Raw genomic sequence first — 89662 nt, forward strand, 5'->3', positions numbered from 1 at the left:
CATAAGGTTTGTATACTTGACTGCTTGTTGTTGTTGTTTTTAATGTTTGTAGCAAGAGCTTTGTCGGGGTATTATGGCTATACCGCTACATTCATCCTGTGATCTTTCCGTACTTAATTGTATTTGTCATTGCCTCATCATTCTTCAAGCCTTTTTTTAATTTCTACCGTTTAATACTTCATTGGACGTTTTTACTTGTATTATCTCCTTGGATTGTTGGAAAAGCATTAAGTGCACGTTGGGCAGAGGATGATTATGGAAATGGTCCTAGACTCATTGCTCTTCCTATTGCCGTAGGTGGGTATTGGTTGCTATATGGTTCATACGTGCATCCTGAATATTCACTGTTTCCTCTATTTATCTATTACTTTGTAGCTTGGCCAGCTTTTCGACATAGCGATGCATGGGAGAAATTAAATAGAAAATCATAATCCTTTATTATCAAGTCTTTTATTCAATTGTATGATCAGTCTCTTGTTGAGTTGATGAATCTGGTAAACGAAAACCTGTGCTCACCTGGAGCTGTTTTAACAGAGTGGCAATAGAAAGATTCGTTTGCCCCTGACGTTCACCAATAAGATTCACCTCTTCTACTTCTATCGGTTGTACAGTATCACTCAACATTGTCAGAAGTGGTTCAAGCTTTTGGAGAAGAAATAATCTCTTGGCATCATCTCCAGAACGCTTGAGGGATTCAACAAGATCTCTTAGTCCTTCTGCCTGTGAGCGCCCTTGCTCAATAATCGTTGCTGCTTCTCCCTTTGCTTCCGCCATCATTGTTTGACATTCTGACTCTGCAGGTGCAATCACATCTGCTTCAAGTTGTTGGATCACTTGTTTAATCCGTTGTTCTTGTACTGGGAGTTCAGCCTCCGCCCTAGCCAACTCTGCACCAATCCGTGCTTCTTCCTCGGCAACCAATGCCTCTCGTCTTGTTAGGGCATCTTGTACCCTTTTATTGGCATTTGCCGTTGCAACAGCGAGGTCTTTATCGAGACGGCGTAAAGCCGTGATCCGTTCATTCTCTGCACGCTTGACTGCTGATTGTGATTTCGCTTCTGCTTCAGCAATTCGCGAATCACGTTTTAATTCAACCAGCTGCTTCCTACCAATTGAATCTAAATATAAAACATCATCTGATATATTTTGTATCTGTAATGTATCTAGAACTAAGCCTAATTTTTGAAGATCATCTTCAGCCTCTTCTAGAAGCGTTCGCGCAAACGTTACCTTATCTTCGTTTAATTGTTCTGGTGTCAAACTAGCCATAACACCCCTTAAATTACCTTCAAGTGTTTCTTTTGCTATATGACGGATCTCTTCCTGAGTTTTTCCAATTAAACGTTCAATAGCATTATGGATTCCAGGTTCGTCCCCTGAAATCTTTATATTTGCAACGCCAGAAACATTTAGAGGAATACCTCCACGTGAATATGCATTCTCAACTTGTAAGTCAATAATCATATTGCTCAAATCCAATCGCATGACTTCTTCAAGCAATGGAATTCGTAAGGCACTTCCACCACGGACGGTTCGATAACCTACTGTTTGCCCTGCTCCAGTTGTTCGTTTAAGACCAGCAAAAATCAAAGCTTCACTCGGTTGACAGATGTAGTACAACTTTTTAAGGAGCAGTACGAAGGCCAATAAGCCCGCTCCTCCTGTTAGAAGAATAGAAACAAACATTACTGATTACCTCTGTTGGAAAGAGTGTCGATAAGATCAATGCCGAAGATTTCTTTGACTTGATCAAAGAACTGACGTACGACAACGTGATTGAGAGCTACAAGGCTTGCAAGACTGGATGCGTCATTTCCATCCAACGTTGTAATTCTCTTCAAATGAAGCCGTCCTGGTAGACGCGTGGCATGGTCCAGAACCATTTCAATTTGCTGGAGCAAAAAGACAAGTTCAGCAGTGCTGCCGGCTTCTTCCCATACCTCTGTCAGCAAGTCATTCACGAGGGCGCTTGCTTTCACATCTTCAGCTGTTGCGGCAGCCATTCCTCGAGCTCTCAGCTCCTTTGCTTTTTGGTTGGCTTGAGCTGGAAGTACTTTTTCAGCTTGTAACCGCAAGCGCTCAAGATCAGCTCGTACCTTTTGCAATTTCTGTTCGGCTATCGCTCTTGCCTCCAACTCTGCTGCTTCTGTACGTTGCTCCTCAGATCGGGCCTTCTTTTCCATAAGAGCCACTTTGGTCCGCACTCCATTATCTTTTTCAAGCACAACGGTTTGTGCGTCGGTACTCACCACCTCGGCTTTTTCCTCCATTTCCGCTTCGATGCGTTCGGCTTGCCCGATCGCCTCAGCTTCAGCAATTTCTGCGTCACGAACGATCTGAGCCACCCTTCGTCGACTGATTGAGTTGAGATAATCAACGTCATCAGAAACACTTTGAATCTTTAACGTATCTAGTTGAAGTCCCAGACGCCTTAAATCATCTCCCACATCCTTGGCGATTTGCTCAGCGAACCGAAGACGGTCTTCATTGACTTCCTCGGGAGTGAGCTGGGCAAGAACACTTCGCAGATTTCCTTCTAGATTTTCTTGTGCTACTTGAATAATTTCACGTGGATCACGACCTAAAAAACGTTCAATTGCATTATTTCGCACATCTGGATCGGTGCTCACCTTCACATTCGCAATCGCTTGAATATTGAGCGGTGTCCCTCCATTTGAATACGCATTTTTAACCTCTACTAAGACGGGTAGCAGCGTGACATCCATACGCCTTGCTGTCTCGAGAACCGGTTTCACAAATGTCCAGCCGCCATTGGCCACCACGCGGTATCCCTTTAAGCCCTGACTTCCCTGATTCGAGCGTGATCCTGTTACCACCAACATTTCATTCGGGCGACAGATCCGAATCATCCATCGGCTGAGCAGCGTTAGCCCCACAAGACTGACGACAACGACGCCCACCCCCCCTGCGATGGTGTTGTTTTGATCTCTGGAAAGAAAACCGACCGATGGAGCGGGCTGCTCGCTGAGCAGTCGTATAGACATGGGCCTTAGGTCGCTGACCTTGGCTTAGCTCTGGATTTTGAAATTGCCCACAGCCATCACAGGCGATCGACGCGCAGAGTGTGCTCGTCACTTGCGACGACCACAACGCAGGTGCCTTCTGCCAGCGTGCCTGCATTGCTAAGGGCAGGCCGACGAATCAAACTTCCGCGCACCCGCAATTCGACGAAGCCCCGTTCCTTGGTGTCAACAGTCAATGTCACCAGACCTTGTTGACCGATTAAGTCGTCATTGCGGATCAGGGTGTCAGCTTCTCGACGGCTCATCAAGCGCAAAATATGGGATGCACCCCATCCCATCCCAACGCCCATTGCAGCAGCCACCAGCAAGGACGCCAGTCCATTGTCGACTGGGCTGAGGATTGACATCAGCAATCCGCATAATCCAAAGCCACAAAGACCAAATGACCAAAATGGAGTGCTGAACAACAGGCTTAGGTTTCCACCTAAACCGTCGCCATCGAACCCGTCACCATCGTTATCAAGAGACAGGGCAATCAAAACGCCGCCGGCTACGAGACAAAAGGAATAGGTCCAAATCATCGATTTAAAGAAGCTGCTTGCTCATAATGGACATATTGGCCGATTTTGGTCTCTGTTCATGATTTCTGGCGCTGGATGGCCCAGCTTCACTCTAAGGATGGTCACTCGTATGGTTATCTTTTCATTTCTAGAATTATTGATTGGTTCTTCATTGATATCAACAAATGATTGATCAAGTGCGAACAGCTGCTCATCAAAACTGGGATGCCTTTTGGAATTTTCACCTGGGCTCTTGGGATGGGCGATGGGTGCGTTATAACCCACTAGGTGAGGTATCGGAGAATTTTTTGAGCACGCGAAAATTTGTATCAAATACAGAAAGAAGTATCATTCATCAACACAATCAATACTTTTATCATGATGAGCAAATTATAGAAAAAAAATGGAATTATAATATTCAGGATCATTGCAGGGATGATGGCTTTATGCATCCTGCTAGTGACTACATGAGGGGTTTAGCCTTTGCGAATGGAAGTGCAGCATGGCTCGTTCCTCGCTGTGAAGCAGAACAATATTTTCCCATTGAACTGTTTCTTGCAAGCAAGAATCTACGACTCAGTGTCGGTATGCTCTACGACACCAGTGGAGAACTGCAAAGGGTTGCTTGTATTCGCGAACATCGAAGCAATTTTGGTGCTTCTCCTTGGTGTGACTCTATTCAATTGGTCCCAAAATGGAATGTAGAAGCCAATTGGCAAGGAACCAGCCATGTGGTCGATTTAGATTTGAGCCGCTCTTTTTTCCATGATTCATTTCATCTAAACCATTCGGCCGAAGATCACGAATATTTTTTTCCAGATAATATTGTTTTACGTTGCCCAGGCAAAGTTCCTGCCCATCAAGCCTTCACCATTAGTGCATTGTGGCGTGAATCTGATTTTCAATTGAAAACGATCAGTGCATCCTATGGATCAAATTCCCAGTTGATCGATGTTCGCCACCAACAATTCACACAGTAAAAGCTTGGGGGTCTTGGCTTCGTTTAAGTGTTTACTATAAGGAACTGATAGGCTTCATTTACTCTTCGAAATGCCTCAACAGATCCACCTATATCTGGGTGATGTTGTTTGACTAATTTGCGGTACGTTTGTTTTATCTGATCCTGCGAAGCGCCCCGTTTGAGGCCTAATACTTCGAGTGCATCACTGACAGAGCGACACGACGATGCCTCGTTTCTCCCGTTGGATTCAGCATGCCGATCAGAAGCCCTCTGATCTGTCCTTGTGCGTCGATTTTTGCGGGAGCTTGACTGTCTATTTTTTAATTCTAAGACCACCCTTTGTGGCTCTTCTTCCAGCCACTCACGGGCTCTGATGCCATACAGCGCAAACGTGGCAAGCACTGCACAGCGTTTTTTTGTAAGTGGCTTACGTATGGCAGCATACAAATCTGTTCCCAGACCAGGCATCAACCGGTCCAATCGTTGATCCAGACTGAGCTGAGGATGAAAACTTGAACGATTTAAAACATCGATCAGATTTTCAAGTTCACTCAGGCGAAGAGCACTCCATCCCTGTTGTTTAGAAAGGGATTCTCCCCAATGCTCAACTTGATCAGAGGTAACAGATGGAGGATTCTCTACCTGCTCATGCCTGCCCTCTTGGGTGCGCTGGTAGTGGTGTGACTGCTGTTGTCTGGATTGGGGTTGTCTCCACTGACGCTGACGCAACTGATCAAGCTGCCTTTTCAGTTGCAGCACCTCCCTGCGCAGACTGTCATTTTCAGCCAAGAGTGCATCGACATTGCTGGTAACGGTCTGACGTCGATGCGGCTCAGCCGCTGATGACCATCGCCGTGGATCAAACCCCATTAGCTGTCACAACAACCCACGCCTGGCACTGCCATATCGCTTGGATCACCATAGGGTGATTTTGGAACGTCTCATTGTGGTCGTTGTCAATTTCCAAATTTCATTCTGAGCTTCCCTGCAGCGCACCTTTCTCTTGAGGCTGCTTCGGGCTTACGCGATTATGATTAGCTAGTTCAGAGTTGCCAAGAATCCACTCAGCTCTTGACTCCTTATGAATATTATTCATCTCAATCATCAAGACTTTATTGGTGATTCAAATGAAGTTATCATTCGCGACTATCGCCTCACTCATATATTAAAGATCTTAAAACCAACGATTGGTCAATCATTACACGTTGGAATACTGGGGGGTCAATGCGGGAAGGGAATTGTTATATCCATGCACCCAGAGGCAGTCGTTCTGCGCGTCAGTCTTACAGAGCCGTATCCTCCACGACATACATTTGATATTATTCTTGCCTTACCACGTCCAAAGATGCTGCGCCGAATTTTTCGGACAGTTGCTGAATATGGTGTCAATAACCTACATTTGATTAACAGTGCAAGAGTCGAAAAAAGTTATTGGCAAAGTCCTTTATTGAAACCAGATAAAATCCATAATGCGCTTCTTGCTGGAATGGAGCGATCGAAGGATACAATCATCACCAATGTGCACTTACATAAGCGTTTTCGCCCCTTTATAGAAGATCAATTGTCATCGGTTTGCGGATCACGAAACTGTTGGATTACAGACATCAATGCAAAGGAAGCAGCCTTTGCTCTCTCATCAAAACCTGCTGTCGTCATGATCGGACCTGAAGGTGGTTTTGTACCATTTGAGATTGAATTAGCCGTTTCACAAACTGCTCAACCTATCCATCTTGGGACGAGAACTCTCAGTGTGGATACAGCTCTTACCACTGTTTTAGCGCAATCATTACCCTGTACTACATCAACCAACACCTGAAAAGCTGTATCGATCCAGACGCAGGCGATCACATGCCGCTACATTGCCTTTCCCAAGACTCCATTCCTTTTGTTCCTCATGATCAAAGACTCCCATGACTCTTGATGAGTTCCGGCAGGATCTTTCCAAGCGGATGGGAAAGCGAGTCACCGAGATCCTCACAAGAGATGGTGAGTCTGTTCAGGATTTAACCGATCTCTATCAACCTTCTCCAGCTGGTTTTGCTGGCCAAGTCGTTTTGGTGGGTGGCTCACGGCACTCTTGGGAGTTGTGGCAAGAGGCCGAGGCCATGTGGAACTTTCAATCAACAGACATCACTTGAACCACGATGGCTTATTTCGATTTTATCTTTTCTAGTAGCAGTGAATCAATAAAGCCTGCCCAGGTTTTTCAGAGATTCTTCATTGGTCTCTTCCTCAGTCTTCCGTTTTATCCATTCCCTAGTCGTGCCGAGGTGCCACTTCAATGCAGCGGTCTAGAGCTCGTATCTCTCAATAGAATTTCACCCAGGCCATTGTTTGAAATTCGCTACGCCAGTTCAAACAATTTTTTAGGACGTACCCTTTATTCCAAGGTTGATCCTCAGCTGCGCTGTCCAGTGGCCCTGGCCTTGCAGAAAGTCCAACAAGATCTCTCCAAGGAAGGGCTTGGATTGAAGGTTTGGGATGCTCATCGCCCTCTCGCTGTACAGCAGTTGATGTGGGATGAGATTCAAGATCCTCGCTACGTTTCGGACCCTTCAGTGAATGCAGGCCGACATACCCGAGGCGCCTCAGTGGATGTGACTCTGGTTAATCAGCAAGGGAAGCCCTTGCGCATGCCCACGGATTACGACGATTTCTCCAAGTCCGCCCATGTCAATGCTGATGGAGTTCTCGCAGACCGAGCCGCCAATGCTCAACGATTGCTCAAGGCGATGGAACGACGAGGATTTCGTTCATTTGCTACTGAATGGTGGCATTTTGACTGGCATCACTGGAAATCAATGCCGGTGATCCCTCCCTCCTGATTCTGGATCAAACTGATCTCTGACTCAGAGGGTCCTTTGGCCACCTTTCTTGTAACAGGAGCAAACAGGGGAATCGGTCTCGAATTCTGCCGTCAGTTGCAGGCTCGTCATGACCAGGTGATTGCTGTCTGCCGCCAAGCCTCTCAGGAACTTGAGGCGATAGGTGTGGAGATTCAGTCAGGCATCGAACTCACCAATGAAGCCTCCATTGCTGGGTTGCTTGCCAATCTGAATGGCCGGCCGTTGGATGGAGTCATCCTCAATGCTGGGACCCTGCAATCGATGGGTCTCGAGGATCTCGATATTGAAGGAGTCAAACGTCAATTCGAAGTGAATGCTTTAGCTCCGTTGGTCTTGGCGCAATCCTTGGTGGGACAGATGCCCTCAGGAGCAAAGCTGGCCCTAATTACCAGTCGGATGGGATCCATCGACGACAACAGCTCAGGTGGGTCCTATGGCTATCGGATGTCCAAAGTGGCACTGAACATGGCTGGGCGATCACTATCCATCGATTTGAAAGCAAGGGGCATCTCGGTGGCCATCCTCCATCCAGGGCTGGTCAGCACCCGAATGATCAACTACAACCCCAACGGAATCAGCCCAGAGGTGGCAGTCCGAGGCTTGTTGGCACGGATTGATGCGCTTCAACTAGAGACCAGCGGCACGTTTTGGCATTCCAATGGGCAAGAACTTCCCTGGTGAATTGATAAGCCGCGATGATGAGAGAGCATGTAATTACTGATCCCCCTTGCCGAAAGCCTTTATTCTTCATATTGTTTGATCAGGAAATGCGTTGAGCTCTTCACAGCTGTGGGGGGTTCTTTTTTTTGGTTAGAAGGACTAGCCATAGCTAATGCGCGACAGGATGGCTGCCCGACGACGGTATGCATAAAAGTGATGGAACGAGAATCGTCCCAACACTGATATAGCGATGCTATAAATCTTAATTGAATAATATACAGTAATAAAATAAAAAAAGAATTTCTCAAACAAAACTAAGTTAAGAATTTAGCAGTTAATTATTTGACAACCTGCAACATAAAAGCGACATTTAGACGGGTGTTGGCAGAAGCATCGAAGGTGAACTGAGCAGAAATCCCTCTGATTTAATTTTTTCATTCGCAACTTTTGCATTCATTGCTCGTGCTCCAGGCATGTTTTCATTGGCCCAAATCACCGGAGGCAATCCATCAATATCACAGATCTCATTAGACAATTCACGTCGACTGAGCTGCATGTCATCGACCAAATTGTAAATGCCGACAAGCTGCTTGCTAAAAGCGAAGCTCACACCATTGGTGATATCAAAAATCCCACTCCAAGCAGGAATATCACTTCCGTTCTTTGGAATCTGTTCTCCAGCTGCCTGCTTGATCATGGCAACCATGTCTCGTCCTGGACCATAGATGCCGCCCAGCCGGAGGACGCAAATCTTCGTGTCAGGACGGTCAATCGTGAGCAGAACATTTTCTGCTTCTACCAACATGGCATTCACAGGATTCAAACAGTCGACAGTTGAATCTTCTGTCACCGTCTGACCCTGGTGGTCTCCGTAAACACCCGCAGAGCTGATGTAAGTCACGTGAAGTGGCCGCGTGGACTGACGACAACGGATGGCTCGGGCAAGATTACGAATGCCGTTCGAAAACACGGATTGATATCCTTCGCCATTCTGCGTGGGTGCCACGCTAATCAGAACACCCTCCTGATCCTCAAGGAATGAAAAGTCGCAATCTTGTTGAGCAAGGTCAAGAGCTATTGGTTCATTGACCACGTTGCGTAGCTCAGCAAACCGTTGTGGCGTTCGCGTTGTACCAACGACGTAGTGACCCTGGTTTTTCATGCTTGCCGCCACGAAGCTACCGACGTAGCCACAGCCAATGACTGAGTAGGTGGACATCAGGACAACATCGAGTCAACACCTTTTTACAACTCTTTACCCATCAACCGTGAGTCGGTCGATACCGTCTCGACGATTCATGCCGCCATGGCCGACATTCAAAGGGGCCTAGCGGCGCACAAGTCTCGCTGCTGGGCAGCATCAGAGCATGGTTCTTACAGGGCTTGAAAGCTGAGTTTCCAACTCTGTGAGGCTGAGAATTCAGGGCAATGTTTGATTATTTCTCGGCATATCGTTGATAGAACATATGTTTCTCAACACTCAATCATTTTCAGGCGTAGCGCCAGAACGTCTGAATTAAATGAATGAGAAACCAGATATCATTATCTTTGCCGTGAAGTTACAACAAGACCACCACGTGGAGTGGGGCTGGGAATTTGTTGCAATGACAAATCCTGATTGGGTTCAAGTTTTAACTCGATCTTCTTCAACAATCCAACAGCCATCAAGCGAATTTCAAGATCCGCGAGAGCTTTTCCCAGGCATACCCTTTCCCCACCCCCGAAGGGCATCAAGGTTTGCTGGAACGATCGATCCAAATGCCGTTGGGGACGAAAAGCAGATAGGTCAGGATCATCGCCAGTTGTGGATGCCGTCAAAACCACTTGAATCACTCGATTGTCCGGAACTTCGATGCCAGCGAGCATGACCGGACCCTTGGTTCGCCGAAAGAACCCTCCCACCGGAGGGGTTAGGCGCATCACCTCCAACACGGTGGCATCCAAGCGAGGGTGGGAAAGATCATCAGGGTCTTCAGAAGACAGATGATCCAACTCTGACAACAGCCAGTCGTGAACAGTTGGATTTATCAACAATGCACGAAAAAGACAACTTAAGGACGATGCCGTTGTTTCATAGCCTGCAAAAAGTAGGAGCAAGAGTTGCTCAGCGAGATCGTCATCGTTGAGTGGAATCCCGGCTTCATCCACCCCACCTCGGATCAGATCTAAGCCCCCTCGCAACGAGGTGTGATTGACGAGCGCCAGTTTCAAGCGTGTAAGCAAGCGTGAGCGTGCCTGCATTGCTTTAGCGAACGGGGAAGCCGGTATCGAGATCGGGATCGAAAACAAAGCCTTCGTCCAAATCTCGAAATCAGCAAATAATTCGTCTTTGTCTTGATTATCGAGACCCAAGACAACGTTTGCGATCACGCTGAACGCAAAGCGACGCATACGCGGGGCGAGTGGGAGAGCAGATTGGCTGTCCAGCAATTCTGCAACGAGTTCCTGTACGAGAGCTTCAATCTCTGGTGCATAGCGCCGGAGCGCTGCACTGGAAAACAATTGACCAACCACGCGCCGACGAGCCTTGTGCCCAGCACCATTGCGATTGGCCAAGGAGCGGCTGCCCAGCAACAAACGAACGCTCGTAGGCCACCACCCCTCAAGACAATCTCCTTGTGCCAGCAAGTCAGCGATGGCCTCATCCCCTTGGATGAACACAATGCGCTGACCGAGGAGAGACGTCTCGAAGAGATCACCATGGGTCTCAAAGCGACGTTGAGCAAAAGAGGGATCACGGAAAAATGCGAGTGCCTCTAAAACCCCGGTTACAGCACCGGTGCTCGGCAGTTGTGCTTGCGAGATCAATGTTGATAGGGGCTGATGGACTCATGGATCGGCAATCGATCTAACCAAAGCTGACTCCAAAAACCTGGAGAAACAGCTCACCTCCAAATGATTGAAGGCTGTCTTATTAAAGCAAGCAATCAAAACAAGTAATCAATGATGAGATCCAACCAGAACCACTGCAAGCAACCCCAAGATGAGAGTTTTCGGTTGACGCTGGCTTGGTTGTTAGACAGCAATCTCATCGCTAGCTCTTGTGCATATTAGTAGAGATTTAATGCGAATTTAACTGCCTATAGTCAGCATCAATTATGTAAGAACAACTGTCACAACAACTGCAGTGATGGAAAGAATGACAGCGGAAACGACCAGGCCTGCCGCCACATTGCCTTTGCGGATTTCAGCTCGATAGTCAATCGGCGTGAGTCGATCAAATAGCCAGGTGGCTCCAAGGATCAGAAGCACACTAATGAAACTCCACCCAATGGTGAGCATCACTTGGGTGACCAGCTGAGACATCCAAACAACGGCATCGTCACCGCTTATTCTACTGAATGTGTTGTCTGCCCCTGTACTTATGGCTCAGCCATCGGGCCTGCACAAACTTTTTCAACCCATCCGACAGCAACCTCTGTTGCTTTGGCCACTCCTGAGTCTGTTGATACCCCTATGGCCAGGATTCTCCCCATCACTGCCCAGTCGACAGCTCCTGAACCAGGAGCTGACCTTGCCAAGCACTGGAGATGTGAGGCTGAGTGAGCCTTTTAGGCTGGAAGCCGATGCCATTGGTGCCACTCGCCTCTATGCCTATGTGGGCCTACCTGTTAATGCTGCAGTCTCGCTGTCCACTGAATTATTAAATGCATCTGACCAAGTTGTTTTAGCTTTCGACAAGGAAGGCTGGAGAGAAAGAGGAACATGGCAGGAGGACGGGGAATCGGGTATTTACGACGAATCAGATAGTTATTACGAGGTCCTTATCAAGCCCAATCAAACAGGTCAGTACCGACTTCGTTTTGCCGTCGACGGCCTCGAAGATCAAGCTGGTCAATCCCTCCAAGCGCAACTCCCCTTGCGTCTCGACATACAGGATCGTTACATCGATAGCGGTCTTACAGTTTGGACATTTTGGATTAGTTTAGGGATTGTTATAATGTTTTTGAATAGCATTTACTGCCAAGGGCGGCGACGCTTTGGTGGTCGAATCGATGATCTACTCGAAGCATCTAGTGGCACTCGAATGGATTACGAGAAAGGTGTCATCATGATCAAAATGATTGGGCGTTATGAACTGATTACTGAAATGAATTCATTGTTCAAGACCCGAGGGCGTGAGCGGTTAAACCTCAATCTTGAGATCATTGATGGCAATGGATTAGTTGTTAGGAGAGAGGATATCAATGTTTATCTTACGAAGAAATCAGCAAGCGATGAAGATGACCCACCTTACTGGAAATTAAATAAACGATTGTTCTTTTACAACCCCAAACGCAGAAGTCTTAGATTCCGTTTATCGATGCCTGAGCGAACTGAACTCTTAGAACAGGAATGGATTGATTTTGACTTACGCGATCGGATTGTTTCTATGCGGCCACTCAATATTAGGAGGATTGACTGATGCATCGTCCTCTTCTTTTGTTCCTAGCCGTTTCGGCGATGATGATGGGAACGAATACTGCTATCAACCGTCCAGCGGTTTACCGCTTAGGGAGTAACGGATCACCAAACAGCCAACCATCATCAGCGGGTGGTGTGGTGTACCGGGGTTACAGCAGTGGCGGTCTCTGGCGGACCAATTCACGACAAGATTGGGGTGGATTTCAAGGACGTGGACCATCCGGTGTGAAGTGAATCGTTCCATCGCACCAAGCCAGGTACGCGTGTTGTTGGTGACGGCGATGCTTTCATCTGCAGCCGGACTGATTCTGGAGCTCTTGCTTGTAACCCAAGCCAGCTACCTAGCTGGTAACGCCACTTTGGCGACAGGAGTGGTTGTGGGCACGTTTCTTGCGGCTATGGGCCTTGGAGCCTGGTTAACAGAGTTTTTAGCGGTGTCTTCAACACCACGGGCTGCATTACTGCGCTGTTTGTTTCTCGTTGAACTGAGTCTTTGCCCTTTGTGTCTCTTGGGTCCGTTGGCCTTGTTTCAACTTTTCGCCGTTGATGGTCCTCTTTGGTTAGCCGTGGTTGTCCTCACCATTTTGGTGGGCATCTTGGGAGGAATGGAGCTTCCGCTGATCACCCGACTGCTGGAAACACAGCAGCAGCTCAGACAAGTCTTGGCCAGGGTTCTAGCGCTTGATTATTTCGGATCATTGCTTGGGGCTTTGTCCTTCCCATTGCTGCTCTTACCAACACTTGGTTTGCTTCCCACCGCAGCGGCTCTGGCCTTGGTACCGATTGGATGTGCATGCTGGCTTAGCTGGACGTTCGACGATTTACGTCGCTGGCGACGGGGAGCATTATTTTCCATTCCCTTGATTGCAGCAGGTGGATTCTTCTCTATTCCTTTGGGAGATCGGATCGAAGATAGCCTCTACTCAGACCCCGTCATCAGCAGAGCTCAAAGTCGATTTCAGCGAATCGTCCTAACGCGTCGACGCGGAGATATGCGTCTTTATTTAGATGGAAATCTTCAGTTTTCAAGTCGTGATGAATACCGCTACCACGAAGCCTTGGTCCATCCAGCGATGGCTGCTCACCCAAACCCCAAACGCGTCCTTCTCCTCGGAGCCGGCGATGGACTAGCCCTGAGAGAAGTGTTGCGTTGGCCCAACGTGGAAAGGGTCGACCTGATCGAACTCGATCAAGCAATGCTGACCTTGGCTCAAGAACACCCAGCTCTTCAAAGCCTGAATCAGAACAGCTTTGCCGATCCAAGAGTGAATGTTGAGGTAGGCGACGCGTTCGGTTTACTGCCAGATCAGCCTGGGCCATTTGATGTGGTGATTGCCGACTTTCCTGATCCCGACACTGCGGCGGTGGCACGGCTTTACAGCGTGGGTTTCTACAGCCGTTTGCTTCCTTTAATGGGGAGCAACGGAGTGTTCGTCACACAGGCCAGTACTCCCTTCTTTACGCCGTTGGTCCTGGCGTCAATCGAAAAAAGTCTTCAGCACTTCCCGGTGAAGACCCATCCTTACAGCGTGACGGTGCCAAGTTTTGGGCCATGGGGATTTGTGCTTGCTCATCGGGAGAAACAACCTCTCACTTTTCAGCCTGTGCCTTTTGAAGCGCGTTGGTTTGATCGAGCTCAACTTGAGCGAATGCTGCAATTCCCAAAGGACTACAGGCCGTCTGATCAAGATTCCGTGCAAGCGAATCGACTCTCTCGGCCCATTCTGATTGACTATCAACGTAGAGATCGCTGGTCAGCCCCCATCCGCTAATGCTTTTTATTCTCATTTTAGGATTTTTTGCAGCCCTTTTTATATGGTTGCAGTTTCGATCTAAACGGATGTCCGTAGGTCGTCATGCAAGGCTTAAAGGCAAGCAACCAACAGAAAGAACGTTGTTCAATATTCAGATTGGAGATGTTGTTCAATATCAAGAGCGTGATTGGATTCTTGAAACCATATACCGATATCAACAGGATCAATTCGAATGGATTGAGTATCTGTTGCGAGATAATGATGATGCAGCATGGCTCGTGGTTGTTGAGGACGATTGGCTAGAAGTGAGCTGGCTTACTCCAGTCCCTGAAGATCAACTACGGTTGAGCTTGCCACTACCAAACGTTATTGACTATGAAGGGATCTCCTATCTATTAAAGGAGAGAGGAGAAGCAAAATACTCAACAGAAGGCAGGGTTAACAATCAAAAAGGAAATTGCACATTTTACGACTATCAAACAGTACAGGGTTTCAAACTTAGCTTTGAGCTGTATGGCTCAGACGAGGATGGAGAACTTGATGTCAATATTGGCAGAAAAATAAAATCTCAAGACCTGTCCATCCTTCCAGGCGACGGCCAAAGTGTTTACGCGAACATTTCACGCTGATGCATTTGCGACCCGTTGCATTCACATGAATCACGGACAGCACCGACTTTGTCAAATTTTTTCTTAGCGTGTTGAGACAACAAGGTTCATTTGATGATCTGGGGTGCTGCGCTCAACAACCGCGATCGTCAACCGGAAGTGATGGATCAACCTGGTCTTGACCCAGGGGAGCATGCAAAAGCATTGATGGGCTTACGGCGCATTAATACGATCAGTCGCTGTTCCGCTGGGTTGTTTCGCCCCATCGAGGACCTTGCAAAGACTCGGCTGACAAAGCCACTGCGCGTTCTTGAACTTGCCTGTGGGGGGGGTGATACGGCCATCGACCTCGCGCTGATGGCCAAGCAAAAGGGGTTGTCATTGGATCTTCATGCCTGTGATCTCAACCCTGAAGCTGTTGAAATTGCTCGGACCAATGCAAGGACACGAAAAGCAGCGCTCACGGTTTTTACTGCTGATGCCTTGGCAACACCAACAGACCAAAGCAGCTTTGATGTGGTGTATTGCACGCTGTTTGCACATCACTTAGATGAGCTTGATTTGGTCCGTCTTTTAGAGGGGATGGCGCTGCGATCACGACAACTCGTCCTGGTGGATGACCTCATTCGTAGCAGGCTTGGTTTTGGATTGGCCTGGATTGGCACCAGGCTTTTAAGTCGCTCCTGGGTGGTTCATACCGATGGCCCACTGTCCGTACGCGGCGCCCTGAAACCCGATGAAATGATGGCCATCGCGAAGCGGGCAGGTCTTGAGAACGCACAGATCAAACGCTCGTGGCCGGAGCGTTACCTATTGAGATGGGAACGAGATTGAGATGCAAACCCTGTGGGATGTTGTGATCATTGGTGGTGGGCCTGCTGGAGGTCTGGCTGCTTTGGATTGTGCACAACGAGGGTTGCGCGTGTTGCTCGTTGAACAACGCGCGTTCCCGCGTTGGAAAGTTTGTGGATGCTGTTTCAACAATCAGGCTCAAGCCATTTTGAGTGCGCGAGGTCAGAACAACTTGATTGTGGATTGCGGCGGGCAAGCACTGCAAAGCTTGAGACTTGGACTGCGTGAACGTGAAACATCATTGGCTCTTCCAGATGGCTTTGCGCTTTCGCGGGAACGATTCGATCAAGCCCTCATCGATGCAGCCATAAACGCTGGAGCATCAGCACGCTTCGAGATGACAGCCCAAGTTGAGTCAGCAAACCCTGGGTACAGGAGCGTGCGCCTAAAAGACCATCACAGTGGAACGAGCCGTTCTGTCAAAGCTCGGGTTGTGCTTGTGGCCGCTGGCCTTTCCCAGCGTTGCCTTCCCAAAAACGAAGCAGGACAAAGCAGGATTCGCAAGCAATCAAGACACGGTGCCGGCTGCGTCGTTAATGATGCGTCCTCGCACTACCCCGCGGGAGCCATTCATATGGCGATTGGCGACCAGGGCTATGTGGGCTTAGTGCGCCGGGAAGATGGATTGCTCAATCTTGCAGGAGCCTTTGATCGCCGCGTCCTCTCCAAGGGACAAGGAGCCGTTGATGCCGCTCAGACTGTTTTGAAACAGGCGGGATTTCCAGTGCCGGCGGCCCTGGAACGCGGTCAACGCTGGCAACTCACTCCAGCGCTTAGCCGCAGTTCAGACAAGGTAGCTGGAGAACGTTTTCTTGTGATGGGCGATGCCGCAGGCTATGTCGAGCCCTTCACCGGTGAAGGGATGGCTTGGGCCTTAACGGCAGGCGCAGCAGCCGCGCCATTCGTTCTGGAAGGACTGGAAGGTTGGAGCGACGATTTAGAAGGGCGCTGGAAAAAAGCTCTGCAATGGCACATCGGCAGGCGGCAATCGGTCTGCCGAGCCTTATCCACCGTCTTAAAACACCCCGCCCCCACAACCGTGTTATTTGAACTGATCAGACGTTGGCCCTCACTGTCTGAACAGATCATCTCCAACCTGAACGAGGTCAAGCTGCCAACGCCTTTAGGTGAGCCATGCCACTGAGTGTTCTCGGGCTCGGGACCGCAGTCCCTACGCAATCCGTCAATCAAACAGAGTCAACAACACTGTCTGAATGGGTCAGCGCAGATCATCCCGAGCGAGCCTCGCTCGTACGCCGCATTCAAAGGCGATCGCAGGTGGAAACCAGGGGAAGTGTTTTATTAACTGGCGATCCACAGCAAACAATCCATCAGCGCTTGCCGTTTTATGGGGTTGATAGCCCCAACACGGCCTTAAGGATGGAGGCGTTTCGACTGCATGCCACCTCATTGGCGCTCAAAGCATGCCAACGGGCACTGGAAGAGTCACCAATCTCTGTTCAACAAATCACCCATTTGATCACCATCAGCTGTACAGGATTTCATGCTCCCGGCGTTGATTGTGATCTCATTGATCAACTTCAGCTTCCGCCCAATGTCCAACGGACCCATGTGGGGTTCATGGGGTGTCATGCAGCAATCAACGGTTTACGCGTCGCCCACGCCTTTGTCAAAGCTGATCCCGAAGCGGTAGTTCTGCTTTGCGCAGTGGAATTATGCAGTCTTCATTTGCAATATGGCTGGAATCCTGAACATGTTGTGGCCAACACGTTATTTGCCGATGGTGCCGCCGCTTTGGTCGCGACGCATGCTGAATCCACCTCCCCTGGATCGAGTTCAACAGGACTGTTGCTTGAGGCATCTGGATCCACGGTGATTCCGGGAACCCGCGATTTAATGCATTGGCAGATTGGAGATCATGGCTTTTCCATGGGCTTATCCCCAAAAGTACCAAAGGCGATTGCGACGACCTTGCAACCATGGCTTAGCCAATGGCTGCAGGCCCGTGGCATCGATCTCAATGCCATTCAACATTGGGCTATTCACCCTGGGGGTCCAAGAATTCTTCAAGCATGTGCTGAATCATTGACTCTCAGAGAGGATCAACTTGCTCATTCCAAACATATTCTTAGTCGCTATGGAAACATGTCTTCAGCCACTATTTTGTTTGTACTTGACCATATGCGTCAAGATGATTGTCATGGACCATGCGTCGCCCTTGCCTTCGGGCCAGGATTATGTGCTGAAGTCGCCTTAATGACGTTATAGAGGCGTTGCTATCAAAGATTTAAGCTCTTTTTTCTTCCTTAGGATCCAAATCGCATCGAGGCGTTCGATATTGACATTGATGTTCAAAACAAATTGACGTTGCATTTCGATGGATGTTCCGTTTATGAGGATATTCAGGACTGAAAAATAGCCTTCAAAACAGCGAGCGAGGCTCATAGAAGAGCCTTCACTTATTGTCATTGGAACGTTGCTGAGCAGATAGAGATGGAACGGATTTGCTTAGGGTTTTTGATGGCTCTGTTTTTCACCATCCTGCCACTTCCTGCTGATGCTCAGCTGAGGGATGGTCTAGCGACACCACTGGCTTCGACGCCCCTCCCCGAGATCGCCATTTATCGATCAGAGAGCTGTGGTTGCTGTACAAAATGGGCTGATCACATTGAAGCAGCAGGCTTCCCAATCCAAGACAAGGTGATCAATGCGATGGATGCCTTCAAACAAGCCAATGGCATCACCGAGGAGCTGGCGTCTTGCCACACGGCCATTGTGGATGGCTATGTGGTGGAAGGGCATGTTCCAGCAGCATCCATCAAAAAAATGTTGCACGAACGACCTGATATCAGAGGACTCACAGCTCCTGGAATGCCCATGGGATCTCCTGGCATGGAAACAGCCGGCGTATTACCAGAAGCCTTTGATGTTCTTGCGATTGCCCAAGACGGCACGGCTACTGTTTTTGATCAAATCAGACCTCAGTGAAGCTCTAGGGGATCTCTTTCAAAAGGATCTTCATCACGATCCCTCAATGATCATTTGTCATCAGGTGATCTGTTAATCATCATTTGTTCCCTTAACCCAATAAACCAAGCGCTCGCCCATGATGATCCAGGTGACGATCAATCACGCTTGCGACGAAAAAATAGCTGTGGTCGTACCCCTCGTGAATCAATAACGCCAGTGGTTGGTGGTGGTTAGCGGCGGCACTCCTCAAATCCTCTGGACGTAACTGTTCTTGCAGGAAGGGATCAGCGGAGCCCAGGTCAACCAAAAGCTGATCCTTTCGGTGATACCCATCCTCCAACAAGGCAACGGCATCCCAATGGCGCCATCGGGCTTGTGCTTCAGGGGTGGTGCCAAAAAAATAACCAAATGCTTTTTGCCCCCAGGGGCATTGGCTGGGATGGCAAATCGGAGCGACTGCTGATATGGATTCAAAGCAGTCTGGATGCCGCAAACCAAGAACCAAGGCGCCATGGCCTCCCATCGAATGGCCGGATAGGCCTAGACGCTGACGATCAAGGGGCAATTCAGTGCAAAGCCGTAAAGGAAGTTCCTCCAGGACATAGCTATGCATGCGGTAGTGCTCAGACCAGGGTTCTTGGTCTGCATCAACGTAAAAACCGGCGCCATCACCAAAATCCCATTGACCCGAGGGATCGCTGGGAACATCCTCTCCCCTTGGGCTGGTATCGGGAGTGATCAAGGCCAGGCCTAGTTCAGCAGCTCGCCTCTGGGCTCCGGCTTTCTGCACGAAATTCTCATCACTACAGGTGAGTCCAGACAACCAAATCAATGCCGGCACAGATGCCGCATGCGCTTTGAGAGCACTCGGAGGCAAAAACACACCCACGGTGCTGCTGCCCTTCAGCTGCGCAGACTGCAAGCGGTAGCGGCGTTGTTCGCCATTAAAACAACGTTGGCTGCTGATCAATTCCATTCCTTTTAAACGCTCCGCTAAAAGTGCACAACCGTGCGAATACTTTCGCCCGCGTGCATCAGCTCAAAAGCTCGGTTGATGTCCTTCAATTCCATGGTGTGGGTGATGAAGCTCTCGAGAGGAATCTCCCCCGCTTGATAGCGCTCCACAAAACCTGGTAATTGGCTGCGTCCACGAACCCCTCCAAAAGCAGAGCCGCGCCACACCCTCCCGGTGACCAGTTGAAACGGCCGGGTGCTGATCTCCTGGCCAGCTCCCGCCACACCAATGATGGTGGATTCACCCCAGCCCTTATGGCATGACTCCAGTGCGGCACGCATCACATCCACATTGCCAATGCACTCAAAGGAGTAGTCGACCCCACCATCGGTGCGTTCAATCAAAACCTCTTGGATGGGGGCCGCATGGTCGCGGGGGTTGATGCATTCGGTGGCTCCAAGCTGTTCGGCGATGGCGAACTTTGCGGGATTGAGATCGATTCCAATAATCCGCTCGGCTCCAGCCTGAACCGCACCAATGATCACCGCCAAGCCAATGCCACCAAGACCAAAAACGGCCACGCTGCTGCCAGGTTCCACCTTGGCCGTGTTGTGGACCGCACCAATCCCCGTGGTCACACCACAGCCAAGCAAGCACACCTTGTCCAAAGGCGCATCAGGGTTGATCTTGGCAACGGCAATCTCCGGCAGAACGGTGTACTCGGAGAATGTCGACGTCCCCATGTAATGATGAATCATCTGATCATCACGTGAAAAACGACTGCTGCCATCGGGCATCACCCCCTTTCCCTGGGTTGAACGGATCGCCTGACACAGGTTCGTCTTACCGGAAAGACAAAAACGACAGCACCCACATTCCGGCGTGTACAAGGGGATCACGTGGTCGCCTACTCCCACGGAGGTCACGCCTTCGCCGATCTCCTCAACAACGGCTCCACCTTCATGTCCCAGCACCGCAGGGAATAAACCTTCAGGATCGGAACCAGACAGCGTGTAGGCGTCTGTATGACAAACCCCTGTCGCGACCACACGCAGAAGCACTTCGCCTGCGCGGGGTGGGGCCACATCGATCTCGGTGACATCCAAGGGCTCGCCTGGAGCCCATGCCACCGCAGCTCTGGAGCGAATCATGGGCGAAGCAGAGACGAGTCTTCAACCATCATCGCGCTGATGATCTGCACGTCAGCAGGCACAGTGCAATTCAGAACAGACCCGACAGAGCTGAGACAAGGCACATTTCCTGCCTCCTTGAGCAGAGGCCTAAACAACCAGCTAGGGGAGAGAAATCAAAACCGATGTCTAGCCTGATACATGGGACGAACGCATTAAATTACGCTCCCTATTAAACATAAAGAGTCCGAATGAAAAGGCGAAAGAAATTCCAAAAGTAGCTACAAAGTAAAGATACCAATATTTCATCTTGAGCCTCATCGCCTCAGCAACCATGAATGCAAAGGCAGCTATCAGAACGAGAGTCAGGTCGGCCGCGATGAAACCTGAGGAAGCATTCGCCCAAACGCCTTGAGAAAACAAGTCAACAATCTCAAGGGGGTCGGTTAGGCCTAAAGCTTCTGTTTCTTGAATAAACTGGTAGATGCAATACCAAGGCCAAGCTACTCCAGCGAATGCGGTGGCGGCATAAATGAACAGGCGTAGCTTGGCCATACTCACAAAGAAAGAACATCTAATCTCTCATAGGCCAAGAATTTAATCAGTACATACGCTACAAAATATCCTGGCATTAAACAAAAAACCATTCAACAAGAATCTCTGAATGACAACAACTAGCGTGCAGATACAACGTTCAAGCGATAGGCATCTGTAGGAATTCGAATCGGAACAAGGGTGTAAGGAATCGCTGTGGTCTGCTCTGAAGCACCCTCCCAATTCTGAATCGTTTGCATCCAGCGAACCAAAAACACCCTCACGCTGAGCTCAGCCAATGGCAAGCCTGGGCAGCCATGTTTGCCGATCCCCCCAGGGAACCAACCCTCTTTGGGCAGGCGCAGGGCACTGCCTGCAAAAGGGCATCCACGGGTGGGATTGAGGTTGTTGTTGCCGTCTGGGTCACGCATCCAGCGTTCTGGAGTGAACGACTGAGGCTCCGGAAACAGTGCCGACATGCTGTTTCCGATCCGCGGGTCGGCCGTCACGACGGTGCCTGCAGGAATGCTGTAACCGGAAACCTCAATGTCCTCAGAGGTCAACCTGAAACCACCTCCGGCCGGAGGGATTAATCGAAGCGATTCGCGCAGCACTCCCTGAACGAAGGGAAGATCCCATGCAGCGAGGTGGCTAGAGCTGGCAGGTTTCTCCAAATTGTGAATCGCGGCTTCCTTGAGAATCCGATCTCTCACATCAGGACGCTGTCTGGTTTGGATCAAACAACTGGCCATTAGGGAGGCAACTTCGATGTAGGCCCCCCAAACCATCAACACCGTGGCAGTCGCTATGCGCTCGTCGCTCCATGGCTGGCCATGTTCATCGAGATTGTCAGTAAAAATCCTGAAACAAGCCCCGTCCAGTTCACCGCGACGATGTTTTTCCAGGCGCCCGTGCATGCTCTGTTGAAGCTCAGCTAGCGCCTTCTCTCCCCGACGAAAGGATGGAAGCTGCTTGCTCAGACTTAAAAGAGCATCGTTGTAAGAGATAAAGGCTTCGATCTCCTTTGTTGTTAACGATTCACCAGCAAAGAGTTCGGCATAGAGATTGAGACAAAGATGCTTTGCCTCCAGGGCTATGGAGGTGCTTCCGCGCTGAGCAATGTCGGCAGTGAACCGCACCATGCTGCGGTTGATCCCAGGGAGGTACGACTCCAGATTGCTTGGGCTGAAAAGGGCGGCATAACCACGCAGCGTGGAACGATGTTTCTCACCAGCCTGATTTAAAGCACCATCGGCGGTATGCAGTGCTGTGAAAGCAGGAGGTAAGGCGCTTTCACTGATGCTGCTCTCGAGACGAATGAACTGCTCCACCGCTTCAGGACCACCCAACACAGCCGTCGGTCGAAAGAAGAGGGTTGTTCCAAACACAGGACCAAATTGTTGATGGCGTTCTGCGATAAAACCATCAGGATCCCTCAGGTAGGCGATGGATTCGCGCACCCCGATCAACGGACCCGTTCTGCAGGGAAGCGGACGCAAACCATTGGTGGTGCTCATTCGCTTCGATCGCTTACCAGAGGATCATCAGTAGCAGATCGACTGCAACTAGGACTCGGTTCGTGGAGGGAATGAATCAATCCAACTTCAGGCTGATGGGAGCAGCAAGAGCATGAAAATTATGATCGGTGAGATTGGTATCTCCCAGCTCCAGGTTGTAAAACAAGGCCATTGGCGCCTGAAAAAATGGCCCAGCATGCCAAGTTCCCTGATGAAGCTGGACGGCTTCACCAGGGAGGACCTCCACCAATTGCACGGATGCAGCACAGAGCTGTTCAGGTTGGAGCGCTGGAGCGGCTACGGCCAACCACCAAGGCTGCGCATCAGCTGAACCTAAACACTGGGTAGCCCGCTGATGGCGGGTCATGCTCGCCAACACCGCCGGTCGTTGACGTACACGCATGACGTAATAGCGCAGGTCAGACCCCTCAAATTTGAGCTTGGCGTCGGTGTCGCGATGGGGCGTCATGTCATCCACCGGGAGGATCGCAGTGCCAAACCGTTCAAAACTGCAGTTCTGCAACGGGAGTGAGGTCAGTGTCGCTGCAGTCATGACGCGTTGCTCTCTCCTCAGTAGCTCTAGCTCATCCTCGATCTTTTCTGATGGATTCAGCCAGAAACTGGTGAGGAGCGAGGCCATACAGCCAAACCTAAAATGATTACAAATTTCTCTGATCTAAATATTCCAACAATCCAAATCAATCCTGATGCAGAAGAAGGATCTTCCCTGTCATGAAACACAAACTTTCATCAAAACCTTGACAGTGAGGCTCCAAGTGTTGGCCCTACGAACCAGGTTTACGGCGTCAAGACCCAAGTCGTGATCGCATTGTCTCCGCCTTGGATGGATTTGTCAGACATTGCGAACAAAATATTTCTGACACATCAAGGCAAAGCCTCGGTTGATGCATTATTAATAAATGATCTGACTGGTTTCAAGTGACCACAAAACAAGAGGCTCATTCCATTATCAAGGGCTGCCTAGAAGCCAACACTGCCTGGGTTGAAACCTTCAATGAACTCGGCTGTGTACTGGCGTTTGATCTCGACCCAATGCTTGAAGGGACCGTGACGGTGGACTTCATCGTTAAAGACTTGTGGAACAAAGGAATTAGGGCCACTCAAGACGAAGTTGTAAAAAGTATTTGTAGCTATGCCATTGAAAATGATTATATCTGGTCGGTAGAAACCATTTTTGATAACTATGACTATACTACGAAGACCCTTGAAAATCTTGGTGAAGACAGCAAAGCACTGTTGACAGAGCTGGCCGATGAGTCGGGCAATGAGGCATTTAAAACGATGGTTACATCGGGCTCATAACACAACGATTTCTAGAGCTGTTGAAGGATACGGGCGTTTTTATTTCTCCTTTGAAGACTTAAGGCACTCCTTGCCAATCAATCTTAGAGTGCAGAAGATATTTGACCCCTCTTATTGACATCTGCAGACAGACGATGAACCATTAAAGAGTGGAAGCAAGGTCTGAGTCGTAATGCTTAGAGATAAGAGCATGAAGAGCCACTGCGGATGGATCACGGCTGAACGCCGCTCGCAGCGGGTGTTCGAGTTAAACAGGTGCAGATAGGAATCGACCGGATACTTGCAGAGCAACAGCTCAAAATCCTTCTTTGTTAGCACGCATCAAGCACTTGAATTCTGTAACCACCTGCTTACATCGTGGGGCGTGTTCAGCATGAAGTTGTAAGCAGCCGTCGCTAGGACTGTATGGCCGCTTCTGATTGGGTGGCTGTTCTTGCCATTGGAGAACGTGGGCTCGTCGTTAGCCAACCAAAGACTAAGGAAGAAAAACCCTACCGTCAGGCTTGCGGGGGTCGGTTCTATGCCCCACCACATGCCAATGATGGAGAAACAGAGGGTTGTCGCCGCAAAAGGCCGTGATGCGTGCAATTCTTGAGGCTCAAAAATAAGCAGATATCTCTACAGACAACGGTTTGATTGGTTGCCAGCTTAAGAGCAAGGCGATTCACGACTGTGATCGCTGAAAAGAACAGTCAGCAGAGGTCGACTGTTCTTTTTTTATGAGCAAAATTGAGTATGTATCACTAAGGTCAATTGCCGATTGTTTCGGCATCATAGTGATGAAGCCAGTGCTGGGGAGCCAAAGCTTCACTAAAAAGGGACGGTCTTGAGAATGCGGCCGTTCTTTTTTATGGCGCAGAACTGTTTGGCTAAAATTCGGACATTAGGCCCGGTCCTTTTTTCTTCTCATTTAGATCAAGCACTTTTTTCAAAAATTACAAATAAACGACAAAAATCTATTCGAAATCCAGAAAAACCATTAAAAAAGATCAAGGATCAATCTATAAAAGTAGCTAAAAGGCGATATTGCCTAATGGGCCGTAACACAAGAGCAAAATATAAATAATTACCCTATGCCAATATTTTTTTAAAGCCAAAGAACAGACCCACCAGCAAATTAATAAAACTGTGTTATTAAAGCATTTATTCTGTTGTTCATCGATTACAGGAAAGCTAAAAGATCAGCATCTACACATTATCTTTTTTCTTCTTCTTGGCATGGGAATGCTTTGATGACAGATGAAGAAGATTTGAGGCCTTTGTCTGGTCCTCCGTTTTGGTTAGCTTTGTTACCAGATTCCAAGTGTCTTGTGGCGAAAGCTCACCTTCATCGTTCCACTTAAGGCTTGAGAGGTGATTGGATGACATGAGAGGCTTCTTATTGATGAGAAGATAAGAGAGAAAGCACTGCTTCTGTCAGGAATCACACGCCTGTTAACGGTAGAAATAATTAAAAATGCACCTTTTGATACGGAATATCGATTAAAGGTTCAATTTTTACTATTTAGATAAAACGACCATCCACCTCAGCCTCAGTCATGCTTACTAGCAGCACTCATGCCATTACAAAAAATCTCTAAAGGTGCGTTGATACATCATTGGGCGGATTTTTATTTATTCCATCTCAGTGATACTGCGAAATAAACCTTTTGCACGACCAGGGCAATTATCAATGGTGTATGAAAACATGGTCTCAATCATAGGTATAGAGTACGCATCATCCTCAAAATCTAGCTTGTTGATTGCATCGATCGACAAACTCGTCTCAGCCATTCCAATCATCGTTCCCTTCTCAAACGATTCTTCAGCGGAACGACCAGAACAATAGAGTTTTCCTGCCTGCATCCCAATATTATTGACCAACTTCAAGCCCTGTTGGAGGCTTGATGCAGAGAGAGGACTTGAAACGGCGAGAGATAAAACAGTGGGAGTCAAGAGAATCAAGCTTTTCAAAAGCTTCATCGTGATCGCCAGGCATTAGAGATTTATTCTAACTTCCAACCGGATAGATAACATTCTCTTTTTTGATTTTATTTACAGTAATATAGGCTCAATTCTAAAAAAATAATTCATGATCCAAGCTGATAACGATGATGACATCTGAAACATCATTGAAGACAGAAGCTAAACCGTTAATCCTACCGGCATCGTTCAAGGATGTAGCTTACTATCTATAAGCAACTCAATCCGCTGATCAGAGTATTATTTAGATTGAGGATACAATCCTAGCTATGATTTATCTCCCTTGCTATACCTGCAAGGTGCCTCGAGTCTGAACAATGAATGACATATGGTTTGACGCCAATCATGTAGAAGCCTTGCTCAGTGGTCGTGCTGTGATTCATGATCTCAGCTTAAAACTCAAATTAGGCGAATCAACAACGCTATTAGGACCAAATGGTGCTGGCAAAAGCACACTCGTTAATCTAATCAATCGCAGTGTATACCCACTCTTAAAGCCAAGTTCACACCTTAAACTGTTTGGGAAAAGCACCATTAACATTTGGCAACTCCGCTCGTCCATCGGCATTGCAACGAGTGAGTTAGAGCAGCGATTTTTACCGCATATTTGTGCAAAAGAGCTTATTTTAAGTGGTTTTTTTGGATCCACACGTTTAGGGCGTGATCAGAACCCAAACCAACCACAACTAGCTAAAAGTCAATCCATCATGGAGCAACTTGATTTAGGAGCCTTTGCGGAGACACCCTTCGGACAATTATCAGATGGCCAACGACGTCGGCTCATGATTGCTCGAGCACTGGTGCATTCGCCCAAAGTGTTAGTTCTGGATGAACCCTGCAGAGCACTGGATCTCAAAGCATGTCATCAACTCCTAGCCACCATGAGAAACCTCTGCAATCAAGGCACAACACTCCTCGTGATTACGCATCGTATTGACACGATCATTCCAGAAATGAGCAGGATTTTATTCATCAAAGAGGGGAAAATCTACGACGATGGAACTCCAACCCAATTACTTTTAGACAGCAAACTGAGCAATCTCTTCGATACTCCTCTAAGAGTGCTTGAACACAAGGGTTACCGACAAGTCCTGCCAGGGTAAGAGCAATGGATTGACCAACAGAATGCTGTTCATCGAAATCCTGTTCATCGGAATCAAGACAACGAACAGGCATGGATGGTGGCGCAAGCTGCAATGTCAGCAGAACTGCTGATGATGAGCGGGTGTTTGACCGCGCTGACGGACTCAAACAGCAGTGGATCTGCTGGACGTGGTAATTCGCTAGCGAGCTCACGCCTTAAGTCGAGACGATCTTGGCAATACAGCAGACTCAGGTGCGGATCAAGCCGGTAGCCAAGCTCAGCGTGAGAGCTGAGACGCAACTGCAGAAAGTAGGGATACAAAATCTCCCTGGCCTCGGCGCTGAAGCGGAGCACAAGACTCTGCGTCAACATTGAAGTTGCTTCGATGGCTTTGGGCCAAAGGCACACAGGTTTGCACTGATCGGCGAGCTGTTGAAGTCGAGCGATGACCTGCTCCTGGCTCACACCATGATCTCCATCGAGATGCTCGCTGTAGAGCGTGATGTGCGGAGGCAACGTACAGACCCGGACCCCTGCCCGGATCCGTTTGCAAGCCAAAGAAGAAAGTTGATCCAACGCTGCCTGCGCTTCACGACCTGGGAGAAGCCAGTACGAGACCGCTTGTGAAGCCATAGAAGAGGCAAGGGTCAACAGATCTGAAGGGGAGTTTCGGGGATGCGTGGCAAAGATCTATTGGTCAAACAGCAAACGTCAGGCCCCGATCAGTGACCTTCGCTTGACTTCATTTTGGCTTGTAGTGAGGGGGCCAAGGGTGATAGCCATGCATCAGCATGACTCGATGAATCAAGTGCACAACGATGGGCCTGCAGCTCCAATCCGCTGATTTCTCGCATGAGGACGGCATCACCTACAGCATCCGCCGAGACACGCTCGAGCAAGACTTCACCATCTACGAGAAGCGCGATGGCGAGTGGGTGGATTGCGGACTCGATCAGGCGGTGAGCGAGCTGAACTTCGCCGAGTTCAAACGCCTGGGCTTGCTGATTAAAAAGATCATGGATGCCGATCAATGGCTGGCGTAGCGCTCACACTGAAAACGCCGAAGGGTTGGTGTGAGCTTGGTCGTTTCATGGGCCATTTGATCGTTGCCATGAGCAGGCATGGAAAAGGTCTTCTGACAACTAACCGCACAAAAAATGGGCGGAGTTGTCGAACTCCGGCCCATCAATCGTTCTTGAACGTCTAGGGAGATTTCCGTTCAATCGCACAGGAACATTGAACACTCACGCCGTTGAAGACGAAGACCGCTCTCTGATCATCAATTGCCAGAGAATGGGGTGGAAGAGTGATGCAGAATAAGGCGCAGGCGCCGTCATCATCACGCACGTAGCCGAAGGTTTTGTCCACCTTGCTCTTAGTGCCAAGAGCAAGGTGGTCCAGCAGCGATTAAGTGAAAAATTTCCGTTAGCGAGGAAGACCCTGACGCTACAACCCATGATTTAATTTTTATGGGTTGCAGATGTAAGCTCCGCGTGCTGGTCAAAGAGCAAAGAGAGCGTCGAACTGGTGGTAAGCGGGTTTATCAATCCCGCCACTTTGCAACATCTTTCGCAGCTCAATAATTTCCCTGCGTTGGGCCACGATGATTTCGCGAGCGAGTCGAAGGATCGTTGGATTCGTGGAGTTTTTGCGCGCTTCATGGGCCATTTGAAGGGCACCACCGTGATGCTCGATCATCCCTTCAAGAAACCACTGCACTCTGTTCTCGCGTGTGGGCTTTGTGCCTGACATCCGCATAGCAGCGATCACCTCTGGGCTCATGCGCACCAGATCGGTCATCGCATTGGGATCGCCATTTGGGCGAAGCACAACTGGATAAATCGGAGCATCCGGATACCAAGCCTTGCGCCATTGACGCATCGCTTTGATTTCACGGGCCTGTTCGTCCCAGATGCTGTTCGCTAAAGCGCCTACCCCAGGGGCGCCGATGTTGAAGACGTATTCGCTCATGCGCAGAGCGCCGGTGTGGTGTTCCACCATTCCGTCGATGAAGCGAAGGTCAAACGTGCTCCCCGCAGGGCCTATTCCATGGCTGTGATGGTCATGACCACTGGACGTCTGCCCTGGAGCATCCTCTTTTTTTGTGGGATCCGGTTGGTTCATCTCATGCCCGTGATGGCCATGGTGATGACGATGGTCTTGTCCGAGGACCGACGGTGTTGTGCAAACTGCGATTGCGGCCGACGCAAGAGCTAGGAAACGCATCAACGTTTGGAGTTGTCGTAGAGGTTTGAGATGAAATTATGGGGCTTTTTCATCTTCGTTAGGGCTGGTTTCTGAAGCCCAGCAAATTCCCGTCAGCCAGGGCTGAATGCAAACTGAAGATTGGTCTTAATGTTCAAGGCTCTCTATCGATAAGGACCGTTAGCGGCCTTGACCAGAAAACTCATCGTTGGCAGTGAGGAGTGGTGTGCCCTGCCCGAAATCGGACTCCCTGCGATCAAAGCGCGGGTTGATTCTGGTGCCGCTACGTCCTCCCTTCATGCCTTCAACATCGTGCCGTTTCAACGCGATGGGGAGTGCTGGATCAGTTTTGAAGTGCACCCCCTTCAAAACGACCGTTCGGTGGTGGTTCGCCATGAGGCTCCTGTGCTGGAGCAGCGCGGTGTCCGCAACACCAGTGGCATCACAGAAACCCGCTATGTGATTCGCGAGCAGTTGGTGCTCGGTGAACAGAGTTGGCCCATCGAATTAACCCTTTCCAACCGGGATGCCATGGGGTACCGGATGCTGCTGGGGCGTCAGGCCATGGTGGGGAGGGTCTTGGTGGATCCAGAGGGGAGCCTTCAACTCGGAGAGGTTCCGTCGGCTCAATTGGAAGAGATGTATGCCCCGTTGCGAACCGAACGAAACGGTTTACGCATTGCTCTCTTGGCTTCAGACCCGCAGCTGTACAGCAACCGTCGACTTCTGGAAGCCGGCGAGGAAAGGGGGCATCGAATGGAATTCCTCAATATCAAACAGTGTTATATGCGCCTCGATCCGCAGAATCCCGAGATTCACTATCGAGGCGGAAATGTCGTGGAGAGGATCGATGCAGTGATCCCACGCATTCGCCCCAGTGTCACTTTTTACGGCTGTGCGATTACCCGACAATTCGAGGCGATGGGCATCCGTGTGCTGAATGCCGCGGAACCGATCAAGCGCTCTCGCGACAAACTACGGGCGTCTCAGCTCTTCGTACGCCATGGCTTGAGCATGCCTGTGACTGGCTTTGCCAGTTCCCCCTTAGACACCAAAGATCTGATCAAGATGGTTGGTGGAGCACCACTGATCCTCAAGCTGCTGGAGGGAGCCCAGGGCCGTGGAGTCGTTCTTGCCGAGACGCAAAAGGCAGCAGAGAGTGTGATCAATGCCATGAAAAGCCTCAACGCCAACCTGCTTGTTCAGGAATTCATCAAGGAGGCAGGAGGGAAGGATCTGCGCTGTTTTGTGATCGGCGGCAAACTCATTTCGGCCATTGAGCGCACGGCTGCCGTTGGAGATTTTCGTTCGAACATCCATCAGGGGGGGTCGGCTCAAGCTGTGCGGGTCCGACCTGAAGAGCGCAAGCTTGCCGTTGCCGCAACCAGGGCACTCGGTCTGGATGTCGCTGGGGTCGACATCATCCGCTCAGAACGCGGTCCCTTGTTGCTGGAGGTGAACTCCAGCCCTGGGTTGGAGGGCATCGAAACCGCTACTGAAAAGGATCTCGCCGGAGCGATGATCCAGGAGATTGAGCGGAAACTGGGTTGGACGCGCTCGCTTCTGAGCGATTCTTCAGCGGCTTGATGGTGTTACGGCTGCCAGGGAGGAGAACCGCCCTTCCCCACAAGAGAGACAACCATTACAATTTGTAACGAGGGGACTTCGGTGGAACGGAGAGCCTTTATTGGCGGGGTTAGACGCCCTCCTTTTTTATGTCCGCAAAAAGGCACAGCGTGCGGACACCGGCAAACTCCGCCGCCATGATTAGGGAGTAAGCGGTGCTGGATGCTCGCTGGAAAGGGCAGTCGGGAGGACCGCTCTTTTTTTTATGCCTGCTAAATAAAAATGGGTATGTATCTCTAGCGACATCAGTCCCGTCACTCGCTTGTATTGACACGGGTCGGGTGTTGGGGAACCCCTATCCGTAAGACGGTCGACGGAGAATACGACCGTCTTTTTTATGGAAGCCTGGCCTCAGACACATTTGGAAAGAGTTTGCTGAAGCTTCAGTCGTATCTGCATGGCTTGTTGGGCCGATCATCAAGAGGTCAAAACAAGACACCATGGGAGGAGTGAGAGACCTCCCATTTTTATGCGCTTCGACCAATGGGCGCTGGTCTTTTTCTATGACCGAGATGATCACTCGCCAATCGCATTCAAAGCCAAGGGCTTCAAGCAGGCAATTTGAGGGTTTCAGGCTCAGATGATGCTTCTAGCAACACTTAGGGCCCGGATTAAGCAGCAGGACCTCAAAGAACAGAGAAAATACACCACTAAGCACAAAGCCCTAGGAACTATTTATTTCGCAATCATTAACTTGCCATCAAATAAAAACCGTTGTAATCACTTCTCAGCCGGATTAAAATGATGAGGGCATTTAAAAATGAACACGACTGTGAATCAATCACAGAACGATGGGAAGCGGTAGACGCTTACCTGGAATGCGTCACAAGTTGTGGGCTTTACGATGGTGTCTGCGTCACGACGTGCATCACCAAACATCTTGAACCGGGAACGGAATTAGAAGACGAAGTGAAATTCGAACGCAAGTATTAATGCTTATCGTGATTTCCTAGTTGGCAGGCTTGATGGGTCTCCGCGTAGGAAATCCATGACATCCCAGCGATCAAGACGATTAGAGCAAACGTTCCAAACCAATTAACTGCAAGCATAATTACTTACCTTCTCCGCTAAGTTAATTAAAGCATAGGTTGGGCTTATTATCAATGAATTCATAGCAAATCAGTGTTTTTCAAATAATCGAGACCGAAGCCACATCCCATCCTGTTTTCATAAAAAGAGGATCACCAACATTCCCTCTCGACCACGGCTGGTGACTTCCGTTGGGTGATGGGTGATGGGGATCACAAGGCCAGGCTGCATGGCTGACGCTGACAACAGCGCGATCGCCTGATTCCGATTGGTTTATTCAAAGCGGGCTTCGCTATAAAGGAGTACTCGGTTCCGGTGGTGATCAGCTGCTGGAGGAAACGGGGAAAGTCTGGTGAAAGTCCGGCACTGTCCCGCAACTGTGAAGCGACCAGTCCTGATTTTCAGGTTGGTCGTCAGTCAGAACGCCCGCCGTGTTTGTTCGACGAGGATCGATTTTTGAATTCATCAATCAAACAGCTCAGACCAGCTCTTTCAGTGCTGCTAGGTGGTTTGACCTTGGCTTTGGCTGGATCTCCAGCCCTGGCCCATCATCCCTTTGCCATGCCTGAAGGCGGCCAGATGACGTGGCTTCAGGGCTTGCTGAGTGGAATCGGTCATCCGCTTCTGGGCCCAGACCATCTGCTCTTTCTTGTGGCGATCGCCCTTGTGAGTTGGGAACGACCCCGTCGTTGGCTGCTGCCGATGTTGGCTCTTGGGCTGATCGGTAGCGGAGTGGCGCAAGTTGTGCCCCTCTCCGAGAGTCTTACGCCGTGGGCTGAGGCCGCTGTATCGCTGACCCTCGTGCTTGAAGGTCTTGTGATTTTGGGGAGGTTGCCTTTGATCACGCTGTTGCCAGCGATTGCTCTGCACGGCTACCTCCTGGGTGGAACCATCGTGGGAGCCGAACCCTCGCCTCTGCTGGCCTATGGCCTTGGTTTGCTGGTAGCTCAAGGGGCACTGCTCTTGGCTGCTACCTCCTTGTCACGGGAGCTTCAAGACTGGCTGGGAGAACGCAATCGCCAGCTCCTGGCAGCGGTTTGGATCGGAATTGGCTCGGCATTTGCCTGGTCCATTCTCATCCCCTGAACCTCACGCTCAAAAGCCAGCCTTGAAAGGCTGGTTATTTGACCGTTGCTTTCAAGAGGCTGGAGACGAGATCTCCGGCCTCTTTGTATATGTGATCGTCTCTGGGACTGGCGAAACAAGCAGAAAAACTCAGCGACAATGTATTAAGATCTCTTTAAAATTAACAGATATTATTTAGGCACAAAGGGTTATTTAAAGGAATTCATCATCAACCCATAGGTTCAAACAACATGGTGATTCACCCCAGCCGACAGCTGCCACAGGATCTGCGAATCTGCCTGGCGAAGGCTGGTTTGCCTGCCCTCATGACCGTGGCCAGGCTGCATGGCAAGCCATCAGAGCGAGCCCTTGCCGGTATCCGGGGAATCCGCGATCACCTGCTCAACGTTGACCTCGATCTGGCCTCACTGCCAAGCCTGGAACCGGAGGCGATCGCCGCCGCCATTCGTCGCTGCGATTCGGATCCTGAATGGAGAGAACGAATCCTGCGGGGCATGACGCTGATTGCGATGTTCGACGGTCCCCCCAGCCCAGAAGCTCTTGAGCTGTTGGAGCAGACAGCCACGGCCTTCCAAGTGGATCCAAGGCCCGTGAACAGCTATCGAAACGTGATGGAGGGGCATCTTCTGGCGCTGCGCTTCGACATCATGCGCCGGGGCTTCATACGGCAAGCCCTTGAGGCCACGATTAAGGCCGGTGGCTTCTCGGCTTTGACGGCAACACTCAAGGTGTTGAGTGGCCATGAGGACCGGGCCATGCGCGAACGGTTTGAAGGTCTGAAGAGCTATCCAGCAGGCAGCTTCGGCAAGGCCTATGCCGACTTCATCGAGATCAACCAATTCGATTTTCCGGGAACACCGGGGGGACCACCTCCCCCGGTGTTCAGGCACGACTGCTGCCATGTGCTCGGCGGATACGGCACCACGGCTGCGGAGGAAGGCGCTGTGGTGGGCTTCCAGGCGGGATTTGAAGGGCTCGATCCTTTCGACGTCATCCTGTTCGTGATAGCGGAATTCGAACTGGGGATTGGTATTTCACCGTTCATTCCTGGTGAATGGGGTCAGCTGGATCCAGACCGGATCTTTGCCGGCCTCGAACATGGCAGCCATGTCTCCTGCAATTTGATGAAGGACATCGATCCATGGACTCACTTCGCCGACCCACTCGAAGACCTGCGGCAACGGTTTTCGATCCCTGCGCGCGGACGAGCGCCTGAATATCCCTAGGGGGAACAGGAGCAGCGTGTTTTCTAGACCTATCAAATGAACAGAGTTAATCAACAGAATTCGATCTGGATATGACGCATCAAAACCTTGTGAAGGGGTCCATTAATTGCAAGCGGTGAAGACCTGGTAAGCAAAGCATTCGCTCTGTTTTTTGCGATCTAGGTTGAAAACATGGAAGGGAAGAGGTTTGTCGTGAACAAAAAAGTCGTTGTCCTCGATACCAATGTTCTCCTGCATGATCCAGAGGCGCCCAAGAGCTTTGGGGCCGATCGCATCGTGCTGCCGATTCAGGTGATCGAGGAAATTGATCGGTTCAAGCGTGATCCCTCTGAAAAGGGGCGGAATTCCCGTCGTGTAGCTCGCCTGCTCGATGGTCTGCGTGAGCGGGGCAACCTCGCTGATGGTGTTCCGTTAACGCCCGACGGTGAAGGAACCCTGGAAGTGGCCTTTTGTCGGGCTGAAACCTTGGCCCAGTTGCCACCGGAATTGCGGGGTGGCGGGGGTGACAACAACATCCTGGCTGTGGCGTTGGAACAGATGCGGGCGAAGGGCTTGAGCGAGCCACCCGAGGTGGTGTTGATCACCAAAGACACCAATCTGCGCATCAAGGCGGATGCCGTGGGTCTGGCCGCCCAGGATTACTCCAACGACAAGGTGGCGATCTCCGATCTCTATCCAGGGGCCAGGGGCGTCAAGGTCTCCGCTGATGTGATCGATGAGCTGCACCAAAAGGGTCGCCTTTCGGTGAAAGCGCTGCCAGCGGATGTGGTGGCGTCTTTGCAACCCAATGAGGGCCTCACCCTGATCGATCGCGACAGCGCAGACCACACCTTTTTGGCGCGTCATCGCGGCAATTCAGGAGACGTGGAACCACTGGTTTGGCTCAAACGCGCCCGTCTTGGTCGCCTAAAGCCGCGGAATCGCGAACAGAATTTCGCCCTCGACTTGCTTCTGGATCCCTCCGTTGAGCTGGTCACGCTTGTCGGTAAGGCCGGCACCGGTAAAACCCTGCTGGCGATCGCTGCTGGTTTGCATCAGGTTGCTGATCAACATCTTTATGCCCGACTGTTGGTGACCCGTCCCCCGATCTCCTTAGGCAAAGAGATTGGCTTTTTGCCAGGTTCTCTGGAAGAAAAACTTGCTCCTTGGATGCAACCCATCGTGGACAACCTTGATTTCCTTACGGGGGATGCGATGAGCAATGAGCCGAAGGATGATCGCCGCCGCCATGGTGGTGGGCCCAAAAGCTCCTGGGCTGACCTTCGCGAGATGGGGCTTCTAGAAGTGGAAGCAATCAATTACATCCGCGGTCGCTCAATTCCCCATCAATTCATGGTGGTGGATGAAGCGCAAAATCTCACCCCGCATGAGGTGAAAACGATCGTGACGCGTGTTGGGGAAGGAACCAAGATCGTGTTCACCGGTGACCCGTATCAAATTGATAATCCCTACGTGGATGCCGAGAGCAACGGCCTTACTTGGCTCGCTGAACGCTTAAAAGGTCAGACCCTCGTGGGCCACATGACCCTGACGCGGGGAGAACGCAGTGCCCTTGCTGAATTGGCAGCAAATATGTTGTAACGCCCGTACCAAGCATGAAATCAGACGCGATTGATTCCCCGTGGCCCAGTGATGATCCAACCCGGGTGGCTGACAACCTTCAGCAAATCATCCACTCGGACACCTATCGGCTCGCGCATCAGGATCTTGCTCTTCTCAACACGTCCTCAATGCGTGGCGTGAGGATGTTGCTGGAAATCAGCAAGCCTGAGCTTCACTTTGAAGAGATTGGCATCTCCTCCACCATCATCGTCTTTGGGGGCGCACGCCTCAAGGAACGATCAGCAGCAGAAGCCCATCTTGAGAAGGCAATCAGGGAGCTTGATACGGATCCAAAATCCACACAATTGCAGCGAAAAGTGAGCCGTGCCAAAAATCTTTTAGAGCTTTCGCCCTTTTACGATGCAGCGAGGGAATTCGCTTTTTTAGCCTCACGTTTTGGTCAATCAGACACCAGCACAGGGCCTTGCTGTTCCTCCCATGTGATTGTGACCGGCGGCGGTCCTGGCATCATGGAAGCCGCTAATCGTGGAGCCTTTGATGCGGGTTGCCGGTCGATTGGACTCAACATTGAACTCCCACATGAACAAAATCCCAATCCCTATATCACTCCTGAGCTCTGCTTTAAATTTAATTATTTTGCACTGCGCAAATTTCACTTTGTGATGCGTGCCGTTGGCGCTGTGTTATTCCCAGGTGGGTACGGAACACTCGATGAACTTTTTGAGGTCTTAACGCTGCGTCAGGTAGGAACTCAACATGCCATGCCGATCATTCTGTTTGGAAAAGATTATTGGACGCGTCTGATCGACTTTGAATTCATGGCTGATTCAGGGCTGATTGATGATCAGGATCTTGATTTAATCCAGTTTGCAGACACAGCGACGGAAGCTTGGGATCTCCTGCGCGATCATCCTCCTCAACCGTGATCAACGGCCTAGCTAGCAAGCACCGTTGTGATCAAACCGGCAGACAGCGCGTGGCGCGTAAAAAATCCTGCTCACCTCAGGCCGCGACGATGGGCTTGCAGAGAGAGAAACAGCGTTTGAGGATCCTCGTATCGCTTGGGCAGGGCTTGATGGAGCGTGTAAAGACGCCGCCAACACACGCTTTTGCGTGCTTCTTTCTCCTTTACCCCATCAGCCACCAGATAGTGCATAGCTCGGGTGTAAACCGCTTCCGTTTCACAGAGTTCGGCAATGGAAGGGTCATGGGTGAAGGTGATTGCGGCCATCTCCACAGTCTCAATTCGTAGAAATCATTAAGCCGCAGCTGGTGCATGGAGCACTACCCCCATTTGGGGTGAATCCCGCTTGGAGCCAAGTTTGTGGCTCTAGACAGCGCTCTGATTAGATCTGAACCATTCCACAACGCATGCCCTTGAGGACGGCTTGAACCCTGTTATTCACTTCGAGCGTGCGCAGCAATCGCTTGGCGTAGGTACGGGCTGTTTCTTCGGACACAATCAGGTCTTCAGCAATTTCGCGATCCGTCCTGCCGCGGGCGAGGCGATCCAAGACCTCATATTCCCGAGGGGTGAGCCTCGGACAACTGAGATAGGGCAGTTCGTCGGAGCGCAGGGATGGGCTGCGATAGGAGTGATGCCCCATCACCGCCAGCACCGCCGCTTCCAACGGTTTGCGGTCTTCAATGATGTCGGCTTCCGCCACAACGGCTTCTAGCCAGGGCGCATTGTCGTATTCAATGGGAATGGCATCGCTCAGCGATAAAACAACCACCTTCAGGCTTTCATCCAGCTCACGCGCCTTGCGAGCCAATTCGAAACCGTTGCCTTTCTCAAGCAAATCAGTGCAGAGCAGGAGCTCAAATGACTCCTGCTTCAGATAATGCAAACAGGTTTGTTCATCGGTTACTGCGCAACCGATTCGTCCTCTTTCGCTGAAGCTATCGCAGAAACAACGAAGGAAGAATCGGCCTTTCATGGCAAGCGCGATCCGGCCGTTGATGGCAACGGAAAGCAGAGGTTCCTCATCAGCCGACTTCGGCTGGTTTTGGAGATATGGGGTGAGATCCACGCAAGGCCCTGCTCCTAGCAGCCATCTTTGCTAAGCGACCCCTCCGATCCTTTTCGGTCATTGTCAGTCGTCATAGATACGGCATTCCGGCGCCTCTGGATTCAGATCACAATGGAGCTCTAGAGAGGTGGGATCCTTGTGCTCACCTGGGTGGTGGCTGCGATACGACTCCAGCTCTTCGAGCTCGGTTGCGTAGTGACGAACCTTGGCCCGATCGCCGCTGGTTGCGGCCTTGGCCAGTTCCTCACGGTCCTTGGCAATGTGCGTTTCGATTGAATCCATGGAGACATGTGCAACGGCAGGGATTCAACGTTCCGACCGCATGCATCCACTACCCCAATCTGGGGACAGCGAGGTTGTCCCCAAATGCGAGGAGATGCAATAGCCCTGCTGGGTGCAAAGTTCGGATCTATCGAGCTGCCAATCCATGGCTCCACCCAAGATCAGCATCGGTGAACTCGAAGCCAAGCATCCGATGTACTGCAAGGCCTTGAAGATCCTTGTCAGACAAGGCACAAGCAGCGCCAAACTTCAACGCACTCTTTGCTGGGATCGTCTGCGGTTGTTGAACCGTTCCCTGCCCCGTCAATACAAATCACCGGAGCAATTGATGCGAATCATTCAGGCCGGAATCTCTATGAATCAAAAACACTGAGGTCTTGTCATGTCTACCCATACCGATTCCGTGAAAGCACAAATCACCAGCAGCGTGATGCAACGGATTGCGATTCTCGATCAATTGGAGCGCTATGAAGACAGCTATGCGATGACACAGGAATTCAAAGAATGGCTGCTGGATCCCAAGCTGACCAGCCAGATGAGCACCCAGTCGTGATGATCGCTTGATCACGTGATTCATCGCGTGATGAATGACGCCCGCCAATGCCGTTGGAAAGCCCCTATCTGGGGGTATTGCAGCCATGGATCGGAAGCAGAGAGTGAACATCAGCCGAACCAATCGATATGACCTCATTAACACCTTCTCGATCCAACAACTGTCTTGGAAGGACCTGCTTGAAATGGATGCCCGACGGATCCCTCTCCGCTGTGGATCACGACGCGCTCATGCGCCGGCTCTGTGAAGCGGATCCCACCCTGGCGGGCTCCGAGATCTGTTCGCTGGATTCCAACCACAGCCAGCAGGGGTCTTGAAGGCTTAGTGCTCAGCGGTTCGCTGAGATCAGCTCTATGAGGAGATCTATAAAGAGATCCATGAAGACGTCTCGATTCCAAGCTTGGGTTCCCTCCGTGGCTCGTCTGAGCTTGGTGGGGGCGTCCACGGTTCTTTCTTTGATGGGGGCCCTAGACCCCGCTCAAGCCCATGGCGATGCCAAGGGACATGGGCTGATGCCCAATACCAAGGGAGCGCTTGGCCCGGAGTTGACGATCTATCGATCGGCGAGCTGCGGTTGTTGTACGCAATGGGGAGCGCACATCGCAGCGGCGGGGTTCCGGATCGAAGATCAGATCAGGGAAGACATGAACTTGGTGAAACAACAGCGGGGCGTCCGCTCCGAGTTGGCTTCCTGTCACACCGCTGTCGTGGAGGGCTATGTGATCGAAGGACATGTTCCTGCTTCCGCGATTCAACGGCTGTTGGCTGAACGACCCAATATTCGAGGCCTTGCTGTTCCAGGGATGCCCGTTGGTTCTCCGGGCATGGAGGTGAAAGGGGTTCAGGCTGAGAGCTATGAGGTGTTAGCGATCGAGCATGACGGCAGCTCATCCGTCTTTGCTCGCTACTGATCCAATCTCAAAGGGAAGGGATCACCTGGAAGGCCTTAACAGCATGACCACACCCGAGCCTGTGACGACGATGGTGAGCACGCCGAGCAGCAGCGGATAAAAGGGTTGGAGGTTGAGCCAGCCGAAGTGCCCGGTGTGGATTTTGAGCAACCAGAAAGCATCAATGCCTTGCTCCAAGAGCAGGCTATAAAGCGAGCCTGTGCCCGCTGTGAGCAAAAGCGGCGCAGCAGCGATCGGCACGAACCAGCGGTGAATGCGACGGGCCTGGCGCTGCGTTTTCACTGGCGAGTTCATTGCTTGCGCAATTGTTGGTGGAGCTCTCGTTCATCCGAACAAGGCATCCAGCGGCCGTTGTTTTGATGACTGGTGCTGCAACCAATCTCTTGGGCTCGTTTCTGAGCCTCGGCTTTTGAGGCATACATGCCCTTGCCATGGGCAAACGCTGGGCTGATGCCCAAGAAAACAGTCATCAGCGCAAGGGAGATCGTCTTCAACGTTCTGATCGCAAGCATTGACTTCAGCGGCCTTCGCAGTGTTCGACGGCTTTGAGGTAATTCAGTTTGCCTGGTGTGGTGAGACCGTTGGGGTTGACCGCCACACGCATCGCTATTTGCACATCGATGCATCTGTTGTAGCGATGGGTTTTCACGGCTTGGGGAATCAGCAAAAGGGTGATGCCCAGCAAGCTGAGACAGCTGAGCGCAGCCAGGGTTGGATAGGTGTGCGCCCTGACCATTTCACGAGCCGTGAGCTTTTGTTCGGCGTGATCGTTCACAGATGCTGCGTTCGGGCCCCCAGCATGGCAATTTGATTGCGCAAAACCCACGCGGGGTTGAAACTTCTATGGCTTCGGTCGCTAGAGATGCGTGCACTGGTTCTCACATGCGCTTTGCTCAGCGGCGGGCTTCAAGGGCTTGTTTTGCCCGCAGCCCTAGCCCATTCGGGCCACGGTGAATCGTTCGTCCAGAACGATTCCGTGGATCAGGTGAATGCCAACCCCACCCAGGACCAGCTGCTGGGCATCAGCACCGATCAACCCCAGGTTTCCGCTGAAGGGCAAATACTGATTCCTACTGCGGCCATCCTTGATATGGATGGACAGCCACTGGTGTTCGTTCGCAGCGGCGACACCTACGACCCCGTGTTGATCAAAGTGGGCCCCATTGTGGCTGATCGCACGGTGGTGCTTGAGGGGGTCACGGCCGATGAGCAGGTGGTGGTCTCTGGTGGCCTGTCGTTGTTTGCGGAGTCTCAGAAAAAAGATCGTCAACCGGTGGTTGTGGAGGAGCTCTCCACACCCGATCCCTCGGGGAACGCCCCCTCCTGGATGGTTCCCGGCGGCATCGCAGTGGCGGTCATTGTGGTGATAGCAACAGGGTTCGGCCTCCGCCGCCGCGGTTCTGGACGCAACGACAGCTGATCATTGCCTGATGCTCAACAAGCTGCTCAACGCGATCTTGCGCGGCGCGATCGCCCGCCGCTGGCTCGTTGTTGTTTGTTCATTGCTGATCAGTCTCTGGGGTGTGCTGAACGCCCTGGAGATGCCGATGGATGTGTTTCCAGCCTTTGCTCCGCCGCAGGTGGAGATTCAGACCGCAGCCCCTGGGCTGTCTCCTGAACAGGTCGAGCGGCAGATCAGTGAACCGATTGAAGCGGCGGTGACTGGGCTCACCGGAGTGGATGTGGTTCGCTCCGCCTCCAAACCCGGCCTTTCGATGGTTCAGGTGGTGTTCATGGACGCGTCGCAGCTGGAGGAGGTCCGGCCGTTGGTGGCGGGACGCCTGCAGCAGGTGCGCGCCCAGCTGCCTGAGTCGGCAGAGGCGCCGGTGATTTCTCCACCGCTTTCGCCCCTCGGCACCATCCTTCAGTACGCCTTCACCCTTCCCGAGACCGCCAGCGCAGAGCAGGTGTTGGCGCTTCGCTCGCAGATTGAGAGCAGCTACGAGAACGCGTTGCTTGCCATTCCTGGAGTTGCCCAGGTGACGATCTACGGGGGGGATCTCGCTCAAACCCAGATCCAACTCAACCTCGAGGCGCTCCGGCAACACAACGTGGCTCTGAAGGAGGTGTTGGACGCGGCTTCTGATGCCCAGTTCAGTGGACGGGGCGGAATTCAGATTGCCGGCGGGCAAGAACGGTTGATCCTCACCGACAACAACAGCGCAAACGCGAACGATCTCAGCAGCGCGGCCGTGGTGGGAAGGGATGGGCAGGTTGTCTCGTTGGGAGAGTTGGCCGCTATCAAAAATGCTGCTGGCTTGCGCCGAGGCGAGGCCAGCTTCAACGGCAGGTCGGCGGTGGTCTTGATGATCAACAAGAAGCCGGATGTGGACACCCCTCAACTGACGCGGGCTGTGGAACAACGGGTTCAGAAACTACATGGATTGCTGCCAGCCGATGTGTCGGTGACACGCACGTTTCGGCAGGCCCATTTCATCGAGATCGCCATCCGCCATGTGAGCGAATCCCTGCTGTTGGGAGTGGTGATTGTGGCTGCAGTGCTGGGGCTGTTTTTGATGAATTGGCGCACAGCCTGCATTGCTCTGAGTGCCATTCCTCTATCGCTGCTGGTGGGACTGCTGTTGATGCGTGGGGTGGGCCTGCAGCTCAACACGATGACCTTGGGGGGCCTGGTGGTAGCGATTGGTTCGGTGGTTGATGACGCCATCGTTGATATGGAGAACTGCTACCGCGGACTTCGCCGCAACAGGCAGCTGGCGCAACCTCTGGATCCTCTGGAGGTGGTCTTCCGCACCTCGGTGGAGGTCCGGCAGCCGGTGCTGTTCTCCACCTTGATCATCGTGGTGGTGTTTGCACCGATCTTCACGCTGACGGGCGTGGAAGGGCGCATTTTTATGCCGATGGGGATCGCCTATGTGCTCTCGATCCTGGCCTCCACGCTCGTGGCACTCACGCTCTCGCCAGCCCTGTGCGCCCTGCTGCTCAGTCGCGCACCGCTGCCGCAGGAGGATTCTTGGGTGGAGCGCGGCGCCCAACGTTGTTACAAGCCGCTGCTCGATGCGGCCCTGCAATCGCCCAGACGGGTTCTGGCCCTGGCCCTGACGGGGGTGGTGGCGGCAGGACTGGTGCTTCCCTCGCTCGGGCGTGTGTTCCTGCCCGAGTTTCGCGAGCAGTCGCTGGTGAATTCATTGGTGCTTTACCCCGGCGTCTCCCTGGAGATGACCAGCCGTGCCGGCCGGGTGCTCTCCGAACGACTTCAATCCAGCAAGGACGTCAGCTGGGTGCAGGTGCGAGCCGGTCGCGCTCCGGGGGATGCCGATGGAGCTGGGGTGAACACGGCCCATGTGGATGTGGAGCTCAGCGCGGAGGCCATGGATGATCGCCCCGCTGCGATTGGGCGCATCCGCTCATCGTTTCTGGCCCTGCCCGGCGTTGCCCCGAATGTGGGCGGCTACATCTCCCATCGAATGGATGAGGTGCTCTCCGGCGTTCGCAGCGCCATTGCGATCAAAATTTCGGGCCCGGATCTCAACGAACTGCGCCGCCTGGGCAAACGGGTGCAAGAGGTGGTGGCAACAACGCCAGGGGTGGTGGATCTGCAGCTGGAACCGCAACTGCCCGTGCCCCAATTTCAGGTGAACATCAACCGGGATGTGGCCTTAGAGGACGGGGTGAGCGTGGCGGCTGTCGCCAAGGCCGTGGAGGTGGCTTTGCACGGTGAGAAGGTCGCCGCAGCGCAACCGGCCTCGGGCCGTTTGCCGGTGGTGGTGGCGTTGCCGCCGGATCAACGCGGTGACCTGGAAGCCCTGCGCCAGGTGCCCATCCGGGTGGCCTCCGGAGCGCTCAAACCGCTCAGTGCGTTCGTGACGATCGCGTCGGTGCGCGGACCGAACGAGATCAAGCGCGAAGACGTGAGCCGCAGGATCGTGGTCTCAGCGAATGTGGCCGGTCGGGCTTTGGGCTCTGTCGTCGATGAGATCAGCAGCCAGGTGGCCAAGTCGGTGACCCTTCCCTCGGGTTACAGCATCCGCTACGGAGGCCAATTCGAAGCGGAGCAGAGAGCCAGCCGCTCCTTGGTGACTTACAGCGTGCTGGCAGCTGTGGTGATCGCACTGTTGATGGTGGTAGCCGTGCGCTCATGGCCAGCAACGATTGCGATTCTGCTCAACCTGCCCCTGGCCCTTGTGGGCGGTTTGATCTCCGTTCTGCTCAGCGGCGGGGTGCTGTCGGTGGCTTCCTTGATCGGCTTCATCACCTTGTTTGGTGTCGCCGTGCGCAACGGTCTGTTGCTGGTGGACAACTTCAACCGGCGGCATCAAAACGGAGAAGCCCAGATGGCGTTAATCCGCAACGGCAGCCTGGAGCGGCTCAACGCCATTCTGATGACAGCGCTCACCTCCTCATTGGGGATGCTGCCGCTGGCGCTGGCCTTTGGCGCTGGCAACGAAATTCTCCAGCCGCTGGCGATTGTGGTGCTGGGTGGTTTGATCACCTCCACCTTGCTCACGTTGCTGGTGATTCCTGCCTTGTACGCGCGCTTCGGGCGATGGCTGCTGCCGATACCGCCTGCTCAACCTTGCGGATCGATCAAGCCGTAGACAATCGCTTTCACCACCAGTTGGGTGCGCCCTTGGGCTCCGAGTTTTCCGGTGGCATTCATCACATGGGTTTTCACGGTTTCCAGGGAAATGTTCAATTGATTGGCCACGCCTTGGTTGCTGAGCCCGAGAGCCACGGCCGACACCACTTCAATTTCGCGCCTAGAAAGCTCCTCCACCAAGGGGGGAAGATCGGGCCTAGGCGCTTGCGCGCCTAGGCGACGAATCTCCTCGGGGTAATACACCTGCCCTTCGGCGAGGGTTTGAAGCGCCTGGATGAAATCCCCCTGCCCCGTCCCGAAGCTGGATTTGAACATCACGCCATCGGCATAGGCGTCCATGGCTTCTCGAACCACGGCCTGGGTTTCGCGCACCAACACAATCAAGCGTTGGCAGGAGGGGGAAACGGCATGCACACGCTTGATCAGGTTGATGCCATAGCCCGTTTCAAGATCGGAGCTGCAGATCAATAAATCCGGGTTGAGGCGCTGCACCAGGGCAAAGCCTTCGTCTTCGGTAGTGGCTGCTCCCAGCATCACCGGCCTGATCGGTTCGGTGAGGCACAGGCAAATCAAGGCCATGCGATCACCCATGCAGGCCACAACCCGCCGCTGTTGAAGCAAAACCCTCGCTTGATCAATCGCTCCTTTGATTGCGCGCGACTCCAGGCGCAGCTCCATAACGAGCGTTCGATGGTGATCTTGTCTTAGCTGGATTCCGCTGATTGAGCTTCGCTGCGTTCATGGCGAACCACACCACGGATGCAGTTTGGGTGAAGCTCATGCCCTAGGCGCCATGCCTCAGCAGCGTTGGAGACCTGCACAGTTTTGATTTGCAGACGCCCCTTTTTCATCAGGATCAAGTCATAGGAGGGGGGCATCACGGCTCCAGCGCACGCAACCCCATTGAGCCTGAAATCAAAACCGCTTACATCCCCTAGTTGAGGGATGGACGAGCTCTCCATGCTCCCTGGGATGTGGGATGTGAGGAACAGACAAAGCAACGAGGGTTGGGCTGTTGCTCTTTTTTTATGCCTGCACTGCTGCCAACAGGTCACTTTCCTGTGAATCCCGTTGCTTTAGATCGAGAGGATTTAAACGACACCTACTGCACTCTGAGACACAGCTACAAATCCGTGATGATTAGCCGCGGGGTGTATCGCAGCAAGGCAGACCAGAATCGTGCGGCGATGAAAGAACTGGAAGCCAAGATCCGAACAATTGCCGAACGGGAAGCCAACGTGCGCCAAGAGGCCTACGAAATGCTCGAGATCGTGACCAATGTGGTGGGGGAACTGGAAGACGCTGGTGATGACCTCGTGAATGAATTTGGGGCCTATCAGCTGGGCAAGCGCAGCTATCAAGGGGGCGGCTATCTCGGTGGTTTGATCAAAGCCATCGCTCGCTTCATCCGGCGTTGGACCTCCACAAAGCAGAAGCTCAATACCATCGTGGAGAAGCAGCAAGCGGTGCAACTCAGCCTGGAGGGAACCGATGGGCAAGATCGCTGAAGCGCTGCGCGCCAATCTGAGATCCGTTGCCGCATCGGATGCGAGGGCTCTGCGGGCGATCGACCTGGAGCTGAAGGCGGCAACCGCTGGCCTAGAAGCGGTGCACACTCCCCTCAGCGGACGGGTGGATCGCAAGGCACTGCTTGGAAAGGGAACGTTCAAGCAGCAGACAGTGGCCACGCTCAAGCGTTTGTGCAAGGAGAACGGCATCAAGGGTTATTCCAAATTCAAGAAGGCAGACCTATGCCAAGCCCTGGATGATCAGGGGGTTCAAGCACCACCACCGCCTCTGGACCGTTTCAGCAAAAAGGAGCTGGTAGCGATGCTCAAAACACTCTTAGAGCTGCCATGACGATCACTCCCCGCTATGGACAAGCCCTGCTCTGGGCTGAGGAATTGCATCGTCAGCAACGGCGCAAAGCAAAAATGGTGCCCTACATCTCACATCTGATCAGCGTCAGCGCCCTGGTGTGGGAAGACGGAGGCGATGAAGATCAGGCGATCGCGGCGCTGCTGCACGACGCGATCGAAGACGCTGGCCAAAGCCATGAATCGATCGCCGCACGCTTCGGGGGAGCGGTGGCCGACATCGTGCGCGACTGCACCGACACAAGACCTGATGCTGCCGTTGGGGAAAAGGAACCCTGGATGCTGCGGAAGACCCGCTATCTCAACTCCCTGGCGGCCAAACCACTGAGCTCGTTGCTGGTAACCGCCGCGGACAAGGCCCACAATGCCGGCGACATGGTGCTGGATGCCCGGCGCGATCCAACTATGTGGAGCAAGTTCAATGCCGGGCTCGATGGCAGCGCCTGGTATCTACGGCGAATGCATCAAGAGCTGGTCGAGGCCCTACCCAACAGCCGATCCGTGGAGCGCCTGGGGGAAGCCGTGGACGAAATCATCAACAGCAGCGCCTATCAACAGCTCATCCCAGCGGGATCAACCACCGAGACATGGGCTAACACCTACCCCGAACGCCATGCGGACTGAGCTGAGGTCGCTTGCTGGGGCGTAGGGATCAAAGCCCTGAACCCAAGGCAGGACTGTAGTCAATCCCCACTTAGAGCTTCAACGTAGGCATGGTGAGAGCGATTAAAACAACACCGAGCTGACAACACCACCGAAGCGCACAACACTGAACACAGTGTTGCGGTGATGTGGCGATGACACGGGAAGGACGATGGACGCGGCGAGCACTGCTGCAACTGCTGGGGGCGACCGTTGCCACCGCCAGTGCTGGACGGGTGTTGCCCAGAGCGGCCCAAGCCGGCAACCAACCGGGCCGGCACGCCTGGGCTGCCTTGGAGCAACAATTGCAGGGCCGGCTGCTGACACCGCAACTTCCCTGGCGCAATGCCACAGCAGCAGTGCTGCAGAAGTTGCGCAATCCCTTCTGGATCCAGGAGCAACCGATGGGGCTGCAATCCACCGGCTGGCTGGGGGCCTGGAAGGCAGTGGCCAGCACGCGGGCGATCGCTGCGGAATCCGCCGCTGACCTGGCGGCCGGGGTGCGCTTTGCCCAGCAGCATCGGCTCCGGCTCGTCGTCAAAGGGGCAGGGCACGACTACCTGGGCCGCAACTGCGCCCCCGACTCCCTGCTGCTATGGACCCACCCGATGCAAGCCATCGCGGTGCATGAGGCGTTCGTACCCCAGGGAGCCCCCGCCGGCACGGCGCCGGTGCAGGCGATCAGAGTGCAGGCCGGCGTGCGCTGGTTGGATGTGTATGCCGCCGCGACTGCAGCGGGCCGTTATGTGCAGGGCGGCGGCTGCACAAGCGTGGGGGCCTGCGGTGGCTTCATCCTCGGCAGCGGCTTCGGCAGCTTTTCCAAGCGCTACGGAAGCGGTGCCGCCGGGCTGCTGGAGGCGGAGGTGATCACCGCCGACGGGCAGATCCGGAGGGTGAACAGCCACCAGGATCCTGAGCTGTTCTTTGCGTTGCGGGGCGGCGGAGGCTGCAGCTTTGCCGTGCTGAGCGCGATCACCCTGCTGAGCCATCCGATCCCCGAGCGGCTGGCGCTGGTGACCGGAGCGGTGAAGGCCAGCGATGACGCCGCCTACCGCGAGCTGATCGAAGCGGTGCTGCGCTTCTATCCCACCCATCTCGACAACCCCCACTGGGGGGAGCAGATCCTGTTCAACCCCGACAACAGCCTGGGCTTCCGGCTCACGGCATTGGATCTGGCCGATGCGGAGGTGCGCAGCAGCCTGGAGGCGCTGCTGGCACCATTCCGGGCTCAGCCGGATCGCTTCAGGGTGGAACCGGAGTTCACCTTTCTGCCCTTTGCCGACATCTGGAATGCCGATGCCTGGGAGCGACTGAAACCGGGAATGGTGACCCGCGACAGCCAGCCCGGAGCCCCGAAAGGGCGGTTCTGGTGGGAGGGCAACCAAGGGGAAGTGGGCGCCTTCTGGAACAGCTACGACTCGCTCTGGATTCCCACCCAAGCGCTGAAGCAGCGGCCAGAGCAGGTGGCGGAGGCCTTCTTTAAAGCCTCACGCCATCGCGACTTCACCTTCCAGATCAATAAAGGGCTGTCGGGGGAAGCGGCGGAGGCCCGAGGCCGCGATCGGCAAACAGCCCTGCATCCGGATTGCTACGACGCCGCAGCGCTGGTGATCTGCGCTTCGGCCCAGCAATACCGCTACCCAAGCCTGGCAGGCCATGAGCCGAACCGGCAGCAGGGGCAACGGGACGCCCGCCAGGTGCAGCAGGTGCTGGCGGAGCTACGCCAGGTGTTCCCCAAGGCCGGCACCTACAGCAACGAAACCGACTACTTCCTCAAGGATGCGGGCCAAGCTCAGTGGGGCCCGCACCTGAAGCGACTGCAGGCGATCAAACGGCGGGTGGATCCCAGCAATCTGTTCCGGGTGCACAACGGCATCGGCAACCTGCAGGGATGAATCACGCCCAGGACGGTGGGCCACGGCCATGCCTATGGCTGGCAATTAGCGCTGCTGCGTGCGTTGTCGCCAGCAGCGACGTAGTCATGTAGATGCCCCGCCAGGGTGTGCACCAAGCGACGACGGGCCTGGCGAGAACTCCAGCCCATGTGGGGACTGATCAACAGGTTTGGGGTTTCCAGCAACCGTTCCAATTCAGACCCAGGCGGTTCCACAGGCAACACATCGAGGGCGGCGCCAGCCAGCTGACCATGGCGCAAGGCCGCGCAAAGATCTTCCAGATTCACCAGGCCGCCGCGGGCCATGTTGACGAGCAGGGCGCTGGGTTTCATCCAGCTGAGCCGCAGGGCGTTGATCAGGTTCTGCGTGTGCGGCGTCAGCGGAGCGTGAAGGCTGAGCACATCAGCCTTGCGCAGGGCTGCTTCCAGCTCAGCGCTGCTGCTGCGGCTGGTGAGGGCGATGCACTCCATCCCAAAGGCTGCACCAATCGCCAGAACCCCACGACCGATATCACCGGCGCCGAGCACCACCAGGGTCTGGCCCTCCAGTTCATTGAATTCAGGTTCGATCAGCGAAAAAACCGGGCTGCGCTGCCAGCTGCCAGCGATCAGATCCCGGCGGCGCTGATCCATCGCGCAGCAGAGCTCGAGGATCAAGGCCCAGGTGATCTGCACCACCGAGGCGCGGCTGTAGCGGCCGGCGTTGTGCACGCGGATGCCCTGCTCTGCGCAAACGGCATGGTCGATCTGATCGGTACCGGTGGCAGCCACACAGATCAGGCGCAACTTGGGCAGCTGGCGAAGCAACAGGCCATCCAAGGGAATCTTGTTGGTGATGGCGATCTCGGCATTTTGCAAGCGCTCCAAGCGCTCATCGAGGGAGGTGGAGGGCCAGGCCTGCAGATCACACCATTGCTGCATGGGCGCCAGATCAACGGGCCCAAGGCTGAGGGCATCGAGAAACACCGTAGGGGGAAGCGGAGTCCCCGCCGCTGTTTGGCTTTCATCCCCCGCCATGCGTTTGACCTGGAAGAACCCTCAGTTTGCGGGGTTCCGCCCCATCGCTCCAAATAGCTCGCGGATCAACCACTTAGAAGGACAAAACAGAGCGGAATGACAGCCCGAAATTGGATTGTCCCCAGATGGGGATTGGAGGCCCGCTTTCAGGCGCAGTAAGACGGTTGCATTCGAGGCAAAGCCATGAAGCTCGACCTTGCTCAAGCTCAACCCATGGGAAGCCTCATTGTTGAGGGAACCCACCGACCATTCCACGCCCTGGCCTGTGCCCTAAAGCCAGCCAGCTTGCGGATCGCCCTCAAGGTCACAAACCGATGAGTTCCGCAGCACAACCATTCGTTGTTCATTACAAGAAAAACGACGGCAGCCGGCACACGCTGCAACTCCATGCGACCAATCGCAAGGAAGCACGGATCATCGCCATGGAAACCAACGCCTACGTGCGTCGTTATCCCACCAGTGTGAATTCAATTCTCCATGCCGCCTGACGCCGCCTGAGGGTTGATGCTGGAGATCAAACCGTTCACGCCCTCCGACCTAGACGTGGTCACAAGGTTGGCTCGTGAACAGGATTTCGCACCCGGAGTGGGCGACATCGAGATCTATGCCAACACCGATCGCCAAGGGATCTGGTTGGCATGGCTCGACAACGAGCCTGTGGGTTGCATCGCCGCGGTGACATACAACCCCGGCTATGCCTTCATCGGCCTGTTTGCGGTGAAGTCGGAGTATCAGGGCCAGGGGGTGGGGCGTCGCTTGTGGGAACACGCGCTGGAAACGCTGAGCAACGTGGATTGCATCGGTTTGGAAGCTGCGGTCCAGATGGTGAGCTTCTACGAGAAGGCCGGTTTCGAGAAGGACTGCGTGACCACGCGCCGGCAGAAGATGTGCCTCAGCGATCAATCAGAACACCCAAACACCAGCCTGCTGCTCCGCAGCGACATCAGCGTTGTGCCGTTGCGCGACGTCTCGCTCGAGGCGATTCAGCGTTACGACGAACGCCATGAGATCAGCCCGAGGCCCCATTTTCTTGAACAGTGGCTGCGCCATAAGGCCGGGGAAGTGTTTGTGGCCATGGATGGCAAGGGTGAATGCCATGGCTACGTGCGCATTCGCCCCTGTCTGCTCCCCATTGGCGAAGGCTGGCGGGTGGGTCCGTTGCTGGCAGAAGAAGAGGCCATGGCATCGCTGTTGCTGAACAACGCCATGGACCGCCACAAGGGAGTGGTGCTGATCGACACCCCCGGCTTCAACCTTGCCGCCAAGACGATCACCAAGGCGAAAGGCTTCAAACCGATGGCCACAACGGTGCGCATGTACAAGGGCGTGATGCCGCAACCGCAAGGCCACGATGGCAACGTCTATGGCCTGGCCTGCCTCGAGCTGGGCTGATTTTCTCGATCAGAGCTAACGGCAGCGCTGCAGAAGATTCCAACCGAACGGCGCCACAAACCCGTCGTGGTTGGTGAAGCAAGAAAGAGCTACGCATAGGCAAGGCATTAGCAAGCAAAGCTCAATCCATTTGCCTGCTTTCCACCTTCTGCCTAATCGCCCGAAGCAATTGTTGGATGGTTTCCTCATTGGTGGAGATGCCACCGCTGTGGCGATCGCGGCGCGCTTCAAAGAACAAGGCGCAGCGAAGCTCGGTGAGGGTGGATGGAGAACCGGAATTCGCTTGGGCAGCGCATGGCTCAAACCCACCCATCACGTGATAACCGTTGAGTGTGTGAGCAAAGCGCTCCCACCCCCAGAGATCTCCATCCGGATCAGGAATGCGTTCCAACTCCAACTCATCGTTCGGAATGAAACGCAAGGGCATATCCAATCAGAGAGAGATGTCCTGAGCATCGCTGGTGATCACAACACAGTCATCCCTCAAGTGAGGGAGAAAGAAGACACCACAAAACCCCTCAATTGTGGGAAGAAAAAATCAGCTGAAAGAACGGCCGTATAAAGACATCGAAACAGGCTTCTTAATGACAGCAAGCCAATCAGGCCAACGCCCAATCGCCAAAAATATTGGCGGACCTGGGGCAAGAATCCAAAGAAGCACCAACTTCATGCACCTCACAAGCTCAAGTTGCAGCCAGTAAGTCAATATCAAGGCTTGATCCTTCCAAGGCCGTAACCAATCAAAAAGCCAACGGCTCCTCCGATCGACCCTGCGCTGAATTGTGTCTTTTGCGTGGATGACAGATTGTCTTCAAACCAAAAAGGCATCTCTCTAACTACTAACGAGACAGAGCCCAGTGGAACTCCATCAAGATGTTGTTGCTGAATACGAAGCAACTTGGCGACCCTGACGCAATTTGGCACTTATAGATAAAGCTCGATTTGCAGCACCACTAACGCCTGGACCATTGCAAAGCACTCTGCTCAAATGGGGCACCTATAGACATTCAGCACCTTGCCCTCATCGCTTCGGACATCGCCTGTCTTGTAGCAACCTGCTTCTACAGGAGGAACCCGAGAGCCAATGTGCGTTGTGAAGCTGTCCGATCCCTTCGCCCCAGTGGCCAAGACGACTGCGAAGGCTGCCAGTGAGAAGAGAGCGGCCAGAAACACTCGCATTGATAAGTAGCCGGGCAGTTCAGTCTGGAGGTACTAGCCCTGAAGTGCTTTCAAAATCACCTTCAAGACGGACTCGATGTCGTCTAAACGATGATTGATCTGGTCCAGGGAGCTTGAGATCTGGTTTGTGGCTGGAATCAAGCCACATCTATCCTGATGTGGCTGCCAGTTTCTAATACGTGAGGATCAACCCATCCGAGCTGCCACTCCAGAAGGCAGCAGATGCATGCAAGAAGCTGCTGGTAGATAAAAAGGTGTTGGTCTGCTCCAAAAACAGACTCACTCTTTCCGCACTCTGTCTTTGCACGCCGATTCTGCAATCACTGGTGGGTGGTGCAACTACTGAGGATGAAGCCTTACAGGTATTGCGAGAGACCCATCCAGATATCTTGATGACAAGCGAAGACCTTGAGATGGGTTATGGAATAAGGCTGATAGAAAAAGCCAAGGAACATTCATCTGACCTAAAGGCACTGATCTTTCTACAGCGAGAAACGCCAGAAGTAGTCCAGGAAGCAATGGAAGCAGGAGCTGATGGTGTGATGTTCATGTCATCCATAGGCACTGGCGACGGTGACTTCATTCACGCTTTAAGCACGACCAATAGCGGAGGCATTTACTATCCAAGGGCTGTGCGAGAAGCTGCTACAGCAAAGGTGAAACCTGCACCAGTGCTGGTCGATCCCTTATCGGAAAGAGAGCTAGACGTCATTCGCTGCATCATCCGAGGGATGAGGAACACTGAAATTGCTGATTCACTCTTCGTTTCTGCTGAAACCGTGAAAAGCCATGTCAGTACAGCGATTCACAAGCTTGGGGTAAGAGACAGAACTCAGGCAGCCGTCTTTGCCTTGACGCATGGCTTGATTGAAGCTGATATTTAAAAAAATCCCACTCCTGGCGGGGCTCTTAAGTACTCAGTAGGCAGATTAATAGCGGCTGTCCCGCCACTGCAGCCCGTAATCGGCACGATTCCAACCAGGGCAACCACAAGGGGTATCGCGTTCATGGTTGTGAGTTATCTGCATTCACCGTCGCTGAGTAAAGGCGAAAGCACTTCCCCCATTTGGGGAACAAGATCACCTAGATGATCCCTCGGATGGGGGAAGCAATATCGCAAAAAAACCATGATGATGGATTCAGGGGAAATTCAAACCATTGATGAAAAATCGTATTCTTGTATTTGGCGGATTGATCGCCTCTATTGCTGGTCTTATGGTTGTATTTGATGCATTAGGTGTAAGTGATTTAAGAAGGTGCCATACAGCAGCTGAAAGCTATCGTCAATCAACAGCGGCTAATCCCTTTGTTGTTTTAAGCGGAGTTGTTCTATCAGATCAACCGAAACCTATCACTAACACAGTAGATACAGAACTTAAAGCAATCTGTAGTTAGCTTCTATTAACGCATGCCCACATGTGGACTAGAGACTCACTCTCAGCTGCCAAGCCATCGGCCTGACCCTCTCCAGATCATCCAATAAGGGCACCATCTATTCGGATTTAAGCTCAACTACTACATCCCTTCCATGCCCTGCAATACCGACCTCGTGAGCCATATCCCTCGGAAGACTCCAGAGCAATAATCAGAATCCACAATCAGTTGGCATCACTGCGATATCTCGGATGCAGATGTGTTGTGGCTGCTGCCAGCAGAAAAGGACAATTTTGGCGAGTTCTTCCGGTTCAATGAAAGTGGGATTGCCAAGCACTTCGCAGTATTCCTCAACCTGATCCCCATCTTTTGATGAATCTCTGTTCGGATCAGCCCAGGCGCAAGGTTGATCACACGGACGTTGTGCTCAGCCTCGGACATGTTCAGGCTCTCGCCCAATGAACGCACGGCGTGTTTGCAAGCGTGATACACAGGTGCTCCTGGCGCAGGCTTGCGATCACCAATGGAGCTGATATTGATGATTGTTCCGCATTTACGTTCACGCATTCCTTTCAAAACGTGGTGAATGCCATTTGTCACCCCTTTAATCATGGTGTCGAGTTCCTCATTGATCTGCTCGAGGCTGAGACTGTCCAGTCCGCCGATGTGGATCATCCCTGCGTTGTTAATCAGACAGCCAGTGGGCCCGTACTGACTCTCTGCTGATGCAATGGCATCCCCCAGCGCTTGGGCATCGGAGACATCGAGCTGCCGGTAAAGCACTGGCTTATTGGCCAATGCGGGATCCACCTCCTGGTTTCTTGATATCAACAAACAGGGGTGACCAGCTGCAGTAAAAGCATGTGCCAAAGCCTTTCCGATCCCTGCGCCCGCTCCCGTAATCACCACCAGTTGTTCTGTCATGGCCTCGATCGACTGCCGAATTGCTCACAGCTTGGCAAGAGACCCTTCACTTCGTCACGACTAGACCTGATGAGGCACAACCTGCAGAAGTCTCCAGGGCAATAAAAAACCCCGCTTGTGGCGCGGCTGGTGAATAGTCAGTCGGGAGATCGATAGCGACACATCACGCCCCCTGCTATTCCCTAGCTGATTGACTTCAACGAGCAGCATGTCGTTTAAAGCAATTGGTTTAGCCATGGTTATTTAGATGCTTGAGCTTTGAAAGAAAAGCAGAGATTAGTATTGAAACATCGATACAGGTTTGAAGCCAGCATTTAGATTGAAAGGAACCGCAATATCCATTAGTTTTGGGCGGGGAAGGTTAAGGTTATTCATGATCTCGACAAATTCAATCCTTCGCGTCTCGGACCTTATTCGTTTATTAAAACGTTTTTGTTCACCAACAGTTGTTTGAGTCTGTCCGTTATAGTCATGACCTGGAAAAATAATACAGTCGTCAGGCAATGCATAGATAACCTTAGTGATGGAATTATAAAGATCTTGTGAGCTACCGTTTTGAAAATCTGTCCTACCACAGGCACCTATAAGCATGGTGTCTCCAGTGAAGAATACAGACTTATCGTGATTAACAAAAACCATACTGTCGCGGGTATGACCAGGTGTCTCAAGGGCAACTAAGGATTCAGAACAGAGGTGAACCTCGTCACCATTTTTGAGATGCCAATCAACATGTTTACCTTCAGCCTTAGCAGACAAGCCATAACTTACGCCAGTTCGAGCAGCAAGCAATCCACCACCTGTAATGTGGTCGGCATGGACGTGAGTGTCAAGAATTTGGTCTAGGATCAAACTCTCATCGTAGATAAGCTTTAAATACTCATCAACTTTTGACTTTACTGGATCGATAACAATAGTCTTTCTAGAACACGCGTTCGCTATAAAGTAAGTAAATGTGGAGCTTTCTTCATCGAAAAGTTGGTGAAAGATCATGTAAGGAAATTCGCTTGTATTTCTCATGGTCTTAAGCTCTTTATTAATGTTGAGTTGCGTGGAGGCCACTCTCCTGGGCCTCTTCACCATCGCTGAAACGAACTGAATCCGAATCCCCTGTTCGAGTGGTCTTTGCTGGTGCCCGATCCCCCAAAAGGGCTAGAGACTCACACCCAGCTGTCACGCCATAAGCCTGTCCCGCTCAGCTTCAACTAGGTTGAACTCTTCTGGTTCTCCGTTTAATGCCTCACAGTGACTCGCCAATACTGCAAAGACAAAGTCATTGTGCTCAATAAACATTTCGCCACCAGCTTTATAGCCTACACAGCAGGCTTAGGGATTAGTCAATGACTATCCACTCTCGTTGAGCATCAATAATTTCATAGTCATCTATAACTTCATCATCCTTATAAAGAACTAGCCCCATGTCAATCTTGCTGAACTTGTCCTGCTCATTTTTCTCTTCCTCCCAGCATTTCATGATCTCATCGTAGGATTCAGATGTATGTTCAACTTGAGATTCTCCCGTTGTTTGATTAAGGATAATTTTGTAGGTGGTCATTGTGAAAACTCTGCGAACTTATAAAGGATATAGAAGAATAAGGCATAACCACCAAGTGCCATCAATAGCTCCTGAAACACAGCCAGCGTCATTGGAGTGCCGAGGGGCATAGGTTAGGGGCAACTTCCTAAAGCATTCCCCGCCTCAGAAAGCCCCATCCATATCAGGATGCAATGTCCCCAGCTGGCACCCTTATATTAGCGATCTCATTTTATCTGATTTCTGTTCAATCGTGCCAGGCATCGGAGGCTGGAGCATTGATTGCGATCAGAAGGTCCCTGAGGAGGTGAGACGCAAATTGATAGGGCATTACTTTTATTAATCAATAACGCCTGCAAACACCTTCGGCTGTCTCTGAAAACTTTGGGTATACCCTGCTCTGATTTGTCGCGTAATAAAACTTCCCGCTCTTTCTGAGTAACAACAGCTCTACTTGTGTGTGCAGTATCTGCTGATAAAATTCAATTGCCACCCAACGTCCGGATGCATCCCGGTCAAAGATGGCTGCACCCCAAGGATCCATCTCTTGAGAGTAAGGCTGATTAATCCGTACATTTCCGTTTGGCTCATCGATTTCGACCTTCAACGCAACGGTGATCTCCTCTGATACGGGTTGAAAACCTTCCTCGTCAGTCATTGTGATGGTGCCTGCCGCTTTGCATTGGAAGTGCTCAAGCCCGGCCTCCCCAGCATTTGCAGTTAATAGAGGATTCGTAAGAGCTATTGCCAGGAGAGAGGCTGCAGACGTCATCGCGGAACGGAGCATTGGGATGGCGTCAGTCCGCGCATGATGCCGATCTTTGCTTGGTTGCGCTCTTCGCAGTAATCGATCTCATGAATTGCCAATGAAAGCCCCGCTCGTGGCGAGGCAAGAGAAATCACCTCACTCTTGATAGCGATTTGGCCATTGAAAATTGCTCAACGTCACTGATTCCACGAAGGAGCATCAGCTGGCCACCTGAGTTAAAAGACATGCTCAATGCTCTGATCTACACCTGGGTCAGCACCGCCAGAGTCATATGCCAAGTTTTGGATGGCACTCAAAAGTGAGAGAGACCACAGGCAATAAACCCATTCAACAAGTACCAGTCACCCCCTCAACCATTCGGGTCAGCTGATATGGAGGTTGACTGTTCTCAGATCTTTTGCCATCAGTGGTGTGTGGGACACGCTCTTGGTGGGGCGCCCACGTCATGAGGACGGTGGCGGCTTTTGTCGCCCCCCTCTTCATGCCCACTGCATTTGCGCCAAAAGCTCAGGAAGCTTTGCTCTGCTCGGCCTCTTCTGCTTCAGCGCGTAGGAAACGCTTGCGCTGTGCGGATTCGTATCCAGACAATTCGACTGGTTTCTTTTCGTTGGTTGGGCTCTTGGGCTTGTCTAACCCCATCAACAAAGGATGCATTCCTCTTCGGCTCATTTGACTTGTCCGTTTATTTGGATTCCGCGTCTTGGTCAGCTTGACCTGTACACGTTTGTCGATGATGACGTCTTTAAAGCAAACATGCGGTGTGATTGGACACAATTGACATGAAGTGTTGATGACAGCTGCGTCATCGCTTTCAAGCTGCAGAGCTGGATGGCGTTGAGATATTGGCCAGACAACCAGTTCTTCAGCAGCTCAAATCCCAGTGGTGGGTTCTGGTCGCAGCCAAACTGCGTTCAGCCGCACCCTCTCCATGCTCCTGCCGCTACTGACCAGCTTGATCGCCATGGCGATACCAGCAAACTCAGGCCCCTGCCCTGCTGGGGTGGTGAATCAACTCGATGGGCTCTACCGCTGGCAGGTTCAGCGAATGGAGAAGCGCATTGACCCGGTGAAGGATCTCTCCAGCCAGCGTCAGCGCTTCACACCATCACTGTTTGAGTTGCTGATCGAGGCCAGGGCTCTCACACCCGTCCGTGATGGCCGCTATCTCGACTTCGACGTGTTCAGCAATACCCAGAGCGAAACGTTCGGAGCCCACGTGAAAAGCTGCAGCGCAGGGAAGAAAAACAGCCTCCAGGCTGAGGTGTAAGTGGAGGTGGGTCTGCGCGGAAGATCCAGTGGGATTCCACGCCGTTTGCTCTACGAGATGAACCAAGACAGCAAGGACAGCTGGCGCATCAACGACATCACTTATGGCGATGAACAGGGCTTTCAGCTTAGGCCGTTTCTCAAGGAGCTATTGAATCCAAGCTCCTAATCCGCAGCGATATCGGTGCCCTCATCGAGGGCCATCAACACCATCGCTTTGAAGTCGTCATCACTGAGTTCGCCATAGGCAGCGCGCAGCTGTTGAAACAAGAACTGCATCACCTGCCCGCCGGCATCGCGGGCGGCCTCAACATTGCATCATGCAGAAATGTTGGCTTGCGACCATGCCAGCGGGGGTGATGAGCACAAAAATGTGGTCTAAAAAGTTGTCTAAAGAGTGGTCTCATTGACAAGGCAGACACAGGTTGGTGTCAGCCCATAGGTTGCCCTTAAAAATTAATTTTACGAGGAAGAACATGTCCATACAAAATCAAATCAGTGAGCTCAATCCAACATCGCTTTTTAGATTGAGTTGATGGCTGAAATGCCAGAATGATTGCTTTCATAGCGATAGTTGCTTTGCCAGAGAACGATTCAACTTCGATGGCTACAGACAAACGCACGGCGTTATTCGAGCTGCTGCTAGCAATCGCCTCTGAACAAGTTGGAACATCAGCGATGAAAGCCTCAGGGGGATTTTCCTCGCTTGGGCTAACGGTCATAGCGGCAACGGGTTATATCTTTTCATTGATTATTTTTGCAAGGAGTATGCATATTTTGCCAATGGGATTTGCCTATGCACTTTGGGTTGGCCTTGGCATGGCGATCGTGACAATCCTGGGGGTTGTCATTTACAAAGAATCGTTCAATTGGAAAATGGCGATCGGGCTAGGTCTGGTCATTGCTGGCTTAATCAGCATGAACGTTGCTTAGACCTCAACCATCCCTGGAGCCATTCAGGCATGGCCATGAATACCTGCCGTTTTGAGAGCTTTTTGAGGGCGGTTTGAGGGCTTTATGGGCTTCCCAGCCAGAGCGGCAGGCACCACAGGTGGCACACAAAAGAGTGCAATCTGTTTGAATCCTGGCAGCTAAGGATGTTGTCGCAAGCAAAGGCGGGCGATCATCCCTTCTTCATCGGCAGGCACCACAACAGTTTCGAACTCTCCCCACCACTTAAGTGATTCATTCAGCTCAATGCGAAGAGCTTCGTCGTGTTCGCCGATGCCACCGGTAAGGGCAAGGACATCCACTCCTTGCAAACTGGCAGCCATCGCTCCGAGCTGTTGCAAGAGCCGGTGGCGAAAAACGGCTAAAGCAAGCACAGCACCAGGATGGCCTGCCAGAGCCGACTCTCGAATTTCACACATATCTCCACTAAGACCGGACAGTCCCTTGAGACCTGACTCGTGCTGAAGCAAGCGACTTAGCTCTGTTTCACAGAACCCCTGTCGGATCAATTCAAGGATCAATCCGGGGTCAATGCTCCCTGAACGCGTTTCCATGACGAGTCCCTCCAGTGGGGTAAATCCCATCGTGGTGTCAATGCAGTACCCGCCCTTCAGGGCGGCAAGGGATGCTCCTGCACCAAGATGAGCACTGATCAAGCGCAGCTGGGACGCGTCACCTCCCTTTTTTCGCCAGTGATCCACAACGTATTCAGAGACATGCTGATGGTTGATGCCGTGAAAGCCGTAGCGGTGCAGTCCCTGATCACGCAGATTCTTCGGGATAGCATAGGTCCGCGCGGCCTCAGGAAGCATGCTGTGAAACGCAGTATCGAAGCATGCCCATTGCGGATAATCAGACCCCCAGCGCTGGGCCCAGGCCAGTCCGTCGAGAGCGGGTTTGTTATGCAAAGGGGCAAGCGGAATGAGCATCTGAAGTGCATGCTCTAAATCCGGCGTAATCAGCGTTGGGGTGGTGAAGTGCTCGCCGCCATGAACCACCCGGTGACCAATGAGCTGAATATGCTTTCGATAGCAATCAAGCTCTGGTGTCACCCAGTGGTCCAAGAACGAACTAATCGACTCGTTGCTGGTGCGTTTGCGATGGAAGCTCCAAACGTTGGCACCAGTGCAATCAACAAGAGCAGCTTTTAAACTGGAGCTGCCAACGTTAATGACAAGAACAAGAGCTGTCATGAGCGATCAAACCTCTTAATCTTCTTGCTGAGAGGCGCAACATAGCAGTTGTTGTTGTATGACTTCCGATAGAAGAGTGATCTGTAAAGAAGCCATTATGAACTTCAATAAGCCCAGAAACCGGATAAAAGTTCATACCGTCGGTCCAGTTATGATGTTCAGATTGGGGCTGAGATTGTCCAAAGAACCCTTGCTGTTAAGAACAGCCCGCTCAGGATCTGTGCAGCAATCGAGACTTGAGCTACGCAAATCGAAAGGCTGAGAAGTCGTCACATCAATACAAATCTAGGGAGACAACGCTTAGTGCCGAGGGGTCCATCGCCAGTTGTTAATTTCCGGAGAATCCATGCCATGAGTATGGGCGTACACGCGATGCTTTTGGATCTCATCCTTCATTTTCTCCTTCACATGAGCGGCTCGGGAGCCAAGAGATTCGACGCGATCGATCACATCGATCACGAGATTGAAGCGGTCGATCTGGTTGATGATGGCCAGTTCGAGAGGTGTGTTGATATTTCCATTTTCTTTATAGCCGCGGACATGGAAGCGACTTTGCTGATCCCATCGATAGACCAGCCTGTGAATCAACCACGGATAGCCGTGGAAATTGAAAATGACGGGCTTATTCGATGGGAACAGGCTGTTGAAGTCGCGCTCACTTAAACCATGGGGATGTTCTGTAGCAGGAGCCAGCGCAAACAGTTTCACCACGTTGATGTAACGCACTTTCACCTGCGGGATATGATCTCTCAGGATTCCAATAGCGGCTAGACATTCCTTGGTCGGGATGTCACCGGCTGAAGCGAGAATGACGTCTGGTTCATCTAGATCTGTACCGCAGTCGTCGTTGCAAGCCCAGTCCCAGATTCCAAGCCCTTTGGCTACATGACGCCGAGCCTGCTCAAGCGTCAGGTATTGAAGGTGTTTTTGCTTATCAGAAACAATGATATTGGTGACGTTGGTCTCTGTGAGGGCATGTTCGGCAACAGCCAGCAGGCTGTTGGCATCAGCGGGTAAATAGACGCGGGTGATCGAGCCTTTCTTGTTTCCGGCCAGGTCCATAAAGCCTGGATCCTGGTGGGTGAAACCGTTGTGATCCTGGCGCCAAACGGTGGAGGAAATCAGGCAGTTCCAGGAACCGATCGGAGCCCGCCAGGGAATCTCCTCACAGTGTTCCAGCCATTTGCAGTGTTGGTTGTACATCGAGGAGATCACATGGGCAAACGCCTCGTAGGTATGGAAGAAACCATCACGGCCGGAGAGGAGATACCCCTCCATCATTCCCACCAAAGTGTGCTCAGAGAGCATCTCGATCACCGAGCCATCCCGACAGAGTTCTCCGCCGTCGAGATCCTCCGGGAGAAAGTTCGCCATCCAAACTTTCTTTGTAACTTCATAGACTGCTTGAAGCCGATTGGAGTGGGTTTCATCAGGGCCGAACAAGCGATACCTACGAGGGTTTTCACGAATCAAGTCACGGATCACCTCTCCCAGTGGATAGGTGTTCTCCGCTTCAGTAGCACCTGGGTTTTCAACCGCCACGGCGTACTGTTCAATCGCGGGACAAAGAAGGTCCCTTCGCAATACACCTCCGTTGGTGTGCGGATTGCTGCCCATACGGCGATCACCGCGCGGTGATTGCCGCCTTATGTACTCTTTGACCGCTCCGTTCTCATCAAACAGTTCCCAGGGCCGGTAGCTCTTCATCCAATCTTCGAGCAGCCGTAGATGGCACTCATTGGTTTTCACGTCAGCGACAGGAACCTGATGCGACCGCCAAAAATTTTCAACTTTTTTACCGTCAACATCTCTTGGACCTGTCCAGCCCTTTGGAGAGCGCAGAACGATCATGGGCCAGCGAGGCCTAAAAGCTTGGCCGCTACTGCGCGCTTGCCCTTGATGCTGGCGTATCTCAAGGACGGCCTTCTCCATGGCAACCGCCATAGAACGGTGCATCGTCATCGGATCCGAGCCTTCAACGAAGATCGGTGTCCAGCCGTAGCCCCTTAGCAGGTTTTCAAGCTCCTCATGATCGATCCGACTGAGGATGCTCGGGTTGGCGATCTTGTATCCGTTCAGATGCAGAACCGGCAGGACCGCACCATCACGAATGGGATTCAGGAACTTGTTGATATGCCAACTGGTGGCCAAGGGTCCGGTTTCCGCTTCACCATCGCCCACGCAGGCGATGGTGATCAGCTCAGGGTTGTCAAGAACCGATCCGCAGGCATGGGACAGGACATAGCCGAGCTCTCCGCCCTCATGAATCGAACCAGGCATCTCAGCTGTGCAGTGACTGCCGACATGTCCTGGAAAAGAAAACATCTTGAAAAACTTTCTCAGACCTTCTTCATCGATTGATTTGTCTGGGTAACGCTCGGTATAGCTTCCATCGAGATAGACCGGGCCACGGACTCCTGGGGCCCCATGCCCCGGTCCGGACATGTAAATCATGTCGAGATCGTATTGATTAATGAGGCGATTAGCGTGGGTCCAGATAAAAGCTTGCCCTGGGCTGCTTCCCCAGTGACCAAGCAAACGATTCTTGATATGTTCGGGGCGTAGTGGTTCCTTGAGCAGGGGGTTGTCCTGTAAATAAATCATTCCAACTGCGAGGTAATTCGCTGCTCTCCAGTAGGCATCGAGTGCCTCAAGCACCCCGTCATCAGGTACAGAGGCGTTGAGGGTCGTCTGATGAAGGGAGTTGGACATAGTTCGCGTTACGGCGATGCCTGTTGAGATGACGCACACACACCTTCGCGATTTCACGGCGTAAGGATTGTGTGAACATACAAACCATAGGCATTATTTTTCATTGAGGCCAATCCCGAAACACTCTCCATCCAAAAGCAAGACATGAATTACACTTTCGAATAATCTTTATCAAAACTAATTGCACAACAAAAGGATTGTCGTCAGGAATGATAAGCAGTGCATCTATGATTAAAAATCGCTTCAGGGGGATCACAGCCGGGTATTAAGTGTCGTTGGTCTGAGCTCATGAAGATGCCCTACCGAAGCAAACAGAGGGGCCTGAGCCCTTTCGTAGGCGATTGTTGCTTCATACTCAATCTGAACACAGCTGTCTCTAGGCAAAGGTGTCCCGTGGTTGTTCCCCGTATTGCTCCCGGTAGAGCCGAGCGAAGTGACTGCGGCTGCTGAAGCCCATCGATGCAGCAATATCGCCAACACCCGTGAAGCCCAGACTGGCGCGAAGGGCGGGATCAAGCAGGAGTTGCCTCACACGATCCATGCGAATAGAGCGCTGAAGTTCCAAGGGTGTGAGTCCAAAATGTTCCCGAGATCCACGGAACAATGACGTACGGGATTGGAAGAGCTCAGAGCTGAGTTCAGCCACAGTGACCGTTTTCATCGGGTTCCTGAAACACCAGTGCAGTAGGTCGATGGCTGCTTCATGCCGCGCCTCTCGGTTTGCAATCAGAAAAGTACGGGCCTGGGGCTGCTCAAAAGAACGGATCACGGTATCGATCAGCTGGTCGGGCTCTTTTGGATGAAATCTTTGCTGACCCCGCTGAATCAGCTGTGTGAGCTGGTGGAGTAAGGCCTGCCGAAGTTCCGGTAGCAGCTCTAATTGATTGCTGCCTTCCCAGCGTTCTTGCATGCGCTGGAGTCCTCCACGTTTTGACAGCTGTTCCATCAGCACGACCTTGCTGATGACGATCGTGACCAGCCGGGCATCTGCAGGAATCTTCAGATCAAAATCTGTGAGTTGCCGGTTGTATCCGATCAGGGCTGGCCAAGCCACAGGAATGCCTTGAGCGCGATACGGCGCAGACTCCTTGGCATCCTCGAGAGGAAAGGCCAAGGTGCAGAGTTTCGCTCGCCTGGTTCCGCTAAGAAACAGGCTCTGATTCGTTTCCAGCAGATTGAAGCGAATGGCTCCTAGCTGATAGATGCGCAGTCGCCCCTGCAATGGCCCGCGGCTCATCTGCAGCGCAACGAGATCTGGAGAGATGGGCTGAAACAGCTCTTGCAGGCCATGGCAGCTGGAAAAAGCGCCGTCAAACTGAATCGAACTGTCCCTAGCGATGCGCGAAAGCATGTTCAATTTTATTCGAGCTGCCGTTAAATCGCAGCCTGCGAGGTCACCTCAAGATTTCCAATCAGGGTGAGTGCTCACGGGCAGCGAATCAGGGATCCATAAAAACTGCCCATGAATATGAACGTCAAGGATTGGGTTTACGCACCGCACCAAAGAGAGGATTTTGTACAGGTCCTGCGACGCCATAGGTCACCACAAGGCCTTGTCCACCTGGAAATGTGGAGGTGCGTGGGTTGTAACTTTTATTGATCACAACATCGGCGTCGTACCAATTATTGGCACTCCAGATGTTGCCAGCATCATCAACAACAACATCTGTCGTGACTTGAATCACCCCGCTTTGATAGTTATGAATCACGTCGCCAGTGGTTTTTCCCTCAGGGCATGTGGATGGCTCTGTTCCGCAGATATGGATCAGGCTTTGGCCGTAGAGGTTGCCAACCCAAACATTGTCGTTTCCATCAATCGTGACGCCCCATGGCACAAATGCGACTTCACCAGCAACTCCATTTTTGATGATTTCAAGATCAGGAGAGATCAAGGCAAGATTTCCAAGCGTTTGGAGTGTGGGGTTGGCCGCAGCAAAAGCAGCACCAGCCTCAAATTCTTCCATGATTGTCTTGGGCTGTTGCGGTGGGTTAGGTGTGCCTGGTGGCATGACTGCGCCTGGTGGCAGTGCCCCCGTAGGTGAATTGGATTGTTGAGATAGCCACGCGTTGCCCTTGGAATCAATCGCAAGACCACGGGCTCCAAGTGCCACCGTGACTGTGTTGTATTGATCAGGTGAATCACCCTCAATCACGGTGAGTTTGTTATTGAAGCTGCTGCTCACCCAAATTCGGTTTTGATCGTCTGTTGCCACTCCAAATGGCGCTTGGAGCCCAGCGATTGAGATGCGTTCACCTTGCCTGAAATCACCTCCAGGAAAATGAATCATGTGATTTCCAGTGTTGTCTGCAATCCAGACATCACCATTTTTAGACGTTGCAATTCCCTGAAGCTGGCCAACGTCTTGATCGATCGTTGCAGGCCCAAGAGCTCTTCCGTCTTTAAGGTCAAACACACCAACTTTGTTATTGAATGTGCCAACCCACGCATAGTTTTTTGAGATTCCTGTTCCCCATCCAACCCCATCCAACCCCTGTCCGTTATAGCCAGTAATGGCCGGTGATTGTGCTGTTCCCGTTTGATCAAAGTGCGACATGCCGCCACCAATGCTATTGACCACGCCTGATTGCGATCCAGGAATCCAGTTGGCCCCACTCCAAAGATGACCCTTCTGATCAAAGCTCAACTTTCCGAGTGCAAATGCACCACCACCCTGCAGTCTGATCGAAAGGGCAAAGCTCTCAGGTTGAAAGATTAGATAGGGGAGAGAAGCCTCCGATCTTCGATCAGAGTTTGTACCAAGAGGATAGTTATCATCAAACAGCCGATATAATTTACCGGTATTTTTCCAAGGCAATTTTGCAATGTTTGTCATTGCATCAAGAGTATTCGTCGCTTCAGTGAGGGAGAAGAGCTGGGTGCAGGCTTGTGCTTTTTGAGGATCTCCGCAGAGCGCTAGAAGGTTGGAAAGGACATTCATACGCGCAGCAGTTTCTGAGCTCAATAAATTGAATCCGTTAAGCAAGGTCTCCCCAAATGCTCCCGTCCTTGGGTTGATTAGGTGCTTGACATGTCCTGAACCAATGGCCAGAGCATTTCTGCTGCCGATCAGTTGATCACCTTTTAATTGCTGAGCATTGGGCCAAACAGATCCCACTGTCGTTCGTTCACTAATCGCGACTGTTCCATTCACTGTTTTATTCACTGTTTCATCGAGAACAGTGAGCATGGTCAGGCGATCAACCTTGGCATTGTTCACGGTTCCACCTGATGCGATCAGGTAATGAACGGTTCCCTTGCTTGGCTTAAAAGCCAGATCAAAACTTCCATCGTTCCTTGAACGAACAACCTTGACCTTCTCGGGCTGTGTCCCGCCTTGCGTTGTCCAATGGGTGATCGAAGCATTCGCCACAGGTCTCCCCATGACAGAAACAGAGCCGCGTAACGCCCTGTGGTTTCTCGCTTGAGCCGCTTGCTCACCACCAAAGCCAGCGAGACAGATTCCCAATCCAGCGATCAACAGTCCTCGATTGAAGGCGGGGGTGAGGACCATGAAATCAATAGGCAGATCCCCTGTTGTTACTGGGGTTGACGACCCTTGCCATCCCCTTGGAGAGCTTCTAGTACGAATGGGCTCACATGATCGCTCCAGCCGGCAGGCATGAGGATGTCAATCCAGATGAAGCAGCATCCGTGCTGTGTCTCTGCAGATCATCGTCTTCGCGAGTGGATCCAATCGGGGATTGTCGAGGTATTCACCTTGTGTGCTGCCGTTAACGAGAGCTCCAACGAAACCCAGCTCGTTCACGCATCGCTTCAGTTCCGCACAAGCGGCATCGATATCTTGCAGATTCAGCGCCGCAAAGCCTCTGAAACGCCGAGGTTGCAGCTGTATTGACGTGTGGAGAGCATCGTTGGCATGTCTGGCCATCGCGGATGCATCGGGCGAGTTGGAGATCGCTTGAATTCCCGGTGCAGTCTGTGACAGCACGGCAATCTCGATCCCGGCCTTGTCCATATTGGCGAGACGTTTTTCAGCCAATTCAGGCAGCAACGATTCAATAACGTCGAGCACCTGTGGGTCGAAAAACTCAAACTCCATTGATGTGGGGAGAAGTTCTCTGATGGAGAAGTGTTCTTCGAGAGCGATCTTGTGAAGGGTTGGCTCTTTCTCTGAGGTTTCCGTTATGGCTGGAGTGCGCTGTTGCTTCACCATCGCTCAAGCTCTTGATGCGCCAACCATCGCCTGCACATCCGCCCGATTCACTGGTGTCATGTTGCTGTGATTTGAGTCTGTTCTGTTGTTAGCAGCGCTGGCGGTGAAAACGCTGCTCATACGATTTTGATGGATCCATAGACTTTGCTGGGCCACTTGTTTCTGGACCGCTTGAACGTGCCGCTGCAAAGTGCCACATCCAACCTGAGGATCAGCGCTGAAGCATCGGCAATCAATCGTCCCATTTGTGTACATGCTGTTCAGTCGTTGACACCTACAAGCCTTGTCTTGACATCGTTAGCAAACGATGAATTCATTGATCTTATAATGAAGATTCTGGATTTGAAGGTAAGTTTAAATATAGATTGATTCAATATCATACGCAAGAGCGCATTACGTTGAGTCAGATAGTTGAATGCTATAGTGAAGGACTCTTCTCAATATTTTCATTGTCAATTACTGATTCACGTCCGATGCCTTTAAAAAGACGTGCTGCACTGTTTGAGCTCTTGCTAGCGATCGCATCTGAGCAATTAGGAACTTCAGCGATGAAAGCCTCAGAAGGATTTACATCACTTGGGCCGACAATCTTTGCTGTCATTGGTTATGTCTTTTCGCTGATATTTTTCGGGAGATGCATGCGCATCCTGCCTATGGGTTTTGCCTATGCGCTTTGGGTTGGTCTTGGCATGATCACTTCATCATTGATAGGAATCGTTGTATTTAAAGAGGCGCTGAGCACATCTGTAGTCATCGGCCTAGCAGTCATCGCAGCGGGCATTCTTGTACTGAATTCTGCACAAGGAGAATCAATCTAATGTGGTTCGGTTATTTAATTCTTCTCTTGGCCATCATCTCCGAAAACATCGGAACAACTTCCCTCAAGGGATCCAATGGTCTAACTCGTCCTTTACTAACAATCGGGGCATTCGCCGGATACATCCTAAATTTTCTTTTAATGGGTCAAGCACTCAACCGAATCCCACTCGCCATCGCCTATGGCATATGGTCAGGCCTGGGAATGGCCATCGTTTCACTGCTTGGTGTCTTGATTTACAAAGAGACTTTTAACTGGAGAATGGCAATTGGGCTATCTCTCGTCATAATTGGCCTAGTCATTATGAGCGCAACATAAATCAGCAGCATTCCAAGGATGATTCAAAAATAATATTTTTTTGAGTAAACAAGCAATCAGCAAAGAGTTTCACGGCCATGAATCACCTGTTGGCTTAATTGGCTCTTTTAGGAATAGGGGGTGTTATTGGTCAGGCCACATGGATCAAGAAAGAGCACGTTGACTCAATTCTGGAATTAAGACTCTTAGCATGTCATGGTGCTCACGCAACGCTTTTTCTGAATCTCCCAGTAATCCCTTCTCCCAGTACTTGGAAGCAGTCGCTTGATAATGAAGCTCGCAGACATGTTTGTCTTCACTCATCACCTCCCCATCGATTAAGGCAGACTGCTCACGCGCCAACCGCATACTTTCACTTTCACCCGCGTAGCTATAGGTGGCACCTGTCATGACTGATGTCTGAACATCGAGGGGAATCGAGCGGTAAAAACCAGCCGATTCGGGGTAAAACACCAAGCAAGAAACCGGAAACAAGCCGATATAAAGCCAGGCCTGAGGCATGGCGTTGAAGGGTTCCGGATGCTGACTCACTAACTCCCGGTAGCCCTGATTTAATTCGCGTCGAGATGGCTTCTCGTTAAAAGGTCCACGGATTCGGTGCGTTCCTTCTAGCCAAGGGCCTTCTTCGTAGCTGCGGCCGTACAGGTCCGTCAGACCTGGATGGGCACTCGGGCAGTGGTAACACTCGTTATCCACATCCACCATCGCCTTCCAATTCACTGGAACAACCGGACTGCTGTACAACCCATCGGTGGGTTGAAGATCCTCAAGCGGATAGACACTCAGCTCCTGTTCATGCCGCTTCATCATGGTTGCGATCGAAGGCTGGGGACCACTCTCGAAGCGCAGAAAGAGCAAGCCTCTCCATGTCTCTAATTCAAGAGGTTGAAGGCCATATTCCGTTGAATCAAGAGTTGGAAATTTGTCGGGCTGGGAAGGGGTTTTGAGCTCACCTTCCAGGGTGTAAACCCAGGCATGAAAAGGGCACATCACAGCGCCACGGCAATGACCTTGTTCACCCTCCACCAAACGCGAACCGCGATGACGGCAGGTGTTGTGAAAGGCTCGAACCTGACCATCCTTGCCGCGAATCACCATCGCCCGCTCACCAAGAAGATCAAAACTCAGCCAATCGCCTGGCTCTCTCAGGTCATTGACGTGCCCAACCACATGCCAGTGATTGAGAAACACACGATTTTTCTCAAGTTCAAACATGGAACTGCTGCGATAGCTCCAAGCCGGCAAGCCGTCCCTGTTCCAGGTTTGATCGGATGGCACGCTGTCTTCTATGACTTACTCCTATCTAGCAAGGGTCAGCTCTATTGACTTTTTTTACAGATAAAACCAGCTCAAGCCAATTTAGTCGAGATTTAATTAATAGAAATGCCACTATACAATTCACGATAACATTTACATCGACTTCCAGAACTTTCATTCAATGTTACTCTCAAAATGAACAACAATTCTAAATGTTAGAAACAATGCAACTCCTCAAGCTTACCGCAAAGAGAATTATTTGCATTTTTCATTATAGACGTATCTGCCATGAAAATACTTAGTAAAAGCATCTTTAAGCCTACTTGCGGCAAATTAAGGGTCGCCCCTTCCGCCGGGAATCGTTGCTAATCAACCCAAGCTTAGTGGCTGCAATCGGTATCAAACCCAAGGACAATCACTTGCCTTGGTGGTCGCAGCGGCTACCACTCAGGAGTGTCTTTTTCTGTGGAGTGAAGGGGAGTGATCCCTGAGTGGTCTCTGGTTTGTGGTGCAACTGGGCTGGATGATGAGCAAACTCCTGACTTGGCAACATCGACAAAAAGATTTCGAACGGCGTGATCTTGCCGCTCGAATAGTCATTCCTGAACAAGCAACTATCTCAGCCGTTTTTCGCTACTGCTTCTGGACCTTCACTTTCATGATCGCTCCAGGGGCTGGCACGTACGCACGAAGAACTCCATAAAAGTCTTTGCCGGTGGGGATTCCATTTTTGCCACCCCCACTAGGACTCAGCGTGATGGTTGTTGTGCCGTCTTGGTTCGGCTCTGAGGAGAATGTGGTCTGGTCGTAGATCTTTAGATCGTTTGGGATCAGCAGTTTGTTATCGGTTCCGTAGAGGGTCACGGAGAAGTAGCCACCTGGCTTGTAGAGACCAGAGGGCACAGTCAGGGTGTAGGTCGCATCACCTCGAAGTGGTGCGCCAGTGTCGTCGACCAGGATGGTGCCGTAACGGACCGTATCCGCAGGCGTTCCAAGTTGACCCAGTTTGACTCCTGCTGCGAGGTCCAGAAAGCTGACGTCGCCGCTGACCCGACCGAAGGCTTCATCGGGGTTGATATAGGAGATCACCGTATCGATCACGGCCTGGGCGTTCTTTGTCGTCTCTGAACTGAATTGCTTGACCTCACGCTGTATGTCTCCCTTGCCGCCCTGCATCTGAAATTGGCTACGGGACGCGACAACGGCGTCAAGATTGTCGACAACGACCATCCTGGTCAGCACAAGACCCTGATCCGTTTCCAGATCGACCACCAGAAAGTCACCTGCGGGGACCGCCTGGCCTGGTCGCTTAAGGAGGATCGGCTTTGCTGGGTTGGTGATGACAGCCGGCACGTTGTGCTTCATATCGAAGACCGACACCGACAAGAATTTGTCGTAAGTCGGCATCGTCAGGATCGCCGGGCCATCTGAGATCGAAAACCAGTTGTAGCCGTAGTCGACAGTGGCTTGTGGCGTCACCACCGTCGTGTCGCTGGGATCCACCAAACCGGTGAACTGGAAGCTCCCCTTCTCGTTTTTCTCCAGCCAAGTGTTCATCATCTTGACCTGTTCCTGATTCGGATACTCCCTCAAGTAGGACTCGACAGTTTCCTGTGCTCCGGCCATTGGAGACAGAGCCAGCAGAGGCAGGAGACAGAGGAAACGACGAAGGCGGTGAGACATCTCAGAAATTCTTGAGGGGAACGCGGTCTTCGTCCTTAATAGGAAACTTTTGCAGCAATCCAACTGATGTCACCGACTTTGTCATCGACACCTCAATTCGCTTTTGGCCTTGATTGCCGGCGTCTCGAGGTGTTGGTGGTGGCCCTATGAATGCCATTGAAGGCATCTCGGCAGAAGACCAAAAATGGTCCCAAGTTGCCGCTACTGGCACCGTCTCTGGGCAGAATCGTAGGTACGGAACCAGAACTGAGTGGCTGCAACCGGCACCAAACCTGTTGATCAGAGCTGGCCCTGGTGGCCGCTGCTGCCGTTGTATCCCTATGGCAAACGCCCCACCCATTTTCAAGAGCTGATCCCTGGCCAGCTGTGGAGCTTCGAGCAGCTCCAGGGCATCTATTACGTGGCGGTGCCAATTCGGCTCACCGTGGTGAAGGTGCCCGGCGGCTTGATGCTAGTGAACCCCTTGCCACCAACGGCTGAATTGGTTGCTGGCCTTAGGGCCCTGGAAGCGGACCACGGACCCGTGTGCACGATCGTGCTGCCCAGCGCATCCGGTTTGGAGCACAAACTTCCACTGGGGCCGCTCGCTCGCAAGTTCCCCAAGGCTGAGGTGTGGGTGTGTCCAGGCCAGTGGAGTTTTCCGGTGCAGCTGCCCCTGAGTTGGCTCGGGGTGCCGGCTGAACGCACCAAAATTTTGCTCAGCGATGGAGTGCCCCATCCGGAGGTGTGCCAATGGATCTCGCTTGGCCCCCTCGATCTCGGTGTGGGCCGTTTTCAGGAGATCAGCTGCTTGCATCAACCCAGTGGCGCCCTCTTGATTACCGACGCCCTCGTGGGCATTGAGGCCACACCACCCGCGATTTTTGATCGCGATCCCACACCCTTGCTGTTCCATGCCCGCAACCGGGGAGATCAACCGCTGAGTGATTCCCCCGAGGCTCGCCGGCGTGGCTGGGCGCGATTGGTGCTGTTTGCCTCTTTCCTCCGTCCCCATTGCCTGCGCGTGCCACCCATTGCCGAGATGCTTCGCCATGCCTTCCGGCCAGGATTGCGCTCATGGAAAGCCCACTTCGGGCTGTATCCCTTCGATTGGCAAGACGGTTGGCGTGACGACGCTGCGGCCTTAATGGGAGACGAGGCCGCCAAAGTGCAGGTGGCTCCCGTGCTGGAACGGCTGGTGTTACCGCGAGCCCAACAAGCGATCAACGTCTGGCTTCAACAACTGGAATCCCGATCAGATCTGCGCTGGTTGATCCCCGCCCACTACAGCGCACCCCTGTCCTTCACTGCTCAACAGGCAGAGGCTTTACGAACGGAACTACAACAAAAAAACTGGGCACCCAATGAAGGAAATTGGAGCTTCCTCGGTAGCATCGATCAGCGCCTTTTAAAGCTTGGCGTTGTCCCCGAAAACCCCCTTCAATAGGATTGATTGGATCAAAAATAGGGGATGATTTGAAACGATCAGTGATCGTTTGAGAGGCAAATTTGCCTTCCAAACGCTTCAAGAAAGCTCTACAGATTCAGATCGTCGTCTGGATTAACAGCCATTTCATCATCAGCGAACAGCGTTTCTTCCAACTCCTTGCGCTGCTCCATCTGACGCAAGAAATAGCCCGTCATCATCGCGGAGGCCAGCATGTTGGCCAAGTTGTCGCGATTGGCCGTCACTTTCACTTCAAATTGCTCGCCGGGGAGCATCCCCAACAAACCCTGCACGTTATGGCGAATGATGTCCTGAATATCGTTGCTGGCGGATCGAGCGACCCTCTGCAGAACATCCGGAGATTGGTCCTGGAGGTATTGGATCAAGCTGTTAACGGGCTGGCCGTCCTGGCTGTCCGTGGTTAGGAATTCTGGATTGAACATCCTGCCCACCTTTCGTCAGTCGTAAGACCCTATCGCAGCTGCGATGGGCGGAACCTCGGAATCTTGGTGTGAGAACCGAATCGGACCGAACCTGTTCAAGGGCCAGTAACGCCAAACCGCGGTACCAATCACCCTCTCGTCAGGCAGAGCACCCCACACGTGAGAATCCAGGCTGGCATTGCGGTTGTCGCCCAACACCCAGTACTGCCCTGGCGGCACGTTGAGCGGTCCTTGGTCGTAATCCATTGCCGCAGGCATCCAGTCTTCTGGCACAGGGATGTCGTTGCGCAACAACTGCCCATCTCGCACTTCAATGGTGTCTCCAGGACGTCCCACGACGCGTTTAATCAAGGCCGCGTTGGCGTCGTAACCAGCCTCCACAAGCTGGGGTGGCACGGCGAACACCACGATTTGGCCCAAGCCGATCGGCATGTGGCGTTGGCGATTCAATCTCGGCGTGATTTTCTCCACCAAAATCCTGTCCTGCAGCTGCAGCGTGGGCAACATCGAACCGGAGGGGATCCAACGGGGTTCAATCACCTGCCAGCGCAGAAGTAGGGCCAACACCACCCACACCACCAGGCCTTTCCAACCGTTGCGCTTGGGTTCTGAGTTGGGAGTAGGTGCCATGGCCGGTTCTGCGTTAGCCGAGGATCGCATTAGCCACCGCCGCATTCCTGACCCAGGCCCTCGCCAATCTGCAGGCTTCTGTCCTGTTGCTCCAGACCCTTCAGCAACAGGGCCTGCGCCACGTGGTGCTCTGCCCTGGCAGTCGCTCCGGCCCCTTAGCCCTTGCCGCCGCAGGCTTGCAGCACGCCGAGCTGATCACGCTCAGCACGGCGATCGATGAACGATCAGCTGGATTTCATGCCCTCGGCCGATCCAGTGCATCGGGTGTTGCCACGGCCGTGATCACCACCTCCGGAACGGCGGTGGCCAACCTGTTGCCGGCCGCCGTAGAAGCGGATCGCTCCAACCAGCCCCTGTTGCTGATCAGCGCGGATCGCCCCCTAAGGCTCAAAAACAAAGGGGCCAATCAAACCGTGAATCAAGAAGCCTTTCTCACCCCGGTCTGCCGTTGGTGTGGATCAGGGCCCTTGGATGGCGTCAGCAACGGGCTGGATCACGAGCTGCGAGCCCTCGCTGAGACCGCCTGGCGGCATCTGCATCAACAGCCAGGTCCTGTGCATCTCAATTGCCCCTTTGAGGAGCCCCTGCTCCCCGATCTGCCTCAACAGAAGGCGTTTTGGACGCAATGGAACAGCTCCCAGGCCCTCGCTGCTGATGCCGCTAACCCGGAGCTCTGGACTCCCACCCCCCAAACCGCCGCACCAAGCCTGGATCCTGATCAACCCGGTGTGATCGTCGCCGGGCCCTGGCGGGGAGTGAGCCCCCACCTTGAGGCCTATCAGGCCGCCTTGATCGCCTGGCAACAACGCAGTGGCTGGCCCGTGCTCGCCGATCCCCTCGCGGCGATCCCGAGCGGCTTAGGAGGCGTGATCCGCCATTGGGATCTGTTGCTCCCCAACAGTTTGAGCCAGCTGCCAAGCCATGCCCAGGTGTTGCGGTTGGGATCGATGCCGGCCAGTCGTCGCCTCGAGGCCTGGCTTGCCAGCCAAAAGGGCCCACAACTCTTGATCACAGAGGGGGACCCACGGCCCCTTGACCCCCTCGAGGTCGCGCAGCAGTGGAGCGGCGGCATGGCGCGTTGGTGGCAAGAGCTCCGCCCTCAACTCACCCCCCAGCTCAGCACCAAGCCCAACGCTGTTGAACCAACACTCATTCAGGCCTGGAGCAGAGCAGATCGTGATCTCCAACAGCGCCTCTCCCAGCTGCTGCCAGCCCGTGGAGCGGCCAACGAACCCGCCTTGATGCTCGCCTTGGCTCAGCTCTTGCCAGCTCAGCTGCCCGTGATGCTCGCTGCCAGCAGCCCGGTGCGCGATTGGCAAGCCTTTGCCGCAGGCGATACCGGCCGCAGGCGCTGTTACAGCTTTCGGGGCGCCTCCGGCATTGATGGCACCCTCTCTCTGGCCCTGGGCCTAGCGGCTGAGCTCGGTCCAACGCTGCTGATCACAGGAGATTTAGCGCTCTTGCATGACAGCAATGGCTGGCTACTGGCCAGCAACGCTCAGCTGCCCTTGTTTGTGCTGTTGATCGACAACGCCGGCGGCGGCATTTTTGAACAGCTGCCGATTGAAACCCCCTCCAGCGATGGATTGAACCAGCTGTTCGCCATGCCCCAACAGGTGGACCCCCTCGCTCTCGCCGCAGCCCACTCCATCCCCGGACGTCAGCTCGCCTGCCTGGATGATCTCCCCACCGCTTTGGAATGGGGGTTGGATCGGACTGGTCCAGCCCTTCTGCGGGTTTGTACCGATCGCAGCAGCGACGCCCAACGTCGCCTCGATCTCCGTGAGGCGTTACAACAGAGCATCAGCCTTTCCTGATCGCCATGCCAGAGCCCGTCATCCGACAGGTGCTCCCAGGATCCAGCGGGGTGAACTGGCAGCCCTGGGGAACCTACGAAGATGTGCTGCTGGATCGGTGTGATGAGGGCATCGCCCGGCTAGCGATCAATCGGCCCACCAAGCGCAATGCCTTCCGGCCCCGCACGGTCTCGGAGCTCTGTGATGCCTTTGCCCGGATCCGCGATGACAGCCGCATTGGCGTGGTGCTGCTCACCGGTGTCGGACCGGCAGCCGATGGGGGTTACGCCTTTTGCGCAGGCGGCGATCAAAGCGTGCGCGGCGATGGGGGTTATCTCGACGAAACAGGCCTGCCACGCCTCAACGTGCTCGACCTTCAGCGCATCATTCGCAGCTTGCCCAAGGTGGTGATCGCCCTAGTGGCGGGGTACGCAATCGGTGGCGGTCAGGTGCTGCACCTGCTCTGCGATCTCAGCCTGGCGGCGGACAACGCTGTGTTTGGTCAAACCGGGCCGCGGGTTGGCAGTTTTGACGGCGGCTTCGGGGCCGGTTATCTGGCTCGCGTGGTGGGACAACGCAAAGCCAAGGAGATCTGGTTCCTCTGCCGTCAGTACGGCGCTGAACAGGCCCTAGGGATGGGACTGGTGAATGCGGTGGTTCCGCTCGAAGCCCTGGAAAGCGAAGGGGTGCTCTGGGCCAGAGAGGTGCTTCAGCACAGTCCCACAGCCATCCGCTGCCTCAAAGCAGCGTTCAATGCCGAAACCGATGGCTTAGCTGGCATCCAAGAGTTGGCCGGACAGGCCACCCACCTGTTTTATCGAACGGAAGAGGGCCAGGAGGGTCGCAATGCCTTCCTCGAGAAACGCAATCCAGATTTTTCCGACACCCCATGGCTGCCTTAGTCGCAAAACTCGCTAAAAATTGGAAGCCCGTTTCGCCTGCTCCGATGCGTTGTCAACAGCAAGCTTCCGCCCTGGGACTGCGTGCTGCCCTGCTGGCTTCCACCCTCTATCTGCTCGTTGGAGGAGCAGGCGTTGGATCGGCAGGCGTTGGCTCAGCGCAAGAGCTACGGGGAGAGACCCCAGGAGGGAATGAGGGCGAGTTGTTGGTGAAGGCTCAGGAAGAGGTCCCAAAACGCAAATCCGATCCGATTCCGCCCCTGGCGATCCCCTTAAGCGATGCGGCCTCGCTGGCCCGCATTCCCGATGATGTGATGGAGCGCAAGGGTTTGCAGCTCGTGCTCGACCGAAAGCACCACCAACTCCTGGTGCTGAAGGATGGCCTGATGACGCGCCGCTTTCCAGCGGCGGTGGGCACCACAGGCTGGGAGACCCCTGCCGGACGCTTCAGGGTGTTTGAAAAGGTGAAGGAACCGGTGTGGACCCATCCGGTGAGCGGTGAACTTGTGGATGCAGAAAGCGAGAAGAATCCTCTGGGGTCACGTTGGATTGGCTTCCACCGCGATTGCAAGGGGCGCACTGGCTGGGACGGGGAGCAATACCTCGACATCAATGGCTGCACCGTGGCCGGATTCCACGGCACACCCTTTCGCTGGACGGTTGGACGGGCCGTTTCCCATGGCTGCGTGCGTCTTTATGAGGAGAACGTTCAAGAGGTGTTCGATCTCGTCCGCGTTGGAACTCAGGTGACCGTGCTCCCTTGAAAGCGATCACAACGCGGTAAAGCGTCTACAGTCTCGCGGCTTACAGGTTTGATCGTCCATGCGCGTGCTGTTTGCCGCCGCTGAATGCGCCCCCATGGTGAAAGTCGGTGGGATGGGCGATGTGGTCGGATCCCTTCCCCCGGCTTTGAAAGCTCTTGGGCACGACGTGCGCTTGATCATGCCGGGATACGGCAAGCTCTGGTCTCGCCTGGAGATCCCTACGGAACCGATCTGGCGTGGCCAGACCATGGGAACCGATTTCGCGGTCTTTGAGACCCGTCATCCCACCAACGGCCTCACCATCTACCTCGTCGGCCATCCGGTCTTTGATCCTGAGCGGATCTATGGCGGAGAGGATGAGGATTGGCGCTTCACCTTTTTTGCCAGTGCTGCGGCTGAATTTTCCTGGAACGTCTGGAAGCCGAATGTTCTCCACTGCCATGACTGGCATACCGGGATGATTCCGGTCTGGATGCACCAAGACCCTGAGATCAGCACCGTCTTCACCATCCACAACCTGAAATACCAGGGCCCCTGGCGCTGGAAGTTGGACCGGATGACCTGGTGCCCTTGGTACATGCAAGGCGACCACACCATGGCTGCCGCCCTGCTCTACGCCGATGGCGTGAACGCGGTGTCACCCACCTACTCCAGAGAGATCCGCACCTCGGAATACGGCGAAAAGCTGGATGGGTTGCTCAATTACATCTCCGGCAAGCTGCGCGGCATCCTCAACGGCATTGATCTTGAGGCCTGGAATCCAGCCACCGATCGGGCCTTGCCCGCCACCTTCAGTGCCGATGATTTGTCCGGTCGCGTCCGCAACAAGCAGGTGCTCCAGGAGCGCATGGGGCTTGAAGTCAGACCCGATGCCTATCTGCTGGGCATGGTGAGCCGTCTGGTTGATCAAAAAGGCGTCGATCTTCTGTTGCAAGTAGCCGATCGATTGCTCGCCTACACCGACACCCAAATCGTGGTGCTGGGCACCGGTGATCGCGGCTTGGAGTCCGGTCTGTGGCAGATGGCCTCGCGCCATCCAGGACGCGTGTCGGTGTTCCTCACCTACGACGACGACCTCTCACGCTTGATCTATGCCGGCAGTGATGCCTTCCTGATGCCCAGTCGGTTTGAGCCCTGCGGCATCAGTCAATTGCTCGCCATGCGCTACGGATGCGTGCCTGTGGTGAGAAAGGTGGGTGGTTTGGTCGATACGGTTCCACCGCACGATCCAGCCCAGCAAAGCGGCACGGGCTTCTGCTTCGATCGATTCGATCCCGTGGACTTCTTCACCGCTCTCGTGCGCTCCTGGGAAGCGTTCCGCCATCAAGACAGCTGGCGCGAACTGCAGAGACGGGGCATGGAGCAGGACTACAGCTGGGCGCGTTCAGCCCTGGAATACGACCAGATGTACCGGGAGGTCTGTGGCCTCAAGGAGCCAGGTCCCGATGCCGCTGTCGTTGAACAGTTTTCCCAAGGCCAGGATGCGGATCCATCCTTGGCTCAAGGCCAACGCGAAGCCCCAACCAGTAGCTCTGAACAACCCACAGACGACCTGTCCAAGGGTCCGGGTTCACGCAACCCCATAGCCAGACTGTTTGGTGGTCAGCGACGCTGATGGTGCAGGCAACCACGAATGCAGGATTCCTTCGAACCGCAATCCTCTGACAACGAAAGTGCCCTCCCGGCTCCTTACAACAGTCCCTGGAAGGCCCTGGGCCAAGATCTGCGGGCCGTAAGCGCCGATCTGCGCTTACGGAGCCAAGAGCTCTGGCGCCGAAACCGTGAGGGCGATCTTTCAGTGCCAGCCTTCTGGCCAGAGACACTGGCGTCCCTGTTTTGGCCTGCGCTGCTGGGGTTCATCCTCACGTTGCTTGTCCTAGGCGGGATTCAACTGCGTGAGATCCTTCGCGACCAGTCACCGCCTTCACCTCCAGAGGTAGAGCGCGTCCGCACCACCCCTTTCCCTGAAGCGCGTCCCCTGCCCATCCCAACGAACCTGGAGACCGATCTCGACAACGAGGGCATGGTGGGCGCCCCAACAGACACCATGCCCAGCAGCTCCAGCACCAGCTCCAACACCAGTGGCCCAGAAGCGCTCAGCACCACTGAACAAGATCCTGACCTGAGCAACCTGGAGCTCGAGCCACCTTCGGCAGAGCCAACCTCAGACCTGTTGCGCTTTGATCCTCTCCTGGAGCTTCTGGCAGAAGAGAGCAGCTCCGATAGCAGCACAGCTGGCAGCTCAGGTAGCAGCTCAGCTAGCAACCAGGGATCAGCCCTGATTGTTTCGGCCCAACCCCAACCGGAGCGCAACGCCGTGACCCTGGTCATCGATGCGGAGGCTTGGAGGCAACGGTCTCCAGAGCAACGCCAACAATTGGCCGAAGCCTGGTGGAACCGACTGGAAGACCAGGGATACGCCGATCTTCGTCTTGTGAATGACCAACAAGATCTCTTGGCTCGACCGGCAAGGATCGGTGGAGGCATGATCGTGTTCGATCCAAAGAGGGTTTGAAGGTGCTGGATCTCGCTGATCTCGTTTCGCTCTGGGGGCCTCCACAACGGGGTGATGGCGAAGCGCCCAACCTCCAACAACGTTTGGGACCGATCTGCACGGATAGCCGACTGCTCACTCCAGGCGCCTTTTTTGTGCCGTTACGCGGTGAACGCTTTGATGGCCATCGCTTCCTCGCATCTGCCACGGAGCAAGGAATCCAGGCCGCTGTGGTCGCCCGAGATAGTGAGATCCCAGTGCCGCAAAGCTTGCTCCACTGGAGCGTGGACGACACGCTGGAGGCCTACCAACAGATCGCCTGTCTCGTGCGGCGCAACCTGAACTGCGCTGTTGTGGCCGTCACAGGCTCCGCCGGAAAGACCACCACAAGAGAGCTGATTCGCGCCGCACTGGCACCACTGGGAGCCGTGCAAGCCAGTATCGGCAACAACAACAACGACGTTGGTGTTCCACTCACATTGCTCGGGATAGAAGAGCACCACGCCGCTGTCGTGGTGGAGATGGGGATGCGCGGGCCCGGGGAAATTGAACGCTTGTCGCGTTGTGCAGAACCAGAGATTGCCGTGATCACCAATATCGGCACAGCACATATTGGTCGCTTAGGCAGTCGCGAGGCGATTGCCTCGGCCAAATGCGAGATCACAGCAGCCCTTTCAACCGATGGCCTTGTCATCATTCCCGCTGGAGACCCGCTGTTGGATGCGGCCCTTGCTCGCTGTTGGAGTGGTCGCGTCCGGCGTGTGGCGCTGGTTGACGATGCCAACAACTCTGATCAAGGGGCTGATGATCTCGGTGATTACAACCCTTCCACTGGGCAGATCACTCTCCGGAATCACCTCTACCACTGCCCCCTGGAAGGAAGACATAATGCGCGCAACCTGATGCTGGCTCTCGCCGTCGCCGACAGTCTCGGCGTGTCTCCTGCAGATCTTGAACAGCTGGATGTAGACGTACCAGGAGGTCGCAATCGCCGGCGACAGATCGGTGCATTAACGATTCTCGATGAGACATACAACGCTTCACCGGAAGCGGTGTTGGCGGCGTTGGATTTATTGGCGTCTCAACCAGGTCGACGCTTTGCCGTGCTCGGCACCATGCTGGAGCTTGGAGACGACAGTGTTCGCCTGCATCAGGCGATCATCGATCACGCTGCAAGCTTGAACCTGGATGGATTGGTGGCTGTCGCTAGCGGACGAGAAGCCCAGGCGATCACAGATGCAAGTTCGACGTTGTCACGGTTTCGCTTGGTAGAAACGCCCGAGCAGGCTGCTGAACCTCTGATGGAATGGCTGAAGCCTGGAGACACCGTGCTTTTGAAAGCCAGTCGAGGGATTGCCTTGGAACGGTTGCTGCCTTTACTACCAGAGCTCTAGGTCAAGCGGCTTTGGTCACATCCGCGTGCTCTTCGCAGCGGATCAAATCAATCGCATGGGGATGGTCATGGATGTAGCGAATTTCCTCCATCGCTAAAACCCGCGCTTCAAAGGCATCGCCGGCATAAAAGGACTGTTCGTGGCGATCGCTACTGGCATCGCGATAACGAACGGTAAACAGCTTTTGATCAGACATGGAACTCATAACCTGTCGCCCCACGCTTACGCATCAATGAACGCTGGCCAAGGGAACGCTGTGAAAAAAGTCTGTTGATTCAGATCCGCCTTCAACAGACCAGTGATCAAGATCGAAAAGAATAGCCCTAAGCGTTCCAACCTTCCTTGGTGAATTGCTTGGCACGACCGATCGCGAGCGAACCATCTGGAACAGCTTTGGTGATCGTGGATCCTGCCCCAATCGTGACATTTTTGCCGATCACAACAGGAGCAACTAGCACAGAATTGGCCCCCGTTTTACTGCCCTCACCAATCACGGTGAGATGCTTCTTCTTGCCATCAAAATTGGCGGTAATCGTGCCAGCTCCCACATTCACATTGGCGCCTAATTGAGCATCACCGATGTAACTGAGGTGATTCACCTTGCTGCCAGACGTGATCACACTCTTTTTAATCTCTACAAAATTTCCAATCTTGCAAGAATCGCCAATCTCCGAGGCTGGTCGGATATGGGCGAAAGGCCCGATCGCCACATCGTTGCCAACCCGTGCATCGCGCACCACGGATTGCACAACCGTGACATCGCAACCGAGTTCGGCATTGTCAAGCAAGCTACCTGGACCTAGGCGACAGTGATCGCCAATGCGGCAGGCTCCACGCAGATGCGTTTGTGGTTCGATCACCACATCACTGCCAAAGCTGCAGTCCTCACTGAGGGTGCAACTGGCAGGATCCACGAAGGTCACACCCTCGTCCATCCAGTGATCACGAAGGCGCTGTTGCAGAACGCCCTCACACTGAGCCAATTGCCTGCGGTTGTTGATTCCATTCACTTCATCGGGATCACTCACCTCCATCTGCATCGCAACATCTAAGAGCTGCACTGTGTCGGTGAGGTAGAGCTCGCCCTGATCGTTATCAGTGCTCAATTTCGGCAAGACCTCGGCCAATTTTGTCCAGTTGAAGCAATAGATCCCGGCATTGGTGAGGTTGTTGGACCGTTGCTCATCGCTGCAATCACGATGTTCAATAATTCCGCTCACCCGGCCATTGGCATCGGCAAACACCCGGCCATATCCAGTGGGATCCTCAAGCCTTGCCGTTAACAAGGTCACATCTGCCTTGCTGCTGCGGTGCGTGCTCACCAATGCATCAATGGTCTCGGCTCGCAGAAGTGGAACATCACCGTTCAGCACTAACAATTCGCCTTGAAAGCCCTGGAGAGGCGCCAACAACTGTTGGACAGCATGCCCAGTTCCATTCTGTGGCTGTTGCAGCACAAATTCCAATCCGCCATTGGAGCTGAGCTGCTCTTCCACACGCTCCGCTTGATGGCCAACGATCAACAGCCGGCGCTCTGGCGCAAGGTTCCGGGCACTGGCGAGCACGCGTTCCACCAAAGTGGCCCCCGCTAGGGGTTGAAGCACTTTCGGAAGCGCACTTTTCATACGCGTGCCTTTCCCAGCAGCAAGAACGGCAACGGCGAGCATGGAACGGGAGCAAGACCGGCGAAATCTACCGGTGGAAGCAGATTCTGGGAACACCAACAGGCAACTGCAGGACTCAGATCTCCGCTTAAAACTTGATCAGCGGGGAGGAGGCTGAGCCAACAATCTGATCACGATTCAGATGGTATTGGTTCTGATATTTCTCCCTAAAAAACAGACTTAATCGCCTTCATCAAACGCTTCCGGCCAGATTGCCTCACAGCCTGGGTCTCGGGCTAATGCGGCAGCCTTCACATCATCCACCTCCAAATTTCCGATTTGGTGGGCAGCAATCAACAGCATCAAACGTTTTAAAGCCTGACGACCCTGATCAGGCTGGAGCCAACCCAGCCCGTAATACGTGCAAGTGGCATTCAGCCAACCTTGGGCCTCTCCGCGCAACTTGATCTCGAGACCGTCGAGAGCAGGAGTGGCAATCGATGGAGTGGCCGTGAGCAAAGACGTTGCAGCAACGACTGATAAGAGCTTGCGCAAACGAAATCCGACTAATTCTCCAGTATGAACGAGGCAATTCATTAACACTGCCACTTTCGCGGCCAAGCACTCGAACTGGGCCTATCAGAGAAACCTGCTGAGGCCCTTGCAAAACAATTTATTGATTCGCAAAAGGAACAAGCTGTAAAGATAGAGGCATACCAACACACCACAAAATAAATATTGATTAGATGGTATCAACCGCTACATTAAAATAGGACACAATCTTCAACAGTTGAATCGATACTCAATTAACGAGAAATTGAAAAAAGTTCAAGTACAAATGTCCGACGAATTCCATAGCCTTTTAAAAGATTACGCGAATGCATGGAATATGACAATGTCAGAAGTAATGCATGAATGCACAAAACATCACATGAATGAACATTCAAACAGGTGTGAATACATAGACGCACTATTTCGATTTAAAGCTATCAAGAAAGACAAACGGTTATCCAAGGACTGCTATGGCAGTGCTTGCTTTGCTTGCAATCACGTTACGAGCTGCAGAACAGGCGTTTACCAAGGGGCCTGGGAGATGAATCCAGATTTTGAGAGCTATGCGGACATGACTGTGCAAAGTTGAAACAATAATCAATACTATTTGTGGTCAGCAACATATTGTTTAAGAACAAGCAGGAAGATATCAAACACTACGAGTAAAGTCATTAAGAATCAATGTATTGACGAAAAGTGATAAATCAAGAGAACGTATACGCATCCAACAGAAGATCCAGATTTATCGAACAAGCGAATGAAGCCATCTACCACATTGAAGAAAGAGAGCGCCTTGGGATTGATATCACAGACGATGATGAGCCAATTACAACAGAACAAAGAAAAAAGAAAATCACTCGTATTCGCAGGAGTTTTTCACGCATTGAACAGTCCAACCTGATGGAGAACGCCAAAGAAGCAATCCTAATCAACAAATCTAAGCAAAAAATGATGCCATTCAATGAAGAAAGCCACTAAGACGAAGAAAGAACAGTAATCATAAAAAGTAAGCAACAAATTAGAAGAACAACTGATGGATTCAAACGTGTGTTGTCCGCCATCTTGTCCATCTAGTCGGATGATTACGAGTCTTTAATTAGAAGCTTCTCTCAGCAACCCCCACTTTCGCTGCCAAGCGCTAGTACTAGACCGATGAGACAAAGCCTGTTCTTGTTGGCGTCGCTTCAAGATCGAAGCGGCCACGTCGGTGCCTGACGGGTCTCGGTAGGGCACACCCGCCCGCGTCTGAAGATGTTCCTCTTCCATCACGCTCAAGCCACACCAACCAGGGCCCATTTCAGGTGGAGTCTGATCTCGATCTTTGGAACATAACGCCACGGTTCCAGAGCTCCACCCTGATTTTTCACCTGCCTTAGGAAGCAGCGAGCGCAACTCGAGACCGGCATGGCGCAAACTATTTCGTACTGCTGCTGCTCTGCAATAGGTCAACAACCGACCCCCAGGTGCAAGTAGAGAGGCAAGGCTCTGCAAAAATTCCTCACTCCAGAGCTGGGGACATTTTCCAGGAGAAAAAGCATCCAACAGAATCAAATCCAGTTGTAAATCCTTGGGTAGGTTCTGCAGCTGCTGACGCGCATCGCCCCAGAGCATCTGAACAGACTGCTGACGATCCGAATCCTGCCAACAGCCCTCAGCTGAAAGTGCCTCTAAGCAAGCCACAACGTGGGGAGGCCAAAGAGCTTGGAAGGTCGGCTCAGCCAGGGCCAACCGCAAAGGAGATCGATCGAGTTCTAACCCCCAACATTGCAAACTTGGCCCGCCCGCATTGGGAAGGGCCGACATCAGGGCAGCCGTGTTGTATCCCAGCCCAAAACAAACGTCTAAAACGCGCAAATCACTGCCATCAGGAAAGCGATCCAGCTGGGCCGGCAGAACAAACTTGCTGTTCGCTTCTTTAAGGGCACCGTCAGAACTATGGAAGCTTTCGGCAAAGCTGTCGCTATGCAAACTGAAGCTTCCGTCTGCGGTGAGGCGAGCACTCAGCACAGAGGGGTCAGCAACGCAATCTCTCTAGATCGTCCCAAAAGTTGGGATAACTCACAGCCGCTGCTTCGCTGCGGCTCAACCTTGAATCCCCCGAGGCCATCAAACCAGCAACCGCCAGGCTCATCGCCACACGATGATCGGTCTCACTATCCAATTCAGCACCCTTCAGGGACTGACCGCCTCGAATCGTCAAACCATCCGAATCCTCATCGATATCGGCGCCCATCGCTTTGAGTTGCCTCGCCATCACAGCCAGTCGATCCGTTTCTTTTACACGCAACTCAGCAGCACCGCTGATACGACTTTCACCATCACAAAAACAAGCCGCCACACTCAGGATTGGAACTTCATCCACCAAACGGGGCATGATCTCTTCTCCAAACTGAAAAGCCTTCAGGGGACCGTGGCTCACCTGAAGATCACCTACAGGTTCACCGGCAACATCGCGCCGATTCAAAACCTGAACAGAAGCACCCATCAAGTCCAAAACTTCGAGAATGCCAGTGCGCGTGGGATTTAATCCCACATTTTCCACCGTGATATTCGCTCCAGGAACGAGGGCACCAGCAACGAGCCAGAAGGCAGCCGAACTGATATCCCCTGGCACCACAACATGTTGTCCCTTCAAGGTGGCGCCTGGTCGAACCAGAATGTGACGACCCATCTCACCACCCACTTCAAGGTCAGCACCAAAAGCTCTGAGCATGCGCTCGCTGTGATCTCGAGAGGGCGCTGGTTCGATCACGCTCGTTGCTCCCTCAGCGGTGAGGGCAGCGAGCAAGATGGCAGATTTCACCTGGGCGCTGGCCACAGGTGTTCCCACCACAGCACCTCTCAGCCTTTGACCTTGAACAGAAAGCGGAGCCAAATTCCCGTGGTCACGCCCGCGCACATCGGCCCCTAATAAAGACAAGGGTTGTCCAACCCTGTTCATCGGACGACGACGGAGAGAAGCATCACCGGTCAACACAAAATGGCGACCCTGCCGGCCGGCGAGCAGACCAAGCATCAGCCTCATCGTAGTTCCGGAATTGCCGCAATCGAGGATCTCTAAAGGCTCTTGCAAACCATCGAGGCCAACGCCCTCGATGGTCACAATTTCGCCACTCTGAATAGGGGAAATCGTTGTCCCCATCGAGCGCAAACAGGCAGCCGTGCTGATCGGATCCTCAGCGGGCAAGAGACCTTCAATAGTGGTTGTGCCCTCTGCGATGGCGCCGAAGAGGAGCGCACGATGAGAAATGGATTTATCTCCTGGAACGCGGACCCGGCCACGGAGGCTGCCACCTGCCTTCAGATCCCTTGGGGAGCCATTTGATCCAGACACCGTTGAACAGCCTGTGGTTGATTGAAATCAATCCTATTAGCTCATTCTTCAAACGCTCTGGACTCGAGTTGAAGTTGTCACCAAGGCTTGGTGCAAACAGCAAAAGACACGCCTAAGCACACACAAAACCCTATTTAAAATAGTCCGAGAAAGAGATAAAACATCAACAACAGTGAGCCCCATTGAAGAGCGAGAACAAAATCAGAAGCAATCAAATAAAATCAAATGTGCTAAAGATTTAACCAACATCCAACAAGAGCATCAACAATGGCCAGAAAAAGAATGGAGCATCACAGCTACACCCAAGCAAAAGCCGTTACACACAGAAATCATTTTATACAATCTCGTGATTCATTTGATAGCCATTGGCGCAAATAAAATAGATAGAGTCAGCAGAACAGAGAAACAGACATCCATTGCATTGCCTCAAAAGAGGTCAGAGTTTAGATATCACGTTGTTGGATCTTGATGAGACCAAAACCGCTAGTTACATACACATAAAAGAAGGGGTCATACAGGTCTGCCTCGTCTCAACAATCAATCACGAGCTTTTCCCGATTGGATTTATTGGGGCAGAGTCTATAAAGATAGAAAAAATCAGGCTAGGGGAGTATTCACTGCGGCTAGAAGCCTTAAACAGAGTAAAATTTCAAATTTCACCCAACGACGGTTGCAGCAAAGAAACAGATTCTGTTTTCAATAATCGCTGGCTTTTGATATTGTGCATGATCAAGTCATCAATACAAATCGAATTTCGCATCAGTCGTTTGATCACGATCCTAATCTATTTTTTCGGAAAAAGGGGCAAAGAAAATTACACCCTTCCCTTCGAGTTAAGCCACTCGCAAATCGCCTTATTGGTCGGCTGCACCCGCTCCACTGTTACACGACAAATAGGATTAATGAAAGAAAAGGGACTCGTCAGCTCTGACAAAAGGAACAAGGAAATCCTCGTAAGCGAACGATTAATGAAGCAAGAATCTGTCTTTATTGAGCATCTACAGTGGATGCAATCAACCTCGACCACATTTGCAATGGCCACCTTTCCATTTAGAACATTTGGATTTTTTACATCCCTTTTTCTTACTAAAAAGGGTAACGCTTGAAACCCTTTTTGTAATTTTTTCGATGCCAAGTCCTTCCTGAGAACCCTGAGGTCTTGCCATTCGTTCCGTGTTGAGACTGACTCTCATTATACATGGTCGAAAGCGCACAAATGAATCAGAACTGCTTGACGAAATAGTCAAAAAAGTCAATAATTCGAAGGTGCTTTTTGACTCGTAGGAATGTTCAATATGTCAACAACAAATTCACCGATACAGAGTTCAACCGAAGTGATGCCAGGCCCTAACGGACGTGCATTGGCCGAATCCATGAATCCAGATTTGCTCAGCGCCATTCAGCAACATGTTTCGATGGAGAGGTATGCCTCCATTACCTACTTAGCGATGTCGATTTGGTGCGCGGAACGAGAACTGGCAGGGTGTTATCAGTTTTTTGATGCCGAAGCGAAAGACGAACAGTCGCACGCCGTGCATTTCACCCAATATTTGATTGCTCGAGGTCAGTCCAACAATCTGCAATCACTGGAGGCACCACGGCAAACCTGGGAGAATTTAGTCTCGTTGATGGAAACAGCCTTTCAGATGGAAGCCGACACAACGTCGTCGATCCAAAGCGTCTACGCAATGGCTGAACGCAATAGCGATACCAGAACAACCGTGTTCCTTGACCCATTGATGGAAGCCCAAATCCAATCCGAAGATCAATTCGCTTATTTACTTGGACGAGTAAAGTTCGCGAATGGTGACCCCACAGCTTTGCTCGTGATCGACAACGAATTAAGAGCAGGTCAAACGCAACGAGGTTGACCTCCGGAGTGCTCGTTTGTTTTGCTCATAGAGCAAACGAGCACCGAGGGTAAGGTGCTCAAGATCAAGAGCATCAAAAGTCTTATATATTTCTTCGAGTCTCTGATGAATCATCTCCATCTCATCCTTTAAACGCTGTTTCAATGATGGACTGATGGATTTAATGATGCGTTCAATGGCAATGCACTGATAATTGGCTAAATGTTCAACCTCATGACTCAACGTAAGCATGAGGCTTTCACTTGTATTGCAATGCATCGGATTCATTAAAAGCCCAGAGGACTGGATTCAATCAATTGGGGAGACAGCTTCATGGTGGCTTCTCCAGAATGAGTCACCAACATTTCACCATTGCGCAGCTTGGAGATTAAACGCGTAGACGTCACTCTGGTGGATCCAATCAGTTCACCAATTCGATCGTGGGTGAGACGAAAAGGAAGATTGCACCATTCTCCATAGCGCTTACCTAGCCGATTCACCAACAGACTCAACAAGGCATGAAGCCTCTGTTCTGCCTGCCCTAAATGACGGATTCTCAGGAGTTGCAACGTCCACTCATTCACGGAGTCATAACCATTCGGAGACGGCTCCATCGATTTGGTCTCGATCCTCAAAGGCGTCATCGCCTCCACGCAAATACCGTCACTGCATAAGCAATCCGTTCTGAGCTGATCGCCCGTCTGCAAGAAGGCAAGGGTCATTCCCTCTGTTTCTTCACAAGGGCAATACACCCTGGCAATACCCTCGAGCACATTCAATTTCATGCACTCGCTGCGTCCGTGCGTGTCAAGAAGCACGGTTTGCCCCGTGGGGATTTGGATCGAAGACGTGGGGTCGTCTGGCAGAAAGCGGAAGCTCACGGAGTGGATTAAACGCTAATGAGAATTGATAGCAATATACCCGAATTTGAGCCCTTCTGCAATCGATTCTCAATAGCGTTACCTTGTTGAAGAGGATTGTGTGCGAATTCGACCCTTCCTGCCCCAAAACGGCTGCATTTTCCTCTTGCCATCACGAAGGCAACTGCCACAAGCGCAGCCAGAGCGACCAAAGACGCTCTTAGAGTGAATTTTGTTTTGTCCAATTCTCAAATAAATAGCCACGTCATTGTCTAGCCCCTGAAACAGACTTGCCAAAGCACGTATCAAATGGCACGTACAAATGTGCCTTTTGATAAAAAGAATAGTGCTGTACAGTGGGAGAAAGTGTCATTTTTTTATCGCAACATCAGGAAAGAACAATTAAATTTATGTCGACGCATTTTGCGTCCACTTGTGTGAGGATCATTTTGAAACGTTTCCATCAACTGCTGGTGGCCCCAGCGGCCCTGGGCCTTTTGGCTCC

General features: G+C 52.6%; 98 protein-coding genes, 1 pseudogene and 1 riboswitch. Of the genes and pseudogenes, 53 read left to right on the top strand and 46 right to left on the bottom strand.

All coding sequences use genetic code 11. The features are described 5' to 3' along the window. Positions 1 to 98: 98 nt before the first annotated feature. Positions 99 to 431: a hypothetical protein gene (locus tag DXY38_RS13515; protein ID WP_006852660.1), complete on the top strand. Its 333-nt coding sequence runs from the start codon at positions 99 to 101 to the stop codon at positions 429 to 431. 19 nt (positions 432 to 450) lie between these two features. Here the strand turns inward: DXY38_RS13515 and DXY38_RS12930 are convergent, their stop codons facing one another. From DXY38_RS12930 to DXY38_RS12940, 3 genes are all read right to left on the bottom strand, one after another. Further along, a complete protein-coding gene (locus tag DXY38_RS12930) occupies positions 451 to 1686 on the bottom strand; it encodes a flotillin family protein (protein WP_115071955.1) in 1236 nt (411 codons plus the stop codon). Continuing rightward, positions 1686 to 2870, bottom strand: a complete 1185-nt coding sequence (locus DXY38_RS12935; RefSeq protein ID WP_244279132.1) for a flotillin family protein — start codon at positions 2868 to 2870, stop codon at positions 1686 to 1688. Before DXY38_RS12935 ends, DXY38_RS12930 begins: the two co-directional genes overlap by 1 nt. A gap of 191 nt (positions 2871 to 3061) precedes the next feature. After that, positions 3062 to 3565 carry an NfeD family protein gene (locus DXY38_RS12940; protein ID WP_115071956.1) on the bottom strand — a complete coding sequence of 168 codons (504 nt, stop codon included), beginning with the start codon at positions 3563 to 3565 and terminating at the stop codon, positions 3062 to 3064. Positions 3566 to 3729: 164 nt separating this feature from the next. Between DXY38_RS12940 and DXY38_RS12945 the strand changes: the two genes are divergently transcribed. Beyond that, on the top strand, positions 3730 to 4524 hold the full coding sequence (locus DXY38_RS12945; RefSeq protein WP_115071957.1) for a DUF3598 family protein: 795 nt from the start codon (positions 3730 to 3732) through the stop codon (positions 4522 to 4524). Positions 4525 to 4547: 23 nt separating this feature from the next. On the opposite strand, the gene DXY38_RS12950 is transcribed toward DXY38_RS12945, so the two are convergent. Then, positions 4548 to 5375 (bottom strand): J domain-containing protein, encoded by an 828-nt coding sequence (locus DXY38_RS12950; RefSeq protein ID WP_115071958.1) that lies wholly within the window; start codon positions 5373 to 5375, stop codon positions 4548 to 4550. Between the two features lie 211 nt (positions 5376 to 5586). Between DXY38_RS12950 and DXY38_RS12955 the strand changes: the two genes are divergently transcribed. The 4 genes from DXY38_RS12955 to DXY38_RS12970 all read left to right on the top strand — a co-directional run bounded on the left by DXY38_RS12955 (position 5587) and on the right by DXY38_RS12970 (position 8032). Beyond that, complete coding sequence (locus DXY38_RS12955) at positions 5587 to 6321, top strand: 16S rRNA (uracil(1498)-N(3))-methyltransferase (protein WP_115071959.1); 735 nt, start codon at positions 5587 to 5589, stop codon at positions 6319 to 6321. A 94-nt stretch (positions 6322 to 6415) separates the two neighbouring features. Beyond that, positions 6416 to 6643 (top strand): hypothetical protein, encoded by a 228-nt coding sequence (locus tag DXY38_RS12960; protein WP_115071960.1) that lies wholly within the window; start codon positions 6416 to 6418, stop codon positions 6641 to 6643. A 6-nt stretch (positions 6644 to 6649) separates the two neighbouring features. After that, on the top strand, positions 6650 to 7330 hold the full coding sequence (locus DXY38_RS12965) for a M15 family metallopeptidase (protein ID WP_115071961.1): 681 nt from the start codon (positions 6650 to 6652) through the stop codon (positions 7328 to 7330). A gap of 36 nt (positions 7331 to 7366) precedes the next feature. Next, positions 7367 to 8032 carry an SDR family oxidoreductase gene (locus tag DXY38_RS12970; RefSeq protein ID WP_115071962.1) on the top strand — a complete coding sequence of 222 codons (666 nt, stop codon included), beginning with the start codon at positions 7367 to 7369 and terminating at the stop codon, positions 8030 to 8032. A gap of 349 nt (positions 8033 to 8381) precedes the next feature. On the opposite strand, the gene DXY38_RS12975 is transcribed toward DXY38_RS12970, so the two are convergent. From DXY38_RS12975 to DXY38_RS12985, 3 genes are all read right to left on the bottom strand, one after another. Next, on the bottom strand, positions 8382 to 9230 hold the full coding sequence (locus tag DXY38_RS12975; RefSeq protein ID WP_115071963.1) for an NAD-dependent epimerase/dehydratase family protein: 849 nt from the start codon (positions 9228 to 9230) through the stop codon (positions 8382 to 8384). A gap of 323 nt (positions 9231 to 9553) precedes the next feature. Continuing rightward, a complete protein-coding gene (locus DXY38_RS12980) occupies positions 9554 to 10816 on the bottom strand; it encodes a cytochrome P450 (RefSeq protein WP_371411017.1) in 1263 nt (420 codons plus the stop codon). Positions 10817 to 11107: 291 nt separating this feature from the next. Beyond that, complete coding sequence (locus DXY38_RS12985; RefSeq protein ID WP_115071965.1) at positions 11108 to 11317, bottom strand: DUF350 domain-containing protein; 210 nt, start codon at positions 11315 to 11317, stop codon at positions 11108 to 11110. A gap of 208 nt (positions 11318 to 11525) precedes the next feature. On the opposite strand from DXY38_RS12985, the gene DXY38_RS12990 reads away from it, so the two are divergent. The 8 genes from DXY38_RS12990 to DXY38_RS13030 all read left to right on the top strand — a co-directional run bounded on the left by DXY38_RS12990 (position 11526) and on the right by DXY38_RS13030 (position 18578). Beyond that, entirely contained in the window at positions 11526 to 12416 is an 891-nt protein-coding gene (locus DXY38_RS12990) for a hypothetical protein (RefSeq protein WP_136988127.1), read from the top strand. Further along, positions 12416 to 12649 carry a hypothetical protein gene (locus DXY38_RS12995; protein ID WP_244279134.1) on the top strand — a complete coding sequence of 78 codons (234 nt, stop codon included), beginning with the start codon at positions 12416 to 12418 and terminating at the stop codon, positions 12647 to 12649. Before DXY38_RS12990 ends, DXY38_RS12995 begins: the two co-directional genes overlap by 1 nt. After that, positions 12646 to 14187 carry a polyamine aminopropyltransferase gene (locus tag DXY38_RS13000; RefSeq protein ID WP_244279135.1) on the top strand — a complete coding sequence of 514 codons (1542 nt, stop codon included), beginning with the start codon at positions 12646 to 12648 and terminating at the stop codon, positions 14185 to 14187. Before DXY38_RS12995 ends, DXY38_RS13000 begins: the two co-directional genes overlap by 4 nt. Before the next feature lie 68 nt (positions 14188 to 14255). Then, entirely contained in the window at positions 14256 to 14798 is a 543-nt protein-coding gene (locus DXY38_RS13005) for a DUF4178 domain-containing protein (protein WP_170952950.1), read from the top strand. A gap of 93 nt (positions 14799 to 14891) precedes the next feature. Next, a complete protein-coding gene (locus tag DXY38_RS13010) occupies positions 14892 to 15611 on the top strand; it encodes a class I SAM-dependent methyltransferase (protein WP_115071969.1) in 720 nt (239 codons plus the stop codon). Between the two features lies 1 nt (position 15612). Continuing rightward, the gene (locus DXY38_RS13015) at positions 15613 to 16773 is read left to right on the top strand and encodes an NAD(P)/FAD-dependent oxidoreductase (RefSeq protein WP_115071970.1); all 1161 of its coding nucleotides are present in this window, start codon (positions 15613 to 15615) and stop codon (positions 16771 to 16773) included. Continuing rightward, a complete protein-coding gene (locus tag DXY38_RS13020; RefSeq protein WP_115071971.1) occupies positions 16764 to 17858 on the top strand; it encodes a type III polyketide synthase in 1095 nt (364 codons plus the stop codon). Before DXY38_RS13015 ends, DXY38_RS13020 begins: the two co-directional genes overlap by 10 nt. Positions 17859 to 18110: 252 nt before the next feature. Then, positions 18111 to 18578: a DUF411 domain-containing protein gene (locus DXY38_RS13030; RefSeq protein ID WP_244279136.1), complete on the top strand. Its 468-nt coding sequence runs from the start codon at positions 18111 to 18113 to the stop codon at positions 18576 to 18578. Positions 18579 to 18669: 91 nt separating this feature from the next. Here DXY38_RS13030 and fghA read toward each other — a convergent pair whose 3' ends face one another. The 5 genes from fghA to DXY38_RS13055 all read right to left on the bottom strand — a co-directional run bounded on the left by fghA (position 18670) and on the right by DXY38_RS13055 (position 23336). Then, positions 18670 to 19536, bottom strand: a complete 867-nt coding sequence (gene fghA / locus DXY38_RS13035) for an S-formylglutathione hydrolase (protein ID WP_115071974.1) — start codon at positions 19534 to 19536, stop codon at positions 18670 to 18672. A 17-nt stretch (positions 19537 to 19553) separates the two neighbouring features. After that, on the bottom strand, positions 19554 to 20666 hold the full coding sequence (locus tag DXY38_RS13040; protein ID WP_115071975.1) for an S-(hydroxymethyl)glutathione dehydrogenase/class III alcohol dehydrogenase: 1113 nt from the start codon (positions 20664 to 20666) through the stop codon (positions 19554 to 19556). Between the two features lie 168 nt (positions 20667 to 20834). Continuing rightward, complete coding sequence (locus DXY38_RS13045; protein ID WP_115071976.1) at positions 20835 to 21200, bottom strand: DUF2834 domain-containing protein; 366 nt, start codon at positions 21198 to 21200, stop codon at positions 20835 to 20837. A 119-nt stretch (positions 21201 to 21319) separates the two neighbouring features. Next, the gene (locus DXY38_RS13050; protein ID WP_115071977.1) at positions 21320 to 22696 is read right to left on the bottom strand and encodes a cytochrome P450; all 1377 of its coding nucleotides are present in this window, start codon (positions 22694 to 22696) and stop codon (positions 21320 to 21322) included. A gap of 76 nt (positions 22697 to 22772) precedes the next feature. Continuing rightward, on the bottom strand, positions 22773 to 23336 hold the full coding sequence (locus DXY38_RS13055; protein ID WP_371411011.1) for an ureidoglycolate lyase: 564 nt from the start codon (positions 23334 to 23336) through the stop codon (positions 22773 to 22775). Positions 23337 to 23635: 299 nt separating this feature from the next. Between DXY38_RS13055 and DXY38_RS13060 the strand changes: the two genes are divergently transcribed. Beyond that, on the top strand, positions 23636 to 24019 hold the full coding sequence (locus tag DXY38_RS13060; RefSeq protein ID WP_115071978.1) for a hypothetical protein: 384 nt from the start codon (positions 23636 to 23638) through the stop codon (positions 24017 to 24019). A gap of 1614 nt (positions 24020 to 25633) precedes the next feature. On the opposite strand, the gene DXY38_RS13070 is transcribed toward DXY38_RS13060, so the two are convergent. Then, the gene (locus DXY38_RS13070; protein WP_136988129.1) at positions 25634 to 25954 is read right to left on the bottom strand and encodes a hypothetical protein; all 321 of its coding nucleotides are present in this window, start codon (positions 25952 to 25954) and stop codon (positions 25634 to 25636) included. A 344-nt stretch (positions 25955 to 26298) separates the two neighbouring features. Here DXY38_RS13070 and DXY38_RS13075 point away from each other — a divergent pair, with 344 nt between their 5' ends. After that, positions 26299 to 27084: an ABC transporter ATP-binding protein gene (locus tag DXY38_RS13075; RefSeq protein ID WP_115071981.1), complete on the top strand. Its 786-nt coding sequence runs from the start codon at positions 26299 to 26301 to the stop codon at positions 27082 to 27084. A gap of 53 nt (positions 27085 to 27137) precedes the next feature. Here DXY38_RS13075 and DXY38_RS13080 read toward each other — a convergent pair whose 3' ends face one another. Beyond that, positions 27138 to 27698: a hypothetical protein gene (locus tag DXY38_RS13080; protein ID WP_115071982.1), complete on the bottom strand. Its 561-nt coding sequence runs from the start codon at positions 27696 to 27698 to the stop codon at positions 27138 to 27140. A 185-nt stretch (positions 27699 to 27883) separates the two neighbouring features. On the opposite strand from DXY38_RS13080, the gene DXY38_RS13085 reads away from it, so the two are divergent. Next, positions 27884 to 28108 carry a hypothetical protein gene (locus tag DXY38_RS13085; RefSeq protein ID WP_038013185.1) on the top strand — a complete coding sequence of 75 codons (225 nt, stop codon included), beginning with the start codon at positions 27884 to 27886 and terminating at the stop codon, positions 28106 to 28108. A 457-nt stretch (positions 28109 to 28565) separates the two neighbouring features. On the opposite strand, the gene DXY38_RS13090 is transcribed toward DXY38_RS13085, so the two are convergent. Continuing rightward, positions 28566 to 29291: a DUF305 domain-containing protein gene (locus tag DXY38_RS13090; protein ID WP_115071983.1), complete on the bottom strand. Its 726-nt coding sequence runs from the start codon at positions 29289 to 29291 to the stop codon at positions 28566 to 28568. Positions 29292 to 29459: 168 nt separating this feature from the next. On the opposite strand from DXY38_RS13090, the pseudogene DXY38_RS14175 reads away from it, so the two are divergent. The 6 genes and pseudogenes from DXY38_RS14175 to DXY38_RS13120 form a co-directional block, all read left to right on the top strand. Further along, positions 29460 to 29852: pseudogene (locus DXY38_RS14175) on the top strand (ATP-dependent zinc protease); the annotation flags it as partial. A 57-nt stretch (positions 29853 to 29909) separates the two neighbouring features. Next, complete coding sequence (gene rimK / locus DXY38_RS13095; protein WP_371411018.1) at positions 29910 to 30857, top strand: 30S ribosomal protein S6--L-glutamate ligase; 948 nt, start codon at positions 29910 to 29912, stop codon at positions 30855 to 30857. Positions 30858 to 32215: 1358 nt separating this feature from the next. Beyond that, positions 32216 to 32374: riboswitch (cobalamin riboswitch) on the top strand. A gap of 7 nt (positions 32375 to 32381) precedes the next feature. After that, the gene (locus DXY38_RS13105; RefSeq protein WP_244279137.1) at positions 32382 to 33011 is read left to right on the top strand and encodes a HupE/UreJ family protein; all 630 of its coding nucleotides are present in this window, start codon (positions 32382 to 32384) and stop codon (positions 33009 to 33011) included. 230 nt (positions 33012 to 33241) lie between these two features. Then, positions 33242 to 34237: a TerB family tellurite resistance protein gene (locus DXY38_RS13110; protein WP_115071986.1), complete on the top strand. Its 996-nt coding sequence runs from the start codon at positions 33242 to 33244 to the stop codon at positions 34235 to 34237. Between the two features lie 171 nt (positions 34238 to 34408). Further along, positions 34409 to 35818 (top strand): PhoH family protein, encoded by a 1410-nt coding sequence (locus DXY38_RS13115; RefSeq protein ID WP_006852695.1) that lies wholly within the window; start codon positions 34409 to 34411, stop codon positions 35816 to 35818. 14 nt (positions 35819 to 35832) lie between these two features. Further along, the gene (locus tag DXY38_RS13120) at positions 35833 to 36726 is read left to right on the top strand and encodes an LOG family protein (protein WP_115071987.1); all 894 of its coding nucleotides are present in this window, start codon (positions 35833 to 35835) and stop codon (positions 36724 to 36726) included. Positions 36727 to 36797: 71 nt separating this feature from the next. Here DXY38_RS13120 and DXY38_RS13125 read toward each other — a convergent pair whose 3' ends face one another. The 3 genes from DXY38_RS13125 to DXY38_RS13135 form a co-directional block, all read right to left on the bottom strand. Further along, a complete protein-coding gene (locus tag DXY38_RS13125; RefSeq protein ID WP_006852697.1) occupies positions 36798 to 37031 on the bottom strand; it encodes a DUF3136 domain-containing protein in 234 nt (77 codons plus the stop codon). Between the two features lie 115 nt (positions 37032 to 37146). Beyond that, positions 37147 to 37833, bottom strand: a complete 687-nt coding sequence (locus DXY38_RS13130; protein WP_115071988.1) for a response regulator transcription factor — start codon at positions 37831 to 37833, stop codon at positions 37147 to 37149. A 63-nt stretch (positions 37834 to 37896) separates the two neighbouring features. Continuing rightward, entirely contained in the window at positions 37897 to 38115 is a 219-nt protein-coding gene (locus tag DXY38_RS13135) for a CP12 domain-containing protein (RefSeq protein WP_006852699.1), read from the bottom strand. Positions 38116 to 38260: 145 nt separating this feature from the next. Between DXY38_RS13135 and DXY38_RS13140 the strand changes: the two genes are divergently transcribed. The 4 genes from DXY38_RS13140 to DXY38_RS13150 all read left to right on the top strand — a co-directional run bounded on the left by DXY38_RS13140 (position 38261) and on the right by DXY38_RS13150 (position 39579). After that, positions 38261 to 38488, top strand: coding sequence for a DUF3136 domain-containing protein (locus DXY38_RS13140; RefSeq protein WP_115071989.1), 228 nt, complete (start codon positions 38261 to 38263; stop codon positions 38486 to 38488). Positions 38489 to 38497: 9 nt separating this feature from the next. After that, positions 38498 to 38668 carry a hypothetical protein gene (locus DXY38_RS13810; RefSeq protein WP_170952951.1) on the top strand — a complete coding sequence of 57 codons (171 nt, stop codon included), beginning with the start codon at positions 38498 to 38500 and terminating at the stop codon, positions 38666 to 38668. Positions 38669 to 38856: 188 nt separating this feature from the next. Next, positions 38857 to 38985, top strand: coding sequence for a hypothetical protein (locus tag DXY38_RS14120; protein ID WP_006852703.1), 129 nt, complete (start codon positions 38857 to 38859; stop codon positions 38983 to 38985). A gap of 96 nt (positions 38986 to 39081) precedes the next feature. Further along, a complete protein-coding gene (locus DXY38_RS13150) occupies positions 39082 to 39579 on the top strand; it encodes a DUF411 domain-containing protein (RefSeq protein ID WP_244279138.1) in 498 nt (165 codons plus the stop codon). 21 nt (positions 39580 to 39600) lie between these two features. Here DXY38_RS13150 and DXY38_RS13155 read toward each other — a convergent pair whose 3' ends face one another. From DXY38_RS13155 to DXY38_RS13165, 3 genes are read right to left on the bottom strand one after another with little or no spacing between them, the layout of a single operon-like run. Then, the gene (locus DXY38_RS13155; RefSeq protein WP_006852705.1) at positions 39601 to 39873 is read right to left on the bottom strand and encodes a hypothetical protein; all 273 of its coding nucleotides are present in this window, start codon (positions 39871 to 39873) and stop codon (positions 39601 to 39603) included. Continuing rightward, a complete protein-coding gene (locus DXY38_RS13160; RefSeq protein WP_244279139.1) occupies positions 39870 to 40049 on the bottom strand; it encodes a DUF3721 domain-containing protein in 180 nt (59 codons plus the stop codon). The genes DXY38_RS13155 and DXY38_RS13160 overlap by 4 nt, the downstream gene beginning before the upstream one ends. 47 nt (positions 40050 to 40096) lie before the next feature. Beyond that, on the bottom strand, positions 40097 to 40315 hold the full coding sequence (locus DXY38_RS13165; RefSeq protein ID WP_371411019.1) for a hypothetical protein: 219 nt from the start codon (positions 40313 to 40315) through the stop codon (positions 40097 to 40099). 126 nt (positions 40316 to 40441) lie between these two features. On the opposite strand from DXY38_RS13165, the gene DXY38_RS13170 reads away from it, so the two are divergent. Both DXY38_RS13170 and DXY38_RS13175 read left to right on the top strand, forming a co-directional pair. Further along, positions 40442 to 40999 (top strand): efflux RND transporter periplasmic adaptor subunit, encoded by a 558-nt coding sequence (locus tag DXY38_RS13170; RefSeq protein ID WP_115071993.1) that lies wholly within the window; start codon positions 40442 to 40444, stop codon positions 40997 to 40999. A gap of 10 nt (positions 41000 to 41009) precedes the next feature. Continuing rightward, the gene (locus DXY38_RS13175) at positions 41010 to 44138 is read left to right on the top strand and encodes an efflux RND transporter permease subunit (protein WP_115071994.1); all 3129 of its coding nucleotides are present in this window, start codon (positions 41010 to 41012) and stop codon (positions 44136 to 44138) included. On the opposite strand, the gene DXY38_RS13180 is transcribed toward DXY38_RS13175, so the two are convergent. Then, positions 44111 to 44818, bottom strand: a complete 708-nt coding sequence (locus DXY38_RS13180) for a response regulator transcription factor (RefSeq protein ID WP_006852710.1) — start codon at positions 44816 to 44818, stop codon at positions 44111 to 44113. The genes DXY38_RS13175 and DXY38_RS13180 overlap by 28 nt on opposite strands. Before the next feature lie 26 nt (positions 44819 to 44844). Further along, positions 44845 to 45102 (bottom strand): hypothetical protein, encoded by a 258-nt coding sequence (locus tag DXY38_RS13185; RefSeq protein WP_115071995.1) that lies wholly within the window; start codon positions 45100 to 45102, stop codon positions 44845 to 44847. Between the two features lie 66 nt (positions 45103 to 45168). Here DXY38_RS13185 and DXY38_RS13190 point away from each other — a divergent pair, with 66 nt between their 5' ends. From DXY38_RS13190 to DXY38_RS13200, 3 genes are read left to right on the top strand one after another with little or no spacing between them, the layout of a single operon-like run. Continuing rightward, the gene (locus tag DXY38_RS13190) at positions 45169 to 45648 is read left to right on the top strand and encodes a hypothetical protein (protein ID WP_115071996.1); all 480 of its coding nucleotides are present in this window, start codon (positions 45169 to 45171) and stop codon (positions 45646 to 45648) included. Beyond that, positions 45632 to 46000, top strand: coding sequence for a hypothetical protein (locus DXY38_RS13195; protein WP_115071997.1), 369 nt, complete (start codon positions 45632 to 45634; stop codon positions 45998 to 46000). Before DXY38_RS13190 ends, DXY38_RS13195 begins: the two co-directional genes overlap by 17 nt. Next, positions 45997 to 46641 carry an HD domain-containing protein gene (locus DXY38_RS13200; RefSeq protein ID WP_115071998.1) on the top strand — a complete coding sequence of 215 codons (645 nt, stop codon included), beginning with the start codon at positions 45997 to 45999 and terminating at the stop codon, positions 46639 to 46641. The genes DXY38_RS13195 and DXY38_RS13200 overlap by 4 nt, the downstream gene beginning before the upstream one ends. Before the next feature lie 70 nt (positions 46642 to 46711). Here DXY38_RS13200 and DXY38_RS13815 read toward each other — a convergent pair whose 3' ends face one another. Beyond that, positions 46712 to 47080, bottom strand: coding sequence for a hypothetical protein (locus DXY38_RS13815; protein ID WP_170952952.1), 369 nt, complete (start codon positions 47078 to 47080; stop codon positions 46712 to 46714). On the opposite strand from DXY38_RS13815, the gene DXY38_RS13205 reads away from it, so the two are divergent. Then, positions 47064 to 48554 (top strand): FAD-binding oxidoreductase, encoded by a 1491-nt coding sequence (locus DXY38_RS13205; RefSeq protein WP_170952953.1) that lies wholly within the window; start codon positions 47064 to 47066, stop codon positions 48552 to 48554. The genes DXY38_RS13815 and DXY38_RS13205 overlap by 17 nt on opposite strands. A gap of 32 nt (positions 48555 to 48586) precedes the next feature. On the opposite strand, the gene DXY38_RS13210 is transcribed toward DXY38_RS13205, so the two are convergent. Continuing rightward, complete coding sequence (locus tag DXY38_RS13210; protein ID WP_115072000.1) at positions 48587 to 49570, bottom strand: NAD(P)-dependent oxidoreductase; 984 nt, start codon at positions 49568 to 49570, stop codon at positions 48587 to 48589. A gap of 183 nt (positions 49571 to 49753) precedes the next feature. On the opposite strand from DXY38_RS13210, the gene DXY38_RS14125 reads away from it, so the two are divergent. From DXY38_RS14125 to DXY38_RS13215, 3 genes are read left to right on the top strand one after another with little or no spacing between them, the layout of a single operon-like run. Next, positions 49754 to 49888 (top strand): hypothetical protein, encoded by a 135-nt coding sequence (locus DXY38_RS14125; protein WP_256359574.1) that lies wholly within the window; start codon positions 49754 to 49756, stop codon positions 49886 to 49888. Beyond that, the gene (locus DXY38_RS13820) at positions 49885 to 50058 is read left to right on the top strand and encodes a hypothetical protein (protein WP_170952954.1); all 174 of its coding nucleotides are present in this window, start codon (positions 49885 to 49887) and stop codon (positions 50056 to 50058) included. The genes DXY38_RS14125 and DXY38_RS13820 overlap by 4 nt, the downstream gene beginning before the upstream one ends. 16 nt (positions 50059 to 50074) lie before the next feature. Next, a complete protein-coding gene (locus DXY38_RS13215) occupies positions 50075 to 50962 on the top strand; it encodes a GNAT family N-acetyltransferase (protein WP_115072001.1) in 888 nt (295 codons plus the stop codon). Positions 50963 to 51083: 121 nt separating this feature from the next. Here the strand turns inward: DXY38_RS13215 and DXY38_RS13220 are convergent, their stop codons facing one another. Continuing rightward, complete coding sequence (locus DXY38_RS13220) at positions 51084 to 51389, bottom strand: hypothetical protein (protein WP_115072002.1); 306 nt, start codon at positions 51387 to 51389, stop codon at positions 51084 to 51086. Between the two features lie 931 nt (positions 51390 to 52320). On the opposite strand from DXY38_RS13220, the gene DXY38_RS13225 reads away from it, so the two are divergent. After that, on the top strand, positions 52321 to 53025 hold the full coding sequence (locus DXY38_RS13225) for a response regulator transcription factor (RefSeq protein ID WP_115072003.1): 705 nt from the start codon (positions 52321 to 52323) through the stop codon (positions 53023 to 53025). Here the strand turns inward: DXY38_RS13225 and DXY38_RS14130 are convergent. Further along, positions 53022 to 53150: a hypothetical protein gene (locus DXY38_RS14130; RefSeq protein ID WP_256359575.1), complete on the bottom strand. Its 129-nt coding sequence runs from the start codon at positions 53148 to 53150 to the stop codon at positions 53022 to 53024. The two genes, DXY38_RS13225 and DXY38_RS14130, sit on opposite strands and share 4 nt — an antisense overlap. A gap of 152 nt (positions 53151 to 53302) precedes the next feature. Here DXY38_RS14130 and DXY38_RS13520 point away from each other — a divergent pair, with 152 nt between their 5' ends. Next, positions 53303 to 53536, top strand: coding sequence for a hypothetical protein (locus DXY38_RS13520; protein WP_136988131.1), 234 nt, complete (start codon positions 53303 to 53305; stop codon positions 53534 to 53536). 213 nt (positions 53537 to 53749) lie between these two features. On the opposite strand, the gene DXY38_RS13230 is transcribed toward DXY38_RS13520, so the two are convergent. From DXY38_RS13230 to DXY38_RS13245, 4 genes are all read right to left on the bottom strand, one after another. Further along, positions 53750 to 54439 (bottom strand): SDR family oxidoreductase, encoded by a 690-nt coding sequence (locus tag DXY38_RS13230; RefSeq protein ID WP_244279140.1) that lies wholly within the window; start codon positions 54437 to 54439, stop codon positions 53750 to 53752. 276 nt (positions 54440 to 54715) lie between these two features. After that, positions 54716 to 55498 (bottom strand): MBL fold metallo-hydrolase, encoded by a 783-nt coding sequence (locus DXY38_RS13235; RefSeq protein WP_170952955.1) that lies wholly within the window; start codon positions 55496 to 55498, stop codon positions 54716 to 54718. 271 nt (positions 55499 to 55769) lie between these two features. Further along, positions 55770 to 55991, bottom strand: a complete 222-nt coding sequence (locus tag DXY38_RS13240; RefSeq protein WP_115072005.1) for a hypothetical protein — start codon at positions 55989 to 55991, stop codon at positions 55770 to 55772. 322 nt (positions 55992 to 56313) lie between these two features. Further along, positions 56314 to 56742, bottom strand: a complete 429-nt coding sequence (locus DXY38_RS13245) for a hypothetical protein (protein ID WP_244279141.1) — start codon at positions 56740 to 56742, stop codon at positions 56314 to 56316. A gap of 880 nt (positions 56743 to 57622) precedes the next feature. Here DXY38_RS13245 and DXY38_RS13250 point away from each other — a divergent pair. Together DXY38_RS13250 and DXY38_RS13255 are read left to right on the top strand one after the other, a co-directional pair. Then, positions 57623 to 58006 carry a hypothetical protein gene (locus DXY38_RS13250; protein ID WP_244279142.1) on the top strand — a complete coding sequence of 128 codons (384 nt, stop codon included), beginning with the start codon at positions 57623 to 57625 and terminating at the stop codon, positions 58004 to 58006. 602 nt (positions 58007 to 58608) lie between these two features. Next, on the top strand, positions 58609 to 58938 hold the full coding sequence (locus DXY38_RS13255; protein ID WP_115072073.1) for a multidrug efflux SMR transporter: 330 nt from the start codon (positions 58609 to 58611) through the stop codon (positions 58936 to 58938). A 158-nt stretch (positions 58939 to 59096) separates the two neighbouring features. Here the strand turns inward: DXY38_RS13255 and DXY38_RS13260 are convergent, their stop codons facing one another. The 5 genes from DXY38_RS13260 to DXY38_RS13280 all read right to left on the bottom strand — a co-directional run bounded on the left by DXY38_RS13260 (position 59097) and on the right by DXY38_RS13280 (position 67036). Beyond that, positions 59097 to 60149 carry an acetate/propionate family kinase gene (locus DXY38_RS13260; protein WP_115072007.1) on the bottom strand — a complete coding sequence of 351 codons (1053 nt, stop codon included), beginning with the start codon at positions 60147 to 60149 and terminating at the stop codon, positions 59097 to 59099. A 300-nt stretch (positions 60150 to 60449) separates the two neighbouring features. After that, positions 60450 to 62861, bottom strand: a complete 2412-nt coding sequence (locus tag DXY38_RS13265; protein WP_115072008.1) for a phosphoketolase — start codon at positions 62859 to 62861, stop codon at positions 60450 to 60452. 376 nt (positions 62862 to 63237) lie between these two features. Further along, positions 63238 to 64212 (bottom strand): helix-turn-helix domain-containing protein, encoded by a 975-nt coding sequence (locus DXY38_RS13270; RefSeq protein WP_115072009.1) that lies wholly within the window; start codon positions 64210 to 64212, stop codon positions 63238 to 63240. A 124-nt stretch (positions 64213 to 64336) separates the two neighbouring features. Beyond that, positions 64337 to 66373 (bottom strand): hypothetical protein, encoded by a 2037-nt coding sequence (locus DXY38_RS13275; protein WP_115072010.1) that lies wholly within the window; start codon positions 66371 to 66373, stop codon positions 64337 to 64339. Between the two features lie 117 nt (positions 66374 to 66490). Next, positions 66491 to 67036 (bottom strand): amidohydrolase family protein, encoded by a 546-nt coding sequence (locus tag DXY38_RS13280; protein ID WP_115072011.1) that lies wholly within the window; start codon positions 67034 to 67036, stop codon positions 66491 to 66493. 449 nt (positions 67037 to 67485) lie between these two features. Between DXY38_RS13280 and DXY38_RS13290 the strand changes: the two genes are divergently transcribed. After that, positions 67486 to 67854 carry a multidrug efflux SMR transporter gene (locus DXY38_RS13290; protein WP_244279143.1) on the top strand — a complete coding sequence of 123 codons (369 nt, stop codon included), beginning with the start codon at positions 67486 to 67488 and terminating at the stop codon, positions 67852 to 67854. Next, complete coding sequence (locus tag DXY38_RS13295) at positions 67854 to 68171, top strand: multidrug efflux SMR transporter (protein ID WP_115072014.1); 318 nt, start codon at positions 67854 to 67856, stop codon at positions 68169 to 68171. Before DXY38_RS13290 ends, DXY38_RS13295 begins: the two co-directional genes overlap by 1 nt. A gap of 144 nt (positions 68172 to 68315) precedes the next feature. On the opposite strand, the gene DXY38_RS13300 is transcribed toward DXY38_RS13295, so the two are convergent. Both DXY38_RS13300 and DXY38_RS13305 read right to left on the bottom strand, forming a co-directional pair. Further along, positions 68316 to 69449: an aromatic ring-hydroxylating dioxygenase subunit alpha gene (locus DXY38_RS13300; protein WP_115072015.1), complete on the bottom strand. Its 1134-nt coding sequence runs from the start codon at positions 69447 to 69449 to the stop codon at positions 68316 to 68318. Between the two features lie 612 nt (positions 69450 to 70061). Beyond that, on the bottom strand, positions 70062 to 71111 hold the full coding sequence (locus tag DXY38_RS13305) for a DUF1214 domain-containing protein (RefSeq protein WP_244279144.1): 1050 nt from the start codon (positions 71109 to 71111) through the stop codon (positions 70062 to 70064). A gap of 250 nt (positions 71112 to 71361) precedes the next feature. On the opposite strand from DXY38_RS13305, the gene DXY38_RS13310 reads away from it, so the two are divergent. Further along, positions 71362 to 72537, top strand: a complete 1176-nt coding sequence (locus DXY38_RS13310; protein WP_115072016.1) for a DUF4336 domain-containing protein — start codon at positions 71362 to 71364, stop codon at positions 72535 to 72537. A gap of 89 nt (positions 72538 to 72626) precedes the next feature. Here the strand turns inward: DXY38_RS13310 and DXY38_RS13315 are convergent, their stop codons facing one another. Both DXY38_RS13315 and lepB read right to left on the bottom strand, forming a co-directional pair. Then, a complete protein-coding gene (locus DXY38_RS13315) occupies positions 72627 to 72980 on the bottom strand; it encodes a DUF760 domain-containing protein (RefSeq protein WP_006852777.1) in 354 nt (117 codons plus the stop codon). 15 nt (positions 72981 to 72995) lie between these two features. Next, a complete protein-coding gene (lepB, locus tag DXY38_RS13320; protein WP_115072017.1) occupies positions 72996 to 73610 on the bottom strand; it encodes a signal peptidase I in 615 nt (204 codons plus the stop codon). Positions 73611 to 73696: 86 nt separating this feature from the next. Between lepB and menD the strand changes: the two genes are divergently transcribed. The 6 genes from menD (at position 73697) to murF (ending at position 80957) form a co-directional block, all read left to right on the top strand. Beyond that, positions 73697 to 75427, top strand: coding sequence for a 2-succinyl-5-enolpyruvyl-6-hydroxy-3-cyclohexene-1-carboxylic-acid synthase (gene menD / locus DXY38_RS13325; RefSeq protein WP_115072018.1), 1731 nt, complete (start codon positions 73697 to 73699; stop codon positions 75425 to 75427). Between the two features lie 5 nt (positions 75428 to 75432). After that, a complete protein-coding gene (menB, locus tag DXY38_RS13330; protein ID WP_115072019.1) occupies positions 75433 to 76308 on the top strand; it encodes a 1,4-dihydroxy-2-naphthoyl-CoA synthase in 876 nt (291 codons plus the stop codon). 200 nt (positions 76309 to 76508) lie between these two features. Then, on the top strand, positions 76509 to 77069 hold the full coding sequence (locus DXY38_RS13335) for a L,D-transpeptidase (protein WP_371411020.1): 561 nt from the start codon (positions 76509 to 76511) through the stop codon (positions 77067 to 77069). A 58-nt stretch (positions 77070 to 77127) separates the two neighbouring features. Then, positions 77128 to 78684 (top strand): glycogen synthase GlgA, encoded by a 1557-nt coding sequence (gene glgA, locus DXY38_RS13340; RefSeq protein WP_115072021.1) that lies wholly within the window; start codon positions 77128 to 77130, stop codon positions 78682 to 78684. 18 nt (positions 78685 to 78702) lie between these two features. Further along, entirely contained in the window at positions 78703 to 79584 is an 882-nt protein-coding gene (locus DXY38_RS13345; protein ID WP_115072022.1) for a hypothetical protein, read from the top strand. Positions 79585 to 79586: 2 nt separating this feature from the next. Beyond that, the gene (murF, locus tag DXY38_RS13350; RefSeq protein ID WP_115072023.1) at positions 79587 to 80957 is read left to right on the top strand and encodes a UDP-N-acetylmuramoyl-tripeptide--D-alanyl-D-alanine ligase; all 1371 of its coding nucleotides are present in this window, start codon (positions 79587 to 79589) and stop codon (positions 80955 to 80957) included. A gap of 1 nt (position 80958) precedes the next feature. Here murF and DXY38_RS13355 read toward each other — a convergent pair whose 3' ends face one another. The 3 genes from DXY38_RS13355 to DXY38_RS13365 form a co-directional block, all read right to left on the bottom strand. Further along, the gene (locus tag DXY38_RS13355) at positions 80959 to 81153 is read right to left on the bottom strand and encodes a hypothetical protein (RefSeq protein WP_038013221.1); all 195 of its coding nucleotides are present in this window, start codon (positions 81151 to 81153) and stop codon (positions 80959 to 80961) included. A 127-nt stretch (positions 81154 to 81280) separates the two neighbouring features. After that, entirely contained in the window at positions 81281 to 82624 is a 1344-nt protein-coding gene (glmU, locus tag DXY38_RS13360) for a bifunctional UDP-N-acetylglucosamine diphosphorylase/glucosamine-1-phosphate N-acetyltransferase GlmU (RefSeq protein ID WP_115072024.1), read from the bottom strand. 177 nt (positions 82625 to 82801) lie between these two features. Continuing rightward, the gene (locus tag DXY38_RS13365) at positions 82802 to 83158 is read right to left on the bottom strand and encodes a hypothetical protein (RefSeq protein ID WP_115072075.1); all 357 of its coding nucleotides are present in this window, start codon (positions 83156 to 83158) and stop codon (positions 82802 to 82804) included. Between the two features lie 651 nt (positions 83159 to 83809). On the opposite strand from DXY38_RS13365, the gene DXY38_RS13375 reads away from it, so the two are divergent. After that, on the top strand, positions 83810 to 84091 hold the full coding sequence (locus DXY38_RS13375; protein WP_115072026.1) for a hypothetical protein: 282 nt from the start codon (positions 83810 to 83812) through the stop codon (positions 84089 to 84091). 114 nt (positions 84092 to 84205) lie between these two features. On the opposite strand, the gene DXY38_RS13380 is transcribed toward DXY38_RS13375, so the two are convergent. Both DXY38_RS13380 and aroA read right to left on the bottom strand, forming a co-directional pair. After that, positions 84206 to 85120, bottom strand: coding sequence for an MnmC family methyltransferase (locus DXY38_RS13380; RefSeq protein WP_115072027.1), 915 nt, complete (start codon positions 85118 to 85120; stop codon positions 84206 to 84208). Between the two features lie 7 nt (positions 85121 to 85127). Continuing rightward, positions 85128 to 86447, bottom strand: coding sequence for a 3-phosphoshikimate 1-carboxyvinyltransferase (aroA, locus tag DXY38_RS13385; RefSeq protein WP_115072028.1), 1320 nt, complete (start codon positions 86445 to 86447; stop codon positions 85128 to 85130). Positions 86448 to 86619: 172 nt separating this feature from the next. Here aroA and DXY38_RS13530 point away from each other — a divergent pair, with 172 nt between their 5' ends. The 3 genes from DXY38_RS13530 (at position 86620) to DXY38_RS13395 (ending at position 88318) form a co-directional block, all read left to right on the top strand. Further along, on the top strand, positions 86620 to 86916 hold the full coding sequence (locus DXY38_RS13530; protein ID WP_136988135.1) for a hypothetical protein: 297 nt from the start codon (positions 86620 to 86622) through the stop codon (positions 86914 to 86916). Beyond that, positions 86906 to 87553, top strand: a complete 648-nt coding sequence (locus tag DXY38_RS13390; protein ID WP_244279145.1) for a helix-turn-helix domain-containing protein — start codon at positions 86906 to 86908, stop codon at positions 87551 to 87553. Before DXY38_RS13530 ends, DXY38_RS13390 begins: the two co-directional genes overlap by 11 nt. 231 nt (positions 87554 to 87784) lie before the next feature. After that, the gene (locus tag DXY38_RS13395) at positions 87785 to 88318 is read left to right on the top strand and encodes a ferritin (protein WP_115072029.1); all 534 of its coding nucleotides are present in this window, start codon (positions 87785 to 87787) and stop codon (positions 88316 to 88318) included. Positions 88319 to 88584: 266 nt separating this feature from the next. On the opposite strand, the gene DXY38_RS13405 is transcribed toward DXY38_RS13395, so the two are convergent. After that, positions 88585 to 89178: a Crp/Fnr family transcriptional regulator gene (locus DXY38_RS13405; protein WP_115072031.1), complete on the bottom strand. Its 594-nt coding sequence runs from the start codon at positions 89176 to 89178 to the stop codon at positions 88585 to 88587. Positions 89179 to 89662 lie beyond the last annotated feature (484 nt).

Origin of the sequence: Synechococcus sp. UW179B (assembly GCF_900474245.1) — a bacterium.
In the GTDB taxonomy this organism is placed as follows: domain Bacteria; phylum Cyanobacteriota; class Cyanobacteriia; order PCC-6307; family Cyanobiaceae; genus Synechococcus_C.

Excerpts from the sequence above, each read along its gene's own strand:
- DXY38_RS12930 (WP_115071955.1), bottom strand. The coding sequence starts at position 1,686 with ATGTTTGTTTCTATTCTTCTAACAGGAGGAGCGGGCTTATTGGCCTTC.
- DXY38_RS12935 (WP_244279132.1), bottom strand. The coding sequence starts at position 2,870 with ATGATTCGGATCTGTCGCCCGAATGAAATGTTGGTGGTAACAGGATCA.
- DXY38_RS12940 (WP_115071956.1), bottom strand. The coding sequence starts at position 3,565 with ATGATTTGGACCTATTCCTTTTGTCTCGTAGCCGGCGGCGTTTTGATT.
- DXY38_RS12945 (WP_115071957.1), top strand. The coding sequence starts at position 3,730 with ATGATTGATCAAGTGCGAACAGCTGCTCATCAAAACTGGGATGCCTTT.
- DXY38_RS12950 (WP_115071958.1), bottom strand. The coding sequence starts at position 5,375 with ATGGGGTTTGATCCACGGCGATGGTCATCAGCGGCTGAGCCGCATCGA.
- DXY38_RS12955 (WP_115071959.1), top strand. The coding sequence starts at position 5,587 with ATGAATATTATTCATCTCAATCATCAAGACTTTATTGGTGATTCAAAT.
- DXY38_RS12960 (WP_115071960.1), top strand. The coding sequence starts at position 6,416 with ATGACTCTTGATGAGTTCCGGCAGGATCTTTCCAAGCGGATGGGAAAG.
- DXY38_RS12965 (WP_115071961.1), top strand. The coding sequence starts at position 6,650 with ATGGCTTATTTCGATTTTATCTTTTCTAGTAGCAGTGAATCAATAAAG.
- DXY38_RS12975 (WP_115071963.1), bottom strand. The coding sequence starts at position 9,230 with ATGTCCACCTACTCAGTCATTGGCTGTGGCTACGTCGGTAGCTTCGTG.
- DXY38_RS12985 (WP_115071965.1), bottom strand. The coding sequence starts at position 11,317 with ATGTCTCAGCTGGTCACCCAAGTGATGCTCACCATTGGGTGGAGTTTC.
- DXY38_RS12995 (WP_244279134.1), top strand. The coding sequence starts at position 12,416 with ATGCATCGTCCTCTTCTTTTGTTCCTAGCCGTTTCGGCGATGATGATG.
- DXY38_RS13005 (WP_170952950.1), top strand. The coding sequence starts at position 14,256 with ATGTCCGTAGGTCGTCATGCAAGGCTTAAAGGCAAGCAACCAACAGAA.
- DXY38_RS13010 (WP_115071969.1), top strand. The coding sequence starts at position 14,892 with ATGATCTGGGGTGCTGCGCTCAACAACCGCGATCGTCAACCGGAAGTG.
- DXY38_RS13015 (WP_115071970.1), top strand. The coding sequence starts at position 15,613 with ATGCAAACCCTGTGGGATGTTGTGATCATTGGTGGTGGGCCTGCTGGA.
- DXY38_RS13020 (WP_115071971.1), top strand. The coding sequence starts at position 16,764 with ATGCCACTGAGTGTTCTCGGGCTCGGGACCGCAGTCCCTACGCAATCC.
- DXY38_RS13030 (WP_244279136.1), top strand. The coding sequence starts at position 18,111 with ATGGCTCTGTTTTTCACCATCCTGCCACTTCCTGCTGATGCTCAGCTG.
- fghA (WP_115071974.1), bottom strand. The coding sequence starts at position 19,536 with ATGGAATTGATCAGCAGCCAACGTTGTTTTAATGGCGAACAACGCCGC.
- DXY38_RS13040 (WP_115071975.1), bottom strand. The coding sequence starts at position 20,666 with ATGATTCGCTCCAGAGCTGCGGTGGCATGGGCTCCAGGCGAGCCCTTG.
- DXY38_RS13045 (WP_115071976.1), bottom strand. The coding sequence starts at position 21,200 with ATGGCCAAGCTACGCCTGTTCATTTATGCCGCCACCGCATTCGCTGGA.
- DXY38_RS13050 (WP_115071977.1), bottom strand. The coding sequence starts at position 22,696 with ATGAGCACCACCAATGGTTTGCGTCCGCTTCCCTGCAGAACGGGTCCG.
- DXY38_RS13055 (WP_371411011.1), bottom strand. The coding sequence starts at position 23,336 with ATGGCCTCGCTCCTCACCAGTTTCTGGCTGAATCCATCAGAAAAGATC.
- DXY38_RS13075 (WP_115071981.1), top strand. The coding sequence starts at position 26,299 with ATGAATGACATATGGTTTGACGCCAATCATGTAGAAGCCTTGCTCAGT.
- DXY38_RS13080 (WP_115071982.1), bottom strand. The coding sequence starts at position 27,698 with ATGGCTTCACAAGCGGTCTCGTACTGGCTTCTCCCAGGTCGTGAAGCG.
- DXY38_RS13085 (WP_038013185.1), top strand. The coding sequence starts at position 27,884 with ATGGGCCTGCAGCTCCAATCCGCTGATTTCTCGCATGAGGACGGCATC.
- DXY38_RS13090 (WP_115071983.1), bottom strand. The coding sequence starts at position 29,291 with ATGCGTTTCCTAGCTCTTGCGTCGGCCGCAATCGCAGTTTGCACAACA.
- rimK (WP_371411018.1), top strand. The coding sequence starts at position 29,910 with ATGTATGCCCCGTTGCGAACCGAACGAAACGGTTTACGCATTGCTCTC.
- DXY38_RS13110 (WP_115071986.1), top strand. The coding sequence starts at position 33,242 with ATGGTGATTCACCCCAGCCGACAGCTGCCACAGGATCTGCGAATCTGC.
- DXY38_RS13115 (WP_006852695.1), top strand. The coding sequence starts at position 34,409 with ATGGAAGGGAAGAGGTTTGTCGTGAACAAAAAAGTCGTTGTCCTCGAT.
- DXY38_RS13120 (WP_115071987.1), top strand. The coding sequence starts at position 35,833 with ATGAAATCAGACGCGATTGATTCCCCGTGGCCCAGTGATGATCCAACC.
- DXY38_RS13125 (WP_006852697.1), bottom strand. The coding sequence starts at position 37,031 with ATGGCCGCAATCACCTTCACCCATGACCCTTCCATTGCCGAACTCTGT.
- DXY38_RS13135 (WP_006852699.1), bottom strand. The coding sequence starts at position 38,115 with ATGGATTCAATCGAAACGCACATTGCCAAGGACCGTGAGGAACTGGCC.
- DXY38_RS13140 (WP_115071989.1), top strand. The coding sequence starts at position 38,261 with ATGGCTCCACCCAAGATCAGCATCGGTGAACTCGAAGCCAAGCATCCG.
- DXY38_RS13810 (WP_170952951.1), top strand. The coding sequence starts at position 38,498 with ATGTCTACCCATACCGATTCCGTGAAAGCACAAATCACCAGCAGCGTG.
- DXY38_RS14120 (WP_006852703.1), top strand. The coding sequence starts at position 38,857 with ATGCCCGACGGATCCCTCTCCGCTGTGGATCACGACGCGCTCATGCGC.
- DXY38_RS13155 (WP_006852705.1), bottom strand. The coding sequence starts at position 39,873 with ATGAACTCGCCAGTGAAAACGCAGCGCCAGGCCCGTCGCATTCACCGC.
- DXY38_RS13160 (WP_244279139.1), bottom strand. The coding sequence starts at position 40,049 with ATGACTGTTTTCTTGGGCATCAGCCCAGCGTTTGCCCATGGCAAGGGC.
- DXY38_RS13165 (WP_371411019.1), bottom strand. The coding sequence starts at position 40,315 with ATGGTCAGGGCGCACACCTATCCAACCCTGGCTGCGCTCAGCTGTCTC.
- DXY38_RS13170 (WP_115071993.1), top strand. The coding sequence starts at position 40,442 with ATGCGTGCACTGGTTCTCACATGCGCTTTGCTCAGCGGCGGGCTTCAA.
- DXY38_RS13175 (WP_115071994.1), top strand. The coding sequence starts at position 41,010 with ATGCTCAACAAGCTGCTCAACGCGATCTTGCGCGGCGCGATCGCCCGC.
- DXY38_RS13180 (WP_006852710.1), bottom strand. The coding sequence starts at position 44,818 with ATGGAGCTGCGCCTGGAGTCGCGCGCAATCAAAGGAGCGATTGATCAA.
- DXY38_RS13185 (WP_115071995.1), bottom strand. The coding sequence starts at position 45,102 with ATGGAGAGCTCGTCCATCCCTCAACTAGGGGATGTAAGCGGTTTTGAT.
- DXY38_RS13190 (WP_115071996.1), top strand. The coding sequence starts at position 45,169 with ATGCCTGCACTGCTGCCAACAGGTCACTTTCCTGTGAATCCCGTTGCT.
- DXY38_RS13195 (WP_115071997.1), top strand. The coding sequence starts at position 45,632 with ATGGGCAAGATCGCTGAAGCGCTGCGCGCCAATCTGAGATCCGTTGCC.
- DXY38_RS13200 (WP_115071998.1), top strand. The coding sequence starts at position 45,997 with ATGACGATCACTCCCCGCTATGGACAAGCCCTGCTCTGGGCTGAGGAA.
- DXY38_RS13205 (WP_170952953.1), top strand. The coding sequence starts at position 47,064 with ATGGGGCTGCAATCCACCGGCTGGCTGGGGGCCTGGAAGGCAGTGGCC.
- DXY38_RS13210 (WP_115072000.1), bottom strand. The coding sequence starts at position 49,570 with ATGGCGGGGGATGAAAGCCAAACAGCGGCGGGGACTCCGCTTCCCCCT.
- DXY38_RS14125 (WP_256359574.1), top strand. The coding sequence starts at position 49,754 with ATGAAGCTCGACCTTGCTCAAGCTCAACCCATGGGAAGCCTCATTGTT.
- DXY38_RS13820 (WP_170952954.1), top strand. The coding sequence starts at position 49,885 with ATGAGTTCCGCAGCACAACCATTCGTTGTTCATTACAAGAAAAACGAC.
- DXY38_RS13215 (WP_115072001.1), top strand. The coding sequence starts at position 50,075 with ATGCTGGAGATCAAACCGTTCACGCCCTCCGACCTAGACGTGGTCACA.
- DXY38_RS13220 (WP_115072002.1), bottom strand. The coding sequence starts at position 51,389 with ATGCCCTTGCGTTTCATTCCGAACGATGAGTTGGAGTTGGAACGCATT.
- DXY38_RS14130 (WP_256359575.1), bottom strand. The coding sequence starts at position 53,150 with ATGAACGCGATACCCCTTGTGGTTGCCCTGGTTGGAATCGTGCCGATT.
- DXY38_RS13520 (WP_136988131.1), top strand. The coding sequence starts at position 53,303 with ATGAAAAATCGTATTCTTGTATTTGGCGGATTGATCGCCTCTATTGCT.
- DXY38_RS13230 (WP_244279140.1), bottom strand. The coding sequence starts at position 54,439 with ATGACAGAACAACTGGTGGTGATTACGGGAGCGGGCGCAGGGATCGGA.
- DXY38_RS13240 (WP_115072005.1), bottom strand. The coding sequence starts at position 55,991 with ATGACCACCTACAAAATTATCCTTAATCAAACAACGGGAGAATCTCAA.
- DXY38_RS13245 (WP_244279141.1), bottom strand. The coding sequence starts at position 56,742 with ATGACGTCTGCAGCCTCTCTCCTGGCAATAGCTCTTACGAATCCTCTA.
- DXY38_RS13255 (WP_115072073.1), top strand. The coding sequence starts at position 58,609 with ATGGCTACAGACAAACGCACGGCGTTATTCGAGCTGCTGCTAGCAATC.
- DXY38_RS13260 (WP_115072007.1), bottom strand. The coding sequence starts at position 60,149 with ATGACAGCTCTTGTTCTTGTCATTAACGTTGGCAGCTCCAGTTTAAAA.
- DXY38_RS13265 (WP_115072008.1), bottom strand. The coding sequence starts at position 62,861 with ATGTCCAACTCCCTTCATCAGACGACCCTCAACGCCTCTGTACCTGAT.
- DXY38_RS13270 (WP_115072009.1), bottom strand. The coding sequence starts at position 64,212 with ATGCTTTCGCGCATCGCTAGGGACAGTTCGATTCAGTTTGACGGCGCT.
- DXY38_RS13275 (WP_115072010.1), bottom strand. The coding sequence starts at position 66,373 with ATGGTCCTCACCCCCGCCTTCAATCGAGGACTGTTGATCGCTGGATTG.
- DXY38_RS13280 (WP_115072011.1), bottom strand. The coding sequence starts at position 67,036 with ATGGTGAAGCAACAGCGCACTCCAGCCATAACGGAAACCTCAGAGAAA.
- DXY38_RS13295 (WP_115072014.1), top strand. The coding sequence starts at position 67,854 with ATGTGGTTCGGTTATTTAATTCTTCTCTTGGCCATCATCTCCGAAAAC.
- DXY38_RS13305 (WP_244279144.1), bottom strand. The coding sequence starts at position 71,111 with ATGTCTCACCGCCTTCGTCGTTTCCTCTGTCTCCTGCCTCTGCTGGCT.
- DXY38_RS13315 (WP_006852777.1), bottom strand. The coding sequence starts at position 72,980 with ATGTTCAATCCAGAATTCCTAACCACGGACAGCCAGGACGGCCAGCCC.
- lepB (WP_115072017.1), bottom strand. The coding sequence starts at position 73,610 with ATGGCACCTACTCCCAACTCAGAACCCAAGCGCAACGGTTGGAAAGGC.
- menB (WP_115072019.1), top strand. The coding sequence starts at position 75,433 with ATGCCAGAGCCCGTCATCCGACAGGTGCTCCCAGGATCCAGCGGGGTG.
- glgA (WP_115072021.1), top strand. The coding sequence starts at position 77,128 with ATGCGCGTGCTGTTTGCCGCCGCTGAATGCGCCCCCATGGTGAAAGTC.
- DXY38_RS13345 (WP_115072022.1), top strand. The coding sequence starts at position 78,703 with ATGCAGGATTCCTTCGAACCGCAATCCTCTGACAACGAAAGTGCCCTC.
- DXY38_RS13355 (WP_038013221.1), bottom strand. The coding sequence starts at position 81,153 with ATGTCTGATCAAAAGCTGTTTACCGTTCGTTATCGCGATGCCAGTAGC.
- glmU (WP_115072024.1), bottom strand. The coding sequence starts at position 82,624 with ATGCTCGCCGTTGCCGTTCTTGCTGCTGGGAAAGGCACGCGTATGAAA.
- DXY38_RS13365 (WP_115072075.1), bottom strand. The coding sequence starts at position 83,158 with ATGAATTGCCTCGTTCATACTGGAGAATTAGTCGGATTTCGTTTGCGC.
- DXY38_RS13395 (WP_115072029.1), top strand. The coding sequence starts at position 87,785 with ATGCCAGGCCCTAACGGACGTGCATTGGCCGAATCCATGAATCCAGAT.